Origin of the sequence: Rossellomorea marisflavi, from assembly GCF_009806575.1 — a bacterium.
Taxonomy (GTDB): Bacteria; Bacillota; Bacilli; order Bacillales; family Bacillaceae_B; genus Rossellomorea; species Rossellomorea marisflavi_A.
Map to the genome: position 1 here is coordinate 97672 of NZ_CP047095.1, position 115343 is coordinate 213014.

Genomic DNA, 115343 nt, shown 5'->3' on the forward strand with positions numbered 1-115343 from the left:
TCAAAGAAGGTAACAACCCTGTAGTCGAAACTTCGTTCCCTCTTGAGTGGATCCTGAGTACGGCGGGACACGTGAAATCCCGTCGGAAGCTGGGAGGACCATCTCCCAAGGCTAAATACTCCCTAGTGACCGATAGTGAACCAGTACCGTGAGGGAAAGGTGAAAAGCACCCCGGAAGGGGAGTGAAATAGAACCTGAAACCGTGTGCCTACAAGTAGTCAGAGCCCGTTAACGGGTGATGGCGTGCCTTTTGTAGAATGAACCGGCGAGTTACGATCCCATGCAAGGTTAAGTCGAGAAGACGGAGCCGCAGCGAAAGCGAGTCTGAATAGGGCGAATGAGTATGTGGTCGTAGACCCGAAACCAGGTGATCTACCCATGTCCAGGATGAAGTCCAGGTAACACTGGATGGAGGTCCGAACCCACGCACGTTGAAAAGTGCGGGGATGAGGTGTGGGTAGCGGAGAAATTCCAATCGAACCTGGAGATAGCTGGTTCTCTCCGAAATAGCTTTAGGGCTAGCCTCATGTTGTAAGAGTCTTGGAGGTAGAGCACTGTTTGGACTAGGGGCCCTCATCGGGTTACCGAATTCAGACAAACTCCGAATGCCAAAGACTTATCCATGGGAGTCAGACTGCGAGTGATAAGATCCGTAGTCGAAAGGGAAACAGCCCAGACCACCAGCTAAGGTCCCAAAGTATACGTTAAGTGGAAAAGGATGTGGAGTTGCTTAGACAACCAGGATGTTGGCTTAGAAGCAGCCACCATTTAAAGAGTGCGTAATAGCTCACTGGTCGAGTGACTCTGCGCCGAAAATGTACCGGGGCTAAACGTATCACCGAAGCTGTGGATTGACACCGTTTGGTGTCAGTGGTAGGAGAGCGTTCTAAGGACTGCGAAGCTAGACCGTAAGGACTGGTGGAGTGCTTAGAAGTGAGAATGCCGGTATGAGTAGCGAAAGATGGGTGAGAATCCCATCCACCGAATGCCTAAGGTTTCCTGAGGAAGGCTCGTCCGCTCAGGGTTAGTCGGGACCTAAGTCGAGGCCGATAGGCGTAGACGATGGACAACAGGTTGATATTCCTGTACCACCTTTCTTCCATTTGAGCAATGGGGGGACGCAGGAGGATAGGGTAAGCGCACTGCTGGATATGTGCGTCTAAGCAGTTAGGCTGATGATGAGGCAAATCCCATCATCGTGAAGGCTGAGCTGTGATAGCGAGCGAATTATAGTAGCGAAGTTCCTGATTCCACACTGCCAAGAAAAGCCTCTAGCGAGGAAGATGGTGCCCGTACCGCAAACCGACACAGGTAGGCGAGGAGAGAATCCTAAGGTGAGCGAGAGAACTCTCGTTAAGGAACTCGGCAAAATGACCCCGTAACTTCGGGAGAAGGGGTGCTCTGGTAGGGTGCAAGCCCGAGAGAGCCGCAGTGAATAGGCCCAGGCGACTGTTTAGCAAAAACACAGGTCTCTGCGAAGCCGTAAGGCGAAGTATAGGGGCTGACGCCTGCCCGGTGCTGGAAGGTTAAGAGGAGTGCTTAGCGCAAGCGAAGGTGCGAATCGAAGCCCCAGTAAACGGCGGCCGTAACTATAACGGTCCTAAGGTAGCGAAATTCCTTGTCGGGTAAGTTCCGACCCGCACGAAAGGCGTAACGATCTGGGCACTGTCTCAACGAGAGACTCGGTGAAATTATAGTACCTGTGAAGATGCAGGTTACCCGCGACAGGACGGAAAGACCCCGTGGAGCTTTACTGTAGCCTGATATTGAATTTTGGCACAGCTTGTACAGGATAGGTAGGAGCCTTGGAAGCCGGAGCGCTAGCTTCGGTGGAGGCGTCGGTGGGATACTACCCTGGCTGTGTTGACATTCTAACCCGCGCCCCTTATCGGGGTGGGAGACAGTGTCAGGTGGGCAGTTTGACTGGGGCGGTCGCCTCCTAAAGAGTAACGGAGGCGCCCAAAGGTTCCCTCAGAATGGTTGGAAATCATTCGCAGAGTGTAAAGGCACAAGGGAGCTTGACTGCGAGACCTACAAGTCGAGCAGGGACGAAAGTCGGGCTTAGTGATCCGGTGGTTCCGCATGGAAGGGCCATCGCTCAACGGATAAAAGCTACCCCGGGGATAACAGGCTTATCTCCCCCAAGAGTCCACATCGACGGGGAGGTTTGGCACCTCGATGTCGGCTCATCGCATCCTGGGGCTGTAGTCGGTCCCAAGGGTTGGGCTGTTCGCCCATTAAAGCGGTACGCGAGCTGGGTTCAGAACGTCGTGAGACAGTTCGGTCCCTATCCGTCGTGGGCGCAGGAAATTTGAGAGGAGCTGTCCTTAGTACGAGAGGACCGGGATGGACGCACCGCTGGTGTACCAGTTGTCTTGCCAAAGGCATCGCTGGGTAGCTATGTGCGGAAGGGATAAGTGCTGAAAGCATCTAAGCATGAAGCCCCCCTCGAGATGAGATTTCCCATCACTTTATGTGAGTAAGATCCCTGAAAGATGATCAGGTAGATAGGTCAGAGGTGGAAGTGTGGCGACACATGGAGCTGACTGATACTAATCGATCGAGGACTTAACCAAACGTAATGCAGGCGCGTTGCGCCTGCCAGACTGGCCGATACGCCGGTAATGATTGACTATCAACCCTTTATCTAGTTTTGAAAGAATAATTCTTTCAATGGAATACCTGTCTGGTGACATTGGCGAAGAGGTCACACCCGTTCCCATGCCGAACACGGAAGTTAAGCTCTTCAGCGCCGATGGTAGTTGGGGGATCTCCCCCTGTGAGAGTAGGACGTCGCCAGGCGGTACATATGGAGGATTAGCTCAGCTGGGAGAGCATCTGCCTTACAAGCAGAGGGTCGGCGGTTCGATCCCGTCATCCTCCACCATAGTTTTTTCACGCAGCGAAAGCGGAGTGAAAATAACTTACCATAAAAGCTCTTTTCCTTTTCGTTTCAACTAAGGCGAATTGGCAAGAATACACTATACACCTTGCCGGTGTAGCTCAACTGGTAGAGCAACTGACTTGTAATCAGTAGGTTGGGGGTTCAAGTCCTCTTGCCGGCACCACTTTTTTATGTTCATTTGTATTTTCTTATGGGTATTTGTCCATTATAGAAAAGCAGCACGAGCCATTAGCTCAGTTGGTAGAGCATCTGACTTTTAATCAGAGGGTCGAAGGTTCGAATCCTTCATGGCTCACCATTTATATCATGCGGGTGTGGCGGAATTGGCAGACGCACCAGACTTAGGATCTGGCGCCGCAAGGCGTGGGGGTTCAAGTCCCTTCACCCGCACCATATGCGGAAGTAGTTCAGTGGTAGAACACCACCTTGCCAAGGTGGGGGTCGCGGGTTCGAATCCCGTCTTCCGCTCCATAATTGCCCTAGCCGGGGTGGCGGAACTGGCAGACGCACAGGACTTAAAATCCTGCGGTAGGTGACTACCGTACCGGTTCGATTCCGGTCCTCGGCACCAGTGAATTTCATATATGCGCCCGTAGCTCAATTGGATAGAGCGTTTGACTACGGATCAAAAGGTTAGGGGTTCGACTCCTCTCGGGCGCGCCATAATCGGGAAGTAGCTCAGCTTGGTAGAGCACTTGGTTTGGGACCAAGGGGTCGCAGGTTCGAATCCTGTCTTCCCGACCACTTTCTTTGGGGCCTTAGCTCAGCTGGGAGAGCGCCTGCTTTGCACGCAGGAGGTCAGCGGTTCGATCCCGCTAGGCTCCACCAAAAAGATCATAAAAAAAGTGTTGACAACCTCGTTGGAAACATGATAAGATGATTAAGTTGCTTAAGAAAAGCAACGAACATTTGAACCTTGAAAACTGAACAAAACAAGACAAACACGTCAACGTTAATTCTAGATTTATTTTAAGAGCTATTCAAACTTTTTATGGAGAGTTTGATCCTGGCTCAGGACGAACGCTGGCGGCGTGCCTAATACATGCAAGTCGAGCGGATCGATGGGAGCTTGCTCCCTGAGATCAGCGGCGGACGGGTGAGTAACACGTGGGTAACCTGCCTGTAAGACTGGGATAACTCCGGGAAACCGGGGCTAATACCGGATAACACCTACCCCCGCATGGGGGAAGGTTGAAAGGTGGCTTCGGCTATCACTTACAGATGGACCCGCGGCGCATTAGCTAGTTGGTGAGGTAACGGCTCACCAAGGCGACGATGCGTAGCCGACCTGAGAGGGTGATCGGCCACACTGGGACTGAGACACGGCCCAGACTCCTACGGGAGGCAGCAGTAGGGAATCTTCCGCAATGGACGAAAGTCTGACGGAGCAACGCCGCGTGAGTGAAGAAGGTTTTCGGATCGTAAAACTCTGTTGTTAGGGAAGAACAAGTGCCGTTCGAATAGGGCGGCACCTTGACGGTACCTAACCAGAAAGCCACGGCTAACTACGTGCCAGCAGCCGCGGTAATACGTAGGTGGCAAGCGTTGTCCGGAATTATTGGGCGTAAAGCGCGCGCAGGTGGTTTCTTAAGTCTGATGTGAAAGCCCACGGCTCAACCGTGGAGGGTCATTGGAAACTGGGGAACTTGAGTGCAGAAGAGGAAAGTGGAATTCCAAGTGTAGCGGTGAAATGCGTAGATATTTGGAGGAACACCAGTGGCGAAGGCGACTTTCTGGTCTGTAACTGACACTGAGGCGCGAAAGCGTGGGGAGCAAACAGGATTAGATACCCTGGTAGTCCACGCCGTAAACGATGAGTGCTAAGTGTTAGAGGGTTTCCGCCCTTTAGTGCTGCAGCTAACGCATTAAGCACTCCGCCTGGGGAGTACGGTCGCAAGACTGAAACTCAAAGGAATTGACGGGGGCCCGCACAAGCGGTGGAGCATGTGGTTTAATTCGAAGCAACGCGAAGAACCTTACCAGGTCTTGACATCCTCTGACAACCCTAGAGATAGGGCTTTCCCCTTCGGGGGACAGAGTGACAGGTGGTGCATGGTTGTCGTCAGCTCGTGTCGTGAGATGTTGGGTTAAGTCCCGCAACGAGCGCAACCCTTGATCTTAGTTGCCAGCATTCAGTTGGGCACTCTAAGATGACTGCCGGTGACAAACCGGAGGAAGGTGGGGATGACGTCAAATCATCATGCCCCTTATGACCTGGGCTACACACGTGCTACAATGGACGGTACAAAGGGCTGCAAGACCGCGAGGTTTAGCCAATCCCATAAAACCGTTCTCAGTTCGGATTGTAGGCTGCAACTCGCCTACATGAAGCTGGAATCGCTAGTAATCGCGGATCAGCATGCCGCGGTGAATACGTTCCCGGGCCTTGTACACACCGCCCGTCACACCACGAGAGTTTGTAACACCCGAAGTCGGTGAGGTAACCTTTTGGAGCCAGCCGCCTAAGGTGGGACAGATGATTGGGGTGAAGTCGTAACAAGGTAGCCGTATCGGAAGGTGCGGCTGGATCACCTCCTTTCTAAGGAAGATTTACTAAAACGTTTGACGACGTCGAAGTTTTGTTCAGTTTTGATGGTTTGAGTTTTTTACGAAGCGCAAGCGGAGTAAAATAAACTTCCATCTTCTATATTGTTCTTTGAAAACTAGATAAAGTTTTATTGATAGTCAAGAAATTACCGAGTATCGCCATTTTAGGTTTTTAACCAATTCGGTTAAGTTAATAAGGGCGCACGGTGGATGCCTTGGCACTAGGAGCCGATGAAGGACGGGACTAACACCGATATGCTTCGGGGAGCTGTAAGTGAGCTGATCCGAAGATTTCCGAATGGGGGAACCCACTGTTCGTAATGGAACAGTATCCTTGCTTGAATACATAGAGCTTGGAAGGCAGACCCAGGGAACTGAAACATCTAAGTACCTGGAGGAAGAGAAAGCAAATGCGATTCCCTGAGTAGCGGCGAGCGAAACGGGATTAGCCCAAACCAAGAGGCTTGCCTCTTGGGGTTGTAGGACACTCTATACGGAGTTACAAAGGAACGGGGTAGACGAAGAAGTCTGGAAAGGCTCGTCAAAGAAGGTAACAACCCTGTAGTCGAAACTTCGTTCCCTCTTGAGTGGATCCTGAGTACGGCGGGACACGTGAAATCCCGTCGGAAGCTGGGAGGACCATCTCCCAAGGCTAAATACTCCCTAGTGACCGATAGTGAACCAGTACCGTGAGGGAAAGGTGAAAAGCACCCCGGAAGGGGAGTGAAATAGAACCTGAAACCGTGTGCCTACAAGTAGTCAGAGCCCGTTAACGGGTGATGGCGTGCCTTTTGTAGAATGAACCGGCGAGTTACGATCCCATGCAAGGTTAAGTCGAGAAGACGGAGCCGCAGCGAAAGCGAGTCTGAATAGGGCGAATGAGTATGTGGTCGTAGACCCGAAACCAGGTGATCTACCCATGTCCAGGATGAAGTCCAGGTAACACTGGATGGAGGTCCGAACCCACGCACGTTGAAAAGTGCGGGGATGAGGTGTGGGTAGCGGAGAAATTCCAATCGAACCTGGAGATAGCTGGTTCTCTCCGAAATAGCTTTAGGGCTAGCCTCATGTTGTAAGAGTCTTGGAGGTAGAGCACTGTTTGGACTAGGGGCCCTCATCGGGTTACCGAATTCAGACAAACTCCGAATGCCAAAGACTTATCCATGGGAGTCAGACTGCGAGTGATAAGATCCGTAGTCGAAAGGGAAACAGCCCAGACCACCAGCTAAGGTCCCAAAGTATACGTTAAGTGGAAAAGGATGTGGAGTTGCTTAGACAACCAGGATGTTGGCTTAGAAGCAGCCACCATTTAAAGAGTGCGTAATAGCTCACTGGTCGAGTGACTCTGCGCCGAAAATGTACCGGGGCTAAACGTATCACCGAAGCTGTGGATTGACACCGTTTGGTGTCAGTGGTAGGAGAGCGTTCTAAGGACTGCGAAGCTAGACCGTAAGGACTGGTGGAGTGCTTAGAAGTGAGAATGCCGGTATGAGTAGCGAAAGATGGGTGAGAATCCCATCCACCGAATGCCTAAGGTTTCCTGAGGAAGGCTCGTCCGCTCAGGGTTAGTCGGGACCTAAGTCGAGGCCGATAGGCGTAGACGATGGACAACAGGTTGATATTCCTGTACCACCTTTCTTCCATTTGAGCAATGGGGGGACGCAGGAGGATAGGGTAAGCGCACTGCTGGATATGTGCGTCTAAGCAGTTAGGCTGATGATGAGGCAAATCCCATCATCGTGAAGGCTGAGCTGTGATAGCGAGCGAATTATAGTAGCGAAGTTCCTGATTCCACACTGCCAAGAAAAGCCTCTAGCGAGGAAGATGGTGCCCGTACCGCAAACCGACACAGGTAGGCGAGGAGAGAATCCTAAGGTGAGCGAGAGAACTCTCGTTAAGGAACTCGGCAAAATGACCCCGTAACTTCGGGAGAAGGGGTGCTCTGGTAGGGTGCAAGCCCGAGAGAGCCGCAGTGAATAGGCCCAGGCGACTGTTTAGCAAAAACACAGGTCTCTGCGAAGCCGTAAGGCGAAGTATAGGGGCTGACGCCTGCCCGGTGCTGGAAGGTTAAGAGGAGTGCTTAGCGCAAGCGAAGGTGCGAATCGAAGCCCCAGTAAACGGCGGCCGTAACTATAACGGTCCTAAGGTAGCGAAATTCCTTGTCGGGTAAGTTCCGACCCGCACGAAAGGCGTAACGATCTGGGCACTGTCTCAACGAGAGACTCGGTGAAATTATAGTACCTGTGAAGATGCAGGTTACCCGCGACAGGACGGAAAGACCCCGTGGAGCTTTACTGTAGCCTGATATTGAATTTTGGCACAGCTTGTACAGGATAGGTAGGAGCCTTGGAAGCCGGAGCGCTAGCTTCGGTGGAGGCGTCGGTGGGATACTACCCTGGCTGTGTTGACATTCTAACCCGCGCCCCTTATCGGGGTGGGAGACAGTGTCAGGTGGGCAGTTTGACTGGGGCGGTCGCCTCCTAAAGAGTAACGGAGGCGCCCAAAGGTTCCCTCAGAATGGTTGGAAATCATTCGCAGAGTGTAAAGGCACAAGGGAGCTTGACTGCGAGACCTACAAGTCGAGCAGGGACGAAAGTCGGGCTTAGTGATCCGGTGGTTCCGCATGGAAGGGCCATCGCTCAACGGATAAAAGCTACCCCGGGGATAACAGGCTTATCTCCCCAAGAGTCCACATCGACGGGGAGGTTTGGCACCTCGATGTCGGCTCATCGCATCCTGGGGCTGTAGTCGGTCCCAAGGGTTGGGCTGTTCGCCCATTAAAGCGGTACGCGAGCTGGGTTCAGAACGTCGTGAGACAGTTCGGTCCCTATCCGTCGTGGGCGCAGGAAATTTGAGAGGAGCTGTCCTTAGTACGAGAGGACCGGGATGGACGCACCGCTGGTGTACCAGTTGTCTTGCCAAAGGCATCGCTGGGTAGCTATGTGCGGAAGGGATAAGTGCTGAAAGCATCTAAGCATGAAGCCCCCCTCGAGATGAGATTTCCCATCACTTTATGTGAGTAAGATCCCTGAAAGATGATCAGGTAGATAGGTCAGAGGTGGAAGTGTGGCGACACATGGAGCTGACTGATACTAATCGATCGAGGACTTAACCAAACGTAATGCAGGCGCGTTGCGCCTGCCAGACTGGCCGATACGCCGGTAATGATTGACTATCAACCCTTTATCTAGTTTTGAAAGAATAATTCTTTCAATGGAATACCTGTCTGGTGACATTGGCGAAGAGGTCACACCCGTTCCCATGCCGAACACGGAAGTTAAGCTCTTCAGCGCCGATGGTAGTTGGGGGATCTCCCCCTGTGAGAGTAGGACGTCGCCAGGCAATGTAGAGAAAAGCAGCTCATTTGATGGGTTGCTTTTTTTGTTGGTATTTTACGTTGGCGGGTAGTGGTGTTGGTCGTGATGTTGATCGTTTTAATGGGGTGTTTGGGGAGGGCAAAGAGACCTTTAGAGCATTGATAACCTGTGGGAGTATGAGATCAGCCAAGCGGGATGGACAGAGGTGTTATCTGGAGATGAGGCCAAGGGGGAGCGCTTATTTGCGACTTTTTTGCGTTCCAAGCGAAGGGAGACCGATACGTGCGAACAGGGTTCTGATATTAGCGATGTTTTTCCAAGTAATGGGTCATTTTTCACTCCTGACACCGTTCGACATTTTTCACAACGCCTATGGAGGACGTTGAGCCTCCTGGACCCACCGTTCTCCTCCGCCCGCCAAAAATATCAGCGGAAATTCATCATTTATTTGCGATATTTTTAATCCTATTTGCGAAAATCAACTTTTTACCTGCGATATCGATCATCGCCCGTTTTCCTATATGCGATTCATTCCCTTTATGTGCGAACGGCCGCATATACTTGCGGAACCCTAATCGTATCTGCAATTCTAATTCGAATAAAAATCCCGCCTAAAATCACCTAAACCATTCCAATAGTTGGCGTTCTGTCTGTGTACAACCCTTAAGAAATATGTTATTGACGCTCCAAAATGACACAGTCCCCACTAATGAAAACCATCAAAACTCGTTACCCTCTCATTCTGAAAACATATACAGAGGTCCAGAATCTAAATGATATAACCCTACAGTTCAAAATGTACGCCACTCCTACGCTTTAATATCCATTCTCTTTACTGAACTCTTCCGAAAACCCCGCACATCCAAAGAAGGACTAACCCCACACAAAGTCGAATATACACCTAATTCGAATTTTCCGTTTTTAATCGATCTTCACGTTTAAAATCCCTCCTAAACAGAAAAGCTTTTAAGGCTATGCTTCTTCATTGCAAAGATTGAAGCCCGGTTGTATAATTATAGTCAAATATAGTCAAAGTCAAATGAGGAGGAGGTTTAATGAGGAATATTTCCGACATCATCGAAAATTACCTGAAGAATGTATTGGATTTAAGTGAATCTGAAATCGTCGAAATTAAAAGAAGTGAGATCGCAGATAAGTTCCAATGTGTTCCTTCTCAAATAAATTATGTGATCAATACCCGCTTCACCATCGAGAAAGGGTATGTGGTCGAGAGTAAGCGAGGCGGAGGGGGTTACATCCGCATCATGCGGGTGAAGGCTCATGATCAGCTGCATCTTATTGATCAGCTGGTGGCCCTCATTACTCAGAAAATCAGTCAAAATACGGCGGCTGATATCGTTTTCCGACTCGTGGAAGAGGATATAATATCTGAAAGAGAGGCAAAGATCATGCTGAGTGTCATGGATCGATCCGTGATCATGGTCGAGTTGCCTGAACGGGATATACTCCGGGGCAGGATGCTCCGGGCTATGCTGGATACGTTAAAATACGAGTAAGAATGTAAGAGGTGAATGGAATGATGTGTCAGGAGTGCAATGAGAATCCGGCAACCCTTCATTTCACGAAAGTTGTGAACGGAGAGAAGACCGAGGTCCATCTGTGTGAGCAATGTGCTCAGGATAAAGGAACGATGTTCGAGAATTCGGCAGCCTTTACGGTGAATAATCTGTTGGCCGGTTTATTGAATATCACCCCCGGCTTCAAGCAGGCACAGGAGCAGGAAGCGCCGAAAAAGGAAGTTCTTCAGTGTCCGAAATGCAAATTGACATTCCAACAGTTTACGAGCATCGGTCGGTTTGGGTGTTCGGAGTGTTATAAGACATTCAACAGCGAGCTCGATCCGATCCTGAAGAGGGTGCACAGCGGGAATATGGAGCACCACGGAAAGGTGCCCGAAAGAATGGGTGGCACCATCCAGATCAAGAAGCAGATCAAGAAGCTGAGAACGGAACTTCAGACCCTCATCGAAGAGGAGGAGTTTGAGAGAGCAGCCGAGACGAGAGACCGCATTCGTTCCCTTGAACGTGACATGAGACAGGAAGGGGGAGGTGCAGAATGAGTCTGGAACGATTTCTAAGCAATACGGTCAGTTCGTGGATGAATGAAGAAGGACCCCAATCGGATATTGTCCTGAGTTCACGGGTTCGTTTGGCAAGGAATCTGACTGACTTCCGTTTTTCAACCCTTTATTCAGCTGAGGAAGCAGGGCAGATCGTAGAACGGGTGAAGGAGAAGCTGTCTTCTTTCCCTAAAGAGCTGGGGGAACTCGAATTTTTACCTACGAGTGAGATTCAGCCTTTGGAAAAAAGGGTATTGATGGAGAAACACCTGATCAGTCCGAATCTGGCAGAAGATAAGAATGTCGGGGCTGTCCTTTTATCACCAGATGAAGATATAAGCATAATGGTAAATGAAGAGGATCATATCCGAATACAGTGTCTGTATCCGGGACTCCAACTGAAGCAGGCCCTCTCCCGTGCCAATGAGCTTGATGACTGGTTTGAAAGCGAACTGGACTTTGCGTTCGATGAGAAGCACGGATACCTGACCACTTGCCCTACGAATGTAGGAACAGGGCTCAGGGCATCGGTCATGGTCCATCTTCCGGGATTGGTCCTTACCCAGCAGATGAACCGGATCATACCGGCGATCAATCAGCTTGGTCTCGTCGTCAGGGGGATCTACGGCGAAGGCAGTGAAGCCCTGGGGAATATCTTTCAAATCTCCAATCAGACGACCCTCGGTAAGTCAGAAGGGGATATCGTGGAAGATCTCATCAGCGTGGTGAATCAGATCATTGCCAAGGAACTGACGGCGAGGGAGGCATTAGTTCAGACCTCCAACATACAATTAGAAGATAGGGTCTTCAGATCGCTGGGGGTGCTGGAGCATAGCCGCATCATTGAATCGAAGGAAGCGGCCAAATGCCTGTCGGATGTTCGTCTGGGCATCGATCTCGGCATGATCCACAGTCTCTCCAAAAATATTTTGAATGAATTGATGATTTTGACCCAACCGGGTTTTTTACAACAATATTCCGGAGGTCCGTTGCGACCGAATGAACGGGACATAAGAAGGTCTTCCTTGATCAGGGAGCGAATTAGATTGGATAAAGATACATGTGAGGAGGAAGAATCATGATGTTTGGTCGATTTACAGAAAGAGCTCAAAAAGTATTGGCATTAGCCCAGGAAGAAGCCATCCGACTAGCCCATAATAACATCGGCACTGAACATATCCTGCTAGGCCTCGTACGTGAAGGCGAAGGGATTGCAGCCAAGGCACTGACTGCCCTTGGACTAAGCCCAGAGAAGATCCAGAAGGAAGTGGAGGGTCTGATCGGGAAAGGAACGGAAAAGTCCCAGACGATCCACTATACGCCCCGCGCGAAGAAAGTCATCGAACTTTCCATGGATGAAGCAAGGAAGCTCGGTCACTCTTATGTGGGGACAGAGCACATCCTTCTCGGTCTGATCCGTGAAGGGGAAGGCGTGGCAGCACGTGTGCTTGGAAACCTTGGCGTAAGCTTGAATAAAGCAAGGCAGCAGGTCCTCCAGCTCCTCGGCAACAACGATTCAGGCGGACATCAGGGAGGCGGCAGCACGAATGCCAACACGCCGACACTTGATAGCCTTGCGCGCGACCTGACGGCGATTGCCCGTGAAGGAAGCCTTGACCCGGTCATCGGACGAAGCAAGGAAATCCAACGTGTCATCGAAGTGTTGAGCCGTCGTACGAAGAACAATCCGGTCCTTATCGGGGAACCCGGTGTCGGTAAGACGGCGATTGCTGAAGGCCTTGCCCAGCAGATCATCGCGAATGAAGTACCGGAGATCCTCCGTGATAAGCGTGTCATGACCCTTGATATGGGAACGGTCGTTGCCGGTACGAAATACCGTGGTGAGTTCGAGGACCGCTTGAAAAAAGTGATGGATGAGATCCGTCAGGCAGGGAATATCATCCTCTTCATCGATGAGCTCCACACCCTGATCGGGGCAGGAGGGGCCGAAGGGGCGATCGATGCTTCCAACATCCTCAAGCCTTCCCTTGCACGTGGAGAACTGCAATGCATCGGGGCGACGACCCTTGATGAATATCGTAAGTATATCGAGAAGGATGCAGCCCTTGAGCGCCGGTTCCAGCCGATCCAGGTTAATGAGCCGACAGCAGAGGAGTCCATCCAGATCCTTAAAGGTCTTCGTGACCGCTATGAAGCGCATCACCGCGTATCCATCACGGATGCAGCCATCGATGCCGCTGTGAAACTATCAGACCGCTATATTTCAGACCGCTTCCTTCCAGATAAAGCGATCGATTTGATTGATGAAGCCGGTTCGAAGGTCCGTCTCCGCTCGTATACGACTCCGCCAAACCTGAAGGAGCTTGAAGCGAGACTGGAAGAGATCCGCAAAGAGAAAGATGCAGCGGTTCAGAGCCAGGAGTTTGAAAAAGCCGCTTCCCTCCGCGATTCCGAGCAGAAGCTTCGTGAAGAGCTGGAAGAAACGAAGAATACATGGAAAGAAAAGCAGGGGCAGGAAAATACCGAAGTCACAGTGGAAGATATCGCGAAGGTCGTGTCCAACTGGACAGGAGTACCTGTATCCAAGCTTGCTCAAACAGAAACAGATCGTCTCTTGAAGCTTGAAGAAATCCTGCACTCCCGTGTCATCGGCCAATCCGAAGCGGTTGTCGCCGTATCGAAAGCGGTGCGCCGTGCGCGTGCAGGACTGAAGGATCCGAAGCGTCCAATCGGTTCATTCATCTTCCTCGGTCCTACCGGTGTAGGGAAAACCGAATTGGCCCGTGCTCTCGCGGAATCCATGTTCGGTGATGAAGAAGCGATGATCCGGATCGATATGTCGGAATACATGGAGAAGCATTCCACTTCCCGTCTCGTCGGTTCACCTCCGGGATATGTCGGGTACGAAGAAGGCGGTCAGCTGACTGAGAAAGTCCGTCGTAAACCATATTCCGTCGTGCTCCTTGATGAAATCGAAAAAGCACATCCCGATGTCTTCAATATCCTTCTGCAAGTCTTGGAAGATGGTCGTTTGACTGACTCCAAAGGAAGGACCGTCGACTTCAGGAACACAGTTCTGATCATGACATCGAACGTCGGGGCACAGTCCCTTAAAGCCAATAAGCATATGGGCTTCAATATCCAGGACGGGAAACAAGATTACAAAGATATGAAAGGGAAAGTGATGGAGGAACTGAAGCGTGCCTTCCGCCCGGAATTCCTGAACCGTATCGATGAAATCATCGTCTTCCATTCATTAGAGAAAGATCATCTGAAAGAGATCGTGACCCTTATGTCGAATCAACTCACGAAGCGCCTCAAGGAGCAGGATATCCATCTCGAGCTTTCTGCGGCTGCCAAGGAGAAGATTGCGGACGAAGGATTCGATCCTGAATACGGTGCAAGACCGCTCCGCAGGGCCATTCAGAAATATGTCGAAGATAAGCTTTCTGAAGAGCTCCTGAGAGGGAAAGTCTTGACGGGTCAAGACATCCTCATTGATGTCGAAGGGGAAGAGTTCGTCGTCAAATTGAAAGAAGAAGCAACCAATTCAACTCCTTGATGGTAAAAGGAAGAGGTACACGGTCATGAACCTGTGCCTCTTTTTTTCCATAAGAAGCAAAGAGTATGTATAGCCGGGACGCGCCCGGTATAGTAATAAGACTAGGAAGAGGAGTAGGATCGTTTTGGCAAAAAAGAAGACAAAATTCGTATGTTCATCCTGCGGGTATGAATCAGCAAAATGGATGGGGAAATGTCCCGGATGTAATGAGTGGAACACGATGGTGGAAGAAGTGGCGATTACGGGTAAGCAGCCCCGAGGTGCATTCCAACACAGCGAAGGGCCATCAAAGGCTGAAAAACTGACATCCATCGAGACGATGCAAGAGCCCCGTGTCCTTACTGATTCCAAAGAGCTCAACCGTGTACTTGGAGGCGGAGTGGTGCCGGGATCACTTGTGTTGATAGGGGGAGACCCGGGAATAGGGAAATCCACCCTGCTGTTGCAAGTATCTTCACAGCTTGCCGAACAAAAGCAAAAAGTACTTTATATCTCAGGTGAAGAGTCCATCAAGCAGACCAAACTGCGTGCGGACCGGCTGAATATCACGGCTGATGACCTATACATATATGCAGAAACCAACCTGCAGTCGATCCACCAGACCATCGATCAGCTTTCACCCGACTTTGTCATCATCGACTCCATTCAGACCATCTATCATCCGGAGGTCACTTCGGCGCCGGGGAGCGTATCGCAGGTGCGGGAATGTACGGCGGAATTGATGCGGATCGGTAAGACGAAAGGGATTGCCATTTTCATCGTCGGACATGTGACCAAGGAAGGATCCATTGCCGGTCCACGCCTGCTGGAGCATATGGTCGACACCGTGCTTTATTTCGAAGGGGAGCGCCACCATTCCTACAGAATCTTGAGGGCGGTGAAAAACCGTTTCGGTTCTACGAATGAGATGGGGATCTTCGAAATGAAGGAGCTGGGTCTTGAAGAAGTCGCAAATCCTTCGGAGATCTTCCTCGAAGAACGTTCACAGGGATCGGCCGGTTCGACGGTCGTTGCATCCATGGAAGGAACAAGGCCGGTGCTTGTGGAAATCCAAGCCCTCGTCACACCGACGAGCTTCAATAACCCGAGACGTATGGCAACTGGAATCGACCATAGCAGGGTCTCCCTGATCATGGCTGTTCTTGAGAAGCGGGCGGGGATGCTCCTTCAGCAACAGGATGCCTACCTTAAGGTCGCAGGTGGAGTGAAGCTGGATGAGCCGGCTATCGATTTGGCCGTAGCGGCGAGCATTGCTTCAAGCTTCAGGGACAAAGCCTCACGCGCACAGGATTGCATCATCGGGGAAGTGGGGCTGACCGGGGAGATCCGGCGCGTCTCACGAATCGAGCAGAGGGTGCAGGAAGCGGCGAAGCTTGGCTTCCAGCGCGTCATCATCCCTCAGAACAATATCGGGGGTTGGCAGGCACCGGGCGGAATCGAAGTGGTCGGTGTATCCGATATCCATCAAGCGTTGGGTATGATTTTAGGAGGATAACAAAATGGAAGATAAAAAGGCTAAGGATAAATCCATATCGGACATTTTACAGTTCGTCGCCCCCGGTGCCCCTATCCGGGATGGCATCGATAATGTGCTCAGGGCCAATACCGGCGGATTGATCGTCGTCGGATATAACGACAAGGTCAAGTCCGTCCTCGACGGCGGCTTTCATATCAACTGTCCGTTTTCACCCAGCTATCTGTATGAGCTGGCGAAAATGGACGGGGCAATCGTCCTGAACGAATCAGGGACGAAGATCATCCTGGCGAATGCCCAGCTTGCCCCTGATGTGTATGTGCCTTCCACGGAAACAGGGATGAGGCATCGTACGGCAGAGAGGGTGGCAAGGCAGACGAATGCCCTTGTCATTGCCATCTCACAGCGCCGTAACGTCATCACCCTGTACCAGGGCAATTTCCGATACGCCCTGAAGGACATTTCCGTCATCCTGACCAAAGCCAATCAGGCTGTGCAGACACTGGAGAAATATAAGGTCGTCCTCGACCAGAGCATCTCCAATCTATCGGTTCTGGAGTTTGAAGAGTTGGTGACCCAGAGCGACCTGCTTCAGGTTCTCCATCGATTCGAAATGGTTCTCAGGATCAAAAATGAGCTTCTTACGTATTTGAGTGAACTCGGTACTGAGGGAAGACTGATCCGCCTGCAGATGAATGAACTCCTTTCAGACATCGAGAGCGAGGCGATGCTGATCTTCCGGGATTACGCCATGGACCGAAACGTCAAGGCATTCGAGCTTCTATACAAGTTCCAGGAGCTTGTGCGCTCCGAGGTGCTTGAAGACAATGTGCTCCTGAAGCTCCTTGGCTATCAAGGCTACCCTCATCATGATGAGGCGATGTTCCCGCGCGGATACCGTGTATTGAATAAGATCCCGCGTCTTCCGATCGTGATCATTGAGAACGTGATCAATGAGTATGATGCCCTTCATCACATTGTGAAAGCGACAGTGGAAGACCTCGATGAAGTGGAAGGGATCGGGGAAGTGAGGGCGCGCAAGATTAAAGAAGGTCTCAAGCTCATAAAGGAACAAACGTTCGCTGACCGGCAATTATAGCACACAAGTCCCGGTTTGATAAAAGGGAGAAATGCCCTGTTTCCAAAAAATTGACAGTGCAATCCCCGAGTGTTAGCCTTTTCATGAGGGCCTCTATCATCATTCGTGAAATTGAAGAAAATTAGTCAAGAATCTCACGTTTTAAAAATCATAAATTGTTTATAATGGATAGGAGGAGGTGAAGGTATGTTAAAAAGAATCGTTCAGGCATGCTTCCTTATCGTAGGTGGTACACTAGGGATCCTATTGATTCCGGAGTTATTGTCGGTCATCAACATGGCGGATATTTCATTAATCAATAATGCATATATGACTGCTATATTAGGTGCCATTATTTTTTATATTATTTCGTTCTGGGCAGTCGAGTATGTGGTGAACTTTGTCAAATGGTTCGAAGATAGTTTGGTAAAGGCCCCGGTGACGGATTTGCTCTTTGGAAGTCTTGGTCTGATTATCGGATTGATTGTGGCGTACCTGTTGGGAATTGCCGTCAATCAGCTTGAATTCCCGATTTTGAATGCGGTCGTACCGGTACTCTTGACCTTGCTGCTTGGGTATCTTGGTTTCCAGGTCGGCTTCAAGAAGCGGGATGAAATGGTAGGGCTCTTCGGTAATTCTCGTTCGAAGAAGAAAGATTCCGAAGAAGATGATGAGGCGAACGCCGTGAAGACGCTCAAGATCCTCGATACAAGCGTGATCATCGACGGACGTATCGCAGACATCTGTCAGACAGGATTCCTCGAAGGGATCATCGTCATTCCTCAGTTCGTCCTCGAAGAGCTCCAGCATATCGCGGATTCATCCGATGTATTGAAGCGGAATCGTGGACGCCGCGGACTGGATATCCTGAACCGCATCCAGAAGGAATTGCCGGTTGAGGTCCAGATCTATGAAGGGGACTTCGAAGAGATCCAAGAGGTGGATTCCAAGCTTGTGAAGCTTGCGAAACTCACGAACGGAATCGTTGTGACCAATGATTTCAACCTGAATAAGGTATGTGACCTTCAAGGGGTACAAGTATTGAATATCAATGACCTGGCAAACGCCGTTAAGCCTGTGGTCCTTCCTGGTGAAGAACTGAAGGTACAGGTGATCAAAGACGGTAAAGAGCATAATCAGGGCATTGCCTACCTCGATGACGGAACGATGATCGTCGTGGAGGAAGGGCGCAACTACATCGGCAAATATATCGATGTCCTTGTCACTTCGGTACTGCAGACCTCCGCGGGGCGGATGATCTTCGCAAAGCCGAAACAATTGGAAAAAGCGCTCTAAGCCTGACTCCTTTGACCCGGTAAGGTATAATGGATGAATACTAGAGGAAGTCAAAGGAGTTAATCATATGGAGTATCAAGTGGTCATCCCGGCTGCCGGAAGGGGCAAACGGATGAAAGCGGATCGGAATAAGCTGCTTCTTGAGTTGGACGGGGCACCCATCATTGTCCATACCCTTCAAGTGTTCGACCGGGATCCCCTGTGCCAGGGGATCTTTGTTGCTATCCATCCCGATGAACGGGAGGAGTTCGACGCTCTGATCGATCGTCATGATATCGGTAAGGATATCCGACTCGTCGACGGGGGGAAAGAAAGACAGGATAGCGTCTATCAGGCATTGCTTGAGGTCGATCATGAAGTCGTACTCGTTCATGATGGTGCCAGGCCGTTCATTTCCCGGTCGGTCATCCACGAGCTCGCTGAGCGGGCTGGGGAGACAGGTGGGGCGATTGCCGCGGTTCCGGTAAAGGATACCATCAAGAAAGTCATGGATGGGAAAGTCGAAGAAACGATCGAGCGCTCAAGCTTGTGGATGGTGCAGACCCCACAGGCTTTTCGCGTTTCATCCTTGAAAAAAGCCCACGATGCAGCAAGGGACGAAGGGTTCCTCGGGACCGATGACGCTTCTCTCGTGGAGCGTCTTGGAGAAGACGTGTCCATCGTGGAAAGTGATTATGACAATATCAAACTGACGACGCCGGAGGATATGTTTTTTGCCGAGGCGATACTGAAGAAGAGAACTGAAGGAGGAAAACATCATGTTTAGAATCGGACAAGGCTTCGATGTGCATCAACTAGTGGAGGATCGTCCATTGATCATGGGCGGCATCACGATCCCGTATGAGAAAGGGCTTCTGGGGCATTCTGATGCCGACGTCCTTCTTCATGCCGTGGCGGATGCCTGTCTCGGTGCCATTGCTGCCGGTGATATCGGGAAACATTTCCCCGATACCGAAGAGGAGTTTAAGGATGCAGATTCGGCCAAGCTGCTTCAGCATGTATGGACAATGGTCAAAGAGGAAGGCTATGAACTGGGGAATATCGATTGCACCATCATCGCCCAAAAGCCGAAGATGGCCCCATATATCGATGAGATGAGAGCAAGGATCGCCGAGCTTCTCGAAGCGGATCCATCACAGGTGAATGTAAAGGCCACAACATCCGAAAAACTTGGTTTCACCGGACGCGGAGAAGGGATCGCTGCTCAGACGACGGTTCTGGTGAAGCAAAAGTAAGACCCTTTATTCCGGTTTCGAACGGTGGTAAACTAATACAAGCAGAATCATAGAGGAGGAACGAATATGTCAAACGAAGTACGCGTACGTTATGCCCCGAGTCCAACGGGTCATTTACATATCGGTAATGCCCGTACGGCCCTATTCAACTATCTATATGCCCGCAGTGTGGGCGGGAAATTCATCATCCGCATCGAGGATACGGATAAGAAGCGGAACATTGAAGGCGGAGAAGAAAGCCAGCTCAAGTATCTTCAGTGGCTTGGGATCGACTGGGATGAAAGTGTGGATAAGGAAGGCGAATACGGCCCTTATCGTCAATCCGAGCGGAACCATATTTACGAACAGTATTTGAATGAGCTTCTTGAAAGCGGAAAAGCTTATAAATGCTATTGTACGGAAGAGGAGCTGGAAGCTGAACGGGAAGCCCAAAGCGCATCCGGCCAGATGCCACGCTACTCCGGCAAATGCCGCAACCTGACAGCAGAAGAGCAGGAGAAGCTTGCAGCGGAAGGACGTCAGCCGAGCATCCGTTTCCGTGTGCCGGAAGGTCGCGTATTTTCTTTCAACGATATCGTGAAGGAAGAAGTATCATTCGAATCCGACGGGATCGGTGATTTTGTCATCGGGAAGAAAGACGGTACACCGACGTATAACTTTGCCGTAGCAGTCGATGATTACCTTATGAAGATTTCCCATGTGCTTCGCGGAGAGGACCATATCTCCAATACACCGAAGCAGCTCATGATCTTTGATGCCCTAGGCTGGGAGCCGCCGGTATATGGTCATATGACCCTGATCGTGAATGAAAGCCGCAAGAAGCTGAGTAAGCGTGATGAGAGCATCATCCAGTTCATCGAGCAGTATGAAGCCCTCGGCTATCTGCCTGAAGCGCTCTTCAACTTCATCGCCCTGCTTGGCTGGTCGCCAAAAGGAGAAGACGAGTTGTTCTCTAGGGAAGAATTCATCAAGATCTTCGACCCTGAGCGCCTTTCCACATCGTCTGCCCTGTTCGATAATCAGAAGCTGACGTGGATGAACAACCAGTATATGAAAGCCCTGGACCTTGATCAGGTGGTCGCTCTTGCTGAACCGCATTTGATCAAAGCAGGCAAGATCAGCGGGAACCCGACTGCAGAAGAGCATGAGTGGGTTCGTCGCGTTGTCGGTCTCTACCAGGAGCAAATGAGCTTCGGAGCTGAAATCGTCGAGCTTTCAGAGATGTTCTTCAAAGATGATCTGGAATATGATGCAGAAGCGAAAGCGGTATTGGACGAGGAAGAGGTCCCTGAAGTGCTTCGTGCATTCCTTGAGGAGATCGATTCCTTAGAGAACTACGAAGCTGCAGAAATTAAAAAGTCCATCAAAAATGTCCAGAAGTCGACGGGACACAAAGGCAAGAAGCTCTTCATGCCGATCCGCGTGGCCGTTACCGGTCAGACACATGGTCCGGAACTTCCGAATGCCATTGAGTTGTTGGGGAAAGATAAAGTGAAACTTCGCCTTAAAGGACTTTTAGGTTAACATTTCGCAGGGAATGTAATATAGTAAGAGTATCACGAATTGGATAAATCGCGTTGAAGAGGAGAAGTAGGGATACGGATGCTGACTAGAGAGGACCATCACCGGCTGAAAGTGGTCTGAGCCCCTCCGTTCCTGAAATGCACCTCTGAGTCCGTTGCTGAACATATAAGTAGGTGATGGCGGCTTCCACCGTTAACAGGATCCGAGTTGGGGAGTGATCCCAATCAGAGTGGAACCGCGCTTGCCTACAGCGTCTCTGTCATTTGACAGGGGCGTTTTTTTATTGAGCGATTGAAAGGAGGGGGATGGGCATGTTCAAGACATTTAAAGAAGACATCGATGTCGTGTTCGATCAAGATCCGGCGGCGAGGAATTATTTTGAAGTGGTCCTCACGTATTCGGGACTACATGCCATCTGGGCCCACAGGGTGGCCCACGCATTTTTCAAGCGGAGATTCTTCTTCCTGGCCCGCGTTATTTCTCAGATCAGCCGGTTCTTCACCGGAGTGGAGATCCATCCTGGCGCCAAGATCGGACGCCGGTTCTTCATCGATCACGGGATGGGCGTGGTCATCGGTGAAACGTGTGAGATCGGGGACAACGTCACCTTGTTCCAGGGGGTCACACTCGGGGGTACGGGTAAAGAAAAAGGAAAGCGGCACCCTACGATAAGGGACAATGCCCTCATCGCGACGGGAGCGAAAGTGTTAGGTTCCATCGTAGTTGGGGAAAATTCTAAAGTAGGGGCAGGATCGGTCGTCTTGAAGGATGTCCCGGCGAACTCCACTGTCGTGGGCATCCCAGGGAAGGTCGTGATCCAGGACGGGGTGAAGATCCAGAAGGACCTGAACCACTGCGACCTGCCGGATCCGATCAATGACCGGATCAAACAGCTGCAAGCAGAAATCGAAGAACTCAGGATTCTATTACAAGAGGAACATGGAAGGAGTCGATCGTCTTGACGATCCGTTTATATAATACACTCACAAGACAAAAGGAAGAATTCAAGCCGCTTGAAGAAGGAAAGGTCAAGATGTACGTGTGCGGACCCACGGTCTACAACTACATCCATATCGGGAATGCCCGACCGGCGATCGTATTCGATACGGTACGCCGATACTTGGAGTATCGGGACTATGATGTGAAATTCGTCTCAAACTTCACCGATGTCGACGATAAGCTCATCAAGGCAGCCAACGAGCTTGGTGAAGAGGTACCGACGATCGCCAAGCGTTTCATCGACGCATACTTTGAAGACACCGGGGCTCTCGGATGCCAGAAAGCCGATATCCACCCGACCGTGACGGATAACATCGATACCATCATTGAATTCATCTCAGCCCTTGTCGATAAAGGATTTGCCTATGAATCACAAGGCGATGTTTACTACCGCACAAGGAAGTTTGACGGATATGGGAAGCTGTCCCATCAGTCCATCGACGAGTTGAAGGTCGGGGCGCGGATCGATGTGGGTGACAAAAAAGAAGACGAACTCGATTTCGTCCTCTGGAAATCGGCGAAAGAAGGGGAAATCTCATGGGAAAGCCCTTGGGGGCATGGACGTCCCGGCTGGCATATCGAGTGCTCGGCCATGGCGAAGCGCTACCTCGGGGATACGATCGATATTCACGCAGGCGGACAGGATCTCACATTCCCCCATCACGAAAATGAGATTGCCCAGTCAGAGGCATTGACCGGAAAACCGTTCGCGAAATACTGGCTTCATAATGGATATATCAATATTGATAACGAAAAGATGTCGAAGTCACTGGGGAACTTTGTATTGGTCCACGACATCATCAAGGAACATGACCCGCAGGTCCTTCGTTTCTTCATGCTGTCGGTCCATTACCGCCATCCGATCAACTATAACCTTGAGCTTCTGGAGAATGCCAAGACGGCCCTGGACCGTATCCGTACCTCTTATGATAATCTCCAGCACCGCAAGGAAACGAGTGCCAATCTTGCGGATCACGATCAAGAATGGTTCGACAAAGTCGCGGGCCTCAAAGACCAATTCATCGAAGCGATGGACGATGACTTCAACACGGCGAACGGGATCTCCTCCCTGTTCGAACTTTCCAGGCAGGCGAACTATTACCTTATGGAAAAAAACACATCGACGGCTGTCATCGATTCATTCCTCGCCCAGTTCGAAGAGTTCTTCGGCGTGCTAGGTCTCTCCCTTGCCAGTGAGGAACTTGTAGATGAAGAGATCGATGAACTCATCGAGAAGCGGCTACAAGCTCGTAAGGACCGTGACTTCCAATTGGCGGATGAAATCCGTGATACGTTGAAAGCCCGGAATATCATTCTTGAAGACACTCCTCAAGGCACGCGCTGGAAAAGAGGTTGACGATGCTGTACGAAACGAATGAGCACATCGATGCGAAACAAATGAATCCATTGGCCTTGGCCTATATGGGGGATGCCGTATATGAAACCTACGTGCGGCAACTCCTCCTCACCAAAGGCAGGGTCAAGCCCAATCAACTTCACCGGGCTGCCACAAGCTATGTGTCGGCAAAGTCACAGGCGGCGATCCTTAAGTGGATGTTCGAGGAGGAGATCCTCTCAGAAGAGGAAGTCCTGGTGGTCAAACGGGGAAGGAACGCGAAATCCGGCACCACCCCCAAGAATACAGACGTGCAGACGTATAAGCATAGTACAGCTTTTGAAGCCCTGATCGGATTTCTTTTCCTTCAAAACCGCATCGAGCGGCTGGAAGAACTGATCACGTTAATCTTTGAACAAAAAGGAAAGGAGGAAAGAGCATGAGTAATGAATTAGATTTTATTGGAGGACGGAATCCCGTCATCGAAGCATTGAAGTCGGGGCGTGATATCAACAAGATTTGGATCCAGGAGGGATCCCAGAAGGGGTCGATGCAGCAGGTCATCGGTCTGGCGAAGGACTCCAATATCCTGGTCCAGTTCGTACCGAAGAAGAAAATTGAACAAATGGTTCCCGAGAATCATCAGGGTGTCGTTGCATCGGTTGCAGCTTATCAGTATGCAGAAATCGATGATCTCTTCAAGAAGGCACAGGAAAAGGGGGAGGATCCTTTCTTCCTGATCTTGGACGAGCTTGAAGATCCACATAACCTCGGTTCCATCATGCGGACAGCTGATGCGTCAGGTGCACACGGGATCATCATCCCGAAACGCCGCGCCGTCGGTTTGACATCGACAGTGGCCAAAGCGTCCACCGGGGCCATTGAGCATATCCCCGTGGCCCGCGTCACCAACCTGTCACGTGCGGTCGAGGAACTGAAGGACCGCGGCGTATGGATTGCCGGTACGGATGCCAAGGGCAGTCAGGATTACCGCCGGCTCGACGGCACGCTTCCAATCGGCTTGATCATCGGAAGCGAGGGCAAGGGGATGAGCAGGATCCTGAGGGATAAATGCGACTTCCTGGTCCAACTGCCGATGATCGGACATGTGACATCATTGAATGCCTCGGTGGCAGCCAGTATTTTAATGTATGAGGTTCACCGCAATCGCCACCCGCTGGGAGAATAGCCATGGACATTCTCCTAGTGGACGGATATAACATCATCGGTGCCTGGCACGAGCTGAACGAGCTGAAGAAGAAGGACTTGTCGGCTGCCAGGGACCGCCTGGTGGAACAGATGGCTGAATACCAAGGGTATACCGGCTATCGGGTGATCGTCATATTCGACGCCTATTACGTGCAGGGAATCGCAAGGAAATACAATAACTACAAGGTGGAAGTGATTTTCACCAAAGAGAACGAGACGGCCGATGAGCGGATCGAGAAACTCGCCATCGAGCTCAACAACATCAAGACGCAGATTCATGTGGCGACGTCCGACTTCACGGAGCAGTGGGCGATATTCGGTCAGGGAGCCCTGCGCAAATCGGCAAGGGAACTTCTGAACGAAGTAAATGCCATCGAAAAGAAAATCGAAAAAAAAGTACGAAATTCGACAGACCGAAAGCCCCCTACGAAAATACCGTTGTCGAATGAAGTCGCTGAAATCTTTGAGAAATGGCGGCGCGGCGAGCGATGACCGGTTGACGATTGAATTTTCTGTAATGTATAATATTTCTATCTATTGCTATGCGCGGGGGATGTCTGTGAGCAATATCACCAGGACAGAAGCATTTGACGAGAAATTGGTGACAATGGATGACGAAGCAATCATAGAAGCGGTTCATCAGGGTCATAGCGAAGCGCTGGATTATTTGATTAAGAAATATCGTAATTTCGTAAGGGCGAAAGCACGTTCCTACTTCCTGATCGGTGCAGATAAAGAAGATATCGTGCAGGAAGGGATGATCGGCCTTTATAAGGCGATCCGCGACTACAGGGAGGACAAGCTGACCTCTTTCAAGGCGTTCGCGGAACTGTGCATCACCCGCCAGATCATTACAGCCATCAAGACAGCCACGAGACAGAAACATATACCGCTCAATTCCTACGTGTCATTGGACAAGCCGATTTATGATGACGAATCGGACAGAACGCTGCTCGATGTCATCTCAGGTGCGAAAGTCATGGATCCTGAAGCTCTCATCATCAACCGTGAAGAATTCGATAATATGGAAGACAAGATGGCCGAGCTCCTGAGCGATCTTGAACGGAAGGTGCTGGCTTTGTATCTCGACGGCCAATCCTACCAGGAAATCTCAGAAGAGCTGAACCGCCATGTGAAGTCCATCGATAACGCATTGCAGCGGGTGAAGCGGAAGCTTGAACGCTACCTGGAAGTCCGGGAAATAACCATGTAACCGTATTGACACAATTTGGTGACCGTGTTATTTTTGATAGGACTTACAATGGACCGAATAGGGTCCGGACCGGGTGATAAGATGACAAAGAAACTAATACTGGCCTGTACCGTTTGCGGTTCGCGGAACTACAGCGTACCCGGCAAGCAGAATCAGTCCGTTCGATTAGAATTGAAGAAGTTCTGTAATACTTGCAATTCCCATACCCTTCACAAAGAGACAAAATGACGGGGACGGAAACTCTACAGCATTGATAACAGTTGGAGGTTACTAACGGATGTTTAAATTCTTTCGCAACGTAGCATCGGAAATGAGGAAGGTTAGCTGGCCGTCCCGCAAAGAGCTGACGCGCTATACCATCACGGTCATCACGACCGTCATCGTTTTCGCCTTGTTCTTCACGGTGATCGACCTTGGTATATCAGAACTCATGCGACTCCTCATTGATTCAAAATAGAAAAGAAACAGAGATTTACCTGTATATATACCGTCAAAGCATGGTATAATGGACGATAATAGAGTACTGACCTTTGAGCCCGTTACCTTTTACGGGTTTTTTACATTGTCTGAAAGCAGATGATGGAAGTGTATTCTTACTAAGCGAGGAGGGACGGACTGGAGAGTCCTAACATATGGAGAAGAATTGGTATGTGGTCCACACGTATTCAGGATATGAGAACAAAGTCAAAGCCAACCTGGAAAAGCGCGTAGAAACCATGGGGATGCAAGATAAGATCTTCCGTGTCATCGTGCCTGAAGAGGAAGAGACAGATATCAAGAACGGCAAGAAAAAAGTAATCAAGAAGAAGGTATTTCCGGGTTATGTCATCGTTGAGATCGTCATGACGGACGATTCATGGTATGTGGTACGGAATACTCCGGGTGTGACAGGATTCGTCGGTTCATCGGGATCCGGATCCAAACCGACGGCACTGCTTCCGGAAGAAGTGACCAATCTGTTGAAACAGATGGGCATGAGCGAGAAGAAAGTAGAAGTGGATTATGAGCTCGGCGAAACGGTCAAGGTCAACGAAGGTCCATTCGCGAACTTCACCGGGACAATCGAAGAAATAGACTCTTCCAAAACGAAGCTCAAGGTGCACGTCAATATGTTCGGCCGCGATACGCCGGTTGAACTTGATTTCTCTCAAGTCGATAAATTATAATGGAAAAGAACTTGAAATCACTCTGAAAAAATGATACTATTTCATAAGTCAGTGCGTCTCGACGAGAGCCACTGAACCTAATAGACGTTCTTTATGTTGATAAAGACATTTTTTACATGAGTGGGAGGGTGTACAACCCAATAACCACATCACGGACTTAAGGAGGTGTGTCTCGTGGCTAAAAAAGTTATCAAAATGGTTAAATTGCAGATTCCTGCCGGTAAAGCTAATCCAGCTCCACCAGTTGGTCCTGCACTAGGTCAAGCAGGTGTTAACATCATGGGATTCTGTAAGGAATTCAATGCTCGCACAGCCGATCAAGCTGGCTTAATCATTCCTGTTGAAATCACGGTTTTTGAAGACCGTTCATTTACATTCATCACTAAAACTCCACCTGCTGCTGTATTGCTTAAGAAAGCAGCTGGTATCGAGTCTGGTTCAGGCGAACCGAACAGCAAAAAAGTGGCAACACTTAAACGCGATAAAGTACGTGAAATTGCTGAATCAAAAATGCCTGACCTGAATGCAGCTAGCGTTGAATCAGCTATGCGCATGGTAGAAGGAACTGCACGCAGCATGGGAATCGTCATCGAAGACTAATCCCTGCTTCCGCTATAGTTCCTGTTGACTGAGGTTGCGATGATGAAATGTACGTTTCACTCTCGCAACCTTATTTCGTGGGAGGTTATTCCGCTAAAACCACAATGAGGAGGATATTCAAAATGGCTAAAAAAGGCAAGAAGTTTCTTGAAGCTCAAAAGCTAGTAGATCGTACTACTGCTTATTCAGTTGAAGAAGCAATCGAACTAGTTAAGAAAACAAACTTCGCTAAGTTTGACGCGACTGTTGAAGTAGCGTTCCGCTTAGGTGTAGATACTCGTAAAAACGACCAGCAGATCCGTGGAGCAGTCGTGCTTCCACACGGTACTGGTAAAACTCAAAAGGTTCTTGTATTCGCTAAAGGCGAAAAAGCAAAAGAAGCAGAAGCTGCTGGCGCTGACTTCGTAGGTGATGCAGACCTTATCAACAAAATCAACCAAGGTTGGTTCGAGTTCGACGTAATCGTTGCAACTCCAGACATGATGGGTGAAGTTGGTAAGCTTGGTCGCGTATTGGGACCAAAAGGCCTTATGCCAAACCCTAAAACTGGAACTGTTACATTCGACGTTGAAAAAGCTGTCAACGAAATCAAAGCTGGTAAAGTTGAGTACCGTGCTGACAAAGCTGGTAACGTACACGTACCGGTTGGTAAAGTATCTTTCGACAACGAAAAGCTTGTTGAAAACTTTGCTACGATGTATGACACAATGCTTAAAGCTAAACCTGCTGCAGCAAAAGGAACTTACGTGAAGAACGTTTCCGTAACTTCTACAATGGGACCTGGCGTTAAAGTCGATCCTTCAACTTTCGCTGTTAAGTAATATTTGGCATTGACTTGCCGCAGGCTAATGGTTATAATTAGTCCTGTTGTGAAAAATGAATACATTTGTACCGTAGACAGTAGGAGCCTTCACCGGCTTAATCCCCTACCGAGGTAATTGCGATAAAATACATGCTTCCGGCGTGTTTGCAATGCCCTTGTGTCTACCCGATGCAAGGGCATCTTTTATTGGATGACGGTATGAATGTTCATCAGTAAATCTACAGGAGGTGTAATGATGAGCAGCATTCTAGAGCAAAAGCAACACATCGTCGGAGAAATCTCTGACAAACTAAAAAACAGTGTGTCAACAATCATTGTTGACTATCGTGGACTTGATGTTTCCGAAGTAACTGAACTTCGTAAACAACTTCGCGAAGCTGGAATCGACTTCAAAGTGTACAAAAACACTATGACACGTCGTGCAGCTGCTGAAGCAGGTCTTGAAGGTCTTAACGAATTCCTAACTGGTCCAAACGCAATCGCGTTCAGCACGGAAGAAGTTGTAGCTCCTGCCAAGATCCTTAACGCTTTCGCGAAAGATCACGAAAACCTTGAAATCAAAGCGGGTGTCATCGAAGGTCAAATCACTTCCGTTGAGGATGTTAAAGCAATTGCTGAACTTCCAAGCCGCGAAGGACTTCTTTCTATGCTACTCAGCGTGCTTCAAGCACCAATGCGCAACTTCGCGTTGGCTACAAAAGCCGTTGCCGATCAAAAAGAAGAGCAAGGCGCGTAAGTTAAAGCAAGCCGTTTAATAAAACCAATAACGAACCATAACAAGGAGGAAATATAAAATGAGTAAAGAGCAAATCATTGACGCGATCAAAGAAATGTCAGTTCTTGAACTAAACGACCTAGTTAAAGCAATCGAAGAAGAATTCGGAGTAACTGCTGCTGCACCTGTAGCTGTAGCTGCTGGTGGCGGAGAAGCTGCTGCTGAAAAAACTGAATTCGACGTTATCCTTGAGAGCGCTGGAGCTCAAAAAATCAAAGTCATCAAAGTCGTTCGCGAAATCACAGGTCTTGGCCTTAAAGAAGCGAAAGAAGTTGTTGATAACACTCCAAAACCACTTAAAGAAGGTATTTCTAAAGAGGAAGCTGAAGAACTTAAAGCTAAACTTGAAGAAGTTGGAGCTGGCGTAGAAGTTAAGTAATTCAACTTATAGAAGAAAAGCTCGCTATCATGGCGGGCTTTTTTCTTGCTTTTACCTGTGTGGTGCGCTCACAGGTGGATTCCTGCGTGACCCAGTCAGGCAGATCAGAGGAGTTGATTTCAGTGACAAACCACTATTATTCACAAAATCCTGAAGTCGGGAGTGATCCCCAGCACTTCACCTTCGATCTTCGCGGCCGTTCATTCCGGTTCAAAACCGATCATGGTGTCTTTTCGAAGAAAGAAGTCGATTTCGGCTCACGGGTGCTGATCGATGCATTCGAACTGCCCGGAGTCGATGGGCCAGTCCTGGATGTAGGGTGTGGCTACGGTCCGATCGGATTGTCTCTGGCGAAAGAGTTTCCAGAACGGACGATCCATATGATCGATGTAAATGAAAGGGCGCTTTCCCTTGCATCTGAAAATGCCGCGGCCAACGGAGTCGGGAATGTGGAAATCTACCAAAGTGATCGTTTTGAACAAGTAGAAGAGAAGAAGTTCTCTGCAATCTTGACCAATCCCCCGATCAGGGCAGGTAAAGAAACGGTACATGCGATCTTCACAGAGAGTGCAGAGCATCTGGCGGAAAACGGCGAGCTATGGGTTGTGATCCAGAAGAAGCAGGGTGCGCCTTCGGCCATGGAGAAAATGGAAGAACTATTTTCCAACGTGGAAGTGGTCGTGAAGAAGAAGGGGTACTACATCCTGAAATCTGTGAAAGAAATTCGTTGACGTAGCATTTCTGCTATGATAACATTATAAAATGCAAAAATATTATTTTCCGGTATTATGCCTATATGTATACATAGAGCATAATTTGGAAAAGATTATAAAATAATAGTTCGTCATATGAAAATGAGGTTTTATCATTAAAACCCTTTTTCTTTTTGTCTTATGTAGACTTGCATGACTGCACAAAGGCATATAGAACAACCAAAACGCTTGATTTGAGGGGTGAATCAGTTGACAGGTCAACTAGTTCAGTATGGACGACACCGCCAACGCAGAAGTTTTGCGCGTATCAGTGAAGTTTTAGAATTACCGAATCTAATCGAAATTCAGACTTCCTCGTATCAATGGTTTCTTGATGAGGGGTTAAGAGAGATGTTCCGCGACATTTCTCCGATTGAGGACTTTACTGGTAATCTTTCTTTGGAATTCATTGATTACAGCCTTGGAGATCCAAAGTACTCGGTGGAAGAATCAAAGGAGAGGGATGTAACATACTCTGCTCCGTTAAGGGTGAAAGTCCGTCTTGTTAATAAGGAAACTGGAGAAGTAAAGGATCAAGACGTATTTATGGGTGATTTCCCACTGATGACAGACACAGGAACTTTCGTCATCAATGGTGCGGAACGTGTTATCGTTTCTCAGCTCGTCCGTTCTCCAAGTGTCTACTTCAGCGAAAAAGTAGATAAGAACGGGAAGAAAGGGTTCACTGCTACCGTTATACCAAACCGCGGAGCTTGGCTTGAGTATGAGACAGATGCGAAAGATGTAGTATATGTGCGAATTGACAGAACTCGCAAACTGCCGGTAACGGTTCTTTTACGTGCCCTTGGGTTTGGCTCTGATCAAGAAATCATCGATCTGATCGGTGACAATGAGTACATCCGCAACACGCTTGAAAAAGACAATACAGAAGGCATCGATAAAGCATTGCTCGAAATCTATGAGCGCCTCCGTCCTGGAGAGCCGCCAACGGTAGAGAATGCGAAAAGCCTTCTCGTTTCACGTTTCTTCGATCCTAAGCGCTATGACTTAGCGAACGTTGGACGCTATAAAATGAACAAAAAGCTTCATATCAAAAACCGTCTATTCAACCAGACCCTGGCCGAGACTCTTGCAGACCCGGAAACAGGTGAAATCCTGGCTGAAAAAGGAACAGTCCTTGACCGCCGTGCCCTCGATAAGATCATTCCTTATCTTGAAGAAGGCATCGGTTTCAAGACGTACCAGCAAAACGGCGGTGTACTTGATGATGATATCCTTCTTCAATCGGTGAAGATTTATTCCCCGAACGATGAAGGTGAGCATGAAATCACTGTTACGAGCAACGCTTACGTAGAAGAAGAGATCAAATACATCACGCCGGCAGATATCATTTCTTCCATCTCGTATTTCTTCAACCTTCTTCACGGAGTAGGATTGACGGATGATATCGATCACCTCGGTAACCGTCGTCTCCGTTCAGTAGGTGAATTGCTTCAGAACCAATTCCGTATCGGTCTTTCCCGTATGGAGCGTGTGGTTCGCGAAAGGATGTCCATCCAGGATACGAATACGATCACGCCTCAACAGCTGATCAATATCCGTCCTGTTATTGCATCCATTAAAGAGTTCTTCGGTAGCTCTCAGCTTTCCCAGTTCATGGACCAAACGAACCCGCTTGGTGAATTGACGCACAAACGTCGTCTATCTGCCCTCGGGCCTGGTGGTTTGACCCGTGAACGTGCAGGCTTTGAAGTACGTGACGTTCACTATTCCCACTACGGGCGTATGTGTCCGATCGAAACGCCGGAGGGTCCGAATATCGGACTGATCAACTCACTTTCATCCTTTGCGAAAGTGAATAAGTTCGGCTTTATCGAAACACCTTACCGTCGTGTCGACCCTGAAACAGGCAAAGTGACCGATCGCATCGATTACTTGACTGCCGATGAGGAAGATAACTATGTAGTCGCACAGGCCAATGCGCGCCTTGACGAAGACGGATCTTTCCTTGATGAAGAAGTCATCTCCCGTTTCCGCGGTGAGAATACGGTCATCAAGCGTGAGCGTCTAGACTACATGGACGTATCTCCGAAACAGGTTGTTTCAGCTGCGACAGCATGTATCCCGTTCCTTGAGAACGATGACTCCAACCGTGCCCTGATGGGAGCGAACATGCAGCGTCAAGCGGTACCTCTTATGAATCCGGAATCACCGATCGTCGGAACAGGTATGGAACACGTATCTGCCAAAGACTCAGGTGCTGCCGTGATCTGTAAGCATGAAGGGATCGTAGAGAAGGTCGAAGCGAAACAGGTTTGGGTTCGCCGCGTGAAAGAAATTGACGGTCAAGAAGTACAAGGTGACCTCGATAAGTACCGCATGCAAAAATTCATCCGTTCCAACCAAGGAACTTGTTATAACCAACGTCCGATCGTCTCTGAAGGGGACCGCGTAGTCAAAGGAGAGATCCTAGCTGACGGACCTTCCATGGAGAAGGGTGAATTGGCCCTTGGACGAAATGTTATGGTCGGCTTCATGACTTGGGATGGTTACAACTATGAAGATGCCATCATCATGAGCGAACGTCTTGTGAAAGACGATGTCTATACATCCATTCATATCGAGGAATATGAATCAGAGTCCCGTGATACGAAATTGGGACCTGAAGAAATCACCCGCGATATTCCGAACGTCGGGGAAGATGCACTGCGCAACCTTGACGAGCGCGGAATCATCCGCATCGGTGCAGAAGTAAAAGACGGTGATCTACTGGTCGGTAAGGTAACGCCTAAAGGTGTGACCGAGCTTACAGCAGAAGAACGTCTTCTACATGCCATCTTCGGTGAGAAGGCACGTGAAGTCCGTGATACATCCCTCCGTGTACCACACGGCGGCGGCGGTATCATCCTTGACGTGAAAGTCTTCAACCGTGAAGATGGAGATGAACTGCCACCAGGAGTGAACCAGCTGGTCCGCGTTTACATCGTTCAGAAACGTAAGATTTCTGAAGGGGATAAAATGGCCGGTCGTCACGGTAACAAAGGGGTTATCTCCCGGATCCTTCCGGAAGAAGATATGCCGTTCTTGCCTGACGGAACTCCGATCGATATCATGCTTAACCCTCTAGGGGTACCATCACGTATGAATATCGGACAGGTGCTTGAGCTTCACCTTGGTATGGCAGCGAGATACCTGGGCATCCACGTCGCTTCTCCAGTATTCGATGGAGCGCGCGAGGAAGATGTGTGGGCTACAATCGAAGAAGCCGGAATGGCACGCGATGCCAAGACGGTCCTCTACGACGGCCGCACAGGTGAACCGTTCGATAACCGTGTATCAGTCGGGATCATGTACATGATCAAACTGGCTCACATGGTCGACGATAAACTGCATGCCCGTTCAACTGGTCCTTACTCACTTGTTACCCAGCAGCCACTTGGTGGTAAAGCACAATTCGGTGGGCAACGTTTCGGTGAGATGGAGGTATGGGCACTTGAAGCTTACGGTGCTGCATACACGCTACAAGAAATCCTTACCGTTAAATCGGATGACGTGGTCGGTCGTGTGAAAACATACGAAGCCATCGTCAAAGGTGAAAATGTCCCTGAACCGGGAGTTCCAGAATCATTCAAGGTATTGATCAAAGAGCTTCAGAGTCTGGGTATGGATGTCAAAATCCTTTCAAGTACAGAAGAAGAAATCGAAATGCGCGATCTTGAAGATGAAGAGGACGGTCAGCAAGCCGATACACTCAACATCTCCAATGAACAACAGTCCGAGACAGTAGGGTCCAAAGAATAAATTTTGAGCAATAAGGGTTAGAGCCTGTAGATTAAAAGGGAGGTAGGCCCCTTGCTAGATGTGAATAATTTCGAATATATGAAGATTGGTTTAGCTTCCCCCGATAAGATCCGTTCGTGGTCTTTCGGGGAGGTTAAAAAACCTGAAACGATCAACTATCGTACATTAAAACCAGAAAAAGACGGCTTGTTCTGCGAGCGTATCTTCGGTCCTACGAAGGACTGGGAATGTCACTGTGGTAAATACAAGCGCGTCCGCTATAAAGGTGTAGTATGTGACCGCTGTGGTGTCGAAGTCACAAAAGCGAAAGTGCGCCGTGAGCGCATGGGTCACATAGAACTTGCTGCCCCTGTATCACACATCTGGTACTTCAAAGGAATCCCAAGCCGTATGGGTCTTGTCCTCGACATGTCTCCAAGGGCTTTGGAAGAAGTGATCTACTTCGCATCCTATGTTGTAACAGAACCGGGAGATACGGCTCTTGAGAAGAAGCAATTGCTTTCTGAAAAAGAGTACCGTGCATACCGTGAGAAATACGGTGTGAAATTCCATGCTGCCATGGGAGCTGAAGCAATCAAGAAACTTCTTCAGGATATCGATCTTGATAAAGAAGCCGATTTCCTTAAAGAAGAATTGAAGACTGCACAAGGTCAACGACGCACACGTGCGATCAAACGCCTTGAAGTGGTTGAATCCTTCAGAAGCTCCGGGAATGATCCAGACTGGATGATCCTTGATGTCCTTCCTGTCATCCCTCCGGAACTTCGTCCGATGGTACAGCTTGACGGTGGACGTTTTGCGACATCTGACCTCAATGATCTATACCGTCGTGTCATCAACCGTAACAACCGTCTGAAGCGCTTGTTGGATCTTGGTGCTCCAAGCATCATCGTTCAAAACGAAAAGCGTATGCTTCAAGAAGCTGTTGATGCATTGATCGACAACGGACGCCGCGGCCGTCCGGTAACAGGACCAGGTAACCGTCCATTGAAATCCCTCTCTCACATGTTGAAAGGGAAGCAAGGACGTTTCCGTCAAAACCTTCTTGGTAAGCGTGTTGACTACTCTGGCCGTTCCGTAATCGTCGTAGGTCCTAACTTGAAAATGTACCAATGTGGTCTTCCGAAAGAGATGGCTCTTGAGCTCTTCAAGCCTTTCGTCATGAAAGAACTCGTCGAGCGTGGCCTTGCTCACAACATCAAGAGTGCGAAACGCAAGATCGAACGCGTGCAACCTGAAGTATGGGATGTACTCGAAGGCGTCATCAAGGAGCATCCGGTCCTTCTGAATCGTGCACCGACCCTTCACCGACTCGGTATCCAAGCGTTCGAACCGACTCTTGTCGAAGGTAGAGCGATCCGTCTTCACCCACTCGTATGTACTGCGTACAACGCCGACTTCGATGGTGACCAAATGGCGGTCCACGTACCACTATCTTCTGAAGCACAAGCAGAAGCACGCATGCTCATGCTTGCTGCCCAGAACATCCTGAACCCGAAAGATGGTAAGCCAGTCGTTACACCATCACAGGATATGGTACTAGGTAACTATTATCTAACCCTGGAGCGTGAAGATGCTGTAGGTGAAGGTATGATCTTCAACGATGCCAATGAAGTATTGCTTGCATACCAAAACGGTTTTGCCCATCTTCATACACGTATCGCGATCCATGCCGGAACTCTCAACAACCAAACGTTCACAGATCAACAAAATAAACAGCTGCTCGTCACAACGGTCGGTAAGGTGATCTTCAACGAAATCCTGCCTGATACATTCCCGTTCATCAATGAACCGACGAAGACGAACCTCGAGGTGGCAACACCGGAGAAATACTTCGTTAACCCAGGAACGGATGTAAAAGCACTGTTCAAAGAGCGCGAATTGATCAATCCATTCAAAAAAGGATTCCTTGGGAACATCATCGCTGAAGTATTCAAGAAGTTTGCCATCACCGAAACGTCACGCATGCTTGATAAGATGAAGGACCTAGGGTTCAAATTCTCTACCAAAGCAGGTATCACGGTCGGTATCGCCGATATCGTCGTACTCGCTGAAAAAGAGGAAATCCTGATTGAAGCTCAAGGTAAAGTAGATAACGTCTTGAAGCAATTCAAACGTGGTCTCATTACCGAAGAGGAAAGATATGATCGCGTCATCTCCATCTGGAGTGCCGCTAAAGATACGATCCAAGGTAAATTGATGGCTACGTTGGATAAACGCAACCCGATCTTCATGATGAGTGACTCCGGTGCCCGTGGTAACGCATCTAACTTCACTCAGCTTGCCGGTATGCGCGGACTCATGGCCAACCCGGCTGGACGTATCATCGAATTGCCGATCAAATCAAGTTTCCGTGAAGGTCTGACGGTACTTGAATACTTCATCTCCACTCACGGTGCCCGTAAAGGTCTTGCCGATACAGCCCTGAAAACAGCCGACTCAGGTTACCTGACCCGTCGTCTGGTTGACGTGGCACAAGATGTCATCGTACGTGAAGAAGACTGTGGAACAGACAGAGGACTCCTTGTCGGATCCATCAAAGAGGGTACAGAGATCATCGAACCTCTTGAAGAACGTCTGCTCGGTCGTTACTCACGTAAGACACTCCGTCACCCTGAGACAGATGAAATCCTTGTGAACGAAAATCAATTGATCACCGAAGATCTGGCTAAAACCATTGTTGATGCAGGTATCGAGCATGTGTCCATCCGTTCTGCCTTCACATGTAACACCCGTCACGGTGTATGTGAAAAATGTTACGGTACGAACCTTGCAACCGGTCAAAAAGTGGAAGTCGGGGAAGCAGTCGGTATCATCGCCGCTCAATCAATCGGGGAACCAGGAACGCAGCTTACAATGCGTACGTTCCATACCGGTGGGGTTGCGGGAGACGATATCACACAAGGTCTTCCACGTATCCAGGAAATCTTCGAAGCACGTAACCCGAAAGGTCAAGCGGTCATTTCCGAAATGGATGGTGTCATCACTTCCATCACAGAAGGAAAAGATCGTCAATACGAAATCACTGTACAAGGTGATGTCGAGTCAAGGAACTACACGGCTCCTTACACGGCCCGCCTGAAATTCGCAGTGAACGACCGGGTACTGCGCGGTCAAGAAATCACGGAAGGTTCCATCGATCCGAAGGAACTTCTCAAAGTACGCGATGTCGGTGCCGTACAAGAATACCTATTGCGCGAGGTACAGAAAGTTTACCGTATGCAAGGGGTTGAAATCGGAGATAAGCACGTTGAAGTCATGGTACGTCAAATGCTCCGTAAAGTACGCGTCATCGATGCCGGTGAAACGGAAGTACTCCCTGGTACACTCATGGATATCCATCAGTTCAGGGATGCGAACGAAAGTGCGTTGCTTAACGGCAATACACCTGCAACCGGACGCCCTGTCCTTCTTGGGATCACGAAGGCATCCCTTGAAACGGATTCCTTCTTGTCAGCAGCTTCGTTCCAGGAAACAACCCGCGTGTTGACAGACGCCGCAATCAAAGGTAAGCGCGACGAGCTCCTTGGATTGAAGGAAAATGTCATCATCGGTAAGTTGGTTCCAGCCGGAACAGGTATGCAACGTTACCGCAGAGCCGAACAGGTCCTATCTGAAGAAATCTCTGAAGAGACGGTCACTGTCGACTAATAGATTTGGAGCTGACTCCTGGACCGATCGTCCGGGAGTCGGCTTTTATAAATCTTTTTGTTCTGATGTTGACATTAGAATATGAAGATGATAATATATTCAAGGTTGCTCCTATTAATAACCTGTACTTTGGAGGATATGATATGTCTTATGAAAAAGTATCGCAGGCGAAAGATGTTATTGTAGGAACAAAGCAAGCAGTGAAAGCTCTGAAAGCCGGTCAGGTAACCGAAGTAGTCATAGCGGAAGATGCTGATCCGAAAGTGACCGCGAACGTTTTGCAGACCGCAATCGATCTGAACGTACCCTTTACCAAAGTTGATTCGATGAAGAAACTCGGTAAATCGTGCGGGATAGATGTCGGGGCGGCAGCTGTTGCGATAAAACAGTAAAATAGTTTTTGTAGAGATGCTCTGCAAAGGCTTTACTTTTACCCAAAAATGATCCACCTGGATGTGTGGGCTTACCAATTAAGAAGGGAGGAAAACATAATGCCTACTATTAACCAATTAGTTCGCAAACCTCGTCAGTCTAAATCAACAAAATCAAAGTCACCTGCACTTAACAAAGGCTACAATAGCTTCAAAAAAGTGCACACTAACTTGTCTTCTCCACAAAAACGTGGTGTATGTACTCGTGTTGGTACAATGACTCCGAAAAAACCGAACTCCGCATTGCGTAAATATGCACGTGTTCGCTTGACTAACGGAATCGAGGTTACTGCTTACATTCCTGGTATCGGACACAACCTTCAAGAGCACAGTGTCGTGCTTATCCGTGGAGGACGTGTAAAAGATTTACCAGGGGTACGTTATCACATCGTACGTGGTGCTCTTGATACAGCTGGTGTTGACGGTCGTATGCAAGGACGTTCTAAATACGGAACTAAGCGCCCTAAAGCTAAAAAATAATAAAACTACCATATTCATTTCTCGTTGAAAGGAGGAAATCCCATGCCACGTAAAGGCCCTGTAGCAAAAAGAGACGTTTTACCTGATCCGATTTACAATTCTAAATTGGTTACTCGTCTGATCAACAAAATCATGATCGACGGTAAGCGCGGTAAAGCACAAAAGAAACTATACGCAGCGTTTGATCTAATCGCAGAACGCAGCGGTAAAGATGCAATGGAAGTATTCGATGCAGCTTTGAAAAATATCATGCCGGTATTGGAAGTAAAAGCTCGTCGTGTAGGTGGTTCAAACTACCAAGTTCCTGTTGAGGTTCGTCCGGAGCGTCGTACGACTCTTGGACTTCGCTGGTTAGTTAACTATTCCCGTTCTCGCGGTGAGAAAACGATGGAAGAGCGCCTAGCTAACGAAATCCTTGATGCAGCTAACAACACTGGTGCTTCTGTTAAGAAGCGTGAAGATACACATAAGATGGCTGAAGCGAACAAAGCGTTTGCTCACTATCGCTGGTAATCCGACCAACACATTAATTCTTATATTAGGAAGGAGAAAGACCACATGGCAAGAGAGTTCTCCTTAGAAAACACTCGTAATATCGGTATCATGGCTCACATCGATGCCGGTAAAACAACTGCTACTGAGCGTATCCTATTTTATACTGGTCGTATCCATAAAATTGGAGAAACTCACGAAGGTGCTTCTCAAATGGACTGGATGGAGCAGGAGCAAGAGCGTGGAATCACGATCACATCTGCTGCGACAACAGCTCAATGGAAAGGCCATCGTATCAACATCATCGATACACCGGGACACGTAGACTTCACTGTTGAAGTTGAGCGTTCACTTCGTGTACTTGATGGTGCTGTAGCAGTACTTGATGCTCAATCTGGTGTTGAGCCTCAAACTGAGACAGTTTGGCGCCAGGCTACTACTTACGGGGTTCCTCGTGTAGTATTCGTCAACAAGATGGACAAAATCGGTGCTGACTTCCTTTACTCTGTAGGAACACTTCACGATCGTCTTGGTGCAAATGCTCATCCTATCCAGCTTCCTATCGGTGCTGAGGATGACTTCGAAGGAATCATCGACCTGGTGGAAATGAAAGCTTACTACTACGAAGATGATCTTGGTACACGCGCTGAAGACCGTGAAATTCCTGATGAGTACAAAGATCAAGCAGAAGAATACCGCGGCAAGTTGATTGAAGCTGTATCTGAACTTGATGAAGAGCTCATGATGAAATACCTTGAAGGTGAAGAACTGACAAACGAAGAATTGAAAACAGCGATCCGTAACGCTACGCTAACTGTTGAATTCTATCCGGTTGTCTGCGGATCTGCCTTCAAAAACAAAGGTGTTCAATTGTTGATTGACGCCGTTATCGATTACCTTCCAGCTCCTACTGATGTAGCTGACATCAAAGGTTTCGTTCCAGATACTGAAGAAGAAGTGACTCGTCCATCAAGCGACGAAGCACCATTCTCAGCACTAGCGTTCAAAGTAGCAACTGACCCTTATGTTGGTAAGCTTACTTTCTTCCGTGTTTACTCTGGTGTCCTTGAGTCAGGTTCATACGTACGAAATTCTTCTAAAGGCAAGCGTGAGCGTGTAGGACGTATCCTTCAAATGCACGCTAACAGCCGTGAAGAAATTTCTAAAGTATATGCTGGGGATATCGCAGCTGCAGTTGGTCTTAAAGATACTAGTACTGGTGATACACTATGTGACGAGAAGAGCCTTGTTATCCTCGAGTCCATGGTATTCCCAGAGCCAGTTATCTCCCTATCTGTTGAGCCTAAGTCAAAGGCTGACCAAGATAAGATGACTACTGCACTTCAAAAACTACAAGAGGAAGATCCGACATTCCGTGCGCATACTGACCAGGAAACTGGACAAGTTATCATCGCCGGTATGGGTGAGCTTCACTTGGACATCATCGTTGACCGTATGCGTCGCGAGTTCAAAGTAGAAGCAAACGTAGGTGCTCCTCAAGTATCTTACCGTGAAACGTTCCGCGATACAGCGCGCGTTGAAGGTAAGTTCGCACGTCAATCTGGTGGACGCGGTCAATTCGGACACGTTTGGATCGAGTTTGCACCTAACGAAGAAGGTAAAGGATTCGAATTCGAGAACGGAATCGTCGGTGGTGTTGTTCCACGTGAATACATCCCTGCAGTTCAAGCTGGTCTTGAAGACGCTCTTGAAAACGGAGTACTTGCCGGATTCCCATTGGTTGATGTTAAAGCGAAACTATTCGACGGTTCATACCATGACGTTGACTCCTCTGAAATGGCGTTCAAAATCGCTGCTTCAATGGCCCTTAAGAATGCTGCTTCTAAATGTAAGCCGGTCATCCTTGAGCCAATGATGAAGGTAGAGGTTGTTATCCCTGAGGAATACCTTGGAGATATCATGGGTGACGTTACTTCCCGTCGTGGACGCGTAGAAGGTATGGAAGCACGCGGTAACGCTCAAGTCGTTAAAGCGTTCGTACCTCTATCAGAAATGTTTGGTTATGCAACGTCCCTACGTTCTAATACACAAGGGCGCGGAACATACTCCATGCACTTCGACCACTACGAAGAAGTACCGAAGTCAATCTCTGAAGAGATCATCAAAAAAAATAAAGGCGAATAATTGATTTATTCTTTTCAATAAAGTATAAATACAATTGTAAGCTTTACTTGTCCCGGGAGTGGAGTAATCCACTTCTGGACTAAATGAATAAACTAATTTTCTTTCAAATTAAAGGAGGATTTTCAAATGGGTAAGGAAAAATTTGATCGTTCCAAGCAACATGCGAATATCGGTACAATCGGTCACGTTGACCATGGTAAAACAACTCTAACTGCTGCAATCACAACTACTCTTCACAAGAAGTATGGTCGTGGAACTGCAATGGCTTATGACCAAATCGATGGTGCTCCAGAAGAAAGAGAGCGTGGAATCACAATCTCTACAGCACACGTTGAGTACGAAACTGATACTCGTCACTATGCACACGTTGACTGCCCAGGACATGCTGACTACGTTAAAAACATGATCACTGGTGCTGCTCAAATGGATGGTGGGATCCTAGTAGTATCTGCTGCTGACGGCCCAATGCCACAAACTCGTGAGCACATCCTTCTTTCTCGTCAAGTAGGTGTACCTTACCTTGTTGTATTCATGAACAAATGTGACATGGTAGATGACGAAGAACTTCTTGAACTAGTTGAAATGGAAGTTCGTGACCTTCTTTCTGAGTATGACTTCCCTGGTGATGACATTCCAGTAATCAAAGGTTCTGCTCTTAAAGCTCTTGAAGGAGATGCTGAGTGGGAAGCTAAAATCTTCGAACTTATGGAAGCTGTAGATTCTTACATCCCAACTCCAGAGCGTGACACTGAAAAACCATTCATGATGCCAGTTGAGGACGTATTCTCAATCACTGGTCGTGGTACAGTTGCTACTGGACGTGTTGAGCGTGGACAAGTTAAAGTCGGTGACGAAGTTGAAATCATCGGTATTGCTGAAGAGAACAAAAAGACTACTGTAACAGGTGTTGAAATGTTCCGTAAGCTTCTTGACTATGCTGAAGCTGGTGACAACATCGGTGCCCTTCTTCGTGGTGTAGCACGTGAAGACATCCAACGTGGACAAGTACTTGCTAAACCAGGTACAATCACTCCACACACTAACTTCAAAGCTGAAGTTTATGTTCTTTCAAAAGAAGAGGGTGGACGTCACACTCCATTCTTCTCTAACTACCGCCCACAGTTCTACTTCCGTACAACTGACGTAACTGGTATCTGTAATCTTCCTGAAGGCGTAGAAATGGTTATGCCTGGCGACAACATCGAAATGACTGTTGAGCTAATCGCGCCAATCGCGATCGAAGAAGGTACTAAGTTCTCTATCCGTGAGGGTGGACGTACAGTTGGAGCTGGCGTTGTAGCTTCAATCCAAAAATAATTGATTTACCCAAAGCCAGATGGACTTGATCCATCTGGCTTTTTTTGTTTGTCTTGAAACGAAACACTCATACACCATGAGCGTTTCTTCTATATTAAAGCTCAATGGTGAAAAAGAAGGGTGAACGACATACGATTCACTCATCGAATCAATAAAGCAATATACAGATCGGTCTTTAAATATTGTGAAAATATCGTGCGCACTTGAAAACATCAGGAATCGTTTGTATAATAGAGAAAGTGTGCAAAACCTATAGAAGTTGCAAGAAACCCTTGCGTTCCGTGGGTATTTTAGTTATAATAGACAATGTTGGTCTTTGACTGCGATGAAACAGAAGGTTGCTGACACACCCGGCCGCTTTGCCATGGCGAGTGTGTGGGAAATTTCTGTGGAGAATGTCTATTCAAAAATAGGCGAAAAAGGAGGGAAAATAATGGCAAAACAAAAGATTCGTATCCGTTTGAAGGCTTATGATCACAGGATTCTTGATCAATCAGCTGAGAAGATTGTTGAAACAGCAAAACGTTCTGGTGCGGCGGTTTCTGGACCGATCCCACTTCCAACAGAGAAGTCTATTTACACAATTCTTCGTGCTGTGCACAAATACAAGGACTCTCGTGAGCAATTCGAAATGCGTACACACAAACGCTTAATCGACATTGTAAACCCAACACCACAAACAGTTGATGCGCTTATGCGTTTGGACTTACCGTCTGGTGTAGATATCGAAATCAAACTTTAAAACATAAAACACATAATCACAGGAGGTGTGACTAATGACCAAAGGAATCTTAGGAAGAAAGATCGGTATGACTCAAGTTTTCGCTGAGAACGGTGATCTTATCCCTGTAACGGTAATCGAGGCAGCTCAAAACGTTGTTCTTCAAAAGAAATCTATCGAAGTTGATGGCTATGAAGCGATCCAAGTAGGTTTTGAAGACAAACGTGAAAAGCTTTCTAACAAGCCGGAAAAGGGCCACGTTGCTAAAGCTGAAACTGCTCCTAAGCGCTTCATCCGTGAAATCCGCGGTGTAAACGTAGAAGAGTACGAAGTTGGTCAGGAAGTCAAAGTTGATATTTTCGCTGCAGGAGATGTAGTGGACGTAACAGGAGTTTCAAAAGGTAAAGGATTCCAAGGTGCGATCAAGCGTCATAACCAATCTCGTGGACCAATGTCCCACGGTAGCCGTTATCACCGTCGCCCAGGTTCAATGGGTCCAGTTGATCCAAACCGCGTATTCAAAGGTAAATTGCTACCAGGACGTATGGGTGGAGAACAAATCACGATTCAAAACCTTGAAATCGTAAAAGTAGATGCTGAGCGCAACTTGCTTCTAGTGAAAGGTAATGTACCTGGACCTAAGAAACAATTGATCAAAGTAAAATCTGCTGTAAAAGCAAACTAATAGAACTTTCTAAGAAAGGAGGAAACAAGAATGCCGAAAGTAGCATTATTTAACCAAAGCGGTTCTAAAGTTGGTGATATCGAACTTAACGAATCAGTATTTGGTATTGAACCAAACAAACAAGTATTGTTTGAAGCAGTCTTGATGCAAAGAGCTTCTTTACGTCAAGGTAATCACAAAGTAAAAAATCGTTCTGAAGTACGTGGCGGTGGTCGTAAGCCTTGGCGTCAAAAAGGAACAGGTCGTGCTCGTCAAGGGTCAATCCGTTCTCCACAATGGCGCGGTGGTGGTACCGTATTTGGACCGGTTCCACGCAGCTACAGCTACAAGCTTCCTAAGAAGGTTCGTCGCTTAGCGATTAAATCTGCTCTTTCTACTAAAGTGGTAGAAGAAAACATCCTAGTGTTGGAAGCATTGTCTTTCGATGCACCAAAAACGAAAGAATTTGCAAGCGTATTGAAAGGTCTTTCAATCAACTCCAAAACATTGGTAGTGACTGACGGTCTTGACGAAAACGTAGCACTTTCAGCTCGTAACATCCCTGGAGTAACAGTTGTTACTGCTTCTGGAATCAGCGTTCTAGATGTATTGGGACACGACAAACTAGTGATGACTAAATCAGCTGTTGAAAAAGTAGAGGAGGTGCTCGCATAATGGATGCACGTGATATCATTAAGCGCCCCGTAATTACAGAGGCTTCAACTGATCTTATGTCTGAGAAAAAATATACTTTCGAAGTAGATACTAGAGCGACTAAAACTCAAGTAAAATACGCTGTCGAAGAAATCTTCGATGTGAAAGTAGATAAAGTCAACATCATGAACTACAAAGGTAAGTTCAAGCGTATGGGTAAACACGCTGGTTACACTAACAAGCGTCGTAAAGCTGTCGTTAAACTTACAACTGAAAGCAACGAAATCGAATTCTTTGAAGTATAATTCATTCAATTAAGAAGAGGAGGGAAAAAACATGGCGATTAAAAAGTATAAACCTACCTCTAATGGTCGTCGCGGCATGACTAGCTCTGATTTCGCAGAGATCACTACTGATTCTCCCGAAAAATCACTTCTAGCGCCCCTGCACAAAAAGGGTGGTCGTAACAACCAAGGTAAGTTAACAGTTCGTCATCAAGGCGGCGGTCACAAGCGTCAATACCGTATCATCGACTTCAAACGTGAAAAAGATGGTATACCTGGACGCGTTGCTACGATCGAATACGATCCAAACCGCTCTGCTAACATTGCACTAATCAACTACGCTGATGGTGAAAAGCGTTACATCCTGGCTCCTAAAACTTTGGTTGTAGGTATGGAAGTAATGTCTGGACCTGAAGCAGATATCAAAGTGGGTAACGCACTTCCACTTATCAACATCCCTGTTGGTACAATCGTACACAACATCGAGCTTAAACCTGGTAAAGGCGGTCAGCTTGTACGTTCTGCAGGTACTTCTGCACAAGTTCTTGGTAAAGAAGGCAAATACGTACTTGTTCGTTTGAACTCTGGTGAAACTCGCATGATCCTTTCTGCTTGTCGTGCTACTGTAGGTCAAGTTGGAAATGAACAACACGAATTGATCAACATCGGTAAAGCCGGTCGTTCACGCTGGTTAGGCAAGCGCCCAACTGTCCGTGGTTCTGTAATGAACCCTAATGATCACCCACACGGTGGTGGTGAAGGACGCGCTCCTATCGGACGTAAATCACCAATGTCTCCTTGGGGCAAACCGACTCTTGGATACAAAACACGTAAGAAAAACAATAAATCTGATAAATTTATCGTGCGTAGCCGCAAAAAATAACGGGATTGTACTACGGTTCGATCAAAGGGCCGTAGACCAATCACGAAGGGAGGTTCAACCATGGGTCGTAGCTTAAAAAAAGGACCTTTTGTTGATGATCATTTGATTAACAAGATCGAAAAATTGAACGAAACTGAAGGCAAACAAGTTGTTAAAACTTGGTCTCGTCGTTCAACGATTTTCCCAGCATTCATCGGTCACACTATCGCAGTTTACGATGGTCGTAAACATGTACCTGTATACGTCACTGAAGACATGGTAGGTCACAAGCTTGGCGAATTCGCGCCATCTCGTACTTACAAAGGTCACGGTAGTGACGATAAGAAAACAAGACGCTAAAATTGAGGGGAGGGTATCCTAATGCAAGCAAAAGCTGTTGCAAGAACAGTACGTATTGCTCCTCGTAAAGTACGTTTAGTCGTTGATCTAATCCGAGGTAAGCAAGTTGGAGAAGCAGTTGCGATTCTTAATCACACGCCTAAGGCAGCTTCACCAGTAATCGAGAAAGTACTTAAATCTGCTATCGCAAACGCAGAGCATAACTATGACATGGACATCAACAGCCTTGTAGTAACTGAGGCTTATGTAAATGAAGGACCAACGCTTAAACGTTTCCGTCCTCGTGCGATGGGTCGTGCAAGCCAAATCAACAAACGTACAAGTCACATTACACTTGTAGTATCAGAAAAGAAGGAGGGATAAGCTGTGGGTCAAAAAGTACATCCGGTCGGACTCCGTGTCGGTGTAATTCGTGATTGGGAATCTAAATGGTACGCAGATAAAGATTACGCTAATCTATTACACGAAGACATCAAAGTCCGTGAATATATTGCTAAACGCTTAGTAGACGCTTCTGTTTCTAAAGTAGAAATCGAACGCGCTGCAAACCGAATCAACATTACAATTCATACGGCTAAACCAGGTATGGTTATCGGTAAAGGTGGTACTGAAGTTGAAGCTCTTCGTAAAGCACTTAACGAGCTTACTGCTAAACGTGTACACATCAATATCGTTGAAATCAAACGTGCTGACGTTGATGCGAAACTAGTCGCTGAAAACATCGCTCGTCAACTTGAAAACCGTGTTTCTTTCCGTCGTGCTCAAAAGCAAACGATCCAACGTGCTATGCGTGCTGGCGCTAAAGGAATCAAAACTCAAGTATCTGGCCGTCTTGGCGGAGCTGACATCGCTCGTGCTGAACACTACAGTGAAGGTACTGTTCCACTTCATACACTTCGTGCTGACATCGATTATGCTCACGCTGAAGCTGACACAACTTACGGTAAACTTGGTGTTAAAGTATGGATCTACCGTGGAGAAGTTCTTCCTACAAAGAAGAAATCTGAGGAAGGAGGCAAATAATTATGTTATTACCTAAACGCGTTAAACATCGCCGCGAACACCGTGGTAAAATGCGTGGTCGCGCAAAAGGCGGTCAGGAAGTAGCATTCGGTGAATACGGTCTTCAAGCTACTGAAGCTTCATGGATCACAAACCGCCAAATCGAATCCGCTCGTATCGCTATGACTCGTTACATGAAACGTGGCGGTAAAGTTTGGATTAAAATCTTCCCTCATAAGCCTTACACTGCAAAACCTCTAGAAGTACGGATGGGTTCCGGTAAAGGTGCTCCTGAAGGCTGGGTAGCAGTTGTTAAACCTGGGAAAATCATGTTCGAAATCGCTGGTGTTTCTGAAGAGGTTGCTCGTGAAGCACTTCGTCTTGCAGCACACAAGCTTCCAATCAAATGTAAGTTTGTAAAACGAGAAGAAATTGGTGGTGAATCAAATGAAAACTAATGAAATTCGTGACCTAACCACTGCCGAAATTGAACAAAAAGTAAAGACCCTTAAAGAAGAGCTATTCAACCTTCGCTTCCAACTTGCGACTGGCCAACTTGAGAACACTGCTCGTATCAGCCAAGTCCGCAAAGGGATCGCTCGTATGAAAACTGTCATCCGTGAAAGAGAGATCGGGGTTAACAATTAATTTGAGAGGAGGTTTGCTTAAATGAGTGACCGCAACCAACGTAAGGTTTACACTGGCCGTGTTGTTTCCGATAAAATGGACAAAACAGTAACGGTTATGGTAGAGACTTACAAAAAGCATTCTCTATACGGCAAGCGCGTAAAGTACTCTAAGAAGTTCAAAACTCATGATGAGAACAACGAAGCAAAAGTAGGCGACATCGTACGCATCATGGAGACTCGTCCACTATCTGCTACAAAACGTTTCCGTTTAGTAGAAGTTGTTGAGAAAGCAGTTATTATCTAATACAGTTCGGATAGTTTATATTCCGAAGGGAGGTTACCTACATGATTCAACAAGAATCACGTTTGAAAGTTGCTGACAACTCTGGTGCACGTGAAGTGCTAACCATTAAAGTGCTTGGTGGATCTGGACGCAAAACGGCTAACATCGGTGATGTTATCGTGTGTACAGTAAAACAAGCAACACCAGGTGGCGTTGTTAAAAAAGGTGACGTAGTCAAAGCAGTTGTCGTACGTACGAAGTCTGGTGTGCGCCGTCAAGATGGAACATACATCAAGTTCGATGAGAACGCATGTGTGATCATCCGTGACGACAAAGGACCACGTGGTACTCGTATCTTCGGACCAGTTGCCCGTGAACTACGCGACAGCAACTTCATGAAAATTGTTTCTCTAGCTCCAGAAGTTCTTTAATAGATTACCATTGGGCCATTCAAGGAGGTGCGATGAAATGCATGTAAAAAAAGGCGATAAAGTAATGGTTATTACCGGGAAAGACAAAGGCAAAACAGGTGTTGTTCTTGCTGCATTCCCTAAAAAAGACCGTGTACTGGTTGAAGGAATCAACGTTGTGAAAAAACACGCGAAACCTTCACAGATGAACCCACAAGGTGGAATCATCAGTCAGGAAGCTTCTGTTCACGTATCGAACGTTATGATCTTGGATCCTAAGACGAACGAACCGACTCGTGTAGGCTACAAAACAGAAGACGGCAAAAAAGTACGTGTTGCAAAAAAATCAGGTGAAGTTCTTCCACTTAACAACGATAAAGATAACTAAGAAGGGAGGTATTCTGTATGAACCGCCTAAAAGAAAAATTCCAAAAAGAAATCAGCCCGGCTTTAGTAAGCAAGTTCAATTACAAATCTGTAATGGAAGTGCCTAAAGTTGAGAAGATCGTTGTCAACATGGGTGTCGGCGATGCTGTACAAAACTCAAAATCTCTTGACGTAGCAGTTGATGAGTTGATGCAAATCACTGGTCAAAAACCAGTTGTAACAAAAGCTAAAAAATCAATCGCAGGTTTCCGTCTTCGTGAAGGTATGCCAATCGGTGCGAAAGTAACTCTTCGCGGTGAGCGTATGTACCAATTCCTAGACAAATTGATTTCTGTTTCACTTCCACGTGTACGTGACTTCCGTGGTGTTTCTAAAAAAGCATTCGACGGTCGCGGTAACTACACTCTTGGAGTTAAAGAGCAATTGATTTTCCCTGAGATCGATTATGATAAAGTGTCTAAAGTACGCGGTATGGATATCGTTATCGTAACTACTGCAAACACAGACGAAGAAGCTCGTGAATTATTGACACAAATCGGAATGCCATTCCAAAAGTAAGGGAGGCGAAATCGTGGCTAAAAAATCAATGATTGCGAAACAAAAACGTACTCCAAAGCATAATGTTCAAGCGTACACACGTTGTGAGCGTTGCGGACGTCCTCATTCAGTCATCCGTAAATTCAAGCTTTGCCGTATTTGTTTCCGTGAACTTGCATACAAGGGTCAGATTCCTGGCGTTAAGAAAGCTAGTTGGTAAAACCCTATATTGGGAAGGAGGTAAATTATTATGACAATGACAGATCCAATTGCAGATTTGCTTACTCGCATCCGTAATGCGAACATGGTTCGTCACGAAAGACTAGAAGTTCCTGCTTCTAACATCAAGAAAGAAATCGCTGAAATCCTTAAACGTGAAGGTTTCGTACGTGATGTAGAATACGTGGAAGACAACAAACAAGGTCTTATCCGTATCTTCTTGAAATACGGAAGCAACAACGAACGTGTTATCACTGGATTGAAGCGTATCTCTAAACCTGGTTTACGTGTATATGCAAAATCTACAGAAGTACCTAAAGTTCTTAACGGACTAGGTATCGCGCTTGTATCAACTTCTCAAGGTGTCTTGACTGACAAAGAAGCCCGCGCTAAACAAGTTGGCGGAGAAGTACTAGCTTACGTTTGGTAATATTTTTTAAACGAATGGAGGTGCAACAGGATGTCACGTGTAGGTAAACTACCAATCGAAATTCCATCTGATGTTACAATTACAGTAGCTGAGAACAATCTCGTCACTGTAAAAGGACCTAAAGGGGAACTTTCTCGTACATTCAATTCAGATATTAAAGTAGAAGTAGAAGGGACAACTGCTACAGTTACCCGTCCTTCTGATGCTAAAGAACACCGCGCGCTTCACGGTACAACTCGTGCTTTGATCGCGAATATGGTTGAAGGAGTCTCTAAAGGATTCCAACGAAACCTAGAGCTAGTCGGTGTTGGTTACCGTGCTCAAAAACAAGGTACGAAACTTGTGCTTAACGTTGGTTACTCTCACCCAGTTGAGATCGAACCAGAACAAGGCATCGAGATCGAAGTACCGGCAAACACTAAGATTTCCATCAAAGGAATCGACAAAGAACGCGTTGGCGCATTAGCTGCTAACATCCGTGCAGTACGTTCTCCTGAGCCTTACAAAGGAAAAGGTATTCGCTACGAAGGCGAATATGTTCGTCGTAAAGAAGGTAAAACAGGTAAATAATGCCGCGTAGGCTAAAGAAAGGAGTGACCGTAGGTGATTACTAAGCCAGATAAGAACAAAACACGTAAGAAAAGACATGCCCGTGTCCGTTCAAAAATTACTGGAACTGAAACTCGTCCTCGTCTGAACGTTTTCCGTTCTAATAAAAATATCTACGCTCAACTTATCGATGATACTAATGGTGTGACTCTAGTGAGTGCATCTTCTCAAGATAAAGATTTCGGAACTGAAGCAACTGCAACTGTTGAAGCAGCAGCGAAAGTTGGAGAACTAGTTGCGAAAAAAGCTGTAGAAAAAGGCCTTAAATCAGTGGTATTCGACCGTGGTGGATATCTATACCATGGCCGCGTTAAAGCTTTGGCTGAAGCAGCTCGTGAAAACGGCCTAGAATTTTAATAAAAAGGAGGGACAATCCAGATGAGTCGTATTGATTCAAGCAAACTTGAATTTGAAGAACGCGTAGTTACAATCAATCGTGTTGCGAAAGTAGTTAAAGGTGGACGTCGTTTCCGTTTCGCTGCTCTTGTAGTAGTAGGTGACAAAAACGGCCACGTTGGCTTCGGTACTGGTAAAGCGCAAGAGGTACCAGATGCAATCCGTAAAGCGATTGAAGATGCGAAGAAAAATCTAATCGAAGTTCCTATGGTAGGTGGAACTACACCTCACCAAGTTACTGGTCAGTTTGGCGCAGGTCAAATCCTGATCAAGCCAGCTTCTGCCGGTACTGGAATCATCGCTGGTGGACCTGTCCGTGCGGTACTAGAGTTGGCTGGTGTTCAAGATATCCTTTCTAAGTCATTGGGTTCTAACACTCCAATCAACATGGTTCGCGCAACAATCCAAGGTCTTACACAACTTAAGCGTGCTGAAGACGTAGCAAAACTACGTGGTAAATCAGTAGAAGAGATCTTAGGTTAAGGGAGGGATAACGATGGCTAATAAACTAGAAATTACCCTCACTCGCAGCATCATTGGCCGTCCTCAAGATCAACGTAAAACTGTTGAAGCTTTGGGACTTCGCAAAATGCATCAAACAGTCGAGCAACAAGATAATGCTGCAATCCGTGGCATGATCAACAAGGTTTCACACCTTGTGACTGTAACTGAAAAATAATACCTAACGTTTATAAAGAAGGAGGTGCCGACATGAAATTACATGAATTACAATCTGCAGAAGGTTCTCGTAAAGTCCGTAACCGTGTAGGACGTGGTATTGGTTCAGGTAATGGTAAGACATCTGGTAAAGGTCATAAAGGACAAAACGCCCGTTCAGGCGGTGGAACACGTCCTGGCTTCGAAGGTGGTCAAACTCCATTATTCCAACGTCTTCCTAAACGTGGATTCACGAACATCAATCGTAAAGAGTATGCAATCGTCAACCTTGACGCATTAAATCGCTTCGAAGATGGTACAGAAGTTACTCCTGCCCTACTGGTTGAAACTGGTGTGGTAAGTAACGAAAAAGCAGGAATCAAGATTCTTGGTAAAGGTTCAATCGAGAAAAAGCTTACTGTTAAAGCAACTAAATTCTCAACCACTGCTAAAGAAGCTATCGAAGCTGCTGGCGGTACAACCGAGGTGATCTAATGTTTCGAACTGTCTCCAATTTTATGCGCGTGGGTGATATAAGAAATAAAATTATCTTCACCCTTCTAATGTTAATTGTCTTTCGTCTTGGTACCTTTATCCCGGTACCAAACGTAGACGCTGAAGTATTGAAAATGCAAGACCAGGCGGGGCTTCTCGGATTCCTGAATACATTTGGTGGCGGTGCACTTCAGAACTTCTCGATCTTCGCGATGGGGATCATGCCGTATATCACGGCTTCCATCATCGTACAGCTCCTGCAAATGGATGTTGTTCCAAAGTTTACGGAATGGTCGAAGCAAGGCGAAGTGGGTCGTCGTAAATTAGCCCAGTTCACACGATATTTCACCATCATCTTAGGTTTTATTCAAGCTTTCGGTATGTCCTATGGCTTCAATAGAATCTATGGTGGGATGCTCATTCAAAGCCCGGGACCAAGTACGTACCTTCTTATTGCGTTAGTATTGACGGCCGGTACGGCTTTTCTTATGTGGTTGGGTGAACAAATCACGGCTAAAGGTGTTGGAAATGGTATCTCGATCCTGATCTTTGCAGGTATCGTCGCTGCCATCCCTAACACTGTAAACCAAATCTATGCACAACAAATCGAAGGTGCTGGTGAACAGCTCTTCCTTCGCATTGTGGTTCTTGCACTTCTTGTTTTGGCAGTCATTGCAATCGTAGTTGGAGTAGTGTTCATTCAACAAGCACTTCGTAAAATTCCGATTCAATATGCAAAACGTTTAGTGGGGCGTAGTCCGGTTGGTGGACAGTCAACGCATATCCCATTGAAGGTGAATGCTGCGGGTGTTATTCCGGTAATCTTCGCGATTTCCTTTATCATCACTCCACAGACAATCTCATCCTTCTTTGGAAACAACAATGTGACAGATACGATTCAATACATTTTTGATTATACGAAACCAGTCGGAATGATCATTTATGTGGCGTTGATCGTCGCATTTACGTATTTCTATGCTTTCATTCAAGTCAATCCGGAGCAAATGTCCGAGAACTTGAAGAAGCAGGGTGGTTATATCCCGGGTATCAGACCAGGGAAGAACACACAGGAATATCTCACTCGCGTTCTGTATCGTCTAACAATTGTAGGTGCTGCCTTCCTTGCTATCATTGCAGTTCTACCGGTATTCTTCATTAATTTTGCAGGATTGCCGCAGTCGGCTCAAATCGGCGGAACAAGCTTACTCATCGTAGTGGGTGTTGCGCTTGAGACGATGAAACAACTGGAATCTCAGCTTGTGAAGCGTCACTACAAGGGATTCATCAAATAAGAGGGTTTTCGGGAACATTATGTTCCTGAAGCCGTTTTATAGACAATTAGGGGGAGTTCGAGTGAATATAGTTCTAATGGGCTTACCAGGTGCAGGAAAAGGCACTCAAGCTGAAAAGATCGTAGAAAAGTATGGTATCCCCCATATTTCTACCGGTGACATGTTCCGTGCCGCCATCAAGGAAGGCACAGAGCTAGGTTTGAAGGCTAAATCTTTCATGGACAATGGTGATCTGGTACCTGATGAGGTAACGATCGGCATCGTCGGTGAACGTTTAAGCAAAGAGGACTGCAATAAGGGCTTCTTACTGGACGGGTTTCCTAGAACGGTTGCTCAAGCAGAAGCACTTGAGAACATCCTAGCTGATCTTGGTAAAAAAATGAATTATGTCATTAACATCGACGTAGATAAGGACATCCTGATGGAGCGTTTGACAGGTCGCAGGATCTGCAGAGAGTGCGGCGCTACGTATCATCTTGTCTTTAATCCACCGAAAGAAGAAGGTGTTTGCACACGCTGTGGAGGAGAACTCTACCAACGTGCCGATGATAACGAAGAAACGGTTCAAAACCGTCTTGACGTCAACATCAAGCAAACTCAACCACTGCTTTCATACTACGAAGATAAAGGATATCTCAAGAATATCAACGGTCAACAAGACATCAACCTGGTGTTTGCTGACATCGATGAGCTTCTCGGAGGCCTTTCATAATGATCATCTGCAAAACTCCGAGGGAGATTGAGATCATGCGCCATGCAGGCAAGATTGTGGCTTTGACTCATGCGGAATTGCAAAAGCATATTTCTCCGGGAATATCGACGAAGGAATTGGATGCAATCGCTGAGAAATTCATTCGTAAACATGATGCAATTCCATCTTTTAAAGGGTATAATGGGTTTCGTGGCAGCATCTGTGCCTCAGTGAATAATGAACTTGTTCACGGGATTCCAGGGGATCGCGTCCTTAAGAATGGCGATATTATCAGTCTCGATATCGGTGCGAAATATCAAGGCTATCATGGGGATTCGGCTTGGACTTATCCTGTTGGGACAATAGATGATGAAACTCAAAAGCTTCTCGATGTAACAGAGGAATCACTCTTTCTGGGATTGAAGGAAGCGAAGCCAGGCGAACGTTTGTCGAATATCTCTCATAGTATACAAACTTTTGTGGAAGCCAATGGCTTTTCAATCGTTCGTGAGTATGTGGGACACGGTGTTGGTCAAGACTTACATGAGGACCCGCAAATCCCTCATTATGGACCGCCAAACAAAGGTCCGCGTCTGAAGCCTGGCATGGTACTGGCAATTGAACCGATGGTAAACGCAGGAACCCGATATGTGAAGACATTATCGGATAACTGGACTGTTGTCACAGTTGATGATAAAATGTGTGCGCACTTTGAACACACCATTGCAATTACTGAAGAAGGCTATGAGATTTTGACGAAAGCCTGAGTGAAGGTGATTGGATTGATCGAGTCAGAATCAACGGCGAGAATCGGCCAGGTCGTTCAGATCCTTTCCGGAACTGAATGCGGGAGCTACTCGATCGTTGTTCAGCAATTGGATGAACGTTTTGTACTCATCGCAGATGGAGATAAGAGACGGTTCGACCGCCCTAAACGGAAGAACATCAAGCATCTTCGGCTGTGTGACCATGTTTCTCCAGAAGTTCATAACAGTATGATGGAAACAGGCAGAGTGACGAACGGTAAACTGCGCCATGCAGTTTCGAAGTTTGTAGAAGAAATAAGCGAGAAGAAGGGAGACGCGTTCAATGGCAAAAGATGATGTAATTGAAGTTGAAGGTAAAGTACTAGAAACTTTGCCGAATGCTACTTTTAAAGTAGAATTAGAAAATGGTCATACCATTCATGCTCATGTATCAGGGAAGATCCGTATGCACTTCATCCGTATCCTGCCTGGTGATAAGGTGACTGTCGAACTTTCACCATATGACTTGACTAAAGGTAGAATCACTTATCGTTACAAATAATCTATTGCACTCCGTACTATCAAGGAGGTTAGAATAAGATGAAAGTCAGACCATCTGTAAAACCTATCTGCGAAAAATGCAAAGTCATCCGCAGAAAAGGAAAAGTCATGGTTATCTGTGAAAACCCTAAACACAAACAAAAACAAGGCTAAACTTAAAGGAGGTGCGAATCACTATGGCACGTATTGCTGGTGTAGACATTCCACGTGACAAACGTGTTGTCATTTCATTAACATACATCTATGGAATTGGTAAAAACACTGCTGCTAAAATCTTGGCTGAAGCCGGTGTATCAGAAGATACTCGCGTTCGCGATCTTACTGAGGACGAACTTGGTAAAATCCGTGATATCGTCGACAAATTGAAAGTTGAGGGTGACCTTCGTCGTGAAATCTCACTCAACATCAAACGTCTGATGGAAATCGGTTCTTACCGCGGTCTTCGTCACCGTCGTGGACTACCTGTTCGTGGTCAACATACGAAGAACAATGCACGTACACGTAAAGGTCCTCGTAAAACTGTAGCTAACAAGAAAAAATAATAGGTAAAGGAGGTTACTTCTTAGTATGGCACGTAAACAAAACACTCGTAAACGTCGTGTGAAAAAGAATATCGAAGCCGGTATTGCTCACATCCGTTCTACATTCAATAACACAATCGTAACTATTACTGATGTTCACGGAAACGCTGTTGCATGGTCAAGTGCAGGTTCACTAGGATTCAGAGGATCTCGTAAATCTACACCATTCGCAGCACAAATGGCTGCTGAAACAGCTGCTAAAGCTTCTCAGGAACACGGTTTGAAAACTCTTGAAGTAACAGTTAAAGGTCCTGGTGCTGGTCGTGAAGCTGCAATCCGTGCGCTTCAAGCTGCAGGTCTTGAAGTTACTGCAATCAGAGACGTCACTCCAGTTCCTCATAATGGATGCCGTCCGCCAAAACGTCGCCGCGTTTAATTTCTCTGTATAAATTTTGTATCGTTGTCTATAATGGGTTATGATACAAAATGTTCAGAAAAGTAACCAGTTGTTGGTGCACAATAGGGAACGTAAACAAGGGGAATTTCGGACTTTAGACCGGAGTTCGACGTTTTGAAGGAGGGTAAATATTAATGATCGAAATTGAAAAGCCAAAAATTGAAACGGTTGAGATCAGCGATGATGCCACATATGGAAAGTTCGTCGTAGAACCACTTGAGCGTGGATATGGTACAACTTTGGGTAACTCCTTACGTCGTATCCTACTATCGTCACTCCCAGGTGCCGCTGTCACATCTATTCAAATAGATGGAGTACTGCATGAGTTTTCAACAATTGAAGGCGTCGTAGAGGATGTCACATCCATCATTTTGAATATCAAGAAGCTGGCGTTGAAGATCTACTCTGATGAAGAGAAGACGTTGGAAATTGATGTGCAGGGTGAAGGCGTCGTTACGGCTGCTGATATTACTCACGATAGTGATGTTGAAGTGTTGAACCCCGATTTACACATCGCAACATTATCGAAAAGTGGTCATTTCCGTGTGCGTCTAAGCGCAGCTCGCGGACGTGGTTACCGACCTGCAGATCAAAACAAGCGTGAAGATCTTCCAATTGGCGTGATCCCAATCGATTCTATTTACACTCCAGTATCTCGCGTTAACTATCAGGTGGAGAATACGCGTGTCGGTCAAATGACCAACTACGATAAACTTTCCCTTGATGTATGGACTGATGGAAGTATTGGACCTAAGGAAGCTATTTCTTTGGGAGCTAAGATTCTGACAGAACATCTTAATATTTTCGTTGGCCTTACAGATGAGGCGCAGAACGCTGAAATCATGGTTGAAAAAGAAGAGGATCAAAAAGAGAAAGTTCTTGAGATGACTATCGAAGAATTGGATCTTTCCGTTCGCTCTTACAACTGCTTGAAGCGTGCTGGAATCAACACTGTGCAAGAACTTGCTAACAAAACTGAAGAAGATATGATGAAAGTACGTAACCTTGGACGTAAATCCCTTGAAGAGGTCAAAGTTAAACTTGAAGACCTTGGACTTGGATTGCGCAAAGACGACTGATCGACTTCTTTCTATAGATAGACTCAACAAAGGAGGGAACCCTTAATGGCTTACAGAAAGTTAGGACGTACAAGTGCTCAACGTAAAGCAATGCTACGTGATTTAGCTACAGACCTAATCATCAACGAGCGCATCGAAACAACTGAAACTCGTGCGAAAGAGCTTCGTTCGGTTGTGGAGAAAATGATCACTCTAGGTAAACGCGGTGATCTTCATGCTCGTCGCCAAGCAGGTGCATACATTCGTAAAGAAGTTGCTAACGCTGAAACTAACCAAGATGCTCTTCAAAAGTTGTTCGCTGACATCGCTCCACGCTACACAGAGCGTCAAGGTGGATACACTCGCATCATGAAGGTTGGTCCTCGTCGTGGTGACGGTGCTCCAATGGCAATCATCGAATTAGTTTAATAATTCGTGACGACTAACATTAAGGGCGGGACAGTTAATCCTTAACTGTTCTTTGCCCTTTTTGTATAAGTGCATGTCGATGAAAAGCAGAGCGTTACGATGAGCAGCTCAGGCTGACTCGTCTAGCTCGTGCACCCCTTCCAACTTCTATAGGCATAGAAGCTGTTCAATGGATTGAACAAGAAAAGACTTCTTTTCTTTGGACGGGGTGCAGGCTTTTTTTTGTATATGGGCATTTTTTTGATAAGCTGAGATGAGAGTAGTGTAGAGGAGGTAGAGTAGGATTGGATAAGATCATCAACGTAGAGAATGTCCGCTTCCGATATTCCGACGAAGGGAATGAAGCGCTGAAAGGCATCAGGCTCTCCGTCAACCGGGGCGAATGGCTGGCGATCGTCGGGCATAATGGATCAGGGAAATCCACCCTTGCCAAAATGCTGAACGGTCTTCATTTTCCGAATGAAGGAGTCGTCACAGTGGACGGCACCCGCCTTCAGGAAGAGACGATCTGGGAGATCCGCGCCAAGCTGGGAATGGTATTTCAAAACCCTGACAATCAATTTGTCGGTGCGACAGTTGAGGATGATGTGGCTTTTGGGTTGGAAAACCATGGTGTGCCTCATGATGTGATGGTGAAACGAGTGAGGGAAGCACTGAAGAACGTCCATATGGGTGATTTTCTTGCTCAAGAGCCGCACCATCTATCGGGTGGACAGAAGCAACGGGTGGCCATCGCAGGTGTCATTGCCCTGCAGCCATCCATCATCATCCTGGATGAAGCCACCTCCATGCTCGATCCCAAAGGACGAAAAGAGGTATTAGAGGTGGTCCGGAAGCTGAAGGAAGAAGAGGAGCTGACGGTCATCTCCATCACCCACGACCTTGAAGAAGCATCAAGGGCCGACCGGATCATCGTCCTGAACCAGGGAACCGTGTTCAAAGAGGGAACCCCGGAGGAGATCTTCAAGCTTGAAGACGAACTGACGGGACTGGGTCTTGATTCACCGTTTACAATCAAGCTTGCCGGTGCTTTGAAGGAACGGGGAATTCCATTATCTAAAACATACTTAACAGAAGAAGAGTTGGTGAATGAACTATGCAGATCACATTTAAACATGTAGAGTACCGGTATTCATTCAACACTCCATTCGAAAAGTTGGCGCTTGAGGACATCAATCTGGAGATCCCGACCGGACGATTCCTGTCCGTCATCGGACACACGGGCTCCGGGAAATCCACGCTCCTGCAACACCTGAACGGGTTATTGAAACCGACGGAGGGCACCGTGACGATGGGGGACCATACGATCCATGCGAAACAAAAGTCGAAGAGCCTCAAAGCTGTACGCCAAAAGGTAGGGATCGTCTTTCAGTTCCCGGAGCATCAGCTCTTTGAAGAAACGGTCCTGAAAGATATCTGCTATGGGCCGATGAATTTTGGCATCAGCAGGGATGTGGCCGAAGCACGTGCAAGGGAACTGATCGTCAAGGTCGGTCTGACTGAAGACGTCCTTGAAAAGTCCCCGTTTGATCTTTCCGGTGGGCAGATGCGCCGTGTCGCCATCGCTGGCGTTCTTGCCATGAACCCTGAAGTCATCGTGCTGGATGAGCCGACGGCAGGGCTTGATCCGCGGGGGCAAAAAGAGATCATGGACATGTTCTATGAGCTTCACAAAGAAAAGGGTCTCACGACGATCCTGGTCACCCACAGCATGGAGGATGCAGCACGATATGCCGATGAGATCGTCATCATGCAAAAGGGCCGGTTGAAGAAGCAGGGCTCTCCGAGAGAGATCTTCTCCCACGCGGAACAACTGTTTGAAATGGGCTTGGATGTGCCGGATGTCGTTCGCTTCCAGTACGAATACGAAATGGCCTCAGGCAGATCCCTCGGCCGGACATGCTTGACGATCGAAGAGCTGGCAGACGCCATTTCCATGTCAGGGGGTGGACGGCCATGATGGAAAAGATGATCATCGGACGCTACGTCCCCGGGGATTCTGTCCTTCACAGGATGGACCCACGGGCAAAGATCCTCTTTATCTTCGGATTCATCTGCATCGTCTTTTTGGCGAACAACGCGCTGACGTATGGGATACTCGGCATATTTACACTCGGGGCATTGCTCCTTTCAAAATTGCCGATCCGATTCATATTGGGCGGCTTGAAGCCGATCCTGTGGATCATCCTGTTTACATTCCTGCTGCATATCTTCTTTACTAAAGAAGGCGATGTGCTCGTTGATCTGAAATGGTTTGCTATATATGAAGAAGGCCTGAGACAAGGGATTTTCATCAGCTTACGGTTCTTTTACCTTATTTTGATTACATCCTTGCTTACGCTGACTACTTCGCCGATCACGATCACGGATGGACTCGAGACGCTTCTGAATCCACTTCGTAAGATCAAGTTCCCCGTACACGAGCTGGCCCTCATGATGTCCATCTCCCTCAGGTTCATCCCGACCCTGATGGAAGAAACGGATAAGATCATGAAGGCACAGATCGCCCGGGGGGCAGAGTTTACCTCAGGACCGATCAAGGACAGGCTCCAGGCCATCGTACCGCTTCTGATCCCACTCTTCGTAAGTGCCTTCAAGCGTGCGGAAGACTTGGCAACCGCCATGGAAGCAAGAGGCTATCAGGGCGGGGAGGGCCGGACGAAATACCGACTCCTTTCCTGGAAGGGCAGGGATACGATGGTCATCATCGTCCTGCTGGTCCTCACGGGACTCCTGATCGTGTTCAGGGGATGACAGGGGGAATGACTCATGCAACGAATCAAATGCACACTGGCGTATGATGGGACCGGTTTTCACGGGTATCAGGTACAGCCCGGTCAACGGACGGTCCAAGGCGAGCTTGAACGGGTCCTCGGTGCCATCCATAAAGGGGCATCGATCCGGGTGACGGCCTCTGGTCGTACGGATGCCGGGGTCCACGCACAAGGGCAGGTGTTTCATTTTGACACCCCGCTCTCCATACCGGGGGAGAAATGGCCGGTCGTCCTCAATACCCGCATACCGGACGAGATGACCATCCTGCGTGCCGAGTGCGTCTCAAGTGACTTCCACTCACGTTTCTCTGTAAAAGAGAAGGAATATCGCTATAGGATTCATAAAGGGGCGGAGAGAAGTCCGTTTCACCGGAACTTCGCCCTCCACTATCCGTATCCACTTGACGTCGGCCTGATGGAGGAAGCCGCTGCCCACCTTCTCGGTGAGCATGACTTCACAAGCTTCTGTTCGGCCAAGACCGAAGTGGAAGATAAGATCAGGACCATCCATGCCATCACCTTTGAGGAGACCGCTGACGAGCTTGTCCTGTCCTTCAGGGGAAATGGATTCCTTTATAACATGGTGAGGATCCTGACGGGGACCTTGCTGGAAGTCGGATCCGGGAAACGGAGTCCTGACAGCATCCCGGACACCCTTGCTGCAAAGGACCGGGACGCAGCAGGGAAAACGGCACCTGCCCACGGCTTATATCTGTGGAATGTGTGCTACGGAAACGAAATGGCAAGGGATGATTCGAATGGATCATACCCTTGTAAGCAGGAAAGCATCACGAATCAAAAATAAAAAACTAAAACAACTAATCCTGGTGTAACATACCCTTGACATTCTTCTGGGAACAAGATAATATAGCATATGGTATGTTATTAACCCCACGATAAGCCCCGGAAACTTATTGTGATTTAAGAATAAATACTACGGATTGAGTAATAGGAGGATAAATCATGCGTACAACGTATATGGCTAAAGCCACTGAAATCGAACGTAAATGGCTCGTTGTAGATGCAGAAGGCAAAACTCTTGGTCGTTTGGCTAGTGAAGTTGCTTCTATTCTACGCGGTAAACACAAACCAACATTCACACCACATGTTGACACTGGTGATCACGTGATCATCTTGAACGCTTCTAAAATCGAATTGACTGGTAAAAAGCTTACTGACAAGATCTACTACCGTCACAGCCTTCACCCAGGTGGTTTGAAACAACGTACTGCATTGGAAATGCGTACAAACTACTCAGAAAAAATGCTTGAACTAACAATTAAAGGAATGCTTCCTAAAGGTTCCCTAGGTCGTCAAATGTTCAAGAAACTGCACGTATACGCTGGAGCGGAGCATCCGCACCAAGCACAACAACCTGAAGTTTACGAACTTCGTGGATAATTAAAAAGAGGAGGTTATTATCTTGGCTCAAGTTCAATATTATGGAACTGGTCGTCGTAAGAGCTCAGTAGCTCGCGTACGTTTGGTACCAGGTAACGGAAACATCATCATCAACGATCGTGAAGTAGAAGTATACATCCCATTCGCAGCACTACGCGAAGTAATCAAGCAACCTTTAGTTGCTACAGAAACTCTTGGTAACTACGATGTACTCGTAAACGTACATGGTGGAGGTTACACTGGCCAAGCTGGAGCTATCCGTCACGGTATCGCTCGTGCTTTGCTTCAAGTTGACCCTGAGTACCGTGGTTCTCTAAAACGCGCTGGTCTATTGACTCGTGACTCCCGTATGAAAGAACGTAAAAAATACGGTCTTAAAGGTGCACGTCGCGCGCCACAATTCTCAAAACGTTAATATACTTGGTATATCAACACGTACCCTCTTTGCTCTTACTGGGCAAGGAGGGTATTTTTGTGTCTGAATATGGTATTGAATACCCCTTGAATACCTTTAGCTAAAAATCCATGTATTGCTGGAACATCTCCGCTGTTTTCTCCTTCGCTTCATCGCTTCATCGGTCACATGAGTGTAAATATCCATCGTGGTTTGAACGTCTGAATGACCAAGACGGACTTGTACATCTTTAATAGAAGCACCTGCTGCAAACAGTAGACTGGCATGTGTATGACGGAATGCATGAACATGATTTGCGGAAGCTCCAGGTTCTTTAGATAAAAACTCTTTAGCTTTTCATTCAAATAGGCCATTCGACAATAATCCATTTCATGTATTAGCTGATTATGGAATGTAAATAAGGGCTTCTTATTAGTATTGAAACCTCTTAACAACTGAACCTAAACTATGTTATTTTTACTACTATAAAATGGTAAGCCAAAGAGATCGAGAAGTTAGTAAAAGAACAGCATCAGCAGAAAGAACGTAATAGTTTGTATAAAAAAGTGGATCTTGCTGCATTAGACCCTAATAAGCCGCAAAAAGAATCCAATTCGGAGTAGACATACACCACGTCATCCCAAGAGAGTACGGGGGAGGAAACAGTTTCTCGAATCTGTATCCATTACCGCGAACCATTCACCAGCAATCGGTATCTCCATGGTGGGCAAGCTACTAAAATGAAAATAGGGGGAGTTTCAATGATACTCAAAAAGACGTTGCAAGCTCTAAAGAAACGACTTGATGAAAAAGGGAATATGGAGATTGTAGCTGAGCAAGGGGAAATTCACACAGTTCATTGTTCATTTAATCCCCCTATTGCAAGTAAAGAGCTGAAGGACTTTCAAGATGAAAAAGGATGGATTTTACCTGAAGATGTTCAACAATTTCTATCTAAACACAACGGAGCCAAAATGTATGAAATGTTACTAGGCTCGATTAATATTGGTGGTGGATTGCAAATATACTCTTTAGAGGAAATAAAGAAGACACACGATGCCCTTAAATCATTGTCTGATTATATTCCAATAGGGTATGTGTTTGAAAATAATCTATTGATAAGTCGAACAGCTCTTGAACGAGATGATCCAGACTATTTGTATATTTCTGGGACATTGCTAAAACCGGAACCCTTACATTCGAATCTGGAATTGTTTTTTGATCGGTTTGTGGTGTCACAGGGTTCAAACTTTTGGGAATGGCCAAACTATACAGCCAAGAATTACTATAAGCAATCTGGAGGAATTGAAACTTAATACTAATTAAATCAAACCATAGTCGGTCAATGATCTTACTGTATATTTCAATTATCTGAGGAGCGTTTTGGAGATAAAAGAATCCACATTTATCACAAAAAGGTTTCAAACGTTTTAAAAATACGTTTAAGGGTTATCGATCAAAGTTCATCAGGGCGCATGGGCATGTAATTTCCGTAAAATGCATAATACCAAGAATACCTTTTGGGGAAATTGGTCCCAGGATAAGGTGATGATTTAAAGGAGTTTATTTATTTCCGGATAAAGATAATTAATTCTACTTTTGAATGAGCGTAAAAAAATACGGTCTTAAAGGTGCACGTCGCGCGCCACAATTCTCAAAACGTTAATTTTTCATGGAAGACCCGACCTTTTTGGTTGGGTCTTTTTTCATTTTGCCCTGGCGACACGACTTTATGACAGGGCCGCCTTCAAAAATCTCCCTTGGTAACAGTTCCTCGAATGAACCGGTCTCCTGAGAAGGAGAATAGGGTCAAAGGGGTGGATTAGTGTTGAACGTCATCACGACTTTTACAACGAAACAACGCGAAAAAGAAATCAAATCCGAACGGACCCTCCTCCGTGGCATCTCCATCAAGATGCTTCAGGAGAGCGTCAGGAAACATTTCGGTTATATAAAGATACAAGGCGGCACCTTCATGCAGGAGGGCTTTGATGAAGCCTGTTTCGATGTGGCAATCGAGGCCTACCTGCTCGGAGGGAAAGTCAGCAAGTTCGGTCATGAAGGTGAAGGGGAAGAGCGAGTAAAGCAGCGCTGCCATACAGAACTCAAGCACTTCATCGATACGCTGTATAACTTCTGGCTCTACTGGGCCGAAGTCGGTGTCACCCAGCCGGTGGATGAATCCTTCTATCACTCCTGTGAGCATTTTGTGGAAACATGGTGGGAGGAAGGATATCAGCAGGGAATGAAGCGTCTTAAGCTCAGGCTTCACTAAAGGGGTTCTAAATGTCTTTCTTGTCCCATATTTTTTAATAAGGCAAATGGGACAGGAGGACGATCATGCGTCAAAAGCTAAAAGTCATCGGGATGATCGCTGCGCTGGCAGCGGTGCTGTTTATTATTCAATATAAAATCCTGGATAAGAATACGTGGGGGTCATGGAATCTCCCCTTATCCGGTAAGGTGATCTATATAGATCCCGGTCACGGTGGTCCTGACGGTGGTGCAGGGGACAAGAACGCCCTTGAGAAGGATATCGCTCTTGATGTCTCCATCATGATCAGGGACTATCTCCAGGAGCAGGGAGCCCTTGTGATCATGACCAGGGAAGAAGACGTAGATCTGGCAGATGAAGATACGAAGGGATACAGCAGGAGGAAAGTCGAAGACCTTCATGAACGCTTGAAGCGTATCAATGATTCTGAGGCCGACCTGTATCTAAGCGTACACCTGAACTCAATTCCGTCTGCACAATGGAGCGGGGCACAAACGTTCTACAATCCGAAGTTCAAGGAAAACGAGGCATTCGCCAAAGCCATCCAAAAAGAACTGATCCGAAATCTGGAGAATACGACAAGGGAAGCGAAGGGGCTCCAGAATGTCTATATCCTGAAGCACGCCAAGAAGCCAGGCGCCCTCGTGGAAATCGGCTTCCTATCAAACCCGGGGGAGCGGGCGAATCTTCTCAAGAAGGATTACCAGGAAAAGATCGCTGCATCGGTTTATGAAGGGATCATGGATTATCTTGCCGAAGCACCGGATAAAAAGGAATAGTGCAGGGACCCGTATTCCTTCTGGGGATCGGGTCTTTTTGTTGTGGAGGAAGAGCCTTCGTTTTGATCAGCATCTCCTTCCTTGTCGTTTGCTTGTCACCTCAGAGCGAGCCCCTCCGCTTTTCGTGGTGTCTAGCTCCGGTGGGTTGACCCTCGAGGTCATAAGCCAAGAACCCAAAAGGCCAAGAGCGCCTTTTCAGGTTCTCGTCTTATGCTTGTCGGGTCAGACCGACCCGCCTGCGCTTTTCGTTGATGTCCAGCTCCGGGGGCTTGAGGCTCGAGGTCATAAGCCAAAGATCTCAAAAAGGCCAAGAACGCCTTTCCGAGATCTTCGTATTATGCTTGTCGCCTCAGACCAAGCCTCCTCCGCTTTTCGTGATGTCCAGCTCCGGCGGGTTGACCCTCGAGGTCATAAGTCAAGAACCCAAAAAGGCACAGAACGCCTTTCCGGGTTCTTGCCTTATGCTTGTCGGGTCAGACCAACCCGCCTCCGCTTTTCGTTGATGTCCAGCTCCGGGGGCTTGAGGCTCGAGGTCATAAGCCAAAGATCTCAAAAAGGCCAAGAACGCCTTTCCGAGATCTTCGTATTATGCTTGTCGCCTCAGACCAAGCCCCCTCCGCTTTTCGTTATACCAGTAAAACATTCCGAACGTTTTGATCATTCATTCTAGGCTGGATATGTTATACTGGAAACAGTGAAAACGAATACAAAGTAAAGGGTGGTTACGTATGTTGACGGAACAGCAGGCACGTGAATTGTTGGCGGGATTGCAGGATCCTTTTTTACATAAAACATTAGGTGAAACGAACGGTATAGAGGAGATTTCGATCAAGGAGGAGAAAAATCATATCAGCGTGAAAATTGCGTTGGCTAAGACGGGGACAGGCGAGCAGCTGCAGTTCCAGCAGAAGGTCGTTCAGCTTCTCAAAGATAACGGGGCTGCTTCAGTGGGGATCCGTTTTACGGAGCTGTCTGATGAAGAGCTTGAGAAGCACAGGGGTTCAGGTGGGGAAGGAACGGATCTTCTTTCACCTGCAAGCAAGACGACGTTCATCGCTATTGCAAGCGGTAAGGGTGGCGTGGGCAAATCGACGGTTTCTGTGAACCTTGCCGTCTCACTGGCGCGTCAAGGGAAGAAGGTCGGTCTTGTGGATGCCGATATTTACGGATTCAGTGTTCCTGATATGATGGGGATCATGAAGCGTCCGGTTGTACGTGGGGAAAAGATCATTCCAGTAGAACGGTTCGGGGTGAAAGTCATTTCCATGGGCTTCTTTGTGGAAGACAATGCCCCTGTCATCTGGAGGGGACCGATGCTTGGTAAAATGCTGAATAACTTCTTCTCCGACGTAGAATGGGGAGACCTTGATTACCTTCTACTCGATTTGCCGCCGGGAACAGGGGATGTGGCACTCGACGTTCATACGATGCTTCCTAAGTGCAAGGAGATCATTGTGACGACTCCGCATCCGACAGCTGCCTTTGTGGCTGCACGTGCAGGTGCCATGGCCCTCCAGACGGATCATGACATTCTTGGTGTCGTAGAGAATATGTCGTATTTCGAGAGTAAGATCACGGGTGAGAAGGAATTCGTCTTTGGTCAAGGCGGAGGAGAGAAGCTGACGGAAGAACTGCGCACCGATCTCCTTGGTAAGTTGCCTCTTCAACAGCCGGATTGGAATGAAGAGGACTTTGCTCCTTCTGTCTATGCAGCCGATCACCGCCTGGGTCAGATCTATGGCGAGATCGCTCATAAGGTGATTGAAAAACTTTCATAAAAAAGGCCGGATAATCGGGAAATCCCGATTGATCCGGCCTTTTTGCGTTAAGCACCGCCACCCTGACCTCCACCGGAGGTACTTCCGCCGCCTTGGTCATTAAGGGTCTTACCACTTTTTTGATTTCCCGTAGATCCTTTATCCATGGCTTCCTGGATCTTCGACTGGAAGAGCGGGCTTTGGAGTGTTTCAATGATCACCTGTTGAAGGTGCTCGCGATATTCCTTGCTTTTAAGGGCTTCGATGATATCTTTCTGCATGGCAGGATCCTTGAATAGGTCAATCATCATGCCTTGGTACTCGGGATCTTTCATGAGGTCTTTCAGAAGCTTTTCGTTGCCTTCCTTCATGCTTTTCGCCATCGTTTCAGCAAACTTCGGGTCTTCAAAGGCCTTCTTCCAGAACTCCACGCCTTTTTCCGACGTGAGGGTCTTCGAAATGGTATCTGTTACGACTTTTTCATTCAGGATCAGCTCTGATTTCATTTCATCGTCACTCATGATTTCTTTGATAGCCTTTTTGCCATCGTCTGTTTTCAATATATCGACAACCATTTTCTTGGTTTCTTCATAGTCCATTTTGCCGGTCTCCGTTCCTCCGCCACCACAGGCAGTCAAGAGAAAGAAGGATGACAGCACAAGAAAGGATAATCGTTTCATGGTCAGGCTCCTTTCATACAAGTTCCCTTACCTTTAATATGGAGCCGGACACAAAAAATATACTTATTAATCATGGGCCATATGGATTTTTCATGAAAGCGTTTGGTACAATCAGAAGAGTCCATATATTTAGATTTGGGGGAAAGTAGAAGTGACCATCCGTAATTGGATCCGTTTTTTCATTCATACGCTGCTAGTCGGGGGATTAGTGACCGGAGTGGCATCCTTGTTCATCAGATGGGATCAGTTCGGTCCATATGTCAGTGATGGAGACGTACTGGGGATCTTATCGAGCCTGTTATGGTTCTTATTTGTAGGCTTCACCTTCAGTGTCATCAGCCAAATGGGGTATTTCGCCTATTTGACAATCCATCAATTTGGCATGGGGTTATTCAAGGGGCTGTGGAATCCAGTGCAGTTCTTGTTGATTCTATTCGTGTTATTCGATCTCATTTATTTCCGGTTCAGGGCATTCGCAGAAGCGGATGATTCCTATCTGCCATATATCCTCCTTGGATTCGGCATCTTGTTGATTGGGGCAGTCACCGCCTATTTCAAGAATCAGCAGTCGAGCTCGAACACTTATGTATCCGCTTTATTCTTTATGATTGTCATTACGACACTGGAATGGCTCCCTGTCCTGTTGGTGAACTCCATCGACTGGCTGTACCTGATGCTCCTGGCTCTTATATCCTGTAACGCCTATCAGCTGCTGATGCTTCCGCGTTATCTGGAAAATTCCCGTACCGAGAGACAACAAAAGACAGGATGAGAAAAAGGCCGTCAGCTGACGGCCTTTTTTCATTGGATCAGGGAAGACTTGGCATCACCGTTTGATATCATATCCGATACATTGATGAAGCTTCCTTTGGACTGAAGTTCCTTTATGATTTCAGGAAGGGCCTTCTGAGTCTGCTTGGCAGAATCAGAAGCGTGCAGAAGGATGATATCCCCTTTCTTCGCTTCACCGACATTTTCGACGATTTCATCCACTCCAGGGTTGGTCCAGTCTTTTGAGTCCACACTCCAGTGTACAAGGGTGAGTCCAAGTGAATCCGCCACCTTCAGCGTTTCTTTATCGAAGTGGCCTGTTGGGCTTCTAAGCAGCTTCACCTCCTGCACATTGAGTTTTTTGAAGATCGTATCGGCCTTCAGGATGTCTTGTCTGATCTTTTCAGGTTCCATATCTGTGTAGTCTGAGTAAGCATATCCCAGATTTCCGATCTCGTAGCCCTGCTTCACAATCTGGTCCACCAGCTCAGGATGGCGTTCGGCCCAGGCGCCGGATAGAAAGAAAGTGGCGGACTGAACATTCATCCTCTTTAATTCCTGCAATATAGGCTTCGCTTTTTCATCTCCCCATCCGATATTAAAGGTCAGGGCAACGCCTTTCTCTCCTTTGAAAACCGCCTTCGGTCCATCTTTGGTTCCGAAGACAGCAATACTTGATGTATTCGCACTATACACCATCAGAGCGGTGAAAAAAGATATGACGATAATCAGTGCAACCTGCTTCAGTCTCTTGGCATTCACCGTATGAAATGTACTCACATGCCATCCCCCTGTTCTTCTGTTGTCGATTTCAATGCGTATTACACCTTATGCATGTCCCCCTGAAAATATCTATATTCGAAAAAAATGATTATAAAAATCTTTATATGGAAAAAACTACAATTATCAACAGTAAGGGGTGGCATAATTGCTTGGGTTTTTAATCGACGACAGAGAGAAGCAAGAGATCGAATATTTACTGAAACGTGAAATGGACGAAATTCTGTTCGACTTGAAAGACGCAAGGATTGAATATATCGTGAAGCGTGCCATGGATGAACGCTATGCGATTTTGTTTTCCCTATTCAGAAGGATCGCGAGTCACAAGGAGTGTTTAAAGTATATGAAGAGGACTTCGTTCAAGGACGAGTCCAATCAGTAAATGGATATGGGGCATGTGCGGCTTATCTCGGATTGTACGTGCCTTGGTTGATCTTTGGGTTCTTTCTAACCGAAGGGATGCGTAACCCGTGTATAGAGACAATTGAAGCATGTTGAGGAGAGAGATGAAGGACGCAAATAAAATAACAATGTTTTTACTAAAAAGTATTGACCGGAGATTGAATAGCTGATATATTATTAAACGTCGCTGCTACAGCAAAGGCATTTCAAACCAAGAGATGAAAAACTTGCTAAAAAAACAGTTGACACCACGAAGTAAGATGTGGTAAATTAGAAAAGTCGCCGAAAGAGACAGCGACAAGCATTTGAACCTTGAAAACTGAACAAAACAAGACAAACACGTCAACGTTAATTCTAGATTTATTTTAAGAGCTATTCAAACTTTTTATGGAGAGTTTGATCCTGGCTCAGGACGAACGCTGGCGGCGTGCCTAATACATGCAAGTCGAGCGGATCGATGGGAGCTTGCTCCCTGAGATCAGCGGCGGACGGGTGAGTAACACGTGGGTAACCTGCCTGTAAGACTGGGATAACTCCGGGAAACCGGGGCTAATACCGGATAACACCTACCCCCGCATGGGGGAAGGTTGAAAGGTGGCTTCGGCTATCACTTACAGATGGACCCGCGGCGCATTAGCTAGTTGGTGAGGTAACGGCTCACCAAGGCGACGATGCGTAGCCGACCTGAGAGGGTGATCGGCCACACTGGGACTGAGACACGGCCCAGACTCCTACGGGAGGCAGCAGTAGGGAATCTTCCGCAATGGACGAAAGTCTGACGGAGCAACGCCGCGTGAGTGAAGAAGGTTTTCGGATCGTAAAACTCTGTTGTTAGGGAAGAACAAGTGCTGTTCGAATAGGGCGGCACCTTGACGGTACCTAACCAGAAAGCCACGGCTAACTACGTGCCAGCAGCCGCGGTAATACGTAGGTGGCAAGCGTTGTCCGGAATTATTGGGCGTAAAGCGCGCGCAGGTGGTTTCTTAAGTCTGATGTGAAAGCCCACGGCTCAACCGTGGAGGGTCATTGGAAACTGGGGAACTTGAGTGCAGAAGAGGAAAGTGGAATTCCAAGTGTAGCGGTGAAATGCGTAGATATTTGGAGGAACACCAGTGGCGAAGGCGACTTTCTGGTCTGTAACTGACACTGAGGCGCGAAAGCGTGGGGAGCAAACAGGATTAGATACCCTGGTAGTCCACGCCGTAAACGATGAGTGCTAAGTGTTAGAGGGTTTCCGCCCTTTAGTGCTGCAGCTAACGCATTAAGCACTCCGCCTGGGGAGTACGGTCGCAAGACTGAAACTCAAAGGAATTGACGGGGGCCCGCACAAGCGGTGGAGCATGTGGTTTAATTCGAAGCAACGCGAAGAACCTTACCAGGTCTTGACATCCTCTGACAACCCTAGAGATAGGGCTTTCCCCTTCGGGGGACAGAGTGACAGGTGGTGCATGGTTGTCGTCAGCTCGTGTCGTGAGATGTTGGGTTAAGTCCCGCAACGAGCGCAACCCTTGATCTTAGTTGCCAGCATTCAGTTGGGCACTCTAAGATGACTGCCGGTGACAAACCGGAGGAAGGTGGGGATGACGTCAAATCATCATGCCCCTTATGACCTGGGCTACACACGTGCTACAATGGACGGTACAAAGGGCTGCAAGACCGCGAGGTTTAGCCAATCCCATAAAACCGTTCTCAGTTCGGATTGTAGGCTGCAACTCGCCTACATGAAGCTGGAATCGCTAGTAATCGCGGATCAGCATGCCGCGGTGAATACGTTCCCGGGCCTTGTACACACCGCCCGTCACACCACGAGAGTTTGTAACACCCGAAGTCGGTGAGGTAACCTTTTGGAGCCAGCCGCCTAAGGTGGGACAGATGATTGGGGTGAAGTCGTAACAAGGTAGCCGTATCGGAAGGTGCGGCTGGATCACCTCCTTTCTAAGGAAGATTTACTAAAACGTTTGACGACGTCGAAGTTTTGTTCAGTTTTGATGGTTTAAGTTTTTTACGAAGCGCAAGCGGAGTAAAATAAACATCCATCTTCTATATTGTTCTTTGAAAACTAGATAAAGTTTTATTGATAGTCAAGAAATTACCGAGTATCGCCATTTTAGGTTTTTAACCAATTCGGTTAAGTTAATAAGGGCGCACGGTGGATGCCTTGGCACTAGGAGCCGATGAAGGACGGGACTAACACCGATATGCTTCGGGGAGCTGTAAGTGAGCTGATCCGAAGATTTCCGAATGGGGGAACCCACTGTTCGTAATGGAACAGTATCCTTGCTTGAATACATAGAGCTTGGAAGGCAGACCCAGGGAACTGAAACATCTAAGTACCTGGAGGAAGAGAAAGCAAATGCGATTCCCTGAGTAGCGGCGAGCGAAACGGGATTAGCCCAAACCAAGAGGCTTGCCTCTTGGGGTTGTAGGACACTCTATACGGAGTTACAAAGGAACGGGGTAGACGAAGAAGTCTGGAAAGGCTCGTCAAAGAAGGTAACAACCCTGTAGTCGAAACTTCGTTCCCTCTTGAGTGGATCCTGAGTACGGCGGGACACGTGAAATCCCGTCGGAAGCTGGGAGGACCATCTCCCAAGGCTAAATACTCCCTAGTGACCGATAGTGAACCAGTACCGTGAGGGAAAGGTGAAAAGCACCCCGGAAGGGGAGTGAAATAGAACCTGAAACCGTGTGCCTACAAGTAGTCAGAGCCCGTTAACGGGTGATGGCGTGCCTTTTGTAGAATGAACCGGCGAGTTACGATCCCATGCAAGGTTAAGTCGAGAAGACGGAGCCGCAGCGAAAGCGAGTCTGAATAGGGCGAATGAGTATGTGGTCGTAGACCCGAAACCAGGTGATCTACCCATGTCCAGGATGAAGTCCAGGTAACACTGGATGGAGGTCCGAACCCACGCACGTTGAAAAGTGCGGGGATGAGGTGTGGGTAGCGGAGAAATTCCAATCGAACCTGGAGATAGCTGGTTCTCTCCGAAATAGCTTTAGGGCTAGCCTCATGTTGTAAGAGTCTTGGAGGTAGAGCACTGTTTGGACTAGGGGCCCTCATCGGGTTACCGAATTCAGACAAACTCCGAATGCCAAAGACTTATCCATGGGAGTCAGACTGCGAGTGATAAGATCCGTAGTCGAAAGGGAAACAGCCCAGACCACCAGCTAAGGTCCCAAAGTATACGTTAAGTGGAAAAGGATGTGGAGTTGCTTAGACAACCAGGATGTTGGCTTAGAAGCAGCCACCATTTAAAGAGTGCGTAATAGCTCACTGGTCGAGTGACTCTGCGCCGAAAATGTACCGGGGCTAAACGTATCACCGAAGCTGTGGATTGACACCGTTTGGTGTCAGTGGTAGGAGAGCGTTCTAAGGACTGCGAAGCTAGACCGTAAGGACTGGTGGAGTGCTTAGAAGTGAGAATGCCGGTATGAGTAGCGAAAGATGGGTGAGAATCCCATCCACCGAATGCCTAAGGTTTCCTGAGGAAGGCTCGTCCGCTCAGGGTTAGTCGGGACCTAAGTCGAGGCCGATAGGCGTAGACGATGGACAACAGGTTGATATTCCTGTACCACCTTTCTTCCATTTGAGCAATGGGGGGACGCAGGAGGATAGGGTAAGCGCACTGCTGGATATGTGCGTCTAAGCAGTTAGGCTGATGATGAGGCAAATCCCATCATCGTGAAGGCTGAGCTGTGATAGCGAGCGAATTATAGTAGCGAAGTTCCTGATTCCACACTGCCAAGAAAAGCCTCTAGCGAGGAAGATGGTGCCCGTACCGCAAACCGACACAGGTAGGCGAGGAGAGAATCCTAAGGTGAGCGAGAGAACTCTCGTTAAGGAACTCGGCAAAATGACCCCGTAACTTCGGGAGAAGGGGTGCTCTGGTAGGGTGCAAGCCCGAGAGAGCCGCAGTGAATAGGCCCAGGCGACTGTTTAGCAAAAACACAGGTCTCTGCGAAGCCGTAAGGCGAAGTATAGGGGCTGACGCCTGCCCGGTGCTGGAAGGTTAAGAGGAGTGCTTAGCGCAAGCGAAGGTGCGAATCGAAGCCCCAGTAAACGGCGGCCGTAACTATAACGGTCCTAAGGTAGCGAAATTCCTTGTCGGGTAAGTTCCGACCCGCACGAAAGGCGTAACGATCTGGGCACTGTCTCAACGAGAGACTCGGTGAAATTATAGTACCTGTGAAGATGCAGGTTACCCGCGACAGGACGGAAAGACCCCGTGGAGCTTTACTGTAGCCTGATATTGAATTTTGGCACAGCTTGTACAGGATAGGTAGGAGCCTTGGAAGCCGGAGCGCTAGCTTCGGTGGAGGCGTCGGTGGGATACTACCCTGGCTGTGTTGACATTCTAACCCGCGCCCCTTATCGGGGTGGGAGACAGTGTCAGGTGGGCAGTTTGACTGGGGCGGTCGCCTCCTAAAGAGTAACGGAGGCGCCCAAAGGTTCCCTCAGAATGGTTGGAAATCATTCGCAGAGTGTAAAGGCACAAGGGAGCTTGACTGCGAGACCTACAAGTCGAGCAGGGACGAAAGTCGGGCTTAGTGATCCGGTGGTTCCGCATGGAAGGGCCATCGCTCAACGGATAAAAGCTACCCCGGGGATAACAGGCTTATCTCCCCCAAGAGTCCACATCGACGGGGAGGTTTGGCACCTCGATGTCGGCTCATCGCATCCTGGGGCTGTAGTCGGTCCCAAGGGTTGGGCTGTTCGCCCATTAAAGCGGTACGCGAGCTGGGTTCAGAACGTCGTGAGACAGTTCGGTCCCTATCCGTCGTGGGCGCAGGAAATTTGAGAGGAGCTGTCCTTAGTACGAGAGGACCGGGATGGACGCACCGCTGGTGTACCAGTTGTCTTGCCAAAGGCATCGCTGGGTAGCTATGTGCGGAAGGGATAAGTGCTGAAAGCATCTAAGCATGAAGCCCCCCTCGAGATGAGATTTCCCATCACTTTATGTGAGTAAGATCCCTGAAAGATGATCAGGTAGATAGGTCAGAGGTGGAAGTGTGGCGACACATGGAGCTGACTGATACTAATCGATCGAGGACTTAACCAAACGTAATGCAGGCGCGTTGCGCCTGCCAGACTGGCTGATACGCCGGTAATGATTGACTATCAACCCTTTATCTAGTTTTCAGGGAATAATTTTTAAATTACCCCTTGAAAAACCTTGAAAATATTATATAATAATATTTGTCATTGTAAGCAATTTGTCTGGTGACATTGGCGAAGAGGTCACACCCGTTCCCATGCCGAACACGGAAGTTAAGCTCTTCAGCGCCGATGGTAGTTGGGGGATCTCCCCCTGCGAGAGTAGGACGTCGCCAGGCTAACCATTCCACAGTAGCTCAGTGGTAGAGCTATCGGCTGTTAACCGATCGGTCGCAGGTTCGAGTCCTGCCTGTGGAGCCATTGCTTCCATAGCTCAGCAGGTAGAGTGCTTCCATGGTAAGGAAGAGGTCACCGGTTCGAGCCCGGTTGGAAGCTTTCTTTTTTTTTTTTTGAGAAACATCAGGACTGGCCCATTGGTCAAGCGGTTAAGACACCGCCCTTTCACGGCGGTAACACGGGTTCGAATCCCGTATGGGTCACCATTTTTACACACGGAGGATTAGCTCAGCTGGGAGAGCATCTGCCTTACAAGCAGAGGGTCGGCGGTTCGATCCCGTCATCCTCCACCATCGTTTTTTCACACAGCGAAGCGGAGTGAAAATAACGTACCATAAGCTCTTTTTATTAACACACAAGCCTAAAACAATCACCTTCACGGGTTTTTATTTTTAGTTGGGTGGATGCAAAGAGTGTTGCTGATCAAGTACAACTGAACATGCCGGTGTAGCTCAACTGGTAGAGCAACTGACTTGTAATCAGTAGGTTGGGGGTTCAAGTCCTCTTGCCGGCACCATTTTTCCTTTAGCTGGAGGGGTAGCGAAGTGGCTAAACGCGGCGGACTGTAAATCCGCTCCTTCGGGTTCGGCAGTTCGAATCTGCCCCCCTCCACCATTTTGTATAATCTTTTGTGAAATGGACATCCTTATAAATGTCCCTTTTTTATGCCATTTTATTGGGCTATAGCCAAGCGGTAAGGCATCGCACTTTGACTGCGACATGCGTTGGTTCGAATCCAGCTAGCCCAGCCATTTACGAGCCATTAGCTCAGTTGGTAGAGCATCTGACTTTTAATCAGAGGGTCGAAGGTTCGAATCCTTCATGGCTCATCATGAAAACTCCCACGAATTCTTTCGTGGGAGTTTTTTGTTATGGGCGAAAATGAGAGGGTGAGGGAAGAACCTAGGAAGGAAGCTTAGGGACTGTCCGCATATATATACATGAATATGTGCAGTTGAGTCATTGATGTGAAAGCGGATACAATGGAGGGAGATACAACGATGAGATGAGAGGATGGTTGGGATGAAGAAGAATATTTCGATTATTGGGGTACCGATGGACTTGGGTCAAATGAGGCGTGGAGTCGATATGGGACCGAGCGCTATTCGATATGCAGGTGTGATTGAAAGGCTAGAGGATCTAGGCTATGCAATTAAGGACCTTGGAGATATCAAGATCGGCCAGGCGGAGCGGGTACATAAGGACAGGGATACGAATCTTCGCAATCTTAAGGCGGTGGTTGAGGCCAGCAAGACGTTGGCAGCAAAAGTGGACGATGTTATTGAAGGCGGGGATTTCCCTTTGATTTTCGGAGGGGACCATAGTATCGCCATCGGCACGCTTGCCGGTGTATCGCCTCACTACGAAAACCTGGGCGTGATCTGGTATGATGCCCATGGAGATCTGAACACGGCGGATACATCCCCTTCAGGCAATATCCATGGAATGCCACTTGCAGTGAGCTTGGGACTTGGTCATGAGGATCTTCTGGATATCGGGCATGACCGCGTAAAGATTAAGCCTGAGAATGTCGTGCTGATTGGAGCCCGATCATTGGACGAAGGCGAGAGGGAGCTTATAAAGGAAAAGGGCATCAAGGTCTACACCATGCATGAAATCGATCGTCTCGGCATGGCAAACGTGATGGAAGATGCGATTGATTATTTGAAGGAGAAAACGGACGGGGTCCATCTGTCCCTTGATCTTGATGGGTTGGATCCGAGCGATGCACCGGGAGTGGGCACACCGGTCCTCGGCGGGATCAGCTATCGTGAAAGTCATCTTGCCATGGAGATGCTGGAGGAATCCGGACTGATTACGTCTGCAGAGTTCGTGGAAGTTAATCCGATCCTCGATGAAAAGAATAAGACGGCAACAGTGGCAGTGGCGCTCATGGGCTCCCTGTTTGGAGAAAAACTTCTTTAAAAAAGACAAATAAAAGAAAAGGCTGATCATCCTATCGCAGGGGATCAGCTTTTTTGTATGTTCAATGGTGTTTACACCCTTGATATTGGTTTAGTAAGTCATCGAGCCTTACACTCATATCAACGACCTGCTCATCTGCGAAGGATGACTTCAGGGCCATCTCGACCATCTGGCGACGGCAGTCTTCTATCTCGAACAGTAGATCACGTACGCGTACTCTCATTTCCAAAATCCCCCTAAATATAAATAATTAGTCCCTTTATACCCCTTTTGAAATAATTGTAAACATTTATAGGCAAAAATTTGTTAGGATAATGAAGAGAGACCGTTTTACATAGGTTGCAGGCTTGGTTTCACATCGTTTTTACCTATAAATTGGGTAACTTTTTCCGTTGAAATACGTCCACTATAGTGGTGCATTGAGCCATATGGGCTGTATCCCATATAGTCGGGATGGATTCATCGATAAAAGGTCCTGAACATAGTGGAAGAATAAAGGCATAAAAAAATATAAAAAATTTATGAAACCTTTCAATAGGGTGTAACGTATATAACGATACCCGCATGGAGCGGAGGTTGAGGAATGGACGAAATCATCAATAGAAGAATCAAACAGGTTCTCAAAGGCGATCAGAACGCATTTGGGGAAATTGTGGAGTTATACAAAGACAAGGTATTCCAACTGTGCTACAGGATGCTCGGGAATCGGCATGAGGCGGAAGATATTGCACAGGAGGCGTTCATACGGGCCTATGTGAATATCGAGACGTTCCATCAGAACAGGAAGTTCAGCACCTGGCTGTTCCGGATCGCGACGAACCTTTGCATAGACCGGATACGCAAGAAAAAACCCGATTACTTTCTGGATGCGGAAGTAGCCGGGACCGACGGATTGACCATGTATTCTCAAATCGCAGCTGATATCCAGCTCCCTGAAGAAGAAGTGGAGAATATGGAGCTCCAGGAGACGATCCAGAAAGAAATTTCGAAATTACCTCAGAAATATCGTTCTGTCATCGTATTAAAGTATATTGAGGAGCTGCCCCTTCAAGAAATCAGTGAGATATTGGATATGCCGCTCGGTACAGTGAAGACGAGAGTGCATAGAGGGCGGGAAGCCCTACGGAAGCAATTACGATCTTTGTAAGAGAGGGGGAGCATTCATGAAAGCATGTCCTGAAGAAGTCATTGACTACATGCATGATTATCTTGATGGAGATATAGGAAGCACCCAAGCATCGGAACTGAAGAAACATCTGCAGGAATGCGATGATTGTCAGCATCATTTTCATGAGCTTAAAAAAGCGATCGCCTTTGTACAAAGCACCTCGCACATCAGTGCACCAAGCGGGTTCACTGACAGTGTGATGGCAAGGCTTCCGAAGGAGAAGAAGAAAGTAGGGTTCCAGCGATGGTTGAAAAGCCATCCGCTTCTCACAGCGGCTGCGCTGTTCCTGACGTTCATGACGGGAGGACTTTTCACCTCCTGGAATGGTAATGATGATTTCTCATTCACCAAGCATGACAATCTCGTCGTACAGGATCACACGGTCCTCGTCCCTAAAGGGGAAGTGGTCAAGGGGGATCTGACCGTACGAAATGGCGATGTGAAGATAGAAGGAAAGGTCACGGGGGATGTGACCGTCATCAACGGTGATAAGTATCTCGCTTCTGCCGGAAGTGTGACCGGAGATATCAACGAGATCGATGAAGCCTTCGGATGGCTATGGTACAAGATCAAAGAAGGTGTCAAAGGAACCGTGGATTTAGGAAATTCGCAAATGGTTGAAAATTAAGATAGACTAGAGGGACGTGGATGACGTTCCCTCTAAGGGCTGGCATTCACGTGGTGTCAGTTTTTTTCTGTAAAACGTAAGTTCAAAGCAAGAGAGGCCATGGGTGTCTTTTAATGGACAAGGACAAAATGTGATATACTAAAAAAGTTACGAAAATGAAGAAGCCACATGGCGGCTTACGCTTTCGATTAAGCTATTGGAGGATGTAATATGCCGTTTCTCGATATTTTTACGGATTACTCCGCACTGGATTATGTCTCCGATATTGTAGATATTCTCGTGGTGTGGTTTGTAATCTACAAACTCATCATGCTGATAAAAGGCACGAAAGCAGTACAATTGTTAAAAGGAATTTTCGTTATCATCATTGTAAGGGGTCTCAGTAGCATTTTTGGCCTTGATACCCTCGGATGGATGATGCAGCAGGCACTGACCTGGGGATTCCTTGCCATCATCATCATCTTCCAGCCCGAATTGAGACGGGCCCTCGAACAGCTCGGCCGGGGCCGTCTGTTCTCGAGATCCGGCATGCAGGAGGATGAAGAGCAGGAACGCATCATTGAATCCATGACCAAAGCGGTCAGCTATATGGCGAAGCGCCGCATCGGGGCCCTATTGACCCTGGAGAGGGAAACAGGGATGAGTGATTACATCGAGACGGGGATCCCGCTCGACTCCAAGATCTCATCAGAGCTCCTCATCAACATTTTCATCCCGAATACACCTTTGCATGATGGTGCCGTCATCGTTCAGAAGAATCAGATTGCGGCAGCGGCATGCTATCTGCCACTTTCAGAGAGCCCGTTCATTTCAAAGGAGCTCGGTACGCGGCACCGGGCAGCGCTTGGTGTCAGCGAAGTGACAGACAGCATTACCATCGTTGTATCTGAGGAAACAGGTGCCATCTCCATTACGAAGAATGGTGAGCTTTATCGCGACCTGACTTTGGATCGTTTCAAGGAGATCCTGACGAATGAGCTCGTTGGCGAACGTTCGAATGCTTCCTCGGTGAAATGGAACTGGAGGGGGAAGAAATAGATGGATAAGTTTATGGAAAGCCGTTGGTTCATGCGCATCGTCGGTTTACTGCTTGCACTCATCCTCTATATGTCCGTCAACTTCGGCGATCTTCAAAAAGAAGCGAATCGTCCGAGTAGCGGAAGCTCTCAGGAAGATGTGGAAACCGTTCAGGATGTGCCCCTTGAAGTGTTTTATGACAGTGATAACCTTGTCGTCACGGGTATGCCCGAGACGGTGAACGTCAGGCTGGAAGGACCGAAAGCCCTCGTGCAGGCAGCCAAGCAGGTGAAGGACTTCCAAGTGTACGTCGACCTGAATGACGTGGGCATTGGGAACCATCAGGTGGAAGTCAAAATAGACAACCTATCGGATAAGATGAAGGCGAAGGTCAATCCAGGCTATGTGAATGTGTCAGTTCAGGAGAAGGTCACGAAGGAATTCGGGGTCGAGCCCGAGTTCAATGAAGGACTGCTTGCCGACGGCTATGATGCCCAGGGACTGGCAGTGGAGCCTAAAACCGTGAAGGTGACAGGTGCGAAAGACGAAGTGGAGCGCATCACCTATGTGAAGGCGACCATCGATGTCGATAATGAAATCAACCAGAATGTCACGAGAGAAGCACAGGTACAAGTGCTCGACCGTAACTATAATAAACTGGATGTCGAAGTGGAACCGGAAACGGTCGACGTGACGGTCTCGGTCACCAACCCGAGCAAAACCGTCCCCATTTCGGTGAAGGAGAAGGGTGAGCTGCCTGAAGGCGTGACGCTCAATTCCATCAGCGTCAAACCAAAAGAAGCCACCATATTCGGAAATCAGAGCCTCCTCGATACAGTGAAGGAGCTGTTTGCCGAAGTGGACCTTTCGGACATCAAGAAAGATACGACAAAGAAAGTGAAGATCGGCCCGCAGTCCGATCTCAATAAGGTGACACCGGAGGAAGTCGAGATCACCATCGATGTCTCACAGGTGTCAACAGATGAGGATAAGGAACTGACGGGTGTGCCGATCACACCGGAGGGCCTCCCGGAAGACTATGAGTACAACGTGACGTCTCCCGAGGCTGAGGCTGTGGATGTCTCACTCAGCGGTCCCCAGGATGAGGTGAGCAAGGTGACGAAGGATGACTTCTCCCTTGCCCTTGACCTCTCGGGACTCGAGCCGGGTGAACATGAGGTGGAGATTACTGCACAGGGACCGGATAACGTGGACTGGACCCTGTCACAAAAGACCGTAACCGTAGAAATCAAAGATAAGAACACATCAGCCGATGGCTGAAAAAGGAGAGAATAATGATGGGTAAGTATTTTGGAACAGACGGAGTAAGGGGAGTAGCCAACTCGGAACTGACACCTGAACTGGCTTTTAAGCTGGGTAGATTCGGGGGTTACGTACTGACGAAGGATGCCACACGTCCCAAAATATTGATTGGAAGGGATACGCGGATCTCAGGACATATGCTCGAAGGCGCCCTCGTTGCAGGATTGCTGTCGATCGGAGCGGAAGTCATGCGTCTTGGAGTCATTTCCACACCGGGAGTCTCTTACCTCACTAAGGCACTGGGGGCACAGGCAGGGGTCATGATCTCAGCTTCCCACAATCCTGTGGCAGACAACGGAATCAAATTCTTCGGACCGGACGGATTCAAGCTGTCCGATGACCAGGAGAATGAAATCGAAGTGCTCCTTGATGCTACTGAAGATACCCTTCCTCGTCCGGTAGGCGGAGATCTCGGTCAGGTGAGCGACTACTTCGAGGGTGGACAAAAGTATCTGCAATACCTTAAACAAACAGTGGATGAAGACTTCGACGGACTACATATCGCACTCGATTGTGCACATGGTGCCACTTCTTCCCTTGCGACGCATCTGTTCGCCGATCTCGATGCCGACATTTCCACGATGGGAGCATCCCCGAACGGGTTGAACATCAACGAGGGAGTAGGTTCCACGCATCCAGAAACACTCGCGGAAATGGTGAAGGAAAAGGGAGCGGACCTTGGTCTTGCCTTTGACGGAGACGGAGACCGGATCATCGCTATCGATGAAAATGGGGAAATCGTCGACGGAGACCAGATCATGTACATCTGCGGGAAATTCCTTAAATCAGAAGGTCGTTTGAAGCAATCGACGGTCGTCTCCACCGTCATGAGCAACCTCGGATTCCACAAAGGACTCGAGGAGCACGGCATCCAAAGCATCCAGACGGCCGTGGGAGATCGCTATGTAGTCGAGGAAATGAAGAAGAACAACTATAACCTCGGCGGGGAACAGTCCGGTCACATCATCTTCCTGGATTACAACACGACAGGTGACGGACTCCTTACAGGAATCCAGCTTGTGAACATCATGAAGATCACGGGGAAATCCCTATCTGAGCTTGCGGGTGAAATGAAGAAGTTTCCTCAAAAGCTTGTGAACGTCCGTGTGACCGATAAACATCACGTAACGGATAATGCCAAGGTGAGTGAAGTCATCAGCAAGGTGGAAGGCGAGATGAACGGAAACGGCCGGATCCTTGTCCGTCCATCCGGAACCGAGCCCCTTGTCCGTGTTATGGCAGAAGCTCCGACAGAAGAACTTTGCGCCCGATACGTCGATGAAATCGTCGCCGTGGTACAGGCGGAAATGGGCCTGGCTGAATAGTTGATTTTCCATGCATGAGGGGTCACTCACGACCCCTCATGCATATTTTATAGTGATGGTCATGTGGTCACCATGTTGCGAAGCAGTGACAAACCGCTAACAAATGGTCGGTCCATCCATAATTTGATTGACGGATGATAAGCAACTGGTGTATGATGATTTTGTTTTTAATTTTTCAACATACTGGAAACACTTGACTCAAGAATGGAAAGGTGGAAAGAGGTCGTATTATTTATAAAAAGCGCCAGGACTAAGCGGCTGCTTAGTTGACGAGGTGGAGGTTCTATCGATCGATCGGCGGGTGCCTCCCGGTTCTAGTCACAGAACCGTATGATCCTTCTTCAAAACATCGGGGCAACCCGGTGGACAAAGGGAAGGTTCAAGTGACCCTAATACAACTGACAAATAGAGATAAGGGGGCAAATTGTCCCCAAACGAGATTTGCCCCCTTGTACTTTCAAGGAGGAACTATTCACATGTGCGGAATTGTTGGATATATCGGAAATGCAGATACAAAGGAAATCTTGTTAAAAGGTCTTGAGAAGCTTGAGTACCGCGGATATGATTCTGCCGGTATCGCGGTTCAAAATGAAGAAGGCATCCACGTGTTCAAAGAAAAGGGACGTATCGCGGATCTTCGCGCAGTCGTAGACAGCAGCGTAGAAAGCCATACAGGGATCGGACATACGCGCTGGGCGACACATGGTGTGCCAAGCCACGATAATGCCCATCCTCACCAAAGCACGTCTGGACGCTTCACCATCGTTCATAACGGTGTCATCGAGAACTATTCACAGCTGAAACGTGAATACCTTACAGAAGTGAACTTCGTCAGTGAAACCGATACAGAGGTCATCGTACAGCTTATCGACAAACTCGTAAGCGAAGGAAACGATGTAACGGAAGCATTCCGTCAAACACTCATGCTCCTTAAAGGTTCTTATGCCATCGCCCTATTGGATGCCGAGAACGAAGAAACCATCTTCGTTGCCAAGAACAAGAGCCCGCTGCTCGTAGGTCTTGGAGAAGGCTTCAACGTCGTGGCAAGTGATGCCATGGCCATGATCCAGGTAACAGATCAATTCGTTGAACTGATGGACAAAGAAATGGTCATCGTATCCAAAGAAAAGGTCGAAATCCAGAACCTGATCGGTGAAGTGATGGAGCGTGCCCCGTACACAGCTGAGATCGATTCAAGCGATATCGAAAAGGGAACATACCCTCACTATATGCTCAAAGAAATCGATGAGCAGCCACTTGTGATGCGCAAGATCATCCAAGCATACCAGGATGAAAACGGAGAGCTTCACATTGATCAGCCGATCGTCGGGGCCATGAAGGAAGCAGACCGCATCTACATCGTAGCATGCGGAACAAGCTACCATGCAGGTCTTGTCGGGAAGCAGTTCATCGAGAAAAGCGCCAATATCCCTGTCGAAGTACATGTTGCCAGCGAATTCAGCTACAACATGCCGCTTCTATCGGAGAAGCCGCTCTTCATCTTCATCTCACAAAGTGGTGAAACAGCGGATAGCCGTGCCGTACTCGTCAAAGTGAAGGAATTGGGTCACCAATCCCTCACCATCACGAACGTAGCAGGCTCTACGCTTTCACGTGAAGCGGATCACACCCTTCTTCTTCACGCGGGTCCTGAAATCGCGGTTGCGTCTACCAAAGCGTACACAGCCCAGCTTGCAGTCCTTGCCATCCTTGGTCATACAGCAGGAAAAGCCATCGGCGTTCAACAAGGCTTCGACCTTGTCCACGACCTTGGAATCGTTGCTACTGCCATGGAAGCCCTCTGCGATACGAAAGAAGAGTTCGAAGCGATTGCCAAGGAATACCTTGCGACTACGCGCAACTGCTTCTTCATCGGACGCTCCATGGACTACTTCGTTGGACTTGAAGGTGCTCTTAAACTAAAAGAGATCTCCTACATCCAAGCCGAAGGATTCGCAGGAGGCGAGCTGAAGCACGGAACGATCGCCCTCATCGAAGAAGGCACACCGATCATCGCCTTGGCGACACAAGAAGAAGTAAACCTTGGAATCCGTGGAAACGTCAAAGAAGTCGTAGCCCGCGGAGCCAATCCTTGTATCATTTCCATGAAAGGCCTGGAAGACGAAGAAGACCGCTTCGTCATCCCAGAGGTGAACCCATTATTAACACCTCTTATCTCTGTCATCCCACTGCAGCTCATCTCTTACTACGCTGCCCTGCACCGCGACTGTGACGTCGATAAGCCGCGTAACCTGGCTAAATCTGTTACGGTTGAGTAAGAGAACCATGGAGTTGTAAAAACGGAATATGTTAAAGTCCCCCGCATGGGTAAATGCGGGGGACTTTTTTTGCTGGCTTTCCATTTCCATTTCTCATACTATAGATGGTAACGGGATAAAGAATGCGCTTGTCACCAACAGGCAACTTCTTCATTAACTGAGTATTCCTATAAATAAAGGTCCTTACAGAAAGGCGACAAGAGATGAATACACTAGATTTAACACCTGAGGACTTCGAACTGATCGAATCCGCCAAAGACAAGATCACCATGCTCTATGAAGATGATAAACACCACGTCGCAGCAGCCCTGCGTACGAATTCGGGTGATATCGTCTCTGCTGTACATATCGAAGCCTACATTGGACGTGTAACCGTGTGTGCCGAGGCAATCGCCGTGGGGAGTGCGGTCTCTTCCGGCCACAAGGGTTTCCATACCATCGTGGCTGTCCGGCACCCCTATTCCGACGAAGTTGATCGCACGATCCGTGTCGTGAGTCCATGCGGCATGTGCAGGGAATTGATCGCTGATTATTCACCCGAATGCTTGGTCATCCTGGAGGTGGACGGTAAGCTGGTGAAAACCAGGATTGGGGAGCTGATCCCATTGAAATATACAAGGTCATCTACGTAAAGGGAGTGTAGAAAATGGACTACTACGGGGAGCTTTGCACGAAGGTATACGAAAGCGGGAAGTCCATTGCTGAAGGGGAGGAGCTTGCCTTTTATCTATCCCATGTGACCGAAGGGATGAAGGTGCTGGAGCCTATGTGCGGAAACGGGCGGATGCTCATTCCTTTCATGCAGAGAGGGATCGATATTGAGGGCTTTGATATCTCGGATGAAATGCTGAAGTTATGCGTGGTGAAGGGGAATGAACGGGGTATGGAACCCCGTGTATTTCATCAAGATATGAGGCACTTCAACCGGCAAGATACTTATGATTTGATCATGATCCCATTCGGGTCGTTCTCCCTTCTTCCGGAAGAAATCGTCCCCCTGTGCCTGAGGAATTTAAAGGAGTCCCTAAGGCAGGGTGGTAGACTTCTGATCACGGCTATCATCCAGCAGGGGGCTGATGACTGCCCGGAGTGGAAGGAGACCAATAGACTTCAAGATGGAAAGAATACCATTATAGAATACAAGCGGATGACCTATGACAAGGACAGCAGGGTTCTGAATAGTAAGCTGAAGTATCACCTTATACATGAGGGAGAGGTAATCAAAGAAGAGCTGATGGATTTCCCGATGCGCATGTACGGAGTAGAAGAGTGTAAGGAATTGCTTCATAAAAGCGGGTTTGTGAACGTGATTGCCCATGAAGTGTTGGATGGGTACGGCAAAGGGAATCCATTTCACGTGTTTGAAGGCACCATATAGAGCAGGAAAGCGAGGAGAACCATATGCATTTCACAACCGACCGACTCACCGTCAGACCGTTCACAGAGGATGACATCCACGATGTATTCACGATCTATCAAAATGAAGAAACATGTCGCTATCTTCTCCACGGCCCGTGGACCACGGAGGATAGGGTGGAGCGGTTCCGGAAGAAGCTCCAGAATCAAGCGCTCTCCAGTGAATCGGGCCTGAGCCTCGCCGTGGTCGAAGGGGACAAGGTCATCGGTGATCTGTCGGTATGTTACACCGGCATGAAGGACACGGTGGAGATCGGATACAGCTTTGCAAGGGAAACGGCAGGGAAAGGCTACGCAACGGAAGCACTCAGGGGGCTCGTAAAGCGACTTTTCATAGAATACGATATTCATAGGATCCAGGCGACCCTTGACAGCCGGAATCAAGCGTCGGCCAGGCTGTGCGAGCGGATTGGGATGAGGAAGGAAGCTCATTTCATACAGGACTACTGGAATAAGGGCGAGTGGACGGACAGTTTCGTGTACGGCATGCTGATGGCAGATCTTGATCCCGAGATGTGAGTGAACACGGCCAAAGGTCGTAAAAAAGATGCGACCAATCCCCAATGCGGTGCCCGTTCCCGCAGGCTACAATGAGGTCAGAGAGGATGTGGCACCCATGAAAAAAGAAAAATGGAATGAAGAGCTTCCAGTCGTCCAGTTCCGCATCGCGCGTCCAACCAGGAAGTTCGCCGAGGTCATACGTTTTTATATGGAAGGCATCGGGCTGAAGAAGATCGGCGGATTCGAGGCGCACAACGGGTATGACGGGATCATGCTCGGTCTCCCGGGGCATGCGTATCATCTGGAGTTCACGACCCGCGAAGACGAAGGGCCCTGTGAGGCACCGACAAAAGATAATCTCCTTGTGTTCTATATCCCGGATGGTGATCGAATGGAGGAGATTGTATCCAGACTTGCAGAAATGGGATACGATCCGGTGGAACCGGAGAATCCATACTGGAAGGAGAAGGGCATCACGATAGAGGATCCCGAGGGATGGCGAGTGGTGTTGATGAATACGGAAGGCATTGGGTGAAAAAGTGATCTAAAAGACTTTCGAATAGAAGGTCTTTTTTTATCATTCAACATGTTTTGTACCTTGCCTTTTTGTTATTATGGAAATATAAACCATAAAAAGGAGGGAGAACAATGCTTGAAAACCTCATCGCCTATGCCGTCGCCCTCTTCCTTTTTCAACCCCTCAATGTCCTGATCCATGAGTACGGTCACGGTTTCTTTGTGAAGATATTCGGAGGTCGTGTGACAAACATCGAGGTTGGAACAGGTGAACCCCTCTTTCGGGTGGGACATGTACAAGTGAATAAACAATTTTTTATCTCAGGGATGTGCCGGTATGAAGGGACTCCGGAGATATCAAAAAGCCGTCTGAAGCTGTCCTTCATTGCCATCGGGGGCGTGCTGTTCAATGCAGTGACCATCACCATGCTCATCCTCGTTAAGGTGTATACCGATCATAACCACTTCTTGGATGGGTATTATTTCGGCGTGACGGGTATGCTCATTCTATCGGCCTTATTCCCAATGACGTATTCTTCAGGCTTATATAGTGACGGAAAATGGCTGGTGACCATTTGGAAGAAAGACTCTCTATCAGCATAAAGGAGGTTCATAGATGGATAGTATCATATTCGACCTGGACGGAACGATCTGGGATCCAATCGATACGGTTCTGGAAGCGTGGAATCGGACGATTGAGGAGCATGATGAAGCGGGACACACGATGACGCGTGCGGATTTTGAAGGGGTCATGGGTCTGCAGGTGAAAGAAATTGAGGAGAAGTTATTCCCGGACGTTGATGAAGAGGTGCGGTCGAGGATGTTACAGGCATGTCTGGAGCGGGAAGAAGAGCTTCTCGGTAAACGGGGAGGAAGGCTTTATCCGGATGTGGAGAATGTGCTTGAGACCCTGTCCCGTTCCTATAAGCTCTTCATCGTCAGCAACTGCCAGGACGGCTATATCGAAACGTTCTATGACTATCACAAACTCGAACGTTTCTTCGAAGACTTCGAGAATCCCGGACGTACGGGACTCAGTAAGGGAGAAAACATCAAGCTGATTGTAGAGAGGAACAACCTGAAAGCCCCGGTGTACGTCGGGGATACGGACGGAGACCGGAAAGCTGCTGAGTCTGCGGGAATCCCATTTGTTTATGCCAAATATGGATTCGGTCATGTAGAGAAGCATGATGAAGTGCTGGAGACGTTCGGGGATTTGGTGAAGCTGTATTAGTTCATGCTTTTTACAAGAGAGAAGAAAGTAGCCAAGGATCCGTATCCTCGGCTACTTTCTTTTGAATAGACGTAGAATTCAAATCGAACCATGCCTCTTTAAAATCTCCGTTCCGAGTCCCCGTCCGTCGCCTTGATCCGAAGGAAGCCGGAGGATGCTCCGTTGAATTCACCTTTAAGATCGGGGCGATCGATTTCATCCTCGATCAGGACGGTGTGGCTGCCTTTCCCCTCCACGGTCACGGGATAGCTGCCTTTGAGGAATTCCTCGGGTGGGAATTGCTTGTCGTATGTGGAGTCGAGGAGCTCGAGGTTGAATGAGACGTCATTCCGGCTATGATTCTTCAATTCTATATCGCACGTAGCATAAATATGTCCGTCCCCATCTGATTCAAATGTACACTCGCTCCTGTCGTCATAGGAAAGGGCGTAGATGCCGCTGGCCAATGTATGTTGATAGAGCCAGATGGCCATGGTGGGAGCCGCTGCATAGGCGAACATGGTCAGGAGGACAAGGCGGATCCGGTATTTCTTCAATCCACGTACGAGAAAGACGATGGCGCTGATATAAAGGAAGCTGCCGATGATGCCGAGAATGACGAATCCGTCGCTGTCGGTGATCGGGAAGGACATAAATACTGTTCTGGCTTCACTCAGTTTGTGTTCAGGGAATGGGAAGTACAGCACCATGCAGATGAGGAAGATAGCCATGGCTGTTAGAACCGATGCCTTATTTTTAATCATGGAACCCCTCCTTCAATAACATAATATGTATTTATTTCCATTTTAACGCATGGACGAATACAAGAAAAGACTCAAGTCGGGACTTAAGTCTTTGGATCGTAAAAAGTCTTTGGGCGTTTCATGGGGACTGCGCGACCCTCTATTCCCTTTACCCCTTGAACGTCACAGGCTCCATCTCCTGATCGAGGGCCTTCATTTCATAGCCCTGTTCGGTCAGCTGTTGAAGGAGTTGGTCAAGGGAAGCGAGGGTCGTCTTTTTGTCGTGCATGAGGATGACCCTCGGTGTTTCGTGATATTGATAGTCTTCGAGTTGTTTCATCACGTTAGGGACGTAGGCGGGGCTCAGGAAGCGCCAGTCTTCGCTGTCGATATCCCAGTCCCACAGTCGGAAGCCGGCATCGTTCACGGCCTGTCGGTAGGCAGGTGTCATATTCGGCACAGAACCGTATGGGACGCGGATGAGATCGCTGGTTACACCGGTGAGTTCTTGAAGTGTCGCCTGCCCTTGTTTCATTTCCCCTACCACGCTGTCCTTGGATTGATAGATTTTCTTCACATCATGGCTGACGCCGTGCATCCCGACGGAATGACCGGCAGCAACCATATCCTGAATGGCAGTGCTATATGTCTTCATATTCGGTTCAAGCATGAAGAAGGTGGCTTTGGCATCGTAACGATCGAGCACCTCAAGGATGCCTTCGGTATTTTCATTCGGACCGTCATCGAATGTCAGATAGACGATCTTTTTCCCTGTCGCTTGTTCTTCTTGATTAGCGTCTGGTTCCGGTGCATCGGCATCAGGTGCTGGTTCGACAGGCTCCGTGGCTTCTTGACGATCATTCTGTGCCTGCTGGTCCGTGTCGTCCTTCGGTTCAGGATCAGCAGGCTGTTCTTTTTCGGTATCCTTGGTCTTTTCCGGTTTTTCCTGTTTGTTGATCTTGGCCGCTTCGCCACCTAAGGGGGATTCCGATTGGTTGAAGGCAATCCATTTGTCTCCGACCCCAGAGCTCTTGGCCACCACGATATCTTTGATCAATATACTGGATAATAGGATAAGTACGAGGGTCAGTGCGCTCAAGATGACCCGTTTCACGTTTAATCTCCTGTTGTATTTTCGTTCCTGCTGTTGCATTCCCCTCACCTTTCTTCTCGCTGTTTGTCTCTATTTCCCATGGTAAAACATTCTTGATGGAAAAGGGTTACTAATCGGTTACAAACATCCGTCGAACGCTGTAACTTTTTTGTTACTTTTGTCGAGAAGGTTTACACTATACTGATGGAAGCTATAAGTAGGAAGTGAATAGAATGAAGCGATTGATGATACAAGTGGTCCTTATACTATTGATATGCAGCGGATGCTCATTATTTCAATCGAATTCGTCGTTGATGAAGCCCCCTGAGCTCCCCGTCCAGCAGCAGGAGCTAAAGCAGGCGATCGGTCAGTATGTGCCGGCCCAGGCAGAGTGGCTCTCCCCTCTTGAAGGTGGCGACACAAACCGGATCATCGAACGGGATCTTGACGGGGACGGTGAGAAGGAGTTGATCGTCTTTTACCGGATGCCGGATAAAACGTCTCAGATGGAAGGGATCATCCTTGAGAATCGCAAGGGGAAATGGGAGAAGAAAATCCATTTCAGCGATCTTGGCAGGGAGCTGCAGAAGGTGGAGTTCGCGGATCTTGACGGAGATGGGGAGGATGAGGTCCTGATCGGGTTTTCCTATTCCAATGAGTCATCGGATAAAGCCCTCCTCGTCTTCAATGTGAGCGGAAAGAAGCCGGAGAAGCTGTTTGAATCTCAATACAGCGCCTTTTTTGCCGACGATTATGACGAAGATGGAACGGGTGAGCTGATGCTTGCGTCCCTTGTCCCGAACCAGGAACATAACGTCACCCTCTACTCGTTCCAGGACAAAATGGAAAAGGTCGATGAGCTCAAGCTGGACCCTTATGTATACCCTTATTATCATACGGTGGCGGGAAACGTCACTCCATCCGTAAAGGGAGCTGTCCTGGATTCCAGTGTGGGGGCGCACTCCTCCACCTCTTTCATCGTGGGGGTGAAAGACGGTAAGCTGAAGGAAGTGAAACCGAAGGGATTGACGGAAGAAGATCTCTTCAGGGCAACAGCGGCGAATAGTATCGATACGAATGATGACGGGATCATCGAAATCCCTGTGCTTGTCGAAGGAAGCGCAGACAAGCCGTATGTGGATATGCCGTTCATCAGTGAGTACTACCAGCTGAAGGATGACGGCGAAGCCCTCTTCATCGAAAGCACATATGAAAATGTGAACTATCAATATACATGGAAGCTCCCCGATTCGTGGCCGGATGTTGAAATCGACACGAGCGGAGACCGCCGGTACGTCAAATTCATCTCCAAGGAAGATGGCAGTGTCCTGTACGATATCTATGCCGTCGAGAAGGATAAGGCTATCCCCGATGAAGGGTGGAATAAATTGAGTGAAAGCAATCAATTCATCTACCTGACCAAGTATTCGCCAGAGCGGTACCCGGAAAACTTCCAAGCGAACTAAGAAAAGTAGGTGTGGTGTATGAAACGGATCATGATCATTGAAGATGAAGAATCGATCAGAGGATTCATCAAAGTCAATCTCAAACGATATGGATATGAGGTGCTCGAAGCAGGAAGTGCAGAAGAAGGAATCGAACTTCTGAAGGCACAGGGTGCGGATATCCTTCTCCTGGATGTCATGCTCCCTGGGATGGACGGGTTTGAAGCGTGCGGGGAAATCCGCAAGTGGAATCCGGCTGTCGGCATCATCATGCTGACGGCCAAGGTCCAGGAGATGGATAAAGTCCACGGGCTGATGAACGGGGCCGATGATTATGTGTCGAAGCCCTTCAGTCCGAACGAACTGATTGCGAGGATTGAATCTCTGTTCAGGAGACTCCGGCCAGCTCCAGTGCCGAAACCCGTGCCCGACTGGTTCCTTGATGAGAAGAAGCGGCTCTTCTATGTCAAGGGGAAGGAGATTGACCTTTCTCCCGTTGAATATGAGCTGGTCACCGGTATCATTAGGAAAAATGGACAGGCGGTGAGCCGGAACGATCTTCTGGACAAGGTGTGGGGTGTGAACTACATGGGCGACCCGAAGATCGTGGACGTGAACATCCGCAGGATCCGCCAGAAGATCGAGGAGAACCCGTCCAATCCACGCTTCCTCCTGACCGTTTGGGGCTTCGGATACAGATGGAATGAGGGCCGGGAACATGGGGATTAAAAAAAGGCTGCTGATCCAGAACCTGAGCATCATCACGCTGACGATCCTCCTCTTCCTCGGGATCCTCATATCTGGAATCTATCATTATTACTACAGCGGGACGGCAGAGATCCTGAAGAATCACGCTGAAAATTCAGCCCAGTTCTCAAAGAGGTACATGGATCTTTCCCCGTATACGATCAGGGATCAGGTGCAGGATATCCAGACGAATTTTTCCCTGCCCCAGGCCGAAACACAGGTGATCAGTACGGACGGGAAGATGCTGTCTTCCTCCGAAGGGTTCATCAGTCATGAAAAGCTCGACTTCCCTGATATTCAGGATGCCTTCAGGAAAGGGGAAGGGACGTGGATGGGGACGAACCCTGAGACGGACGAGCATGTGCTGGCCGTCTCGATCCCCCTGGAGTCTGATGGGAAAACGGTGGCCCTCCTGCGTTTCGTTTCATCCCTGGAACCGCTGGACGATAACTTCAAGACGATCCTCGCCACCTTGATCGGCATCGGACTCAGCATCCTCCTCATGGTGTTCGTGATCAGTACCTTCTTCTCGCGCATGATCACCGACCCCGTCGTGGAGCTGACGAACGCTTCGCAGAAGCTTGCAAAAGGAGACCTTGAAGCAAGAATGACGGGTACGTATAAAGATGAGTTCCGTACATTGAGCCAATCCTTCAATGATATGGGGCAGGAGTTGCTGAAGACGGAGAAGCTGAAGAATGAATTCATCTCCTCTGTCTCACATGAGCTCAGGACCCCCCTCACCTCGATTAAAGGATGGGGTGAAACCCTGCTGACAGGGGATATGAAAGATGAAGAAGAGATGAAGACGGGGCTCAACATCATCACAAATGAAACGGACCGCTTGATAGCCATGGTGGAGGAACTGCTGGACTTTTCACGTTATGCAAAGGGTACCTTTGAGATCTCACCGCACCCTTTCCCGTTTCATCGTCTGGTTCAGGAAGTGGTCCTTCAGCTCGATAAGAAGCGGCTGGCGAGGGAGATGGACATCGTATTGGAGAATGGCGAGCCGGTCAATCTGGAAGCAGATGAACACAGGGTCCGGCAGGTCATCTTGAATCTCCTTGATAATGCGATCAAATATTCAGCCCCGGGTTCGACAATCTCAATCCGCTATCGCCGTGATCAAAGCAACCTTGTGTTCGAGGTGGAGGATGAAGGTGTCGGGATCGAGAAGAAACATCTCCAACAGGTGCTGACCCTATTCTATAAAGAAAATGAAAAATCGGAGGGAGTCGGTCTTGGTCTTGCCATCAGCAAGCAGATCATCGAACTTCATGGTGGACAGCTTTATGTAAGAAGTGAGAAAAATGTCGGGACGGTTGCCGGATTCACCCTCCCCTTGAATGATAAAACACAGTAAAACCCAGAGCCTGTATGGTTCTGGGTTTTGCTCGGTAAATGACTTCTACCGGCTTGATTCAGATGGGGGCACATCGAGGGCACTGACATCCGTGAATCGTAAAATGGGGTGAATGGCCACAACAAGGCCAAGAGTCATGGTCAGTACGCCACTGAACAGAATCGTCTGCGTAATACCAACCAGCTCAGCCAGGAGTCCCCCTGCATAGACCCCGATCGGGAAGCCGATCCCTGCAATCAATCCATACACTCCGAATACCCGGCCCCTCATCGCATTGGGTACAAGCTGTTGACGGAGGGTCGGTGACACAATATTGAAAGGCGCATAAACGATGCCGCCCAAAAACATAAGGGCGTAGATGATCAAGATGTGTGTGTGAAAACTTAAGCTTGTCGGTACGAGTCCCCATAATAAGATGACCAGTCCGAGTGAATAGGAATACGGGAATTTCCTTCTCAGTCTGACCCATAGGATCGCCCCGGCAAAGGACCCTACCGCAAAAAATGACCACATTGTTCCTAACGTGCCCGGCCCTGCTTTGACGATCTCATCGACGAAGACAGGAAGCATCGGTTCTAAAGGGGCATAGGTGAAATTAAAGAGTAACGTGATCAAGGCAATGACGATGAGGATCTTATAAGAGAGGATATAGGTGAACCCTTCCTTGGTTTCCCTTAGGAAATGACGCCATTTCCATCTCGCTCCCGTCTGAGAACTTGTTTGACTGCTGTGATAGGCTTCAGGCGGAATCATAAGATACAATAGGGCTGCCATCAAAAAACAGATGACATTAAGCAATAAAGTCATCGGGGCCCCTACCAGAGCGGTACTGAATCCTCCCAGCGCCGGTCCGATCAATGACCCGATTTGGCCGGTCATCGTAAAAACCGCGTTCCCTGTTTCCAAATCCTCCTTATGAAGAAATTCAGGAAGGATAGATGCGGTGCCTATGGTCGTGAAGGATGAGAGACATCCCTCCACAAAAACCACCACGATGATCATCCAGATGGAAAGGACATCGAGCCAATAGAGAAGAGGGATAAGAGCTAAACATCCGCCTCTCACGACATTTTCCCACATCATAACGGTCCTCCGGTCGAAATGATCTAACATTCCCCCTACCAGGATGCTCGATAATAATGGAGAGACTGTAGCCGCCGATATCACCATTCCGACGGCAACGGTTGAACCGGTTACTTGATAAACAAACCACCCCAATGCAATCCACGATAATTTCCTGCCGATATTCAGAACCGTCGAAGCGATAAGAAAGTTCCTGAAGTACGCATTTCTAAGTAATGTCACATATCCCCTCACTGAACCCCGCCTTTTCTGTTTGTTAGGTTCATTATCCACCAACAACTGGGAATTGCTGCTCCTGCAAAGGGTTGAATCCATTTCATCCTTTAGATGGAACTTCAGTTTTAACAATCTATCTCACTTGATTCCAACAATCATTCTTGAAAACAACCTAAACGCCGTGCGAGCTGGTTCTCTGATTGTATTTCTCCACACGCTGTGGATGGATCGGTAGCCAGTAAAGCGAAGAAAAGTACTATCCACTGGTTACTCACAGTTTATCCACAGATAATGTGGACAATAATCTTTTCGTAGGAGTTATTAACAGTCATTGGTACCAAAACCTCCAAAATATTCGAAAATAAATTGAGTTTTCAACAGGTTGTCCACATATTCTGAATAATGTGATAGCCCTATTGCTTCAGGACAATGACAATCTGATTGGAGCCGGTCCGCTTGATGACACGGTAGCCCTGTTCAGAAGCAGCCTTTCCATCTATCACTCTTTGCTTCGTAACTACTACTCTATGTTTCGAGGGGGAATGTGTCCGGGCAATAAAAAAGAGATGGAGAAAAATGAAAAAAAAGAAAATAAAAGGAGTGCAAATCCGTTATAATGGACCTATAAAATAGGACGGAGGAACAAACCATGGGGAAATTAGAATCGAAAGTAAAAGATGCCCTTTCCGAGATCAAGAGTGCGGATCCCGATGTACGCCATGATGGATTGATGAAGCTGAAGGACATTACGGTGGAAAACAAAGGCGGAGAGTGTGACATCTCCCTTCTGAAGGACATGATAAAGCTCGCTGCCGGTCCCTTTGAGCGTACAGGGGAAGAATGGGATGATCCGAGCTTGGTCCTCCTTGAATTCGTGGTTGATTATATGGAAGAAAGGGTGGCACGCGACCTGACCCGTCACATAGCTGAATTCAGTGAGATGGGGAAGCAGTGTGTCCTTTATCATACGAGTATGCACGAACATGATGGTGCTGTGCGAGCCCTGATCGAAATGTACGAGATCCTGATTCCTCTTAATCAGGCATGGTTTCCCCATGCGGTCTTAGAACAAAACGGGGTCGTATCCAAAGCGTTGATCAATCATTTCTATACCCGTTTGGACGATAAAGCCTGCAGGCGAGATCTCTACAGAATACTGGCCAATCTCCACGAGGAAAAAGTATTCTATCAATTCAAGCCTGAGGTCATCAAGCCCCTCATCCATCGTCATTGGGAAGAAGCGAAGGCAGCCTATCTCCAGTATGATCGTGATTATAAAACCAAGCACGTCCATTGTTCGTGGAAAGACTCATACCTCCATATACGGGAGGAGCTGGAGAATTTCCTGAAGCTGATGGATGTGTATTGGGGTGAGGAATGGCTGCCGTATCTGGAGGAGGCAAAGGGGTGGAATGACCCCATTGTCAAGACGATTGCCGTCACGGTATCCCTCAAGCGGGGCATCCCCGTTGATCAGGAAGAGGTCTACTGGTGCGCCACCCATGTCGAGTCAGCGGAATTATTCCACTGGAGGCTCATCATCGATCGGATCGAACATCACAACCCGGTCAAGGATTCCCGTCAATCCGATGTGGCCCGGACCCACTTATTCTACTATCTGTTATTTGACCGTGAAGAGAGCCTCTACGCGGAGGAAATCACGATTTTGGATCAGATCGATACATTCACCGCTTACGAAGAGCCGGTCCGATACTACTTAGCGTCTTACCGCGACCTCTCAGGCCACGTGTACCCCGCGTGGGTTGGTGCGTTCAGCCTGGAAGAAGGACAGGATTCCCTCTTTAAATGGGATGATTCCACCATCCTTGAGGAGCCGTTGGAAAGCAGGAATGTGGAAGGCTGGAAAACGGCGTTCATGCAGGAGCGGAAGGAACGGATGGAGAAGGAAGCATCTGAAATCCATTATGAGGCGAAGACGAAGGAAGGAGCCGTCTTGATCAAAGGGAACTCCCTCATCGTCCACTCAAGGGAAGTGGACCGATCTATCTTCTTGAAGGACATCCAGACCTTGACGATCGAATGGAAGAAGGGCGGTTTATTCGGCCTGAAAAAGATCCCGATGGTGGCGGTATACGAGAAGGGCGGGGGAATGTTCATGACCTATCCGGAATCGGAGATCGACTATGAGAAATTCGCAGGGGCTGTCCATGAGCAAACCGAGAGCCTGGAAGAACCGCCATTCATCGAATTCTTGGAGGTGGGCTGATGGTCGGCCTGGTCCATCACATCGAACTGAACGTATCAGACTTAGATAAATCCACAGAATTCTGGGGATGGTTCTTAGGAGAACTCGGCTATGAACCTTATCAGGAATGGGCAAAGGGTAAAAGCTATCGCCTCGGTGAAACGTACATCGTATTCGTCCAGACGGAGGAGCGCTTCCTGGACGTCCCGTACCATCGGTCACGCGCCGGACTGAACCACTTGGCGTTCCACGGAAAATCCAGGAAGCATGTGGATGATCTGACAGCAACACTTGAGGAGAAAGGGGTACCCGTCCTGTACCGTGATCGGCACCCATATGCAGGAGGAGAAGGGTATTACGCTGTATTCTTCGAGGATCCTGATCGGATCAAGGTGGAGCTTGTGGCTCCGGGTAAAGGAGACGACACAGATGAATCAACACGTTAAAGCCAACTTGACACAGATGATTTCCAAGCAGCTTGAATCATCTGATATCGTGGGTGCGAGTGTGGCCATCGTGGAAGGGAGCGAGGTAGTGTATGCTGAAGGTTTCGGGTTCGCAGACCGAGACAGGGATCAACCAATGGATGCCGATACACTCATGAGCATCCAAAGCATCTCGAAAAACTTCATGGCGACCTCGATCATGCAGCTCGTGGAAGCAGGATCCATCGAACTGGATGATCCCGTAGTAAAGCATCTTCCGTATTTCAGGACAAAGGACCGGGCTGCGAGCGATCAAATCACCGTCCGCCACATCCTTTCGCACACGGCAGGTTTCCCGGAAGCGGGCATCGCCAATATGGTCGCACCGAATGTGAGGGAGATCTTCTCGGATACCCCGACGGAATTTCAGGAAGCGCTGGATCATTACGGACTGTCAGAAGAAGAGATTTCCGCAATTGAGACCCGTGAAGACATCACAAGGTGGTTCGAAAAGGTCGAACTCATTGGCTCCCCAGGCTCACAGTGGGCTTACTGTACGGACGCCTATGTCATACTCGCCGATCTCTTTGAAAAGGTGACAGGGATGGTATGGGAGTCCCATCTGAATTCCCATGTCTTCCGTCCACTTGGATTGGTAAGAACCACAAGCCACGGAGCTGAGGAAGCAGAAAATAGCGCTCGTTACTACATGGGAGAGGAAAGAACCGAAACGCCTTTCCCTAAAAACGAACTCGCGGCACCAATCGGTTATCTGTACTCGACTGCCAATGAGCTGGGATGCTACCTGGCCGCGCATCTTAACGGTGGAACAACGTTGTTAACGAATGACTCCGTCAAGATCATGCAAAAGCCCCACCATCTGGTCAGTGAAGAATGGCGATTCGGCAGTGAAGTCAGAAGCTATGGTCTCGCGTGGTTTACGGACAATTATAAGGATATGCCGATCATTGAGCACGGAGGCGGGCAGATGGGTGTTCGGTCCCTCATGACGATGGTGCCAGCCCTTCAACTCGGCATCGTTATCCTTATGAATACGGAGGGAACGGTACACTATGATCTCTGCGAAGGGATCATGGATTTTTATATGAATGAATAGAGAAGTGCAGCGGGAAACAGGTTCTCGCTGCTTTTTTAGTGGATCCTCCCCTAATAAAATCAGTCCAAACATCTTATTGACTCTAAAACTGTAAGCGCTTACTATAAAATGACAACGTTGTTATATGCAGACGGTAAAACATTCAAAGGAGTGGATGGAGTGAAAAAGGTTGGGAAAGGGATCTTGTTGTTCTTGGTTTCCGTTTTGGTGATGGGGGTGGCACTACCCATATCGGCGGTGGCGGACGATGTTCCGGAGTGGCAGTCGATCACATTCGGTCAATCAACCGATCTGAATTTTTCTGCAAATGTACTGCCGGATAAAGTCGGGCTGAATACAGCAGAGCCTGAACATCCGGGTACGATCGATGGGAAAATTCATTTGGAGAGCAGGGGAGGGAAACTGGCTCCAGGGCATGATGGGTTGACCTTTTATTACACCACCTTGAATCCGAATGCCGATAATTTTGTTTTGGAGGCCGACTTGACTTTCCATCAGCTTGGCCCGGAGACAGGGGCAAAGCAGAGCGGCCAAGAGGGAGCTGGCATCATGGTGAGGGACGTGAATGGAGCGGCCAGGCAGGACCCGATGATGGAAGGGTTTGAAGAAGTGACCGCTGCATCCAATATGTTTGCCGTCGGTTTGATGAGGGACGGGATGAGCGCCCTCTCACGGACGGGCGTAGAAGAACCGTGGGGAAGTACAGGGAGTAAGTGGGTGAATAAAGTCCTTCCGGGAGCCCCTGCAGTACCAATGAATACACCGGTCCGCGTGAAGCTTGAGCGGACGGATACAAGCTTTGTCATGTCTGCCACCTTCACCCATCTGTCGGGATCTCCTACGTTCAAACAGGAGTTAAAAGGAGCAGACCTTGTTCAGGTGATGGATCCCGACGGTATGCAAGTGGGATTCTATGCTTCACGGAATGCCTCCATGACCGTGGAGAATGCAAGCTTATCGGTGAGTGAGGCGAATACGGTGCCGACACCGGAGGAGCCTGTCCTTCAGCCGGAGCCATCCCTGACGATCCTTTCTCCGAAAGAGTCGGGCTCAAAGAAGTATTCGTTGAAAGTGACGTCGAACACACAAGGGAACATCTCCGTTTGGCAGGATGGCAAGCAGATTGTGAAGAATAAAAAGGTGAAAGCTCAACAAGTATTCGATGAAAAAGCAAAGCTGAAAAATGAAAAGACATCGTTCCGTGTCGAATGGAAGACGAATGATGGAGTGGTCCTGACCGAGGAATGGACCGTCACGATGAAGATGTTCAAGGGTGGGAAAGGCCTGTTCGTTTCACCGGATGGGAAAGCGACTGCTTCCGGTAAAAAGAACGATCCCCTGGACCTCGATACCGCCATCAAATACGTACAGCCGGGAGAGACGATTTACCTTCTGGAAGGGGTATATACAGAGCCCGTGACCATCGGCCGGACATACAGCGGGGAAAAGAAAAAAATGAAAACCCTGGCTCCGTATAAGGGTGCCAATGTTCTATTCGACGGGAAGAATGAGAAAGGAAATCTTCTTAATTTGAATGCCGACTATTGGGTGATCACGGGCTTTGAGCTGACGAAGTCGACCGGAAACGGTATGAGGGTGAATGGAAGTCATAACAAGATCGATCATATGACGTTCAGCTACAATCAGAATACCGGGTTCCAAATCTCGGGAAGTGGATCGGATCCCGAACTGTGGCCGAAACACAATCTTATCTCGAACAGTGAATCCCATGATAATCGTGATTCGTCTGATATCAATGCCGACGGCTTTGCGGCCAAGCTTGGTGTAGGGGAAGGGAATGTATTCAAGAATAATATTTCCCACCATAATATCGACGACGGCTGGGATCTATACAACCGTACCAATGAAGGTGCCAACAAGCCGGTTACCCTTGACGGGAACATTTCATATTCCAATGGGAAGCTCAGTAGTGGTTACAATGAAGGCGGTACCTCGGGCAGTGGATTCAAGGTAGGCGGGGAAGGCCTCCCGGTCGCTCATATCGTTAAGAACAACCTGGCATTCGATAACAATATGGATGGGTTCACAGACAACTTCAATCCAGGCAAAATCATTGTTCACAAAAATATCGCCATCGATAATAAGCGCTACAACTTCATCTTCCGGATCAACCCGTATTTCAAACCGGAAGAGCAGGGGATTTTCACAAAAAATATCTCCATCAAAACCGATCCCGACCGCCTGAAGGGGGACTTTGTGTCAGGTGTCGTGGATGACAGCAACTACTTCTTTGACGGAGAAAGAACGGTAAACAGCAAAGGGGACGAAAAGGACCCGAAGCCTTATCTGAAAAAATTGCGCCCATAAAAAAGACGTCCATGCCTGGCATGGACGTCCTTTTTAATTTATTCTTCAGCGCCGGAAAGGACCATCACGTCCTCACCTTCCGATACCGCCTTCTCGATATGCTGTTCACCCCACGAGCACAGCATCTGAAGGGCAGGAGCAAGGGATGTCCCGTAGTCGGTCAGCTTGTACTCGACCTTCGGCGGTACCTGATTGTACACGATCCGCTCGAGGACCCCGTCGGATTCGAGCTCACGAAGCTGCTGGGTGAGCATCTTCTGGGTGATGTTCGGCATCCTCTTTTTCAGTTCGCTCGTGCGGAGGGTGCCGTGATCGATGAGGTGGCAGAGGATGACTACCTTCCATTTGCCTCCGATGACTTCAAGTGCTGCTTCGACCGGTATATTGAATGTCTTCATTTCCCGTCACTCCTTTATGGGATCTTTTTGACATGTACATGCCTGTATGATGTGTAGAATAGTATCATTCTATACCCGATCGGCACACGAAGCAAGTAGCGGCGCATGGGTACCTCCAGGTGTCTACCGTACTTTAAAGTGCGTACTTCCTTTTTGGTTGCATACTCCTTAAACTAACGATTACCGGCAAATCACCGGTGAATTGAAATTGTTAAGGAGGAAAATCATTATGAGTTCTCATTCTACTTCTATAGATCAAAACGCCTCCAAGTCCAAAGGAGGCACCCCGGCGCTACTTGCCCTTGCCATCAGTGCGTTCGGAATCGGGACGACAGAATTCGTCCCTGTCGGTTTGCTGTCATCGATTGCAGATGACCTGTCGATCTCCATCACCCTTGCAGGTCTGCTGATTTCCGGATATGCCTTGGGAGTCGCCATCGGAGCGCCCGTCCTGACGGCCCTCACCAGCAGGATGAGCAGGAAGAGCCTGCTCATGTCCCTGATGCTTCTCTTCATTGTAGGGAATTCAGTCGCTGCCCTGTCCACGAGCTTTGGACTTCTGCTTGTGGCACGGTTCATCACGGCCTTCTCCCACGGGATTTTCTTCTCGATTGGGTCCACGATCGCAGCAGACCTTGTTCCGGCACATAAGCGTGCCAGTGCCATCGCCTTCATGTTCACGGGTCTGACTGTTGCCACGGTCACCGGGGTACCACTTGGAACCTTCATCGGACAGGCCTTCGGTTGGAGAGCAACGTTCTGGGGAGTAGCCGCACTTGGTGTCATCGGAATCGTAGCAAGCTCGATCCTTGTGCCGAAGAATCTTAAAGAAGCACCACCTGCCAAGTTCAGTGATCAATTGAAGATCCTGACCAACGGTAAGCTCATGCTGGCATTTGCCATCACGGCCCTTGGATACGGTGGAACATTCGTTGCATTCACCTACCTGACTCCGTTACTGGAAGATGTGACAGGATTCAGCGCTAAATGGGTCAGCATCATCCTTCTAGTCTACGGAATTGCTGTCGCCATCGGGAACGTTGTCGGCGGGAAAGCATCGGATAAAAATCCGCTCAAGGCTTTATTCTGGATGTTTGTCCTTCAGGCCATCATCCTCCTCGCCCTGACGTTTGCTGCACCATTCAAAGTGGTTGGTCTGATTGCCATCTTCCTTATGGGTCTATTTGCTTTCATGAACGTACCGGGCCTTCAGGTACTCGTCGTCAACTTGGCAGAGAAATATGTGCCTACTGCCGTCAACGTGGCATCTGCACTTAATATCGCCGCATTCAACGTAGGGATCGCCATCGGCTCCTTCGTCGGCGGACTCATCGTCGACAGCATCGGCCTCATCCACACACCTTGGATCGGTGCCGTCATGGTAGCAGGCGCCGTCGCTCTCACAGCGTGGCTCCGAAAAATCGAAAAGTGACACATGGGGACGGTTCCGATGCACCATTTGGATGCATTGGAACCGTCCCTTTCCCTTTTGTATCAGGTGGTATATAATGGATAAAACGCAAACCTGGAGGGACAGTCAAATGAATAGTTGGCTTTGGTTGATCATTGCTGCTGGTGGACTTGTCGTGGTATTGATGGTCGTCGTTTCGTTGGTGATTGGCAAATTCTCTCCCAGTGAACAAAAAGGCGTGGACGATGAAGAGGGTTGACGCTGCCGTCCACAGATGATCCGCATCATCCATGGGGTGGTGTTTTTTTGTGTGGAAAAGCAGAGGAAAAAGGGAGGAAAGGGCGAAGTGATTAATGGTGATACGTTCCTAAAGGAGGGAATCGAAATTGATTGATCGTCATGAAGTCTTGTTCACCCAACTAAGCGCCTATCGACGTGAGGTCCTGCATGCGGCGGCCTCTGTGACTCCAGAAGAAGCAGAGGTGATTCCACCGCCTTTCCGTAACAATATCCGCTGGAACCTCGGGCATATCTACCTCGATCAGTATCAGTGGATCGAGGCGTTGACGAAGGAAAAGCAGGAGGTGCCTGAAACGTATCCTGCCTGGTTCGGCTACGGAACCTCTCCGCAGAATTTCACTCAGGAAACGCCATCCCTCGAGGAGTTGTTCACCCTGCTGAAGGAGCAGCCCGGGATGATTAGGGAACGATGGGGTCACCGGATGGAAGAAGCGTTTCCTCAGACCGAAATGGGAATGAGGACGGTGGAGCAGGTTCTCATTCGCACGGTTTTCCATGAAGGGATGCACCTTCAGACGATCTTGGATATCAAAAAGGCTTTTTGAGGGATTGGAGATCGATTTCAAGAAAAGATGTCTATTTCCAATCTCCCGAAGGACATGGGTTCATATTGATTTAACAATTCCGGTTGAGATCCCCGCCTTATGGCTGAAAGAAGTTCATTCCATCGGTTGATGGTCCGTTCCTTTGCAGCATTTATAATTAGCATAAAGGAGGGGATGTCAATGAAGATCCATCAGCTGGAGCTTTTCATCGGCAACCATGAAGAAACGGTTGCTTTTTATCGGGATATAGTAGGCTTCACGTGCACGACAAATGGTGACAGCTCGACGGATATTGAAGTGGGCGACGGAACCCTGACCGTCCATAAGAAAGCTGGGGTGGACTGCTACTACCATTTTGCTTTCAATATTCCGGTCAATCTGTTCGAGTCGGCAAAAGCGTTTATGGCCGAGCGGGTGACGCTTGCAAGGGAGGATGATGAGGACGAGGTGTTTTTCAAAGAATCCAAGGCCCGATCCTTCTACTTTCTAGACCCCGCTGGAAATATTGTCGAATTCATTGCGAGAGAAGGTGTGAACCCCGATTCACACGCGGGATCATTCAGTCCATCAGAGGTTCTGGGGATCAGTGAGATCGGTGTATCATCGGATGAAGTGTACCGTTGTTCCCAAGAAGTGCTGGCAAAAGGGATCCCGGTGCGAAATGAAAGGCCAGTATCAAACGGGGAAACCTTGAACTTCATGGGGGAGACCGGTGATGGAACTTTCATCATCATCGGGAGGGCCGGGAGACGCTGGATTTTCTCAGACAAACCAGGATTGCCCGCCCCGACGATCATCAAGACAGACAGGGGCACCATGATGTTCCATCTAGGTGGTTGAAGACAAACCTATTGGTGTGTATAATTATACAAAACGGAGAATGAATGTGCATTTTACATGAAAGTAGACACAACTCAATGGATACATATTTAAAATTTGTACTCGTCGGATTTTCCATTGCCCTCCCCGTGGGGGCCGTAACCGTGGAAATGACCAAGCAGGGACTGAAAAACGGCTTCCTCCACGGCTGGGCAGTGGGCGTCGGCGGAATGACGATCGATTTCTTCCTTGTTCTTGCCATGTATCTCGGACTCGCCCAGGTCCTGTCCCTGCCGTATGTACAGCTGCCCCTATGGGTGGTAGGAGCCATCTTCCTATTTGGCCTTGCTTATGATTCAATCAAGAATGCCGACCATGGGATCACGATGGCAGGGGATCGACCCCAATCCTCTTTATGGAAGACCTACCGGAACGGAGTGCTCGTGGCTGTATCGCCTGGTAATCTCGTTTTCTGGGTCTCTGTATTCGGCACGGTCCTGGCCGATTCCTATTCAGGCTCGAAGATCGGATTTGTCCTGGCTGCAGCGGGGGTTCTTACGGGAATTTTGATCCATGACCTGGGACTGCTCTCGATCGTGGCCGCCACCCGCAGGGCCATGAATCGAGCGATGATCAAATGGACGTCGATCGCAGCCGGGATCCTGCTATTCGGCTTCGGATGTTACTTCTTATACGAATTTGTACACGACATCAAAGACTATCTGTAAATGAAAAACCGGCCTTCAATGGCCGGTTTTCTTATGAATGGTTCAAAATCGAGCGTGAGTGCCCCGACCTGAAGCTCCTGAAAGCAAGAAGCAGGGCAGCTGCACCGAGTAGAAGAAGCACAATACTGAAATAACTGCTTCCTTCTGTGACGCCGCTGATCAAGTAGAGGCCACCGATGATGGAGGCAAAACCTACAATCCCGTTACCGATCATATGGGCACGGGCCTTCAAGAAGCGGTCGATGACCCATAATGCAATGACAGCTGCGCAAATCGTCGTCACAATCGGGAAAAATGGCCGGAATTTCGCTGCATAGATGAAGAAGTCCCCCTGATTGATATCCCCCGTTTTTGTCACTTCCCCCGCGCTCGCCGACACCTTCGCCGAATTCTTCCACTCGAACTGATCCTCGAGCAGCGCACTTCCTTCATACATGGAAAAGTAGAACGCGAATGGAAGGATTGTAAGGCAGACCAGGAATATCAAGGTCTTCACATTCCTTTTATTCAATTCAATCACACCTTTTTTCAATGCTTCATCAGACATGAGGTGTTGTTCCGGGAGGCTCCTGCCTGCCCGTAAGCTGGGACCATTCAACTTTAGACACTTGATGTGCCCACCATCAACGCTTGTCCCTTCAATGTTAAGAAAACCCCCATAAGAATCACTGGGCAGATGAAGCATCCTGATTTGCCCATATTATACCATCTTCACCCAGTTGAATTGAAGTTACATTTTGTTAACATCGGAATGCATGAAAAAGGCCACAACAAAAGCCGGTTTCCATCGAAACCGGCTTTCATTCTTCATTATGTTGAGTGAGGTCGAAAATCTTCCTCGATTCAAAAAGGTCGATGACCTGATTCAGCCAATTATAGTATTCAATGGCGTAGGTGATCCTCTCGAGGTGATCCTTTGCCCTCTGAGCGGTTTCTTCGTCATCTGTGTCTGCTATGGCAGTTTCCAGGTCCCGCATGGATTTGACGGAGGCGTCGAGATTCATCTGGGTTCCCTTCCTCCATTGAGTGGTGAACCGGTCGATGAAGTTTTGATACCAGTCATTCTTCACCTGGTACAGATCCTTCCTCTCACCCTTTCGCCATACTTTTTCAACCATATTCAATTCCAACAACGTCCTGACACCGGTGGACATGCTGGTTTTACTCATTTCCAGCTCTTCCTTCAGCTCATCCAGGGTCATTGGTCTATTTTCAAAATAGAGGGTCCCGTAAATGCGTCCTATGGAAGGAGAAACCCCGTATAAATGCATGTTTCTCGCCACGGATTCAATGACTCTCTCCCGTGCCTGGGCGACTAAACCTTCATTATGCATAATACACCACCATTCTAATCACAATAAAAAAGGACGGAAACCATCCTTAACTATTCATCTTGATTTATTTTAAGGTTTGAATTCTTCAAAGTAAAGGGAACATAAAGAGAGGATATGGGAGGATATCCAAAGAAATCTAAGAATAAGATGATTTCGAACGTACAGTTTTAACTGTACGGACTATATACGTTGAATATGAAGGTTTATCCCATTTGTTACCTCCGACAAAAGTCCTTTATACTTTTAAGGTATGCTAGAAAAATCGCTCGGATTCGACAAAATTTGACGTTTTTAAACAAAGTTAGAGGTGGATTTATGGCTGAGAAGAAAATTAGCGTTCAAAACGTTACTAAAGTCTTTGGTAAATCGCCCCAACAGGGAGTCAAACTCCTGAACGAGGGCAAGACCAAACGGGAAATACTTGAAAAGACCGGCATGACCGTCGGTGTAAACAAAGCAAGCTTCGATGTATATGCAGGTGAAATCTTCGTAATCATGGGGCTTTCAGGAAGTGGAAAATCAACATTGGTAAGGATGCTCAATCGCCTGATTGACCCGACCGATGGAGAAGTCCTCATTGATGGCAAGAACATCGTTAAGCTCAAACCCAACGAGCTTAGGGAAGTAAGAAGGAAGAAACTGAGCATGGTGTTCCAACGCTTCGCACTATTCCCTCACCGAACTGTTCTCGATAATACTGAATATGGACTTGAAGTCCAAGGTGTAGAAAAATCCAAACGTAAGCAAAAGGCTATCGAATCCCTTGAGCTTGTAGGTCTCAAAGGATACGAAAACAGCTACCCGAGCGAACTCAGCGGTGGTATGCAGCAGCGTGTCGGTCTGGCGCGTGCCCTTGCAAACGACCCTGATATCCTTCTCATGGATGAAGCATTCAGCGCATTGGATCCGTTGATCCGTAAAGACATGCAGAATGAACTTCTCGAGCTTCAAGAGAAAATGGAGAAGACCATCGTCTTCATCACCCATGACCTTGATGAAGCCCTTCGCATCGGCGACCGCATCGCCCTTATGAAAGATGGGAACATCGTACAGGTGGGTACACCGGAAGAGATCATGACAAACCCTGCCAACGACTATGTTGAGCGTTTCGTAGAGGACGTCGACTTGTCTAAAGTGCTCACTGCTGAGCATGTCATGAAGCGCCCTGAAATGGTGCGCATCGACCGCGGACCGCGTGTAGCCGTGAAAGTCATGAAGGACGAGGGGATCTCCCACTTGTTCGTCGTGGACAGCAAACAGAAGCTGCTTGGTGCCGTCACCATCGAAGCTGCTTCGGCAGCGGTGAAAAATCAACAAACGCTTCAGGATATCCTGATCACGGATATCGAGTCTCTCAAACCTGAGACACTGCTTGTCGATATGTTCGAACAAGTCGCAACGGCAAGCCTGCCACTTCCAGTCGTGACAGAAGAAGGCAGACTGCGTGGAGTCATCGTAAGGGGTGCCGTATTAGGCGCACTTGCCGGTCTCGAATCAGACATGAATCTTACAACCGAAACAAAAGAACACTCAGATACAAATGTAGACGCTGAGGGAATCGAGGTGAATAACATATGACATTCCTACCGAAACTTCCGTTAGCAAGCTGGGTGGATAGCTTCGTCAACTGGATCAAAGACATCTTCGGACCGTTCTTTGACTTCCTGACTGATGCCATCGGATCTGTTGTTGATTTCTTCGTCATGGTTCTTGAATCGATCCCTACGCTTCTGTTGATTTTGATTTTTGTTGCCCTCGCCTGGTGGGTGAGCCGCTGGACCATCGCCGTATTTACGGCAGTCGGCCTGTTGCTCATTGACAATCTTGGTTACTGGGATGGAACGATCGATACGCTCGCCCTCGTCTTAGCATCCGTTATCATATCTATCATAATAGGTATACCAATCGGGATCTGGATTTCACAAAGTGACCGCGCGATGAAAATCATCACGCCGATCCTTGACTTTATGCAGACGATGCCTGCATTCGTCTATCTGATTCCGGCAATCATCTTCTTCGGAATCGGAGTTGTACCGGGTATCATTGCATCTGTCATCTTCTCCATGCCTCCAACGATCCGTCTGACCAACCTCGGGATTCGTCAGGTGCCGGAAGATCTCGTGGAAGCATCGAATGCATTCGGTTCAACACCACGTCAGAAACTGTTCAAAGTTCAGCTGCCGCTGGCTACAAGCACCATCATGGCCGGTATCAACCAAAGCATCATGCTGGCCCTTTCCATGGTCGTCATCGCTTCACTTGTCGGTGCTCCTGGACTAGGCGCAGATGTTTACCGTGCTGTTACCCAATTGAAAGTCGGTGTTGGTTTTGAAGCTGGTCTGGCCATCGTCATCCTGGCGATTGTGCTCGATCGGATTTCTCAAAATATAGGTTCATCTAAAAACTAAAAGGGGGAAACACAATGAAAAAACTACGTATTGCTGGTTTGGCTTCCATCCTCGCTCTATCTGTAGGATTGGCCGCTTGTGGAAATGATTCAAAAGAAGGCAAGACCATCGGTGATGAAGTGGACTACAAAATCACCGGGATCGAGCCTGGAGCCGGTATCATGACGGCAACGAACAAAGCCCTGGAAGAGTACGATAATCTTAAAGACTACAAATTGGTCGAGTCTTCTTCAGCTGCAATGGCTGCAGAGCTTGATAAAGCCATCAAAAATGAAGATCCAATCATCGTGACCGGCTGGACTCCGCATTGGATGTTCGCCAAGTATGACCTGAAATATTTGAAAGACCCTAAAGGTGTGTACGGTGACGCTGAAAAAATCGAAACCTTCGCACGTAAAGGTTTGAAAGAAGATCAACCGAGCGCCTACACCGTGCTGGATCAGTTCAGCTGGACGAATGATGACATCGGTGAAGTCATGGTCGATATCCAAGAAGGTACCGATCCTGCCGAAGCTGCTGATAAATGGGTAAAAGACAACAAAGATAAAGTCGATGAATGGACAAAAGGTGCTGACAAAGTAAGCGGCGAAGACATCACCCTTTCTTATGTAGCATGGGATTCCGAAATCGCCAGCACGAATGTTGTGGCAAAAGTACTTGAGAGCATCGGATACAAAGTGAAGCTTGTTCAGCTGGATGCAGGTCCAATGTTCACGGCTGTAGCTGAAGGAAATGCAGATGCGACGGTATCCGGATGGTTGCCATTGACTCATAAAGACTACCTTGATAAATATGGTGATAAGATGGACCGTCTTGGACCAAACCTTGAAGGTGCAAAAACAGGTCTTGTCGTTCCTTCTTATGTAGAAGCCGACTCAATCGAAGATCTTAAATAATGAATGAAATGAAAGAGGATGCCTCCTGATAACGGGGGCATCCTCTTTTTTATCCTTATAATTCCAATGTCATGAACCGGCTGTTCGGGTCATCGGTATATGATCCGAATGGTGGGCAGTAATGGAAGCCTGCGCGCTCATACAGGAGCTGAGCAGGACGGAAGGCATCCATGGAGCCTGTCTCAAGACTGAGCCGGCGATACCCCCGATTCTTTGCTTCCTGTATGATGTGGGAGAGAAGGGCGCCGGCCACGCCTTTCCGAAGGTGTCCGGGGTCGGTCTTCATGGATTTAATTTCACCGTGGGTGGGATCTAGTTCTTTCAAGGCTCCGCACCCGGCCAGGGATTCCTCTATCCAGGCACTCCAAACGGTAACATCCTCTCTCCTGAGCTTATCGATTCCCAACGCATGCACACTTTCCGGTGGGGACGTCTCATTCATGCTTGCTAGATGACTTGTAATCAATTCTTGAATGACCGCTCCCGATACATCATCTACTATGATTTTCACTTCATTTCCCCCTCAAGGCTTAACGTATCTCTTTGGATCAACCGATTGTTTCATGTGAAACGTTTTGCGTCATATCCAACACAGATGCAATGGGCTATCACCATTTTATGAAAAATAAGAAGAAGTTTCCATAGAAGGAATATTAATTGGATATTATACCATTTATAATCCAAAAGAATCACTTTTATTTTCATGATTAGTCTTAAATACCTACAAATATAAGTGTAATTCTATTCAAACTCCATGAGGATGGCCGATAGTTATAGGGTAGAATCCACGGAGGTGTAAATGTGTTTATTATAAAAAAAGAAAATGTATCCCCCATGTTAATGGAAACGGCCCAGCACCTTCATATACCCGTTATTGATGAAGAGTGCGAAGGACCATTGGAACTGGACGAGCATTCCAGAGTACTGACGAATTCCGAGGCATGCCTTCAGCGTCTGAATGAATGGGCGCCTCATCATCCTTTCACCCGGATTTCCCAGATGGTCAAACAAAAGGCAACGTTCAGAGCGATGTTGTCCGATCTATTCCCGGACTACTATTTCCAACTGGTATCCCTGCAAGAATTACGCTCCATGTCAAAAGAGATCCTGCCATTCCCCCTCGTCATCAAGCCGAATAAAGGCTATTCAAGTGTCGGGGTGAAGCTGGTTCAAGATCGCTCCGAATGGGATCGATCCGTTGCTGAGCTATATGGCGAGCTGACCCTGTCCAAGGGAGTCTACAGCGAGTCGGTCGTAGACCAGGACGAGATCATCATCGAGAAGTGGATTGACGGGGAGGAGTATGCAGTCGACTGCTACTTCGATCATGAAGGGAAACCGGTGATCCTGAACATCCTGAAGAGGATGTTTGCCTCTTCAACCGATACATCCGACCGTATGTACTATACGTCTACGTCCATCGTGGCAGAAGTATTCCATGAAGTGGAGGGATTCCTTCACAAACTTAGCGGGATGCTTGAAGTCAGTCACTACCCCTTCCACTTGGAGCTGCGCCGCAGTGAAGCCGGTATGATGGCAATTGAGTTGAACCCGCTCCGCTTTGCTGGAGCCGGTACGACGGATATCAGTACCCATGCATACGGCATCAATGGTGCAGAGGCTTATATGCTCAATGAACGTCCGGACTGGTCGGAAATCTTAAAGCGCACCGACGATCGCATCTATGGGTTCTGTTGCATAGAACTTCCTGTAGACATATTGAAACAGGACTTGCACAGCTTTGATCATGAAGCATTGAAAGAACGTTTCACGGATATCCTCGAATACCGGAACGTCGAATCATCTGATGATCAGATGCTTTCAGTGGTCTTTTTCAGAACGTCATCCATGGAAGAGGTTCACGATCTTCTGCACGTAGAGTTGAACCCGTATATCACCGAGAAGAAAGAGGGGGTACCGTCATGAAATCATTCAATCTGAATCCGAAGAAGTCACTGCAAGGCCAGATGTTCCTGAACTTCATGATTCCATTTGCAATCATCGGACTGGCGCTGTTCATTTTCGTGAAATCCATCACCGGATACATTATCGATGAACATGTGCTTCCGGAATTCGATCAGATCCTCGAGATGAATGGAGAGAATTTATCCGCGTTCACCGATGAAAACGTCGTGAATCAGGTGATAGCAGGCGAGGGTGGTGAATCCCAGCTCACAACATTCCTTGATGAGTACGCCAAGGGCAAGGAAGGCCTCGAGTACGTGTACGTGCTGACCCGGCAGAATGGGAAAGACTACATCGTCGGGATGAATGGATCGTCCGATGCCATGGTGGAATCTCCGTTCACGGATGATCAGGCACGTGCGTTTGAGGAGAAGAAATCCGTCCTTACCTCTATTTATACAGATAAATGGGGAAGTCATAAATCCTACTTCGTTCCGGTGGATGGATCTGATGCCATCATCGGCGTCGATATGAGCACGCAGTTCATAGATGACCTCATCACCACGATCAATCTTTTCCTCATCGGATTTGTGGTCATGGCCATCCTCATCGGCGGTGTCATTGCATACTTATTCGGACGCAACATGAATAAGCATATCCAGAAGCTTGTCCACTCCATGGATAAAATGGCCAGTGGAGATCTGACCGAAGAAATCACCACGTCGAGGCAAGACGAGATCGGGACCCTTTCCGATAAGTTCGAGCATATGCGCGGGAATCTTATCCGGATGATCGAAAGCGTGAAGACGAATGCAGACGCGATCGATGCCACAAGCGTTGATCTCGTGACAGGCTTCAGTGAGATGACCGAGGCTTCGGAACAAATCGCCACGGGAACGATGGAGGAAGCGCGGGCGAGCGAGAGCCGCTCACAGCATATCGAGCGGATCTCAGCCGGTACCACTTCCATGTCTGATGAAGTGAAGGCTTTGACAGAACAGACCGGACTCATCGACCAGTTCACACAGAGCACGAGCCAACGGGCAAAAGAAGGGTCTGATCAGATTGTGAGGATCACCGATCAAATCACCCGGATCCAGAAGAACAGCCAGATCAGCCACGAACGATTGATGACCCTGGAAAATAAAATCGTCGCCATCAACCGGGATATTGACCTGATCAAGGACATTTCAGATCAAACCAATCTCCTCTCACTTAATGCTTCCATTGAAGCAGCCAGGGCGGGAGAAGCTGGAAAAGGGTTTGCCGTCGTGGCAGAAGAGGTTCAGAATCTGGCGCGCCTGACTGATTCCAATGTAAAAACCATTAATCAGGCCATCCAAGAGATCAACCAGCAGACAGCCGAAATGATGGATGCCAACAAAGAAGTCAATTCCGATATCGAAGACGGAGTGAATCTTGTAGCTACAAGCGGAGAGCTGTTTGAAACCATCTTCCACGGTGTCCAGGGCCTCTCCGATGAAGTGAGGAAAATGGTATCGAGCATGGATACCGTGCAATCAAACACAAAAGATTCCATTGAATCCATCCATGAAATCGCGGCGATCTCAGAGGAAGGGGTGGCGACGCTTCAGGAAATCGCCTCATCTTCCGAACAGCAGAATACCACGGTCCGAACCCTTCAAACGAAAAACAGTGAGCTGAAGACCATGGCCGACTCATTGAAGGAAGAAGTCCAAAGGTTCAAATTGTAGGAATACAAAAAAAGGAAACCCAAGAATGAAGGAAACTCATTCTTGGGTTTTTTCGTTTGGCGTCAGCGGTCATTCAATGCAGCGAAGTAGGATCCAATTCTATCAAACGTGTCTGAGGTCCTTTCCATCAGCCATTCCTTCATCTCTTCGCGGTCCTTCAAGGGGGTCTGGTCAATGATGTTAGAGAGGAAGGCCTTCTTTACTGCGTCTATTGCCGGCTGGATGTCATCTCCGTGCCGGATTCCTTCAAAGAAAGTGATGTACGTCTGTACAAGCTCATCCTTCAGGATCCGATCGGATTTCCCCAGGCGGTTGGTGATGCGCACTTCTTTTTCCTGTTCAGGCGTCAGACGTACATCAGGTACAGCGATTGATGCCCGTGCCTGGAAGAATCGCTCTTCCAACGAACTGTGATGTTCGACGACCGCACGGTTATGCTTTGCGTATCCATCGATGAGGTCATTGAATCCTGCCTGAGTATCACCGGTCAGGAACTTCTCGCTGAATCGATTCAATGCCGAAAGGGAAGCGGCATATTCCAGATGCGCTTCGAATGAATCCAACTCTCTGGTGATTCCGCCGGCAAGATCGATTCCGCCGACGTGCAGACTGTCCAATCCATCCGTGATCCGCTTTAGATGCTCTTCCATGGATGCGACTTCTTCTCGTGATTTCCCCTCGAAAGCTCCCTGCTCCTGAAGGGATTGACTAAAGATCAGCCATTGATCCTTGGGCTTGTAGGAGAAAGGATCATCGGGATCAATGGTGGTCTTGGAATAAAGGTCCTCCATCCTGATCTTCTCCGTATCGGCGAACGTTCTCCACTCATTGGAAAGAGTGACAGTATACGCCTTGTCTTCTTTTGGAATCGTTACGGGGGCCTTCGGAAAAGCAGGTGCATGTCCATTCTGGTTCAGATCCTTGGGGGCGCCCATCAATGCCCCGGTATACGAAAGATCGATCTTCATATTCCTCCACCTCATTTACACATTTTTATTCCTGTTACTGTCATTATCGGAATAATCAGGATGTTGTGAAGGCCGGGTGTGGAATTGACGTCAACGGGCCGCCAATTCTTGTAGAATGGAGGATCTCCTTAGCTTCCACAAAGGGAAAAGGACCGCCGCCATACCGAGGAAGGGGGAGAGGATCAAACAACCCCCAGTGAATGCCCACGACATGACAAATGAATGATGGTCCAGGGCAGACAAGAGAAGCTGAAGCAGGATGGTCCCGTAAAGGGAGCCCAGGATGCCGCCTGCCGATGTAATGAGGACTCCTTCGGTCAGGATCAAGCGTGAAATCTTCCTGAACGATATCCCTAACGCCCTCATCGTCGCGATTTCCCTTCTTCGTTCCTTCAGGCTTCCTGTCATGTTGTTCATCAATCCGATCAAGGCCAATAGGCATATGAGGGAAATGGTAATCCCCAGAAAAGTGGTCCTTTGGAGGAATTGATGTTGCAAGAGCTCCAGTTCCTCGCCCTTATCCAACGAAATCGCCTCAGATGTTCCTTCATTTTGAACAAACGTTTG

At 48.1% G+C, this 115343-nt stretch carries 115 protein-coding genes, 17 tRNA genes, 8 rRNA genes, 2 pseudogenes and 2 other annotated features (2 of these 144 only partly in view); of the genes and pseudogenes, 129 read left to right on the forward strand and 13 right to left on the reverse strand.

Annotation, left to right across the window (positions count from 1 at the left end):
• The 82 genes and pseudogenes from D5E69_RS00505 to rpsI all read left to right on the forward strand — a co-directional run.
• Positions 1-2576 (forward strand): 23S ribosomal RNA (locus D5E69_RS00505) (it extends 358 nt beyond the left edge of the window).
• A gap of 109 nt (positions 2577-2685) precedes the next feature.
• Positions 2686-2802, forward strand: a 5S ribosomal RNA gene (gene rrf / locus D5E69_RS00510).
• Positions 2803-2811: 9 nt separating this feature from the next.
• Positions 2812-2887: transfer RNA gene (locus D5E69_RS00515), tRNA-Val, on the forward strand.
• Positions 2888-2992: 105 nt separating this feature from the next.
• A tRNA-Thr gene (locus tag D5E69_RS00520) sits at positions 2993-3068 on the forward strand.
• Between the two features lie 59 nt (positions 3069-3127).
• Positions 3128-3203, forward strand: a tRNA-Lys gene (locus D5E69_RS00525).
• 10 nt (positions 3204-3213) lie between these two features.
• Positions 3214-3298 (forward strand) — tRNA-Leu (locus D5E69_RS00530).
• A 3-nt stretch (positions 3299-3301) separates the two neighbouring features.
• A tRNA-Gly gene (locus D5E69_RS00535) sits at positions 3302-3376 on the forward strand.
• A gap of 11 nt (positions 3377-3387) precedes the next feature.
• Positions 3388-3476: transfer RNA gene (locus tag D5E69_RS00540), tRNA-Leu, on the forward strand.
• A gap of 15 nt (positions 3477-3491) precedes the next feature.
• Positions 3492-3568 (forward strand) — tRNA-Arg (locus tag D5E69_RS00545).
• A 4-nt stretch (positions 3569-3572) separates the two neighbouring features.
• Positions 3573-3649: transfer RNA gene (locus D5E69_RS00550), tRNA-Pro, on the forward strand.
• Positions 3650-3657: 8 nt separating this feature from the next.
• Positions 3658-3733, forward strand: a tRNA-Ala gene (locus D5E69_RS00555).
• A 160-nt stretch (positions 3734-3893) separates the two neighbouring features.
• Positions 3894-5444: ribosomal RNA gene (locus D5E69_RS00560) — 16S ribosomal RNA — on the forward strand.
• Between the two features lie 191 nt (positions 5445-5635).
• Positions 5636-8568 (forward strand): 23S ribosomal RNA (locus D5E69_RS00565).
• 109 nt (positions 8569-8677) lie between these two features.
• Positions 8678-8794, forward strand: a 5S ribosomal RNA gene (gene rrf, locus D5E69_RS00570).
• The 16S, 23S and 5S rRNA genes sit together here with 9 tRNA genes alongside, the layout of an rRNA operon.
• A gap of 1030 nt (positions 8795-9824) precedes the next feature.
• Positions 9825-10286: a CtsR family transcriptional regulator gene (locus D5E69_RS00575; RefSeq protein ID WP_048007580.1), complete on the forward strand. Its 462-nt coding sequence runs from the start codon at positions 9825-9827 to the stop codon at positions 10284-10286.
• A 20-nt stretch (positions 10287-10306) separates the two neighbouring features.
• Positions 10307-10849: a protein-arginine kinase activator protein McsA gene (gene mcsA, locus D5E69_RS00580; RefSeq protein ID WP_048007581.1), complete on the forward strand. Its 543-nt coding sequence runs from the start codon at positions 10307-10309 to the stop codon at positions 10847-10849.
• On the forward strand, positions 10846-11931 hold the full coding sequence (mcsB, locus tag D5E69_RS00585; protein ID WP_048007582.1) for a protein-arginine kinase McsB: 1086 nt from the start codon (positions 10846-10848) through the stop codon (positions 11929-11931). The genes mcsA and mcsB overlap by 4 nt, the downstream gene beginning before the upstream one ends.
• On the forward strand, positions 11928-14372 hold the full coding sequence (clpC, locus tag D5E69_RS00590) for an ATP-dependent protease ATP-binding subunit ClpC (RefSeq protein WP_048007583.1): 2445 nt from the start codon (positions 11928-11930) through the stop codon (positions 14370-14372). The genes mcsB and clpC overlap by 4 nt, the downstream gene beginning before the upstream one ends.
• Positions 14373-14496: 124 nt before the next feature.
• Positions 14497-15867: a DNA repair protein RadA gene (gene radA / locus D5E69_RS00595; protein ID WP_048007584.1), complete on the forward strand. Its 1371-nt coding sequence runs from the start codon at positions 14497-14499 to the stop codon at positions 15865-15867.
• A gap of 4 nt (positions 15868-15871) precedes the next feature.
• Entirely contained in the window at positions 15872-16945 is a 1074-nt protein-coding gene (disA, locus tag D5E69_RS00600; RefSeq protein WP_048007585.1) for a DNA integrity scanning diadenylate cyclase DisA, read from the forward strand.
• A gap of 186 nt (positions 16946-17131) precedes the next feature.
• Complete coding sequence (locus D5E69_RS00605; protein ID WP_048007586.1) at positions 17132-18220, forward strand: PIN/TRAM domain-containing protein; 1089 nt, start codon at positions 17132-17134, stop codon at positions 18218-18220.
• A gap of 67 nt (positions 18221-18287) precedes the next feature.
• On the forward strand, positions 18288-18986 hold the full coding sequence (gene ispD, locus D5E69_RS00610) for a 2-C-methyl-D-erythritol 4-phosphate cytidylyltransferase (protein WP_048013965.1): 699 nt from the start codon (positions 18288-18290) through the stop codon (positions 18984-18986).
• Positions 18979-19455, forward strand: a complete 477-nt coding sequence (gene ispF, locus D5E69_RS00615; protein WP_048007588.1) for a 2-C-methyl-D-erythritol 2,4-cyclodiphosphate synthase — start codon at positions 18979-18981, stop codon at positions 19453-19455. The genes ispD and ispF overlap by 8 nt, the downstream gene beginning before the upstream one ends.
• Before the next feature lie 66 nt (positions 19456-19521).
• Entirely contained in the window at positions 19522-20979 is a 1458-nt protein-coding gene (gene gltX, locus D5E69_RS00620; RefSeq protein ID WP_048007589.1) for a glutamate--tRNA ligase, read from the forward strand.
• A 44-nt stretch (positions 20980-21023) separates the two neighbouring features.
• Positions 21024-21240, forward strand: a binding site (T-box leader).
• Between the two features lie 50 nt (positions 21241-21290).
• Positions 21291-21941, forward strand: a complete 651-nt coding sequence (gene cysE, locus D5E69_RS00625; RefSeq protein ID WP_048007590.1) for a serine O-acetyltransferase — start codon at positions 21291-21293, stop codon at positions 21939-21941.
• Positions 21938-23335 carry a cysteine--tRNA ligase gene (gene cysS, locus D5E69_RS00630; protein WP_048007591.1) on the forward strand — a complete coding sequence of 466 codons (1398 nt, stop codon included), beginning with the start codon at positions 21938-21940 and terminating at the stop codon, positions 23333-23335. The genes cysE and cysS overlap by 4 nt, the downstream gene beginning before the upstream one ends.
• A gap of 2 nt (positions 23336-23337) precedes the next feature.
• Positions 23338-23757, forward strand: coding sequence for a Mini-ribonuclease 3 (locus D5E69_RS00635; protein ID WP_048007592.1), 420 nt, complete (start codon positions 23338-23340; stop codon positions 23755-23757).
• Complete coding sequence (rlmB, locus tag D5E69_RS00640; protein WP_048007593.1) at positions 23754-24503, forward strand: 23S rRNA (guanosine(2251)-2'-O)-methyltransferase RlmB; 750 nt, start codon at positions 23754-23756, stop codon at positions 24501-24503. The genes D5E69_RS00635 and rlmB overlap by 4 nt, the downstream gene beginning before the upstream one ends.
• 2 nt (positions 24504-24505) lie before the next feature.
• Positions 24506-25015, forward strand: a complete 510-nt coding sequence (locus tag D5E69_RS00645; protein WP_048007594.1) for an NYN domain-containing protein — start codon at positions 24506-24508, stop codon at positions 25013-25015.
• Between the two features lie 61 nt (positions 25016-25076).
• Positions 25077-25736 (forward strand): RNA polymerase sporulation sigma factor SigH, encoded by a 660-nt coding sequence (gene sigH, locus D5E69_RS00650; RefSeq protein ID WP_048007595.1) that lies wholly within the window; start codon positions 25077-25079, stop codon positions 25734-25736.
• Positions 25737-25817: 81 nt separating this feature from the next.
• A complete protein-coding gene (gene rpmG / locus D5E69_RS00655) occupies positions 25818-25964 on the forward strand; it encodes a 50S ribosomal protein L33 (protein WP_079513658.1) in 147 nt (48 codons plus the stop codon).
• A gap of 49 nt (positions 25965-26013) precedes the next feature.
• Positions 26014-26193 carry a preprotein translocase subunit SecE gene (gene secE, locus D5E69_RS00660; RefSeq protein WP_048007596.1) on the forward strand — a complete coding sequence of 60 codons (180 nt, stop codon included), beginning with the start codon at positions 26014-26016 and terminating at the stop codon, positions 26191-26193.
• 175 nt (positions 26194-26368) lie between these two features.
• Complete coding sequence (nusG, locus tag D5E69_RS00665) at positions 26369-26902, forward strand: transcription termination/antitermination protein NusG (protein ID WP_048007597.1); 534 nt, start codon at positions 26369-26371, stop codon at positions 26900-26902.
• Positions 26903-27076: 174 nt separating this feature from the next.
• Entirely contained in the window at positions 27077-27502 is a 426-nt protein-coding gene (gene rplK, locus D5E69_RS00670; RefSeq protein WP_048007598.1) for a 50S ribosomal protein L11, read from the forward strand.
• 122 nt (positions 27503-27624) lie between these two features.
• Complete coding sequence (gene rplA / locus D5E69_RS00675; RefSeq protein WP_048007599.1) at positions 27625-28323, forward strand: 50S ribosomal protein L1; 699 nt, start codon at positions 27625-27627, stop codon at positions 28321-28323.
• A gap of 52 nt (positions 28324-28375) precedes the next feature.
• Positions 28376-28518: a sequence feature (ribosomal protein L10 leader region), on the forward strand.
• 42 nt (positions 28519-28560) lie between these two features.
• Entirely contained in the window at positions 28561-29061 is a 501-nt protein-coding gene (gene rplJ / locus D5E69_RS00680) for a 50S ribosomal protein L10 (RefSeq protein WP_048007600.1), read from the forward strand.
• A gap of 58 nt (positions 29062-29119) precedes the next feature.
• Entirely contained in the window at positions 29120-29479 is a 360-nt protein-coding gene (gene rplL / locus D5E69_RS00685) for a 50S ribosomal protein L7/L12 (RefSeq protein ID WP_048007601.1), read from the forward strand.
• A gap of 122 nt (positions 29480-29601) precedes the next feature.
• The gene (locus D5E69_RS00690) at positions 29602-30210 is read left to right on the forward strand and encodes a class I SAM-dependent methyltransferase (RefSeq protein ID WP_048007646.1); all 609 of its coding nucleotides are present in this window, start codon (positions 29602-29604) and stop codon (positions 30208-30210) included.
• A gap of 231 nt (positions 30211-30441) precedes the next feature.
• On the forward strand, positions 30442-33993 hold the full coding sequence (gene rpoB, locus D5E69_RS00695; RefSeq protein WP_048007602.1) for a DNA-directed RNA polymerase subunit beta: 3552 nt from the start codon (positions 30442-30444) through the stop codon (positions 33991-33993).
• Between the two features lie 51 nt (positions 33994-34044).
• Positions 34045-37644, forward strand: a complete 3600-nt coding sequence (gene rpoC, locus D5E69_RS00700) for a DNA-directed RNA polymerase subunit beta' (protein WP_048007603.1) — start codon at positions 34045-34047, stop codon at positions 37642-37644.
• A 143-nt stretch (positions 37645-37787) separates the two neighbouring features.
• Positions 37788-38036, forward strand: a complete 249-nt coding sequence (locus D5E69_RS00705; RefSeq protein WP_048007647.1) for a 50S ribosomal protein L7ae-like protein — start codon at positions 37788-37790, stop codon at positions 38034-38036.
• A 99-nt stretch (positions 38037-38135) separates the two neighbouring features.
• Positions 38136-38555: a 30S ribosomal protein S12 gene (gene rpsL / locus D5E69_RS00710; protein ID WP_048007604.1), complete on the forward strand. Its 420-nt coding sequence runs from the start codon at positions 38136-38138 to the stop codon at positions 38553-38555.
• Between the two features lie 42 nt (positions 38556-38597).
• Complete coding sequence (rpsG, locus tag D5E69_RS00715; RefSeq protein WP_048007605.1) at positions 38598-39068, forward strand: 30S ribosomal protein S7; 471 nt, start codon at positions 38598-38600, stop codon at positions 39066-39068.
• A gap of 45 nt (positions 39069-39113) precedes the next feature.
• The gene (fusA, locus tag D5E69_RS00720) at positions 39114-41192 is read left to right on the forward strand and encodes an elongation factor G (RefSeq protein WP_048007606.1); all 2079 of its coding nucleotides are present in this window, start codon (positions 39114-39116) and stop codon (positions 41190-41192) included.
• 126 nt (positions 41193-41318) lie between these two features.
• A complete protein-coding gene (gene tuf / locus D5E69_RS00725; protein ID WP_048007607.1) occupies positions 41319-42509 on the forward strand; it encodes an elongation factor Tu in 1191 nt (396 codons plus the stop codon).
• Positions 42510-42942: 433 nt separating this feature from the next.
• The gene (rpsJ, locus tag D5E69_RS00730; protein WP_034676072.1) at positions 42943-43251 is read left to right on the forward strand and encodes a 30S ribosomal protein S10; all 309 of its coding nucleotides are present in this window, start codon (positions 42943-42945) and stop codon (positions 43249-43251) included.
• A gap of 34 nt (positions 43252-43285) precedes the next feature.
• The gene (gene rplC, locus D5E69_RS00735; protein ID WP_048007608.1) at positions 43286-43915 is read left to right on the forward strand and encodes a 50S ribosomal protein L3; all 630 of its coding nucleotides are present in this window, start codon (positions 43286-43288) and stop codon (positions 43913-43915) included.
• 30 nt (positions 43916-43945) lie between these two features.
• Positions 43946-44569, forward strand: coding sequence for a 50S ribosomal protein L4 (gene rplD / locus D5E69_RS00740; RefSeq protein WP_048007609.1), 624 nt, complete (start codon positions 43946-43948; stop codon positions 44567-44569).
• Positions 44569-44853: a 50S ribosomal protein L23 gene (gene rplW / locus D5E69_RS00745; protein WP_048007610.1), complete on the forward strand. Its 285-nt coding sequence runs from the start codon at positions 44569-44571 to the stop codon at positions 44851-44853. The genes rplD and rplW overlap by 1 nt, the downstream gene beginning before the upstream one ends.
• Positions 44854-44884: 31 nt before the next feature.
• Positions 44885-45715, forward strand: a complete 831-nt coding sequence (rplB, locus tag D5E69_RS00750; RefSeq protein ID WP_048007611.1) for a 50S ribosomal protein L2 — start codon at positions 44885-44887, stop codon at positions 45713-45715.
• A 60-nt stretch (positions 45716-45775) separates the two neighbouring features.
• A complete protein-coding gene (rpsS, locus tag D5E69_RS00755; RefSeq protein WP_048007612.1) occupies positions 45776-46054 on the forward strand; it encodes a 30S ribosomal protein S19 in 279 nt (92 codons plus the stop codon).
• Between the two features lie 21 nt (positions 46055-46075).
• The gene (rplV, locus tag D5E69_RS00760) at positions 46076-46417 is read left to right on the forward strand and encodes a 50S ribosomal protein L22 (RefSeq protein WP_048007613.1); all 342 of its coding nucleotides are present in this window, start codon (positions 46076-46078) and stop codon (positions 46415-46417) included.
• Positions 46418-46420: 3 nt separating this feature from the next.
• Positions 46421-47077, forward strand: coding sequence for a 30S ribosomal protein S3 (gene rpsC / locus D5E69_RS00765; RefSeq protein WP_048007614.1), 657 nt, complete (start codon positions 46421-46423; stop codon positions 47075-47077).
• Positions 47078-47079: 2 nt separating this feature from the next.
• On the forward strand, positions 47080-47514 hold the full coding sequence (rplP, locus tag D5E69_RS00770) for a 50S ribosomal protein L16 (protein WP_048007615.1): 435 nt from the start codon (positions 47080-47082) through the stop codon (positions 47512-47514).
• A complete protein-coding gene (gene rpmC, locus D5E69_RS00775; RefSeq protein WP_048007616.1) occupies positions 47504-47704 on the forward strand; it encodes a 50S ribosomal protein L29 in 201 nt (66 codons plus the stop codon). Before rplP ends, rpmC begins: the two co-directional genes overlap by 11 nt.
• Before the next feature lie 21 nt (positions 47705-47725).
• Entirely contained in the window at positions 47726-47989 is a 264-nt protein-coding gene (gene rpsQ / locus D5E69_RS00780) for a 30S ribosomal protein S17 (RefSeq protein ID WP_032085279.1), read from the forward strand.
• Between the two features lie 41 nt (positions 47990-48030).
• Complete coding sequence (rplN, locus tag D5E69_RS00785) at positions 48031-48399, forward strand: 50S ribosomal protein L14 (protein WP_032085280.1); 369 nt, start codon at positions 48031-48033, stop codon at positions 48397-48399.
• A gap of 37 nt (positions 48400-48436) precedes the next feature.
• Positions 48437-48766, forward strand: coding sequence for a 50S ribosomal protein L24 (rplX, locus tag D5E69_RS00790; protein WP_048007617.1), 330 nt, complete (start codon positions 48437-48439; stop codon positions 48764-48766).
• 17 nt (positions 48767-48783) lie between these two features.
• The gene (rplE, locus tag D5E69_RS00795; RefSeq protein WP_048007618.1) at positions 48784-49323 is read left to right on the forward strand and encodes a 50S ribosomal protein L5; all 540 of its coding nucleotides are present in this window, start codon (positions 48784-48786) and stop codon (positions 49321-49323) included.
• A gap of 13 nt (positions 49324-49336) precedes the next feature.
• Positions 49337-49522 (forward strand): type Z 30S ribosomal protein S14, encoded by a 186-nt coding sequence (locus tag D5E69_RS00800; RefSeq protein ID WP_010191505.1) that lies wholly within the window; start codon positions 49337-49339, stop codon positions 49520-49522.
• A gap of 30 nt (positions 49523-49552) precedes the next feature.
• The gene (gene rpsH, locus D5E69_RS00805) at positions 49553-49951 is read left to right on the forward strand and encodes a 30S ribosomal protein S8 (protein ID WP_048007619.1); all 399 of its coding nucleotides are present in this window, start codon (positions 49553-49555) and stop codon (positions 49949-49951) included.
• 30 nt (positions 49952-49981) lie between these two features.
• On the forward strand, positions 49982-50521 hold the full coding sequence (rplF, locus tag D5E69_RS00810) for a 50S ribosomal protein L6 (RefSeq protein WP_048007620.1): 540 nt from the start codon (positions 49982-49984) through the stop codon (positions 50519-50521).
• Between the two features lie 33 nt (positions 50522-50554).
• On the forward strand, positions 50555-50917 hold the full coding sequence (rplR, locus tag D5E69_RS00815) for a 50S ribosomal protein L18 (RefSeq protein WP_048007621.1): 363 nt from the start codon (positions 50555-50557) through the stop codon (positions 50915-50917).
• Positions 50918-50938: 21 nt separating this feature from the next.
• Positions 50939-51439, forward strand: a complete 501-nt coding sequence (gene rpsE, locus D5E69_RS00820; protein ID WP_048007622.1) for a 30S ribosomal protein S5 — start codon at positions 50939-50941, stop codon at positions 51437-51439.
• Positions 51440-51452: 13 nt separating this feature from the next.
• Entirely contained in the window at positions 51453-51635 is a 183-nt protein-coding gene (rpmD, locus tag D5E69_RS00825) for a 50S ribosomal protein L30 (RefSeq protein WP_048007623.1), read from the forward strand.
• Between the two features lie 32 nt (positions 51636-51667).
• On the forward strand, positions 51668-52108 hold the full coding sequence (gene rplO / locus D5E69_RS00830; RefSeq protein WP_048007624.1) for a 50S ribosomal protein L15: 441 nt from the start codon (positions 51668-51670) through the stop codon (positions 52106-52108).
• Positions 52108-53400 carry a preprotein translocase subunit SecY gene (gene secY / locus D5E69_RS00835; RefSeq protein ID WP_048007625.1) on the forward strand — a complete coding sequence of 431 codons (1293 nt, stop codon included), beginning with the start codon at positions 52108-52110 and terminating at the stop codon, positions 53398-53400. Before rplO ends, secY begins: the two co-directional genes overlap by 1 nt.
• A 61-nt stretch (positions 53401-53461) precedes the next feature.
• Positions 53462-54112 (forward strand): adenylate kinase, encoded by a 651-nt coding sequence (locus tag D5E69_RS00840; RefSeq protein ID WP_048007626.1) that lies wholly within the window; start codon positions 53462-53464, stop codon positions 54110-54112.
• Entirely contained in the window at positions 54112-54858 is a 747-nt protein-coding gene (gene map, locus D5E69_RS00845; protein WP_048007627.1) for a type I methionyl aminopeptidase, read from the forward strand. The genes D5E69_RS00840 and map overlap by 1 nt, the downstream gene beginning before the upstream one ends.
• A gap of 15 nt (positions 54859-54873) precedes the next feature.
• Positions 54874-55194 (forward strand): KOW domain-containing RNA-binding protein, encoded by a 321-nt coding sequence (locus D5E69_RS00850; RefSeq protein WP_048007648.1) that lies wholly within the window; start codon positions 54874-54876, stop codon positions 55192-55194.
• A complete protein-coding gene (gene infA, locus D5E69_RS00855; RefSeq protein ID WP_048007628.1) occupies positions 55181-55399 on the forward strand; it encodes a translation initiation factor IF-1 in 219 nt (72 codons plus the stop codon). The genes D5E69_RS00850 and infA overlap by 14 nt, the downstream gene beginning before the upstream one ends.
• A gap of 38 nt (positions 55400-55437) precedes the next feature.
• Entirely contained in the window at positions 55438-55551 is a 114-nt protein-coding gene (gene rpmJ, locus D5E69_RS00860; protein ID WP_003156543.1) for a 50S ribosomal protein L36, read from the forward strand.
• A gap of 23 nt (positions 55552-55574) precedes the next feature.
• Complete coding sequence (gene rpsM, locus D5E69_RS00865) at positions 55575-55940, forward strand: 30S ribosomal protein S13 (protein ID WP_048007629.1); 366 nt, start codon at positions 55575-55577, stop codon at positions 55938-55940.
• A gap of 25 nt (positions 55941-55965) precedes the next feature.
• Positions 55966-56355 (forward strand): 30S ribosomal protein S11, encoded by a 390-nt coding sequence (gene rpsK / locus D5E69_RS00870; RefSeq protein ID WP_048007630.1) that lies wholly within the window; start codon positions 55966-55968, stop codon positions 56353-56355.
• A gap of 155 nt (positions 56356-56510) precedes the next feature.
• Positions 56511-57455 carry a DNA-directed RNA polymerase subunit alpha gene (locus tag D5E69_RS00875; protein ID WP_048007631.1) on the forward strand — a complete coding sequence of 315 codons (945 nt, stop codon included), beginning with the start codon at positions 56511-56513 and terminating at the stop codon, positions 57453-57455.
• A gap of 45 nt (positions 57456-57500) precedes the next feature.
• On the forward strand, positions 57501-57863 hold the full coding sequence (gene rplQ / locus D5E69_RS00880) for a 50S ribosomal protein L17 (RefSeq protein WP_048007632.1): 363 nt from the start codon (positions 57501-57503) through the stop codon (positions 57861-57863).
• A gap of 284 nt (positions 57864-58147) precedes the next feature.
• Positions 58148-58984 (forward strand): energy-coupling factor ABC transporter ATP-binding protein, encoded by an 837-nt coding sequence (locus D5E69_RS00885; protein ID WP_159129084.1) that lies wholly within the window; start codon positions 58148-58150, stop codon positions 58982-58984.
• Positions 58960-59823, forward strand: a complete 864-nt coding sequence (locus tag D5E69_RS00890; protein ID WP_159129085.1) for an energy-coupling factor ABC transporter ATP-binding protein — start codon at positions 58960-58962, stop codon at positions 59821-59823. The genes D5E69_RS00885 and D5E69_RS00890 overlap by 25 nt, the downstream gene beginning before the upstream one ends.
• Complete coding sequence (locus D5E69_RS00895) at positions 59820-60617, forward strand: energy-coupling factor transporter transmembrane component T family protein (protein WP_048007635.1); 798 nt, start codon at positions 59820-59822, stop codon at positions 60615-60617. The genes D5E69_RS00890 and D5E69_RS00895 overlap by 4 nt, the downstream gene beginning before the upstream one ends.
• 15 nt (positions 60618-60632) lie before the next feature.
• Positions 60633-61373 (forward strand): annotated as a pseudogene (truA, locus tag D5E69_RS00900) (tRNA pseudouridine(38-40) synthase TruA); the annotation flags it as partial.
• A gap of 227 nt (positions 61374-61600) precedes the next feature.
• Positions 61601-62038, forward strand: a complete 438-nt coding sequence (gene rplM / locus D5E69_RS00905; protein ID WP_048007636.1) for a 50S ribosomal protein L13 — start codon at positions 61601-61603, stop codon at positions 62036-62038.
• Positions 62039-62060: 22 nt separating this feature from the next.
• Positions 62061-62453: a 30S ribosomal protein S9 gene (rpsI, locus tag D5E69_RS00910; RefSeq protein WP_048007637.1), complete on the forward strand. Its 393-nt coding sequence runs from the start codon at positions 62061-62063 to the stop codon at positions 62451-62453.
• Between the two features lie 100 nt (positions 62454-62553).
• On the opposite strand, the pseudogene D5E69_RS23765 reads toward rpsI, so the two are convergent.
• Positions 62554-62738: pseudogene (locus D5E69_RS23765) on the reverse strand (tyrosine-type recombinase/integrase); the annotation flags it as partial.
• Positions 62739-63193: 455 nt separating this feature from the next.
• On the opposite strand from D5E69_RS23765, the gene D5E69_RS00920 reads away from it, so the two are divergent.
• The 4 genes from D5E69_RS00920 to D5E69_RS00935 all read left to right on the forward strand — a co-directional run bounded on the left by D5E69_RS00920 (position 63194) and on the right by D5E69_RS00935 (position 67264).
• Positions 63194-63748: an SMI1/KNR4 family protein gene (locus D5E69_RS00920; protein WP_053072541.1), complete on the forward strand. Its 555-nt coding sequence runs from the start codon at positions 63194-63196 to the stop codon at positions 63746-63748.
• A gap of 509 nt (positions 63749-64257) precedes the next feature.
• Positions 64258-64707: a DUF2521 family protein gene (locus D5E69_RS00925; RefSeq protein WP_142245773.1), complete on the forward strand. Its 450-nt coding sequence runs from the start codon at positions 64258-64260 to the stop codon at positions 64705-64707.
• Between the two features lie 65 nt (positions 64708-64772).
• Positions 64773-65486 carry an N-acetylmuramoyl-L-alanine amidase CwlD gene (cwlD, locus tag D5E69_RS00930; RefSeq protein ID WP_063191357.1) on the forward strand — a complete coding sequence of 238 codons (714 nt, stop codon included), beginning with the start codon at positions 64773-64775 and terminating at the stop codon, positions 65484-65486.
• 728 nt (positions 65487-66214) lie between these two features.
• Complete coding sequence (locus tag D5E69_RS00935; protein WP_048007641.1) at positions 66215-67264, forward strand: P-loop NTPase; 1050 nt, start codon at positions 66215-66217, stop codon at positions 67262-67264.
• Positions 67265-67311: 47 nt separating this feature from the next.
• On the opposite strand, the gene gerD is transcribed toward D5E69_RS00935, so the two are convergent.
• Entirely contained in the window at positions 67312-67923 is a 612-nt protein-coding gene (gene gerD, locus D5E69_RS00940) for a spore germination lipoprotein GerD (protein ID WP_048007642.1), read from the reverse strand.
• A gap of 151 nt (positions 67924-68074) precedes the next feature.
• On the opposite strand from gerD, the gene D5E69_RS00945 reads away from it, so the two are divergent.
• Positions 68075-68695: a KinB-signaling pathway activation protein gene (locus D5E69_RS00945; protein ID WP_159129086.1), complete on the forward strand. Its 621-nt coding sequence runs from the start codon at positions 68075-68077 to the stop codon at positions 68693-68695.
• Between the two features lie 29 nt (positions 68696-68724).
• Here the strand turns inward: D5E69_RS00945 and pdaB are convergent, their stop codons facing one another.
• Positions 68725-69474, reverse strand: coding sequence for a polysaccharide deacetylase family sporulation protein PdaB (gene pdaB / locus D5E69_RS00950; RefSeq protein WP_048013972.1), 750 nt, complete (start codon positions 69472-69474; stop codon positions 68725-68727).
• Positions 69475-69622: 148 nt separating this feature from the next.
• Here pdaB and D5E69_RS00955 point away from each other — a divergent pair, with 148 nt between their 5' ends.
• From D5E69_RS00955 to rocF, 13 genes are all read left to right on the forward strand, one after another.
• The gene (locus tag D5E69_RS00955) at positions 69623-69856 is read left to right on the forward strand and encodes a hypothetical protein (protein WP_048007645.1); all 234 of its coding nucleotides are present in this window, start codon (positions 69623-69625) and stop codon (positions 69854-69856) included.
• Positions 69857-70260: 404 nt separating this feature from the next.
• Positions 70261-71811: ribosomal RNA gene (locus tag D5E69_RS00960) — 16S ribosomal RNA — on the forward strand.
• A 191-nt stretch (positions 71812-72002) separates the two neighbouring features.
• Positions 72003-74936 (forward strand): 23S ribosomal RNA (locus D5E69_RS00965).
• A gap of 157 nt (positions 74937-75093) precedes the next feature.
• Positions 75094-75210, forward strand: a 5S ribosomal RNA gene (rrf, locus tag D5E69_RS00970).
• Positions 75211-75217: 7 nt separating this feature from the next.
• Positions 75218-75292: transfer RNA gene (locus D5E69_RS00975), tRNA-Asn, on the forward strand.
• A 2-nt stretch (positions 75293-75294) separates the two neighbouring features.
• Positions 75295-75367 (forward strand) — tRNA-Thr (locus D5E69_RS00980).
• Between the two features lie 32 nt (positions 75368-75399).
• Positions 75400-75474, forward strand: a tRNA-Glu gene (locus D5E69_RS00985).
• A gap of 11 nt (positions 75475-75485) precedes the next feature.
• Positions 75486-75561, forward strand: a tRNA-Val gene (locus tag D5E69_RS00990).
• Between the two features lie 148 nt (positions 75562-75709).
• A tRNA-Thr gene (locus tag D5E69_RS00995) sits at positions 75710-75785 on the forward strand.
• A 14-nt stretch (positions 75786-75799) separates the two neighbouring features.
• A tRNA-Tyr gene (locus D5E69_RS01000) sits at positions 75800-75883 on the forward strand.
• Positions 75884-75945: 62 nt separating this feature from the next.
• Positions 75946-76020, forward strand: a tRNA-Gln gene (locus D5E69_RS01005).
• Positions 76021-76025: 5 nt separating this feature from the next.
• Positions 76026-76098: transfer RNA gene (locus tag D5E69_RS01010), tRNA-Lys, on the forward strand.
• 193 nt (positions 76099-76291) lie between these two features.
• Positions 76292-77194, forward strand: coding sequence for an arginase (gene rocF, locus D5E69_RS01015; protein ID WP_048007332.1), 903 nt, complete (start codon positions 76292-76294; stop codon positions 77192-77194).
• Between the two features lie 61 nt (positions 77195-77255).
• Here rocF and D5E69_RS01020 read toward each other — a convergent pair whose 3' ends face one another.
• The gene (locus D5E69_RS01020) at positions 77256-77417 is read right to left on the reverse strand and encodes an aspartyl-phosphate phosphatase Spo0E family protein (RefSeq protein ID WP_082139417.1); all 162 of its coding nucleotides are present in this window, start codon (positions 77415-77417) and stop codon (positions 77256-77258) included.
• A 360-nt stretch (positions 77418-77777) separates the two neighbouring features.
• On the opposite strand from D5E69_RS01020, the gene sigW reads away from it, so the two are divergent.
• The 12 genes from sigW to D5E69_RS01080 all read left to right on the forward strand — a co-directional run bounded on the left by sigW (position 77778) and on the right by D5E69_RS01080 (position 88601).
• A complete protein-coding gene (sigW, locus tag D5E69_RS01025; protein ID WP_048007331.1) occupies positions 77778-78341 on the forward strand; it encodes an RNA polymerase sigma factor SigW in 564 nt (187 codons plus the stop codon).
• Positions 78342-78357: 16 nt separating this feature from the next.
• A complete protein-coding gene (locus D5E69_RS01030; protein WP_048007330.1) occupies positions 78358-78990 on the forward strand; it encodes an anti-sigma factor family protein in 633 nt (210 codons plus the stop codon).
• Between the two features lie 210 nt (positions 78991-79200).
• Positions 79201-80028, forward strand: coding sequence for a diadenylate cyclase CdaA (gene cdaA / locus D5E69_RS01035; protein ID WP_048007329.1), 828 nt, complete (start codon positions 79201-79203; stop codon positions 80026-80028).
• Positions 80029-81288 carry a CdaR family protein gene (locus D5E69_RS01040; protein ID WP_048007328.1) on the forward strand — a complete coding sequence of 420 codons (1260 nt, stop codon included), beginning with the start codon at positions 80029-80031 and terminating at the stop codon, positions 81286-81288.
• A gap of 17 nt (positions 81289-81305) precedes the next feature.
• Positions 81306-82655, forward strand: coding sequence for a phosphoglucosamine mutase (gene glmM, locus D5E69_RS01045; RefSeq protein WP_048007327.1), 1350 nt, complete (start codon positions 81306-81308; stop codon positions 82653-82655).
• Positions 82656-83131: 476 nt separating this feature from the next.
• Positions 83132-84934, forward strand: a complete 1803-nt coding sequence (glmS, locus tag D5E69_RS01050; protein ID WP_048007326.1) for a glutamine--fructose-6-phosphate transaminase (isomerizing) — start codon at positions 83132-83134, stop codon at positions 84932-84934.
• A gap of 203 nt (positions 84935-85137) precedes the next feature.
• On the forward strand, positions 85138-85566 hold the full coding sequence (locus D5E69_RS01055) for a cytidine deaminase (RefSeq protein ID WP_048007325.1): 429 nt from the start codon (positions 85138-85140) through the stop codon (positions 85564-85566).
• A gap of 14 nt (positions 85567-85580) precedes the next feature.
• Entirely contained in the window at positions 85581-86312 is a 732-nt protein-coding gene (locus tag D5E69_RS01060; RefSeq protein ID WP_159129087.1) for a class I SAM-dependent methyltransferase, read from the forward strand.
• Positions 86313-86335: 23 nt separating this feature from the next.
• Positions 86336-86869: a GNAT family N-acetyltransferase gene (locus D5E69_RS01065; RefSeq protein WP_159129088.1), complete on the forward strand. Its 534-nt coding sequence runs from the start codon at positions 86336-86338 to the stop codon at positions 86867-86869.
• 97 nt (positions 86870-86966) lie between these two features.
• Positions 86967-87386 (forward strand): VOC family protein, encoded by a 420-nt coding sequence (locus D5E69_RS01070; RefSeq protein WP_048015187.1) that lies wholly within the window; start codon positions 86967-86969, stop codon positions 87384-87386.
• A gap of 113 nt (positions 87387-87499) precedes the next feature.
• Positions 87500-87970, forward strand: a complete 471-nt coding sequence (locus D5E69_RS01075) for a M50 family metallopeptidase (protein WP_159129089.1) — start codon at positions 87500-87502, stop codon at positions 87968-87970.
• Positions 87971-87983: 13 nt separating this feature from the next.
• The gene (locus D5E69_RS01080; RefSeq protein WP_048015189.1) at positions 87984-88601 is read left to right on the forward strand and encodes an HAD family hydrolase; all 618 of its coding nucleotides are present in this window, start codon (positions 87984-87986) and stop codon (positions 88599-88601) included.
• A gap of 98 nt (positions 88602-88699) precedes the next feature.
• On the opposite strand, the gene D5E69_RS01085 is transcribed toward D5E69_RS01080, so the two are convergent.
• Together D5E69_RS01085 and D5E69_RS01090 are read right to left on the reverse strand one after the other, a co-directional pair.
• Complete coding sequence (locus D5E69_RS01085; RefSeq protein ID WP_048007320.1) at positions 88700-89344, reverse strand: hypothetical protein; 645 nt, start codon at positions 89342-89344, stop codon at positions 88700-88702.
• 148 nt (positions 89345-89492) lie between these two features.
• Complete coding sequence (locus tag D5E69_RS01090) at positions 89493-90437, reverse strand: polysaccharide deacetylase family protein (RefSeq protein WP_159129090.1); 945 nt, start codon at positions 90435-90437, stop codon at positions 89493-89495.
• 212 nt (positions 90438-90649) lie between these two features.
• On the opposite strand from D5E69_RS01090, the gene D5E69_RS01095 reads away from it, so the two are divergent.
• The 3 genes from D5E69_RS01095 to D5E69_RS01105 are packed head-to-tail and all read left to right on the forward strand — an operon-like array spanning position 90650 to position 93974.
• Positions 90650-91882, forward strand: coding sequence for an FG-GAP repeat domain-containing protein (locus tag D5E69_RS01095; RefSeq protein WP_159129091.1), 1233 nt, complete (start codon positions 90650-90652; stop codon positions 91880-91882).
• A gap of 18 nt (positions 91883-91900) precedes the next feature.
• The gene (locus D5E69_RS01100) at positions 91901-92590 is read left to right on the forward strand and encodes a response regulator transcription factor (RefSeq protein WP_048014237.1); all 690 of its coding nucleotides are present in this window, start codon (positions 91901-91903) and stop codon (positions 92588-92590) included.
• Entirely contained in the window at positions 92580-93974 is a 1395-nt protein-coding gene (locus D5E69_RS01105; RefSeq protein WP_048014236.1) for a sensor histidine kinase, read from the forward strand. Before D5E69_RS01100 ends, D5E69_RS01105 begins: the two co-directional genes overlap by 11 nt.
• A gap of 45 nt (positions 93975-94019) precedes the next feature.
• Here D5E69_RS01105 and D5E69_RS01110 read toward each other — a convergent pair whose 3' ends face one another.
• Entirely contained in the window at positions 94020-95279 is a 1260-nt protein-coding gene (locus D5E69_RS01110; protein WP_159129092.1) for an MFS transporter, read from the reverse strand.
• Between the two features lie 643 nt (positions 95280-95922).
• On the opposite strand from D5E69_RS01110, the gene D5E69_RS01115 reads away from it, so the two are divergent.
• From D5E69_RS01115 to D5E69_RS01130, 4 genes are all read left to right on the forward strand, one after another.
• The gene (locus tag D5E69_RS01115) at positions 95923-97500 is read left to right on the forward strand and encodes a hypothetical protein (RefSeq protein ID WP_048015192.1); all 1578 of its coding nucleotides are present in this window, start codon (positions 95923-95925) and stop codon (positions 97498-97500) included.
• Complete coding sequence (locus D5E69_RS01120; RefSeq protein WP_148796159.1) at positions 97497-97925, forward strand: VOC family protein; 429 nt, start codon at positions 97497-97499, stop codon at positions 97923-97925. The genes D5E69_RS01115 and D5E69_RS01120 overlap by 4 nt, the downstream gene beginning before the upstream one ends.
• Positions 97909-99021: a serine hydrolase domain-containing protein gene (locus D5E69_RS01125; protein WP_159129093.1), complete on the forward strand. Its 1113-nt coding sequence runs from the start codon at positions 97909-97911 to the stop codon at positions 99019-99021. The genes D5E69_RS01120 and D5E69_RS01125 overlap by 17 nt, the downstream gene beginning before the upstream one ends.
• Positions 99022-99180: 159 nt before the next feature.
• Positions 99181-101349, forward strand: coding sequence for a right-handed parallel beta-helix repeat-containing protein (locus tag D5E69_RS01130; protein WP_159129094.1), 2169 nt, complete (start codon positions 99181-99183; stop codon positions 101347-101349).
• Between the two features lie 38 nt (positions 101350-101387).
• Here the strand turns inward: D5E69_RS01130 and D5E69_RS01135 are convergent, their stop codons facing one another.
• Positions 101388-101747 (reverse strand): winged helix-turn-helix transcriptional regulator, encoded by a 360-nt coding sequence (locus tag D5E69_RS01135; protein WP_048007311.1) that lies wholly within the window; start codon positions 101745-101747, stop codon positions 101388-101390.
• 229 nt (positions 101748-101976) lie between these two features.
• Between D5E69_RS01135 and D5E69_RS01140 the strand changes: the two genes are divergently transcribed.
• The 5 genes from D5E69_RS01140 to D5E69_RS01155 all read left to right on the forward strand — a co-directional run bounded on the left by D5E69_RS01140 (position 101977) and on the right by D5E69_RS01155 (position 105550).
• Positions 101977-103179, forward strand: coding sequence for an MFS transporter (locus D5E69_RS01140; protein WP_048007310.1), 1203 nt, complete (start codon positions 101977-101979; stop codon positions 103177-103179).
• Between the two features lie 109 nt (positions 103180-103288).
• Entirely contained in the window at positions 103289-103417 is a 129-nt protein-coding gene (locus tag D5E69_RS23770) for a hypothetical protein (RefSeq protein WP_262370547.1), read from the forward strand.
• 127 nt (positions 103418-103544) lie between these two features.
• A complete protein-coding gene (locus D5E69_RS01145; protein WP_048007309.1) occupies positions 103545-104003 on the forward strand; it encodes a DinB family protein in 459 nt (152 codons plus the stop codon).
• A 180-nt stretch (positions 104004-104183) separates the two neighbouring features.
• Positions 104184-104843 carry a VOC family protein gene (locus D5E69_RS01150; RefSeq protein ID WP_159129095.1) on the forward strand — a complete coding sequence of 220 codons (660 nt, stop codon included), beginning with the start codon at positions 104184-104186 and terminating at the stop codon, positions 104841-104843.
• 77 nt (positions 104844-104920) lie between these two features.
• Positions 104921-105550 (forward strand): LysE family transporter, encoded by a 630-nt coding sequence (locus D5E69_RS01155; protein ID WP_053427891.1) that lies wholly within the window; start codon positions 104921-104923, stop codon positions 105548-105550.
• A gap of 31 nt (positions 105551-105581) precedes the next feature.
• On the opposite strand, the gene D5E69_RS01160 is transcribed toward D5E69_RS01155, so the two are convergent.
• The gene (locus D5E69_RS01160) at positions 105582-106148 is read right to left on the reverse strand and encodes a DUF4306 domain-containing protein (RefSeq protein WP_159129096.1); all 567 of its coding nucleotides are present in this window, start codon (positions 106146-106148) and stop codon (positions 105582-105584) included.
• A 202-nt stretch (positions 106149-106350) separates the two neighbouring features.
• The gene (locus D5E69_RS01165; protein WP_048007305.1) at positions 106351-106884 is read right to left on the reverse strand and encodes a GbsR/MarR family transcriptional regulator; all 534 of its coding nucleotides are present in this window, start codon (positions 106882-106884) and stop codon (positions 106351-106353) included.
• Between the two features lie 315 nt (positions 106885-107199).
• Between D5E69_RS01165 and proV the strand changes: the two genes are divergently transcribed.
• From proV to D5E69_RS01180, 3 genes are read left to right on the forward strand one after another with little or no spacing between them, the layout of a single operon-like run.
• Positions 107200-108462: a glycine betaine/L-proline ABC transporter ATP-binding protein ProV gene (gene proV, locus D5E69_RS01170; RefSeq protein ID WP_048007304.1), complete on the forward strand. Its 1263-nt coding sequence runs from the start codon at positions 107200-107202 to the stop codon at positions 108460-108462.
• A complete protein-coding gene (locus D5E69_RS01175) occupies positions 108459-109292 on the forward strand; it encodes an ABC transporter permease (protein ID WP_048007303.1) in 834 nt (277 codons plus the stop codon). Before proV ends, D5E69_RS01175 begins: the two co-directional genes overlap by 4 nt.
• A 14-nt stretch (positions 109293-109306) precedes the next feature.
• On the forward strand, positions 109307-110188 hold the full coding sequence (locus tag D5E69_RS01180; protein WP_048007302.1) for a glycine betaine ABC transporter substrate-binding protein: 882 nt from the start codon (positions 109307-109309) through the stop codon (positions 110186-110188).
• A gap of 55 nt (positions 110189-110243) precedes the next feature.
• On the opposite strand, the gene D5E69_RS01185 is transcribed toward D5E69_RS01180, so the two are convergent.
• Positions 110244-110699 (reverse strand): GNAT family N-acetyltransferase, encoded by a 456-nt coding sequence (locus D5E69_RS01185; protein WP_159129097.1) that lies wholly within the window; start codon positions 110697-110699, stop codon positions 110244-110246.
• A 290-nt stretch (positions 110700-110989) separates the two neighbouring features.
• Between D5E69_RS01185 and D5E69_RS01190 the strand changes: the two genes are divergently transcribed.
• A complete protein-coding gene (locus tag D5E69_RS01190; protein ID WP_213085571.1) occupies positions 110990-112114 on the forward strand; it encodes an ATP-grasp domain-containing protein in 1125 nt (374 codons plus the stop codon).
• Positions 112111-113808: a methyl-accepting chemotaxis protein gene (locus D5E69_RS01195; protein ID WP_048007299.1), complete on the forward strand. Its 1698-nt coding sequence runs from the start codon at positions 112111-112113 to the stop codon at positions 113806-113808. The genes D5E69_RS01190 and D5E69_RS01195 overlap by 4 nt, the downstream gene beginning before the upstream one ends.
• Positions 113809-113870: 62 nt before the next feature.
• Here the strand turns inward: D5E69_RS01195 and D5E69_RS01200 are convergent, their stop codons facing one another.
• Positions 113871-114776: a hypothetical protein gene (locus D5E69_RS01200; RefSeq protein WP_159129099.1), complete on the reverse strand. Its 906-nt coding sequence runs from the start codon at positions 114774-114776 to the stop codon at positions 113871-113873.
• A gap of 90 nt (positions 114777-114866) precedes the next feature.
• A protein-coding gene (locus D5E69_RS01205) for an ABC transporter permease (RefSeq protein ID WP_159129100.1) crosses the window boundary here: on the reverse strand, positions 114867-115343 show its 3' portion. 2103 nt of this gene lie beyond the right edge of the window; the window shows 477 of its 2580 coding nt (coding positions 2104-2580); its start codon lies beyond the right edge, outside the window; its stop codon occupies positions 114867-114869.

Excerpts from the sequence above, each read along its gene's own strand:
- D5E69_RS00575 (WP_048007580.1), top strand. The coding sequence starts at position 9,825 with ATGAGGAATATTTCCGACATCATCGAAAATTACCTGAAGAATGTATTG.
- mcsA (WP_048007581.1), top strand. The coding sequence starts at position 10,307 with ATGATGTGTCAGGAGTGCAATGAGAATCCGGCAACCCTTCATTTCACG.
- mcsB (WP_048007582.1), top strand. The coding sequence starts at position 10,846 with ATGAGTCTGGAACGATTTCTAAGCAATACGGTCAGTTCGTGGATGAAT.
- clpC (WP_048007583.1), top strand. The coding sequence starts at position 11,928 with ATGATGTTTGGTCGATTTACAGAAAGAGCTCAAAAAGTATTGGCATTA.
- disA (WP_048007585.1), top strand. The coding sequence starts at position 15,872 with ATGGAAGATAAAAAGGCTAAGGATAAATCCATATCGGACATTTTACAG.
- D5E69_RS00605 (WP_048007586.1), top strand. The coding sequence starts at position 17,132 with ATGTTAAAAAGAATCGTTCAGGCATGCTTCCTTATCGTAGGTGGTACA.
- ispD (WP_048013965.1), top strand. The coding sequence starts at position 18,288 with ATGGAGTATCAAGTGGTCATCCCGGCTGCCGGAAGGGGCAAACGGATG.
- ispF (WP_048007588.1), top strand. The coding sequence starts at position 18,979 with ATGTTTAGAATCGGACAAGGCTTCGATGTGCATCAACTAGTGGAGGAT.
- gltX (WP_048007589.1), top strand. The coding sequence starts at position 19,522 with ATGTCAAACGAAGTACGCGTACGTTATGCCCCGAGTCCAACGGGTCAT.
- cysE (WP_048007590.1), top strand. The coding sequence starts at position 21,291 with ATGTTCAAGACATTTAAAGAAGACATCGATGTCGTGTTCGATCAAGAT.
- D5E69_RS00635 (WP_048007592.1), top strand. The coding sequence starts at position 23,338 with ATGCTGTACGAAACGAATGAGCACATCGATGCGAAACAAATGAATCCA.
- rlmB (WP_048007593.1), top strand. The coding sequence starts at position 23,754 with ATGAGTAATGAATTAGATTTTATTGGAGGACGGAATCCCGTCATCGAA.
- D5E69_RS00645 (WP_048007594.1), top strand. The coding sequence starts at position 24,506 with ATGGACATTCTCCTAGTGGACGGATATAACATCATCGGTGCCTGGCAC.
- sigH (WP_048007595.1), top strand. The coding sequence starts at position 25,077 with ATGTCTGTGAGCAATATCACCAGGACAGAAGCATTTGACGAGAAATTG.
- rpmG (WP_079513658.1), top strand. The coding sequence starts at position 25,818 with ATGACAAAGAAACTAATACTGGCCTGTACCGTTTGCGGTTCGCGGAAC.
- secE (WP_048007596.1), top strand. The coding sequence starts at position 26,014 with ATGTTTAAATTCTTTCGCAACGTAGCATCGGAAATGAGGAAGGTTAGC.
- nusG (WP_048007597.1), top strand. The coding sequence starts at position 26,369 with ATGGAGAAGAATTGGTATGTGGTCCACACGTATTCAGGATATGAGAAC.
- rplA (WP_048007599.1), top strand. The coding sequence starts at position 27,625 with ATGGCTAAAAAAGGCAAGAAGTTTCTTGAAGCTCAAAAGCTAGTAGAT.
- rplJ (WP_048007600.1), top strand. The coding sequence starts at position 28,561 with ATGAGCAGCATTCTAGAGCAAAAGCAACACATCGTCGGAGAAATCTCT.
- rplL (WP_048007601.1), top strand. The coding sequence starts at position 29,120 with ATGAGTAAAGAGCAAATCATTGACGCGATCAAAGAAATGTCAGTTCTT.
- D5E69_RS00705 (WP_048007647.1), top strand. The coding sequence starts at position 37,788 with ATGTCTTATGAAAAAGTATCGCAGGCGAAAGATGTTATTGTAGGAACA.
- rpsL (WP_048007604.1), top strand. The coding sequence starts at position 38,136 with ATGCCTACTATTAACCAATTAGTTCGCAAACCTCGTCAGTCTAAATCA.
- rpsG (WP_048007605.1), top strand. The coding sequence starts at position 38,598 with ATGCCACGTAAAGGCCCTGTAGCAAAAAGAGACGTTTTACCTGATCCG.
- fusA (WP_048007606.1), top strand. The coding sequence starts at position 39,114 with ATGGCAAGAGAGTTCTCCTTAGAAAACACTCGTAATATCGGTATCATG.
- tuf (WP_048007607.1), top strand. The coding sequence starts at position 41,319 with ATGGGTAAGGAAAAATTTGATCGTTCCAAGCAACATGCGAATATCGGT.
- rpsJ (WP_034676072.1), top strand. The coding sequence starts at position 42,943 with ATGGCAAAACAAAAGATTCGTATCCGTTTGAAGGCTTATGATCACAGG.
- rplC (WP_048007608.1), top strand. The coding sequence starts at position 43,286 with ATGACCAAAGGAATCTTAGGAAGAAAGATCGGTATGACTCAAGTTTTC.
- rplD (WP_048007609.1), top strand. The coding sequence starts at position 43,946 with ATGCCGAAAGTAGCATTATTTAACCAAAGCGGTTCTAAAGTTGGTGAT.
- rplW (WP_048007610.1), top strand. The coding sequence starts at position 44,569 with ATGGATGCACGTGATATCATTAAGCGCCCCGTAATTACAGAGGCTTCA.
- rplB (WP_048007611.1), top strand. The coding sequence starts at position 44,885 with ATGGCGATTAAAAAGTATAAACCTACCTCTAATGGTCGTCGCGGCATG.
- rpsS (WP_048007612.1), top strand. The coding sequence starts at position 45,776 with ATGGGTCGTAGCTTAAAAAAAGGACCTTTTGTTGATGATCATTTGATT.
- rplV (WP_048007613.1), top strand. The coding sequence starts at position 46,076 with ATGCAAGCAAAAGCTGTTGCAAGAACAGTACGTATTGCTCCTCGTAAA.
- rplP (WP_048007615.1), top strand. The coding sequence starts at position 47,080 with ATGTTATTACCTAAACGCGTTAAACATCGCCGCGAACACCGTGGTAAA.
- rpmC (WP_048007616.1), top strand. The coding sequence starts at position 47,504 with ATGAAAACTAATGAAATTCGTGACCTAACCACTGCCGAAATTGAACAA.
- rpsQ (WP_032085279.1), top strand. The coding sequence starts at position 47,726 with ATGAGTGACCGCAACCAACGTAAGGTTTACACTGGCCGTGTTGTTTCC.
- rplN (WP_032085280.1), top strand. The coding sequence starts at position 48,031 with ATGATTCAACAAGAATCACGTTTGAAAGTTGCTGACAACTCTGGTGCA.
- rplX (WP_048007617.1), top strand. The coding sequence starts at position 48,437 with ATGCATGTAAAAAAAGGCGATAAAGTAATGGTTATTACCGGGAAAGAC.
- rplE (WP_048007618.1), top strand. The coding sequence starts at position 48,784 with ATGAACCGCCTAAAAGAAAAATTCCAAAAAGAAATCAGCCCGGCTTTA.
- rpsH (WP_048007619.1), top strand. The coding sequence starts at position 49,553 with ATGACAATGACAGATCCAATTGCAGATTTGCTTACTCGCATCCGTAAT.
- rplF (WP_048007620.1), top strand. The coding sequence starts at position 49,982 with ATGTCACGTGTAGGTAAACTACCAATCGAAATTCCATCTGATGTTACA.
- rpsE (WP_048007622.1), top strand. The coding sequence starts at position 50,939 with ATGAGTCGTATTGATTCAAGCAAACTTGAATTTGAAGAACGCGTAGTT.
- rpmD (WP_048007623.1), top strand. The coding sequence starts at position 51,453 with ATGGCTAATAAACTAGAAATTACCCTCACTCGCAGCATCATTGGCCGT.
- rplO (WP_048007624.1), top strand. The coding sequence starts at position 51,668 with ATGAAATTACATGAATTACAATCTGCAGAAGGTTCTCGTAAAGTCCGT.
- secY (WP_048007625.1), top strand. The coding sequence starts at position 52,108 with ATGTTTCGAACTGTCTCCAATTTTATGCGCGTGGGTGATATAAGAAAT.
- map (WP_048007627.1), top strand. The coding sequence starts at position 54,112 with ATGATCATCTGCAAAACTCCGAGGGAGATTGAGATCATGCGCCATGCA.
- infA (WP_048007628.1), top strand. The coding sequence starts at position 55,181 with ATGGCAAAAGATGATGTAATTGAAGTTGAAGGTAAAGTACTAGAAACT.
- rpmJ (WP_003156543.1), top strand. The coding sequence starts at position 55,438 with ATGAAAGTCAGACCATCTGTAAAACCTATCTGCGAAAAATGCAAAGTC.
- rpsM (WP_048007629.1), top strand. The coding sequence starts at position 55,575 with ATGGCACGTATTGCTGGTGTAGACATTCCACGTGACAAACGTGTTGTC.
- rpsK (WP_048007630.1), top strand. The coding sequence starts at position 55,966 with ATGGCACGTAAACAAAACACTCGTAAACGTCGTGTGAAAAAGAATATC.
- D5E69_RS00875 (WP_048007631.1), top strand. The coding sequence starts at position 56,511 with ATGATCGAAATTGAAAAGCCAAAAATTGAAACGGTTGAGATCAGCGAT.
- rplQ (WP_048007632.1), top strand. The coding sequence starts at position 57,501 with ATGGCTTACAGAAAGTTAGGACGTACAAGTGCTCAACGTAAAGCAATG.
- D5E69_RS00890 (WP_159129085.1), top strand. The coding sequence starts at position 58,960 with ATGCAGATCACATTTAAACATGTAGAGTACCGGTATTCATTCAACACT.
- D5E69_RS00895 (WP_048007635.1), top strand. The coding sequence starts at position 59,820 with ATGATGGAAAAGATGATCATCGGACGCTACGTCCCCGGGGATTCTGTC.
- rplM (WP_048007636.1), top strand. The coding sequence starts at position 61,601 with ATGCGTACAACGTATATGGCTAAAGCCACTGAAATCGAACGTAAATGG.
- D5E69_RS00920 (WP_053072541.1), top strand. The coding sequence starts at position 63,194 with ATGATACTCAAAAAGACGTTGCAAGCTCTAAAGAAACGACTTGATGAA.
- cwlD (WP_063191357.1), top strand. The coding sequence starts at position 64,773 with ATGCGTCAAAAGCTAAAAGTCATCGGGATGATCGCTGCGCTGGCAGCG.
- D5E69_RS00935 (WP_048007641.1), top strand. The coding sequence starts at position 66,215 with ATGTTGACGGAACAGCAGGCACGTGAATTGTTGGCGGGATTGCAGGAT.
- gerD (WP_048007642.1), bottom strand. The coding sequence starts at position 67,923 with ATGAAACGATTATCCTTTCTTGTGCTGTCATCCTTCTTTCTCTTGACT.
- rocF (WP_048007332.1), top strand. The coding sequence starts at position 76,292 with ATGAAGAAGAATATTTCGATTATTGGGGTACCGATGGACTTGGGTCAA.
- D5E69_RS01020 (WP_082139417.1), bottom strand. The coding sequence starts at position 77,417 with ATGAGAGTACGCGTACGTGATCTACTGTTCGAGATAGAAGACTGCCGT.
- sigW (WP_048007331.1), top strand. The coding sequence starts at position 77,778 with ATGGACGAAATCATCAATAGAAGAATCAAACAGGTTCTCAAAGGCGAT.
- D5E69_RS01030 (WP_048007330.1), top strand. The coding sequence starts at position 78,358 with ATGAAAGCATGTCCTGAAGAAGTCATTGACTACATGCATGATTATCTT.
- cdaA (WP_048007329.1), top strand. The coding sequence starts at position 79,201 with ATGCCGTTTCTCGATATTTTTACGGATTACTCCGCACTGGATTATGTC.
- D5E69_RS01040 (WP_048007328.1), top strand. The coding sequence starts at position 80,029 with ATGGATAAGTTTATGGAAAGCCGTTGGTTCATGCGCATCGTCGGTTTA.
- glmM (WP_048007327.1), top strand. The coding sequence starts at position 81,306 with ATGGGTAAGTATTTTGGAACAGACGGAGTAAGGGGAGTAGCCAACTCG.
- glmS (WP_048007326.1), top strand. The coding sequence starts at position 83,132 with ATGTGCGGAATTGTTGGATATATCGGAAATGCAGATACAAAGGAAATC.
- D5E69_RS01055 (WP_048007325.1), top strand. The coding sequence starts at position 85,138 with ATGAATACACTAGATTTAACACCTGAGGACTTCGAACTGATCGAATCC.
- D5E69_RS01060 (WP_159129087.1), top strand. The coding sequence starts at position 85,581 with ATGGACTACTACGGGGAGCTTTGCACGAAGGTATACGAAAGCGGGAAG.
- D5E69_RS01065 (WP_159129088.1), top strand. The coding sequence starts at position 86,336 with ATGCATTTCACAACCGACCGACTCACCGTCAGACCGTTCACAGAGGAT.
- D5E69_RS01070 (WP_048015187.1), top strand. The coding sequence starts at position 86,967 with ATGAAAAAAGAAAAATGGAATGAAGAGCTTCCAGTCGTCCAGTTCCGC.
- D5E69_RS01075 (WP_159129089.1), top strand. The coding sequence starts at position 87,500 with ATGCTTGAAAACCTCATCGCCTATGCCGTCGCCCTCTTCCTTTTTCAA.
- D5E69_RS01080 (WP_048015189.1), top strand. The coding sequence starts at position 87,984 with ATGGATAGTATCATATTCGACCTGGACGGAACGATCTGGGATCCAATC.
- D5E69_RS01085 (WP_048007320.1), bottom strand. The coding sequence starts at position 89,344 with ATGATTAAAAATAAGGCATCGGTTCTAACAGCCATGGCTATCTTCCTC.
- D5E69_RS01095 (WP_159129091.1), top strand. The coding sequence starts at position 90,650 with ATGAAGCGATTGATGATACAAGTGGTCCTTATACTATTGATATGCAGC.
- D5E69_RS01100 (WP_048014237.1), top strand. The coding sequence starts at position 91,901 with ATGAAACGGATCATGATCATTGAAGATGAAGAATCGATCAGAGGATTC.
- D5E69_RS01105 (WP_048014236.1), top strand. The coding sequence starts at position 92,580 with ATGGGGATTAAAAAAAGGCTGCTGATCCAGAACCTGAGCATCATCACG.
- D5E69_RS01115 (WP_048015192.1), top strand. The coding sequence starts at position 95,923 with ATGGGGAAATTAGAATCGAAAGTAAAAGATGCCCTTTCCGAGATCAAG.
- D5E69_RS01125 (WP_159129093.1), top strand. The coding sequence starts at position 97,909 with ATGAATCAACACGTTAAAGCCAACTTGACACAGATGATTTCCAAGCAG.
- D5E69_RS01135 (WP_048007311.1), bottom strand. The coding sequence starts at position 101,747 with ATGAAGACATTCAATATACCGGTCGAAGCAGCACTTGAAGTCATCGGA.
- D5E69_RS01140 (WP_048007310.1), top strand. The coding sequence starts at position 101,977 with ATGAGTTCTCATTCTACTTCTATAGATCAAAACGCCTCCAAGTCCAAA.
- D5E69_RS23770 (WP_262370547.1), top strand. The coding sequence starts at position 103,289 with ATGAATAGTTGGCTTTGGTTGATCATTGCTGCTGGTGGACTTGTCGTG.
- D5E69_RS01150 (WP_159129095.1), top strand. The coding sequence starts at position 104,184 with ATGAAGATCCATCAGCTGGAGCTTTTCATCGGCAACCATGAAGAAACG.
- D5E69_RS01155 (WP_053427891.1), top strand. The coding sequence starts at position 104,921 with ATGGATACATATTTAAAATTTGTACTCGTCGGATTTTCCATTGCCCTC.
- D5E69_RS01165 (WP_048007305.1), bottom strand. The coding sequence starts at position 106,884 with ATGCATAATGAAGGTTTAGTCGCCCAGGCACGGGAGAGAGTCATTGAA.
- proV (WP_048007304.1), top strand. The coding sequence starts at position 107,200 with ATGGCTGAGAAGAAAATTAGCGTTCAAAACGTTACTAAAGTCTTTGGT.
- D5E69_RS01175 (WP_048007303.1), top strand. The coding sequence starts at position 108,459 with ATGACATTCCTACCGAAACTTCCGTTAGCAAGCTGGGTGGATAGCTTC.
- D5E69_RS01180 (WP_048007302.1), top strand. The coding sequence starts at position 109,307 with ATGAAAAAACTACGTATTGCTGGTTTGGCTTCCATCCTCGCTCTATCT.
- D5E69_RS01195 (WP_048007299.1), top strand. The coding sequence starts at position 112,111 with ATGAAATCATTCAATCTGAATCCGAAGAAGTCACTGCAAGGCCAGATG.
- D5E69_RS01200 (WP_159129099.1), bottom strand. The coding sequence starts at position 114,776 with ATGAAGATCGATCTTTCGTATACCGGGGCATTGATGGGCGCCCCCAAG.